Origin of the sequence: Streptomyces sp. NPDC005820 (assembly GCF_040630255.1) — a bacterium.
Classification (GTDB): domain Bacteria; phylum Actinomycetota; class Actinomycetes; order Streptomycetales; family Streptomycetaceae; genus Streptomyces.
Map to the genome: position 1 here is coordinate 1 of NZ_JBEXXE010000054.1, position 80,915 is coordinate 80,915.

Genomic DNA, 80,915 nt, shown 5'->3' on the forward strand with positions numbered 1-80,915 from the left:
CCCCTCCCGCGCGAGCGAAGCCGAGCGTGGGGGAGCGTGCTCTCGGCGTGCCGGGCGGAGACCCTCGTACTGGATGTACTTGGGGCTTCGCCCGGCACGGCGAGAGGGGGTGCCCCCTCTGGGGGAGCGTGCCGGGCGTCGCGGGGCTGGGGGTACCCCCTCTGGGGGAGGGACTTTGCGGACACTGCCTAGGTGTATTGACCCGCAGGGTTGTTCACGCGGGTGATGGGTGGGTGGCCGCCGAGTGCGGTGTGGCAGCGGTGGTGGTTGTAGGTGTGCAGGAAGTCTGCCAGGGCCGTGGTGCGTTCGGCGTTGCTGGTGTAGGGCCGCAGGTAGGCCCATTCGTCGAGCAGGGTGCGGTTGAAGCGTTCGACCTTGCCGTTGGTCTGGGGCCGGTAGGCGCGGGTGAGTTTGCCGGCCGCGCCGAGGTCGGCGAGTGCCTGCTGCCAGGCGAAGCTCTTGCGGTAGGGCCAGGCGTTGTCGGTCAGGACCCGCTCGATGCGGTCGATGCCCGTGGTCTGGAAGAAGGCCGCGGCCCGGCGCAGGAAGCCGGCGCAGGTGGTGGCCTTCTCGTCGCCGTGGATCTCGCTGTAGGCCAGGCGGGAGTGGTCGTCGACGGCGGAGTGGACGTAGTCGAAGCCCACGCCGCTGCGGCGGGTCCGGCCGGCCTGGCGGCCCAGGACCTTGTGGCCGCCGCCGTCCGGGATCCGGCCGAGCTTCTTCACGTCGACGTGGACCAGCTCGCCGGGCCGCTCGCGTTCGTAGCGGCGGATGACCTGCCCGGTGGGCCGGTCCAGGAAGGCCAGCCGGTTCAAGCCGTGCCGGACCAGGATGCGGTGCACGGTCGAGGCGGGCAGGCCCAGGACCGGTCCGATACGCGCCGGGCCGAGCTTGCGGTCCCGCCGCAGCCTGCACACGTCGGCCTCCGTCGCTGCCGCTGTGCGGTGGGGTGTCGTCAGGGGACGGCTGGGCCGGTCGCGCAGTCCCTGCTCGCCCTCGGTCCGCCAGCGGCGGATCCACTTGTGGGCGGTGGCGCGGGAGATGCCCATCTCGGCCGCGACATGGGCAACCGGGCGGCCACCGGAGACACGTTCGACGAGCAGCCGCCTGCCGTGAACGGTCAGCCGGGCATTACGGTGGGACACGAAGACCTCCGTGCGGTGCGGTCCTAGACAGCTCCACCACACCGGAGGTCTTCGCCATGATCAAGCACCCCACGAGTGTCAACAACGCTCGTGATCAATACACCTAGGGCGTCGCGGCGGGCAGCCGGGTGGGGACGACGGGGAGCATCATGCCGTCGCCGATCGGCGCGGTGTGCGGTACCAGGGCGCCTTCCCGGGCGATCTGGAGCAGATCCGGGAGGCTGTAGGGTTCGGCGCCCTCGAGGTCGACCGTGTAGCCCAGGTCGCCGAGGCTCGCGGCGGTCATCCGGCTCAGCGGGTTGCCCGCGCCGGAGATGAACGGCGACATGAGTTCGTTGACGAAGACGGCCTCACGCCAGTGGCTTTCCTGGGTGCCGGGACCGCCGAAATTCGCGACCGGTACCGGGACGGGTTCGATTTCGCCGAGGAGTGAGGCGAACTCGGACATGGCGCCCAGGCCCACGAAGGTGGGGTTCTTCGTACCGGCGCCCTTGAGGAGGCCGAACTGCGTCCAGAGGATGCCGAAGCCGCAGACGTGCCCCATTTCGTGGGTGATCACGTCGACGAGAGTGCCCTCCGATTCCATCTGGGCCAGATCGGCGGAGTCGAAGCGCATCACGCCCTTGGCCGGCAGATTCGCTCCGAACTGCGCCGATCCGTCGCGGAAATCGGTGGGTCCGGCCATGCCCAGGATGCGGCCGGGGCCGTCGATGGTCACGCCTTCTGCCTCGATCAGCAGATCGTCGATGATGTCCTCGCCCACGACCGCGGTGTCCAGGTCACCGACGATGACCCGGGTCCACCGGTCGGCCGCCGCCGCGAAGGCGTCCTGCTGATGGCTGGTCAGTCCGCCGAGGAAGCGGACCTCGATGGTGAACGGTGACGTCGTACGGGCGACCTCCCTGGCCCGCTCGAAACTGGCGACCGCTCGATAGGTCTGGAAATTGTTGGTGGCGACCTTGCCCATTTCGGTTCTCCCGTCTGTCGGCCACGACACGATTCACCCCCCTCTTGCCACACTAGGCCGAAAGGGCGGCCGGTGCCCGCTCGGGAGAATTCAATGGGCGGACAGAAGTGTCGAATTCAATTGAATGCGGCCCTGCTCTGAGATGCAGATGAGCAGCGGATTTCCTAGACTGGTATGCGGGCATTTCCAGGGGGGTTTCACCGCAGCTTCAGGAGAGATCATGGCCGTGAAGCATGCCGTCCCCCGCTCCGCCCCGCTCTACGCGCTCGCGGCGATCCGCGTGTTCAACGGAGCCACCGGACTACTGGCGCCCGAGCTGCTCATCCGGCGTCTGGACCCCGACCGCGCGCCGCAGAGCCCGGCGGCCGTCTACGCCTTCCGGCTCTTCGGCATCCGCACCGTCCTGCTCGGCCTGGACCTGCTGACCCACCACGGGGAGCGGCTCCGGGAGGACCTGCACGAGGGGATCCTGATCCACGCCAGCGACACCGCGACGGCGGCCCTGCTCGGTCTCAGCGGCCGGCTCCCGCCGCGCACCGCGATCCTGACCACGCTCATCTCGGCCACCAACACCGCCCTGGCCGTGACGGCCGGTCTCCCGCCGTCCAACTGCACCAAGGGCAGGCGGACATGACCCCCGGGCTGCCAGGGCCCGATGCGGCTCCCCCGGCCGAGACGGGTTTCGACTACGTCGTCGTCGGCGCCGGTGCCGGAGGCGGGCCACTCGCGGCCAACCTCGCCGCGGCGGGCCGGCGCACCCTGCTGCTCGACGCGGGCGGCGCCACGGAGAACGACACCTACCTGGTCCCCGCCTTCCACGCCGACGCCTCCGAGGACCCGGTCCAGTGCTGGAACTACTTCGTACGGCACTACGAGGACGAGCGGCAGCAGCGACGTGACGGCAAGTTCGTCGCGGACCGGGAAGGCGTCCTCTACCCGCGGGCGGGCACCGTCGGCGGCTGCACCGCGCACCACGCGCTGATCACGGTCTATCCGTACAACCGCGACTGGGACGCGATCGCCGAGGAGACCGGCGACCCGAGCTGGAACTCCACCGCCATGCGCGGGTACTTCGAGCGGCTGGAGCGCTGCGCCTACCGGCCCCGGCCCAAGGAGCCGCCCGCGATCCCGCTGCTGACGGCGCTGCTGAAGGCGCTGCCGTTCCTCGCGGGCCGGTACCGCAACACCGCGCGGCACGGTTTCGACGGCTGGCTGCCGACCGCCCTGGCCGACCCCGGACTGATCGTCCAGGACAAGCAGTTGCTGAAGGTGATCCTCTCCGCCGCGGAGAGCGCGCTGGCCGATTTCCTCGACCGGCCGCTGTCCCCGCTGGAGGGGCTCGGCTCCTTCGTCGACCCCAACGACTGGCAGGCGCAGACGCGTGCGCTGCAAGGGCTGTGGCAGATCCCGCTCTCCACGGCGGACGGGCGGCGCAGCGCGGTACGGGAGCGGGTCCGGGCGGTGGAGCGGGACCGTCCGGGCCGTCTGGTGGTCCGCACCCATGCGCTGGCGGCCCGGGTGGTGCTGGACGGCAGCGGGGCGGCGACGGGTGTCGACTACCTGGACCAGCCGCACGTCTACCGGGCGGACCCGGCGAGCGGGCCGGCCGCCGGGCCGCCGGTCCTGCGCAGGGTCCTCGCCTCCCGCGAGGTGATCGTGGCGGCCGGGGCGTTCAACTCGCCGCAGTTGCTCATGCTGTCGGGCATCGGACCGCGTGCGGAGCTGAGCCGGCACGGCATCCCGGTGCGGGTCGATCTGCAGGGTGTGGGCGCGCATCTGCAGGACCGGTACGAGGTGGGCGTGGTCAGCCGGATGGACCGGGAGTTCCCCGTCGTCGCGGACTGCGACTTCCACGCGCCGCGGCCCGGCACCGCGCCGGACCGCTGCTACCGGGCGTGGCAACGGGGCGAGGGGCTGTACACGACCAACGGCGCCGTCGTCGGCATCACCCGCAAGTCCCTCCCGGAGCTGGACGTTCCCGATCTGTTCGTCTTCGGCGGGCCCTTCGACTTCCGTGGCTACCGGCCCGGCTACTCCCTCGACCTGACCCGCCACCGGGACCGTTTCACCTGGGCCGTCCTCAAGAGCCGTACCCACAACACCGGGGGCCGGGTGCGGCTGCGCTCCGCCGACCCCCGGGACACCCCGCTGGTGAACTTCCACTACTTCGCCGAGGGCACCGACAAGGACGACCTGGATCTCGAGGCGATGGCCGACGCCGTGGAGTTCGTGCGCGGCATGAACCGCAGGGCCGGCCCGGTGATCCGCGAGGAACTGTGGCCCGGCAAGGAGGTCGGCGGCCACGAGGACGTGCGCCGCTTCGTGCGGGACGAGGCGTGGGGCCACCACGCGTCCTGCACCTGCCGGATGGGGCGGGCGGACGATCCCTCGGCCGTCGTCGACAGCGAGTTCCGGGTGCGCGGGGTGGACCGGCTGCGGGTGGTCGACGCCTCGGTGTTCCCCCGCATTCCCGGGTTCTTCGTCGCCCTGCCCATCTACATGATCAGCGAGAAGGCGAGCGATGTGATCCTCGCCGACCGGGGACAGGAGTGATCCTCCCCGCTTAAGGAGCACCGCGATGACCAAGCACCGACCCCCCGCACCACGGTCCACCACCGGATACCGCACCTCGCTGCCCTGGCGGATCGTCACCGCCGGCGCGGAGTACGTCGACCGGCGCATCGGCTGGGACAAGCTGCCCGTGCCGCCCGGTCTGCTGACGCTCCTCGGGCTGCGCGTCAGGCTCCGGCAGAAGAACCTCCACGACACCGGCACGATCCCCTCCGTGAACCAGCCCGACCCCGCGCCGCCTTCCGAGCTGCACCGGGTCAACCGGACCGCGGACGGCAGCCACAACGACCTCGACGAGCCGAGGATGGGCATGGCGGGCACCCGCTTCGGCCGGAACATCCCGCTGGACCGCATCGCCCCGGCCGCCCCCGAGGACGTCCTCGCCCAGCCGAGTCCGCGCGAGGTCAGCCGCGCCCTGCTCACCCGGGAGGCGCTGACGCCGGCGGAGTCGGTGAACTCGCTGGTCGCCGCCTGGCTGCAGTTCATGGTCCGCGACTGGTTCAGCCATGGGACGAGCCCCGAGGACCGGCCCTGGGAAGTGCCCCTGATGGACGACGACCCCTGGCCGGAACAGCCCATGCGGATCATGCGCACCCCCGACGACCCGACCCGTGACCCGTCGGCGCCCGCCGGGACGCCCGACACCCGGGTGAACGTCTCCTCGCACTGGTGGGACGCCTCGCAGATCTACGGCACGAACGAGACGGAACAGCGGCTGATGCGCACCGGTGAGCTGGGCAGGCTGCACCTGTGGGACGACGAGCAGTCCCCGATCCCCTCGGACCCCTCCCGCGATCCGTCGCGCGTCCCCGGCTTCTGGCTGGGTCTGGCCATGATGCACGACCTGTTCACCCGGGAGCACAACGCGATCTGCGACCATCTCCACGGGGCGTACCCCTCGTGGGGCGACGAGGAGCTGTTCCAGCGGGCCAGGCTGGTCAACGCCGCACTGCTGGCCAAGATCCACACCGTGGAGTGGACCCCGGCCGTGATCAGCCACCCCACCACCGTGACGGCCCTGCGGGCCAACTGGTGGGGCATCGCGGGCGAGCGCGTCCACCGGCTGTTCGGCCGGATCAGCGACAGCGAGGTGATCAGCGGCATCCCGGGCGGTGAGACCGACCACTACGGCGTCCCGTACTCCCTCACCGAGGAGTTCGTCGCGGTCTACCGTATGCATCCGCTGATCCGGGACGAGTGGCATCTGCGCTCGGCCGACGACGACGGGTCGCTGCGCCACTGCACCCTGCGGGACATCTCGGGGCCCGGGGCCCTGAAGGTCCTGGAGACCACCGGGATGGCGGATCTGCTCTACAGCTTCGGCACCCTGCACCCCGGACTGGTCACCCTGCACAACTTCCCCAGGTTCCTGCAGGAGTTCGAACGCCCGGACGGCCACCTCCAGGACCTCGCCGCCACCGACATCCTGCGCTCCCGCGAGCTGGGCGTCCCCCGCTACAACGAGTTCCGGCGGCTGCTGCGCCTGAAGCCGGCCGGCTCCTTCGCGGAGCTGACGCACGACGAGGAATGGGCGCGGCAGATCGAGCAGGTCTACGACGGCGACATCGAGAAGGTCGACCTCATGGTCGGGCTGTACGCGGAGAAGCTGCCGGCCGGTTTCGCCTTCAGTGACACGGCGTTCCGCATCTTCATCCTGATGGCCTCGCGCCGGCTGAACAGCGACCGCTTCTTCACCGAGTACTACACACCCGAGGTGTACTCCCGGGCCGGCATGGCCTGGATCGACGACAACAGCATGAGCACGGTGCTGCTGCGCCACCACCCCGAGCTGCGCACGGCTCTGGCGGGGCTGAAGAACGCCTTCGAACCGTGGCACACCGCTGGAAGGACGGTGGACTGACATGGATACGGCGGACAGGACCCGCGAGGAGCGCCGGCGCCAGAATGAGGCGGCCGCCGCGCGGTACGACGAGACCACGCAGGAGCGACGGGCGGTCGAGCGGCAGCAGGACGCCGGTGTCACCTTCCCCGACTCGGAACAGGCGCTGGCGGCCCGCGCGGCCCGGCTGCTCGACCGGAACGCGGTGTCCCCCGCGCTGGCGGTGGAGGCCGTCCGCGCCGAACCGCTGGCCGCGGGCGCGGCGTACGAACGCATCCTCGGGGTGTCCACGGAACTGCAGGCCTGGAGCTTCCTGCCGCGTGGCGCCCGGGCGGCCCGGACCGTGGCCCGGATCTCGGTGCGGGAGAACGGGCGCGAGCTTCCGCTCGGCACCGGCTTCCTGGTGTCGCCGCGGCTGCTGATGACCAACCATCACGTCCTGCCCGACGCGGACACCGCCCGGCAGTGCTTCGTGGAGTTCGACGCGCAGGTCAGCATCGACAACGCGCCGCAGGCACCGATCCGGCTGGCCCTCGACCCGGACGGGTTCTTCACGGCGGACGAACGCCTCGACTACGCCCTGGTGCTGCTCGTCCCGGGCCCGGACGGACGGCCGCCCGGGGAGGCGTTCGGCTGGAACCGGCTGAGCGCCCAGCCGGGGAAGCTGGTGATCGGCGAACCCGTCAATGTCGTGGGCCACCCGATGGGGCGGCTGAAGGAGATCGCCGTACGCGACAACACGCTCCAGGTGCGTCTGGACGACTTCCTCCACTACAAGACGGACACCGAGCCCGGAAACTCGGGTTCCCCGGTCTTCAACGACCAGTGGGAGGTCGTCGCGCTGCACCACAGCGGGGTGCCCAGAACGGACGAGCAGGGCCGGGTGCTGCGCACCGACGGTCAGGTGTGGCGGCCGGGGGACGGCGACGACGCCATCGACTGGGTGGCCAACGAAGGCGTCCGCATCAGTTCCGTTCTCCGGCATCTCGCGGCGCTGCCGCGTACCGCGCGGCCGTCGCCGCTGGAGGAGATGGGCCCCGAGTCGGGTCTGGTCCAGGCGCAGGCCGCGGCCCCCGCCACGGCCGCGCCCGCCGCCGCGCCCACGGCGACACCCTCGGCGACACCCACGGCGACACCGCTTCCCGTCGCCGAGCGGGCGCCGGTGCTCACGGGCCTGCGCGCCCGTGCGGGGGCCTTCGGCGGCAACCGGCATCTGGTCTTCCTGCACGGCCGTTCCCAGGAGGAGCACGAACCGGCGGACCTCCGCCGAGAGTGGGCCGCCGGTCTCAACCAGGGGCTCGTGCGGGCGGGGCTCGCGCCCGTCGACCCGGAGGACATCTGGTTCCCCTACTACGGCGACACCCTCGTCCAGGCGCTCAAGACGCACGAGGCCGTACCCCGTACGGTCGAGGCGGCCGGTGCCACGGCGGCGGAGGTGGTCGCCCCCTCCTCGCCGTCCGCCCGCGCGGTGTACGAGGAGTTGCTCGGCGAGGCGGCCGCCAAGTGGGACATGCCGCAGGACCATCAGCCGGCCACCGAGCGCATCGGCCTCGGGGACGTCGTCGGGGCCCTGCACCGACGGCTGAGCTGGCTGGCCGCCAGGAGCGACCTCGACGCCTGGGCCATCGCCCTCGTCTTCCGCGACGTGGCCGCGTACCTGGACGCCGACCGGCCCGTCCGGGACGAGGTCCTGAACTGTGTGCTGGAGACGGTGCCGGACTCGGGAGACGTGGTCCTCGTCGGTCACAGCCTCGGCACGGTCGTGGCCCTCGATCTCATCACCCGGCTGTCCCCGGGCGTGAACGTCGTCCATCTGACCACGGCGGGCAGCCCCCTCGGGCTGGACAGCGTGTACAACCGGCTGCTGGTCGGCGGGCCGAAGCGTCCGGACAAGGTGGCGGACTGGCTCAACGCCTGGTGCCCGACGGACGCCGTGGCCATCGGCTGCCCCCTGGGCGACGACTGGGCGGACGGCCTCGTCGACCTCGCCGTCCTCAACGCCCGCGACCGGGCCCACAGCATCGTGGAATACCTCTCCCACACCGACGTGGCCCGGTCCATCGGCAACCGGCTCACGGCCTGAGCCGGCCGCCCTCCGGCCGACGTCCCGTCAGCCGGAGGGCGCGAGCCAGGGCTGCGGGTCGGTGTAGTAGCCGTCGTAGATCACCTCGAAGTGCAGATGCGGGCCGGTGGACAGGCCGGTGGAGCCGACCCGTCCGACGGGGGTGCCGGTCTGCACGCTCTGGCCGGCGGTGACGTCGATCCGGGAGAGATGGCTGTACGTCGTCTGCAGCCGCTTGCCCTCGATGGTGCCGTGGTCGACGACGACCCGGTTGCCGTAGGCCTTGGTCATGGCCGCGAAGACGACCGTGCCCGCGCGGGCCGCGGAGACCTGGGCGCCCTGGGGCGCGCCGAAGTCCACGCCGGTGTGCAGCTTGGTGACGCCGGTGAGGGGGTGTTTGCGGGAGCCGTAGGGGGAGGTGATGGTGAGGGTGGTGACGGGCGGGGCGAGGATGGCGTCGGCCTGGGCGCCGGCCGCGCCGCCGCTCGGGTCCTCGCGGTCGAAGTCGGCGTACTTCGCGAACAGCGCCTTGACCTCGGTGAGGTAGGTCGTCGCGTCGGCGGGGACGCGCCCCTCCTGCTCCACCGCGTCCGTGCCGACGGCGTAGGCGGCGAGGGTGAGGTCGACCAGGTCCCCGTTGACGGTTCCGTCGGTTCTGAGGTCGGTGACCTTTCGGGCGAGGGAGCAGTCCTGGCGGCCGAGCGCCATGATCGCGTCGGCCGGATCGCCGGGCGAGGACGTGCCGTTGCCGTCGTCGTCCTTGCCCCAGGTCCGCCACTGCGCGTCGGTGAAGGCGGCGATGCCCTGCCCGCCGGAGGGACCGGCCGTGGCGTTGTTCCAGCCGGTGAGCTGGTCGATCTGGGCGGCGAGGACGGACGCGGTGACGACGTTGCAGGCGTCGGCGGCCTTGCGCAGCCAGGGGCCGTAGGTGTCGTTGACGCCGGCCACCGCGTCCTGCTGGGTGCCGCCTCCCGGGGTCCAGTCGTCGGGGAGGCCACCGGTCAGGGCCAGGACTCCGGCGACGGCGGAGAGGGTGAGCAGTCCGGGGAGGACCAGGAAGACGACGGGTCCGGGACCGCGTCGGCGGGGCTTGGGGGGCGGGACCCGCTCCGGAGTTCCGGGCTCGGTCTCCCGCACGGGGGTGTCGACGGCGTGCTCTTCGCTCACGCGTGGAGCTCCGCGGGGAGTGTGCAGTTGTTCACGGGCGGACGGTAGCCCGTGGCCGGTCCGGTGTCACCGGACGCGAGGGCAGAACAGCTGCCCGCAGGGGCAGGACTACCCGGCGGCGGGTGTCGTGGGGCACTGGTAGAAAGAGCGGCGCACTGGCCGGGGCCCCGGGGGGCCGGCCGTCGTCGCGCTCGGAAGGAAACCCGCGGTGTCCCTCGCCCACATCAAGGAACTGCACGGTCTGCCGGTCCATCTGTTCCCGCAGCCCAAGGCCGCGGGAGCGCCGTTGCCGGCGGCCGGTTCGGTCGCCTGGAAGCTCTCCAGCGGGCTCAGCGTGGACGAGGAGGACTTCGACGAACACTGGGACCGCTTCCTGGACACGGTCGATCCGGCCGAGGTGCGCGCCCTGGTCCTCGGCGGGGGTGCCTACGGCAGCGAACCGGACGGCTGCGACCCGGCCGAGGCGGCCGAGCTGCTGGCCCGGGCGGCCGACCGGCTGACCGGTCTTGAGGCCCTCTATCTCGCCGACCTGAACTTCGAGGAGTCGGAGCTGTCCTGGATCGTCCAGGGTGACGTCAGCCCGTTCCTCGAGGCCTACCCCCGCCTGCGGGAGCTGGCGGTGCGTGGCTCGAACGGCGGCTACGGGGACGAGCCGGGAGTGCGGTTCGGTCCGCTGCGCCATGAGCATCTGCGGGTTCTGCGGTTCGAGAACGGCGGGCTGCCCGCCGAGGTGCTGCACGGGCTCGCCGCCTCGGAGCTGCCCGCTCTGGAGCACCTGGACCTGTGGCTGGGCGCGGAGGACTACGGCCGTACCGCCACCCTGCAGGATCTGGCGCCGGTCCTGGACGGCTCGGGGCTGCCCGCGCTGCGCCGGCTGGGCCTGCAGAACGCCGACATCCAGGACGAGGTGGCCGCCGCCGTCGCCTCCGCCCCGGTGGTGGCCCGGCTGACGGCGCTGCACCTGGGCCGCGGCATTCTCACGGACACCGGCGCCGAGGCCCTGCTGGCCGGGCAGCCGCTGGTGCATCTGGAGGAGCTGGACCTGCACCACCACTATCTGTCGGACGAGATGGCGGGGCGGATCCAGCAGGCCCTGGAGCCGCAGGGGGTACGGGTCGACGTGTCCGGAAAGGTGGAGCTGGACGAGTCGGACGAGGACTTCCCGGAGGAACGGTACGTGGCCGCCGGTGAGTGACCCCACCGGCGGCCGTCCGCTCAGTCGACGACCACCAGCAGGTCGCCGCCCTCCACCTGCTGGATCCGGTTGATGGCGAGCCTGCTGACCCGTCCGGCCTTGGGCGCGGTGATGGTGGCCTCCATCTTCATCGCCTCGATGGTGGCGACCGTGGCGCCGGCCGCGACCTCGTCGCCCTCGGCGACGGCCAGGGTCACCACACCCGCGAAGGGGGCGGCGACATGGCCGGGGTTGGCGCGGTCGGCCTTCTCCGTCACCGGGATGTCGGAGGCCGCCGCCTTGTCGCGGACCTGGATGGGCCGCAGCTGGCCGTTGAGGCTGGACATCACCGTGCGCAGTCCGCGTTCGTCGGCCTCGCCGACGGCCTGGAGCTCGATCAGCAGCCGGACGCCGGGTTCCAGGTCGACGGAGTACTCCTTGCCCGGGCGCAGACCGTAGAAGAAGTCCTTGCTGTCCAGGACGCTGGTGTCGCCGAACGCCTGGCGGTGGGCCTCGAACTCACGGGTCGGGGCGGGGAACAGCAGCCGGTTGAGGGTGGCGCGGCGGGACTTCTCCAGTCCGTCGCGGTCCTCGGCGGTGAGGTCGTTGACCGGCTTGGCGTCGGCACGGCCCTCGAGGGCCTTGCTGCGGAACGGCTCGGGCCAGCCGCCGGGCGGGGTGCCGAGCTCGCCGCGCAGGAAGCCGATGACGGAGTCGGGGATGTCGTAGCGGTTGGGGGCCGCCTCGAAGTCCTGCGGGGAGACCCCGGCGCCGACCAGGTGCAGGGCGAGGTCGCCGACCACCTTGGAGGAGGGGGTGACCTTGACCAGGTGGCCGAGGATGCGGTCGGCGGCGGCGTACATGGCCTCGATGTCCTCGAAGCGGTCGCCGAGGCCGAGCGCGACGGCCTGGGTGCGCAGGTTGGAGAGCTGGCCGCCGGGGATCTCGTGGTGGTAGACGCGCCCGGTGGGGGAGGCGAGGCCCGCCTCGAACGGGGCGTAGATGCGGCGGACGCTCTCCCAGTACGGCTCGAGGTCGCCGACGGCCTGGAGGTCGAGGCCGGTGGGGCGCTCGGAGTGGTCGGTGGCGGCGACGATCGCCGACAGCGAGGGCTGGGAGGTCGTCCCGGCCATGGAGGCCACCGCGCCGTCCACCGCGTCCGCGCCCGCCTGGATGGCGGCGAGGTAGGTGGCGAGCTGGCCGCCGGCGGTGTCGTGGGTGTGCAGGTGGACCGGCAGGTCGAACTCGCGGCGCAGCGCCGAGACCAGCTTGGCGGCGGCGGGGGCCCGCAGCAGGCCCGCCATGTCCTTGACGGCCAGGACGTGCGCGCCGGCCTCGACGATCTGCTCGGCGAGCCGCAGGTAGTAGTCGAGGGTGTAGAGGCGCTCGTTCGGGTCGGACAGGTCGGAGGTGTAGCAGAGGGCGACCTCGGCGATCGCGGTGCCCGTCTCCCGTACGGCGTCGATGGCGGGGCGCATCTGGCCGACGTCGTTGAGGGCGTCGAAGATGCGGAAGATGTCGATGCCGGTGGCGGCGGCCTCCTGGACGAAGGCGTCGGTCACCTCGGTCGGGTACGGGGTGTAGCCGACGGTGTTGCGGCCGCGCAGCAGCATCTGGAGGCAGATGTTGGGGACGGCCTCGCGCAGGGCGGCCAGCCGCTCCCAGGGGTCCTCGGCGAGGAACCGCAGGGCGACGTCGTAGGTGGCGCCGCCCCAGCACTCCAGGGAGAGCAGGTTCGGCAGGGTGCGGGCGACCAGCGGGGCGGAGGCGAGGAGGTCCTTGGTGCGCACCCGGGTGGCCAGCAGGGACTGGTGGGCGTCGCGGAAGGTCGTGTCGGTGACGCCGATGGTCGGGGACTCGCGCAGCCAGCGGGCGAAGCCCTCGGGGCCGAGCTGGACCAGCCGCTGCCGGGAACCGGCCGGCGGCTCGTCGGCCGGCAGCGGGGGCAGCTTGGTGGTGGGCTCGATCAGCTCGGGGCGCTCGCCGTGCGGCTTGTTGACGGTGACGTCGGCGAGGTAGGTGAGCAGCTTGGTGCCGCGGTCGGCGGAGGAGCGGGCGGTCAGCAGATGCGGGCGCTGCTCGATGAACGAGGTGGTGACCCGTCCGGCCTGGAAGTCGGCGTCGTCCAGGACGGCCTGGAGGAACGGGATGTTGGTGGCCACGCCGCGGATGCGGAACTCGGCGACGGCACGCCGGGCGCGCCGGATGGCGGCCTCGAGGTCGCGGCCCCGGCAGGTGAGCTTGACCAGCATGGAGTCGAAGTGGGCGCTGATCTCCGTACCGGCGTGGGTGGTTCCGCCGTCGAGCCGGATGCCGGAGCCGCCCGGGGAGCGGTAGGCGCTGATGCGGCCGGTGTCGGGGCGGAAGCCGTTGGCGGGGTCCTCGGTGGTGATACGGCACTGCAGGGCCGCACCGCGCAGGGTGACCGTCTCCTGGGAGAGACCGAGGTCGGCGAGGGTCTCGCCGGAGGCGATGCGCAGCTGGGCCTGGACGAGGTCGACGTCGGTGACCTCCTCGGTGACCGTGTGCTCGACCTGGATGCGCGGGTTCATCTCGATGAAGACGTGGTTGCCGTCGCGGTCGAGGAGGAACTCGACGGTGCCCGCGTTGCGGTAGCCGATCCGGCGGGCGAAGCGGACGGCGTCGGCGCAGATCCGCTCGCGCAGCTCGGGGTCGAGGTTGGGCGCGGGGGCCAGCTCGATGACCTTCTGGTGGCGGCGCTGGACGGAGCAGTCGCGCTCGAAGAGGTGCATGACGTTGCCCTCGCCGTCGGCGAGGATCTGCACCTCGATGTGGCGGGGGTCGACGACGGCCTTCTCCAGGAAGACGGTCGGGTCGCCGAAGGCGGACGCGGCCTCGCGGGAGGCGGCCTCGATGGACTCGCGCAGCACGGCCGGGTCCTCGACGCGCCGCATGCCGCGCCCGCCGCCGCCCGCGACCGCCTTCACGAACACCGGGAAGCCGATCGCCTCGGCGGCCCGCACCAGTTCGTCGATGTCGTTGGAGGGCGCCGACGAGCCGAGCACGGGGACGCCCGCCTCACGGGCCGCCGCGACCGCGCTCGCCTTGTTGCCCGTCAGCTCGAGGGTGCGGGCGTCGGGGCCGACGAACGTGATGCCGGCCTCCTCGCACGCGCGCGCGAGTTCGGGGTTCTCGGAGAGGAACCCGTAGCCCGGGTAGACGGCGTCGGCGCCCGCCCGGCGGGCGGCGGCCACGATCTCCTCCACGGAGAGGTAGGCGCGCACCGGATGCCCGGGTTCGCCGATCTCGTAGGCTTCGTCGGCCTTCAGCCGGTGCAGTGAGTTGCGGTCCTCGTGCGGGAAGACGGCGACCGTGCGCGCGCCCAGCTCATAGCCGGCGCGGAACGCACGGATCGCGATCTCACCACGGTTGGCGACCAGCACCTTGCGGAACATCCTGGACCCCTTCAGCCTGACGGTGACGGGACCCATGGTGGCGGTGAGTGACTTTTTTGACCATGTGAGCCGGGCCACTCACCGGCATGTCTCGCTCAATGAGACGTGTTCCGCAGGACGAATCAGGTCGCGGTCGCCTCCGCCGCGGCCCGGCCCGCCTGGCGTCCGGAGAACAGACAGCCGCCGAGGAAGGTGCCCTCCAGGGAGCGGTAGCCGTGCACCCCGCCGCCGCCGAAGCCGGCCACCTCGCCGGCCGCGTACAGACCGGGCACGGGGTTGCCGGAGGCGTCCAGGACCCGGCCGGAGAGGTCGGTCTGGAGGCCGCCGAGGGTCTTGCGGGTGAGGACGTTGAGGCGGACGGCGATCAGCGGTCCCGCACCGGAGTCGAGGATCCGGTGGACGGACGCCGTACGGCTGAGGGTGTCGCCGGGGTAGTCGAGGGCGTTGCGGATGCCCATGACCTGGACGTCCTTGGTGTACGGGTTCTCGATCTCGCGGTCGCGGGCCTCGATCTGCCGCTTGAGGTCGGCGAGGTCGATGAGGTTGTCGCCGGTGAGCTTGTTCATCCCGGCGACGAGGTCGGTGAGGGTGGTGGCGACGACGAAGTCCTCGCCCTTGTTCTTGAACTTCTCGATCGGCTCGGGGGTCTGCCAGATGCGGGAGAGCAGCTGCCAGACGTTCTTGTTGGTGAGGTCGGGGTTCTGTTCGGAGCCGGAGAGCGCGAACTCCTTGGCGATGACCTTCTGTGTGGTGACGAACCAGGAGTAGTCGTGGCCGGAGGCGGTGATGGTCCGCAGGGTGTGGAGGGTGTCGTAGCCCGGGATGTCGGGCGTGTCGAAGCGCTTGCCGGTGGCGTCGAACCACATCGAGGAGGGGCCGGGCAGGATGCGGATGCCGTGGCCCGGCCAGATCGGGTCGTAGTTCCGGAGGCCCTCGGTGTAGTGCCACATGCGGTCCGGGTTGACGATCCGGCCGCCCGCCTTCTCGGTGATGGCGAGCATGCGGCCGTCGACGTGTGCGGGAACGCCGGTGACCATGTACGACGGCGGGGTGCCCATCCGGGCGGGCCAGTTCCGGCGGACCAGGTCGTGGTTGGCGCCGATGCCGCCGGAGGTGACGACGACGACCGGGGCGCGCAGTTCGAAGTCACCGACGACCGTACGGGAGCTGGGCTTGCCGCGGGCCGCGCTGCTGGGCTCCAGGACCGCGCCGCGCACTCCGGTGACGACTCCGCCGGTGGTGACGATCTCGTCGACGCGGTGGCGGAACCTGAAGGTGACCTTGTTCGCGTCGACCGCGGCCCGCACCTTCTTCTCGAACGGCTCGACGACGGCCGGTCCGGTGCCCCAGGTGACGTGGAAGCGGGGCACGGAGTTGCCGTGTCCGGTGGCGAGGCCGCCGCCGCGCTCGGCCCAGCCGACGATCGGGAACCACTGCACACCGAGCCCGGAGAGCCAGGACCGCTTCTCGCCGGAGGCGAACTCGACGTACGCCTTGGCCCATCGGTAGGCCCAGTAGTCCTGGCCCCGGGGGTCGTCGACGCCCCGGTCGAAGCCGGCCGCGCCCTGCCAGTCCTGCCAGGCGAGGTCGTAGGTGTCCTTGACGCCCATCAGGCGCTGTTCGTCGGAGTTGACGAAGAACAGTCCGCCGAAGGACCAGAAGGCCTGGCCGCCGATGCTCGCCTCGGGTTCCTGGTCGAGGAGGAGCACCTTGCGTCCGGCGGCGGCGAGTTCGGCGGTGGCGACCAGTCCGGCGAGTCCGTGGCCCACGACGATGGCGTCCGCGTCCTGCGACTCGGCGGCGAAGGCCGGGAAGGCGTGGGCGGCGAGGGTCGCGCCCGCGACGACCCCGCCGGCCGCGGTGAGGGCGTGGCGGCGGGTGATTCCGGCGGCTTCGGGGGTGTCCATGAGGGGCCCTCCTGGAGGCGTCACTGGGGGTGGTGCGCGGGGCGGTACGTGGGGGGTGCGTGGCGGCACTTGGGGAATGCGTGGCGGCGCTTGAGGGATCCTTGGGAAAGGCTTGGTCGGTCCATGGGTGGCGTGAGAAGGGGTGCGCCGGGGACGGCTGCACTGTTACCGTCGGTAGCCCAACAGGAAACCAGGTCGTCACAGCAGTGCGGTAGTGCGCGGGCGCCAACGCGGCAACCGCTTGCTTGTGGCCCGGAGACAGCGGCCGGGCGGAGAGGGGACCATGGCGGTCGTACGCGGATCGGAACCGGTCACGGCGGTGCTGCGGGGCATGGCCGACGACCCGGACGTGTACGGCGAGCTCGCGCGCGCGGCCCGCAGCCGCTCCCCCGAGCTGTCCCGGCTGACGGAGGAGGCGACCCGCTCGCACGTGACGGCGGTGCTGCGGGCGGCGGCCCCGTGGTTCACGGCGCCCGAGAAGGCCGGGCCGGTCGACGAACAGGACTTCACCGCCGCCCTGTTGCTGGGCGCCGACCGTGCCGTGCAGGGCGTGCCGATGACGGTCGTGCTGCGGGGTGTGCAGGCGGCGCTGGCCCGGGTGGCCGAGATCGTCGTGGACCGCTGCCGTTCGGCGGGCGTACCGGACCGGGCCCTGCTGTCGCTGGTGCTGCGGTTGCAGGAGTACGGCGCCGCGGTGGAACGGCAGGTGATCCACGGCTACCGGGCCGCCGAGCACGACGCGCCGCGCGCGCTGGACGCCGTACGGACCCGGTTGCTGCGTCAGGCCCTGCTCGGTGAAGTCGCGCCACGGGCGGAGGAGTTGGCGCGGGCCGGGGTCCATGCGGACGCCGAGGGCCGCTACCACTGTCTGGTCGCCGCGCCCGCGCGCGCGGTGCGGTCGGCGCGGGTGGCGACCGTGCCGCTCGACGGCCGCACGGCCGGCCTCGGGCCGCGCCCGCCGGAGGCCGGGGAGATCGCGCCGGAGGCGCTCGTGGTGGTCGCGCCCGCCGCCGCCCTGCCCGAACTACCGGGACTGTACCGACTGTTGGTGCGCGCCGTCGACCTCGGACGGCAGCAGGGCCTGCACGGACTCTACGACATCACGGACTTCGCCGGCCTCATCGCGCTGGCCGAACAGCCCTACCTGGGTGGACTGTTGAGCCACAGGCTCCTCGGCGGCCTGGATCCCGCGGACGACTTCCACCGCCAACTCGCCCTCACGGCACTGGCGTTCCTCGACAACGGGCGACGGCTGGACCAGACGGCGGCGGCCCTGTTCACCCATCCCAACACCGTCCGCTACCGTCTCGGCCGGCTCCGCCAGATCACCTCGGCCTCCCTCACCGGCGGCGACGGCGGCCCGCTCGCCGCCCTGCACTGGTGGTGGGCGCTCACCGCGTGGCTGGAGTCGCCAACACAGCACTGAGCAGCGGCGCTTGGGATCCGGGAGCTTTTCGTTCGACCTGTCGGACATTGTTCGAGAAGTCTTGACGCGACCGTGTACACCGATTGACACTCTCGCAACATCACGTCACACAGCTGAAACGGCGGTCTCCCATGACCCATAGAAAACGCTCCCGCTTCCGTGCGAGACGCGGGGCGGGCCAACTGGCCTCTCTGACCGCCGTATCGCTGCTCATGGGGCTCACCGCGGCAGCCACCCCGGCCCAGGCCACGGACGACCTCACCGACGGACTCGCGCTCTGGTACAAGCTCGACGGCGCCTCCGGCCAGGCCGTGCCCGACGCCTCCGGCCACGGCCTGGACGGCACCCTCAACGGCACGGGCGACTGGTCCGGCCAGGGGCTCGGCTTCAACGGCTCCGACACCTATGTCAAGGTGCCGAACGACGTGATGAAGGGGCTGACGTCGATCAGCGTCGCCTTCGACGTGAAGCTCGACACGACGCAGACCACGCCGTACTTCCTCTACGGCTTCGGCAACTCCAGCGGCAGCAACGGCAACGGCTACCTCTTCGCCACCGGCAACTCCCTGCGCACCTCGATCGCCACCGGCAACTGGTCGACGGAGCAGACCACCAAGCCCTCCGACTCCCGCAATCTGACCCGCTCGGTGTGGAAGAACGTCACCTACACCCAGACGGGCACCACCGGTGTCCTGTACGAGGACGGCGTCGAGGTCGCCCGCAACACCTCGGTGACCATCACCCCGGGCGCGATCGGCTCCGGCACGACCACCGCCAACTACCTCGGCAAGTCGGTCTACTCGGGCGACAAGCTGTTCAAGGGGAGCATGCGCGACTTCCGGGTGTACGACCGCGCCCTGGCCGCGTCCGAGGTCGAGCAGCTCGCACTGCCCGTCGCCACCCAGGGCGTCGAGGACGACAAGGCGGCCCTCGACCTGGGCGACACCAGCGCGGTCACCGCCGACCTGACGCTGCCGAAGACCGGTACGGCCGGCGGCTCCACCATCACCTGGGCCAGTGACGACACCGACCTCGTCACGGACGCCGGCAAGGTGACCCGGCCCAACGCGGGGCAGCCCGACGGCCACGCCACCCTCACCGCGACCCTGAAGAAGGGCTCGGTCACCGCGACCAGGACCTTCGACGTCACGGTCCTCGCGGCGTTCGACGACGCGACGGCGACCGAACAGGCCGCCGAGGCCCTGACCGTCCACAACCTCGACGACGTACGCGGCAACCTCACCCTGCCGGACTCCGGCACCTACGGCACGGACGTCACCTGGTCCTCCGCCGACCCGGACGTCGTCTCGGCCGCCGGCGTGGTCCACCGCCCCGCCCACGGCGCGGGCGCCACCACGGTCGACCTCACCGCGACGGTCACCAAGGGCGACGCGAAGACGACCCGGGTGTTCACCGCGAAGGTGCCCGAACTGCCCGAGAAGGAAGCCCTCAAGGGCTACATGTTCAGCTACTTCACCGGCGAGGGCACGGCGAACGGCGAGCAGCTGTACGCCGCGCTCAGCAAGGGGAACGACCCGCTGCACTGGCGTGAGCTGAACGACGGCGAGCCCGTGCTGACCTCGACGCTCGGCGAGCAGGGCCTGCGCGACCCGTTCATCATCCGCTCCCCCGAGGGCGACAAGTTCTACCAGATCGCCACCGACCTGAGGATCTACGGCAACGGCGACTGGGACGCCGCCCAGCGCACCGGCAGCAAGTCCATCATGGTCTGGGAGTCCACCGACCTGGTGCACTGGACGAACCAGCGCCTGGTGCAGGTCTCCCCCGACAGCGCCGGCAACACCTGGGCGCCCGAGGCGTACTACGACAGCACCCTCGGCGAGTACGTCGTCTTCTGGGCGTCGAAGCTGTACGACAACGCGGCGCACTCCGGCGACACCTACAACCGGATGATGTACGCCACCACCCGCGACTTCTACACCTTCAGCGAGCCCAAGGTCTGGATCGACCGCGGCTACTCCGTCATCGACTCCACCGTCATCCAGCACGACGGCACCTACTTCCGCCTCTCCAAGGACGAGCGGAACAACACCTCCTCCACGCCCAACAGCAAGTTCATCTTCGAGGAGAAGAGCGACTCGCTGCTGAACCTCTCCTGGGACGCCGTCGCCGAGGGCATCGGCAAGGGCGCGATGAACGCGGCCGAGGGCCCGCTGGTGTTCAAGTCGAACACCGAGGACAAGTGGTACGCGTTCCTCGACGAGTTCGGCGGGCGCGGCTACATCCCCTTCGAGACCACCGACCTCGCCTCCGGCAGCTGGACGCCGGTCGCCGACTACGACCTGCCCTCACGTCCCCGCCACGGCACGGTCCTGCCGGTCACCCAGGCCGAGTACGACCGACTGCTGACCGCCTACCAGCCCGACCAGCTCGTCACCGGCGTCGAGGACGTCTCGGTGAAGACACGGATCGGCGAGGCGCCGGTGCTGCCCGCGACCGTGATCGCCACCTACTCCGACGGCGTCAAGCGGCCGGTGGCCGTGAGCTGGGACGACATCCCGGAGTCGGCGTACGCGCAGCCCGGTGAGTTCACCGTGACGGGAAGCCTGCCCGACGGCGCCGCGCTCCCCGTGCGGGCCGAGGTCACGGTCTCCGCGGAGGGCGCCGACGTACCCGCCGACCTGCTGCTGCACTACGGCTTCGACGAGACGTCCGGCAACATCGCCGTCGACTCCAGCGGCCACGGCTACCACGGCACCTACGTCCGCACGCCCGCCTTCGGCACCGGCGTGAGCGGCGGCTCGTTCAGCATGTCCGGCGCGAGCGACTCGCCGTATGTGAAGATCCCGAACGGCGTGCTGAAGAACGCCGACAGCGTGACCGTCTCGACGTACGCGAAGTGGAAGGGCGGCAGCAACTGGCAGTGGCTGTTCGGGCTCGGTCCGGACAGCAACAAGTACCTCTTCGCGAGCCCCTCCAACGGCTCCACGAAGCTGTACTCGGCCATCACCAAGGCGAGTTGGTCGGCCGAGTCGAAGCTGACGGCCGGCTCGCAGCTCACCGCCGGCGAGTGGCGGCACGTCACCGTCACCCTCGACGGCTCGACCGGCACGATGGTCCTCTACGTGGACGGCATCGAGGCGGCCCGGGCAACCGGCGTCACCATCAAGCCGTCCGAGCTCTACGACGCCGACAAGGACTACAGTGGCTACATCGGACGCTCCCTGTACGCGGCCGACCCGTACTTCGGCGGCGAGGTCGACGACTTCCGGATCTACGACCGCGCGCTGTCGGCGGCCGAGGTGATGGAGCTCAGCGGCAACACGACGGGCATCGCACGCGCCACCCACCCGGCGCTCAAGGTCGACGCACTGATCGACAACGCGAACAGCCGCATCACCCTGCCCTTCAAGGAGGGCACCGACCTCACCGCGCTGGCACCGGAGTTCTCCCTCGCCCACGGCGCGGCGATCAGCCCCGCCTCGGGCAGCGTGCAGAACTTCACCGAGCCCGTGAAGTACGAGGTCACCGGTTCCGACGGCAAGAAGCGCACCTGGACGGTGTCGGCGCTGGAGATGAAGAGCCCGGTGCTGCCGGGGCTCAACGCCGACCCGAACATCGTCCGCTTCGGCGACACCTTCTACATGTACCCGACGACCGACGGCTTCGACGGCTGGAGCGGTACGCAGTTCAAGGCGTACTCGTCGACCGACCTGGTGCACTGGACCGACCACGGCGTCATCCTCGACCTGGGGCCCGACGTGAGCTGGGCGGACAGCAGGGCCTGGGCGCCGACGATCGCCGAGAAGGACGGGAAGTACTACTTCTACTTCTGCGCCGACGCGAACATCGGCGTGGCCGTCTCGGACTCGCCCACGGGTCCCTTCAAGGACGCGCTCGGCCAACCGCTGCTGAAGGCGGGCCAGCTGAGCGGCCAGATGATCGACCCGGCCGTCTTCACCGACGACGACGGCACGTCGTACCTCTACTGGGGCAACGGCCACGCCTACGTGGCGCCGCTGAACGCCGACATGACCTCGATCGACACCGCGCAGATCAAGGACATCACCCCGAGCGGCTACAACGAGGGCTCGTTCGTGGTGAAGCGCAAGGGCACCTACTACTTCATGTGGTCGGAGAACGACACCCGCGACGAGAACTACCGCGTCGCCTACGCCACCGGCCCCTCCCCCACCGGCCCCTGGACCAAGCGGGGCGTGATCCTGGAGAAGGACGCCTCGCTGGGCATCCTGGGCACCGGCCACCACTCGGTCGTCCAGGTCCCGGGCACGGACGACTGGTACATCGCCTACCACCGCTTCGCGATCCCCGGCGGTGACGGCACGCACCGCGAGACCACCATCGACAAGATGGAGTTCGACGCGGACGGCCTGATCGAGAAGGTCGTGCCCACGCTCACCAGCATCGACCCGGTCGCCGTCGTGCACGCCGGTCCGGACGCCACGGGCACGGAGGGCGACGCGATCGCCCTGAACGGCACGCACTCCGGGGCGGGCACCCCGAAGTGGACGGTCGAACAGGGCGCGCCCTGCACGGTCGCGGATGCGGGGGCGGCCCGGACCACGGTCACCTGCTCCGACAACGGCACCTTCACCCTCACCCTGACCGGCGGTCGCAGCACCGACACGGCCGTGGTGACGGTCGGGAACGCGGCTCCGACCCTCACCTCCACCGCCGGTCCGAAGGCCCCGGTCCCGGCCGGCCGCAGGACGACCGTCGCGGTCTCCTTCACCGACCCGGGCACCGCCGACACCCACACCTGCACGGTCGACTGGAAGGACGGCACCAAGCCGGCGGCGGGCAAGGTCATCTCCTCGGGCTGCCTCGCGGAGCACACCTACACCTCGGCGGGCATCCGCCGGCCGGTGGTCACGGTCAAGGACGACGACGGCGGGTCGGTGAGCCGTACGCTCCCCGAGGTCGTCGTGTACGACCGCTCGGCCGGTCCGGTGATGGGCGCGGGCGCCGTCGGCATCCGGGGCTTCTTCACGGTCGCCGCCCGCTACCTCCCGCAGGCCGCCACCCCGCTCGGCCAGGTCTCCTATGTCTCCGGCCCGGCCCGGGTGAAGTTCCGCTCCACCGGGCTGGACTGGCTCGTCGTCACCGGCTCGAAGGCGGTCCTCGAGGGTTCGGGCACGGTGGACGGCAAGAAGGGCTACGGCTTCCGGGTCACGGCGACGGACGGCCCCGACTCCTTCGCCATCAAGATCTGGAAGAAGTCCGACGGCACGGTGGTCCTCGACACGGGGGCGGGGGTGAAGCCCGGCACCGTGACGATCGGCACGCACCGCCGCTAGGACCGGGTTAAGGTCATGGGCCCCCTGCACCGCGCAGGGGGCCCATGCGTCGTCCTGGGGGGCCTCACACATGCCGACACGCGAAGAGATCTGGGCCGCCGCCGATCTGCCCACCCGCCGCCTCGCCGGAGCCGCGCTCAATCCGTCCACACCGGTGGATCTCCTGCTGCGTCTGCTGGCACACGGCCCGCGCGCCGTGCAGATGGTGCTGTGCCGGGACCGGGTGCTGCCCGAGGCCGTGGTCGACGCCGTGATCCGGCACCCGGACCCGCGTGTCAGGGCCGACTTCGCCAGGAACCGCTTCGTCACACCGGCCGAGCGGGCCCGGCTGGTGGACGATCCCGAGTGGCTGGTGCGGACCCTTCTCGCGGGCGGTCCCTCGGGGATGCACTACGAGGAGTTGCCGCCGCTGCCCGACGAGACGATCGTCCACATGATGAGCACTTACGACGGCGACAGTCTGGACGGGTTCTTCTCCTGGCAGATCTCCCTCGAACTGCGCCGCCGCCTGCCCACGCATCCCGTCGCGAAGGCCCGCGTCTGGGGAGTCGGCCGATGGAGCTCACTGCCTGCCGAAACCCGGGCCGCGCTGCTCGCAGACCCTGCCGACGACGTACGGGAGAGAGCGGAGAACGCCGCCCGGCACGAGGATCCGGCCTGGGTGGAGAGCACCCTGCCGGAACGCTCGTGTCACGCCCGCACCGGCATGCTGCTCTACGACGCCCTCAGCAGGAAGGTCGTCGACAGCGTGCTCACCGCCCCGGCCCGGGAGGACGAACGGGCGACCCTCGCGGCCAACCCCACCCTCCCTCCCGACGTGGTCGGCATGTTGGCCTCCGATCCCGACCCGGAGGTCCGCGGGCGCATCGCAGGCCGCGTGGACCTCGGCCCCGCCGAACGGCGCTCCCTGGCCGCAGACCCGGACCCGGGCGTGCGCCGGACGGTCGCCGCCCGCGAGGACCTCGGCCCCGAGGAGCGGCGGGCCCTCGCCGAGGACCCCGACCCGAAGGTGCGGCTCGCCGTGTCCCGGCATCCGGCGTGGGCCGAGGAGGAACTGACTGCCATCGACTACGAAGTCCCTCTGGACGATGACTTCGCTTTCTGGCCGGAACCCCTGACGCCCCGCGACCCCGAGGCCGTACGCCGGGACGCCCTCTCCTCCCACCCGATGCTGCGTCGGCAGGCGGCACGGGTGCACACGCTGCCGGCGGACCTTGTCGCCCGCCTGGCCGCCGACTACGACTTGGGGGTCCGCGTGCTGCTGGCCCAGAACCATCCGGACGCCCCGCCGGCCCTCCTGCTGCGCAGCTTCCTCGAGTACACCGGGCATCAGCGCGAACGCCTCGCCGCCCTCCCTCGCTTCCCCACCGCCGGGCTGGCCGTCCACGCCGACGACGAGGACCCTGCGGTCCGGGCCCTGGCCGCCCGCGATCCCGAGACGCCGTCGGACGTCGTGGACCGGCTCACCCGGGACCCGGATCCCGGGGTGCGGGCCGCTTTCGCCCGGCATCCGAGCCTTCCCCAGGCCCGGCTGGCCGAGTTGCTCGACGACGAGGAGCTGGTGCAGCACGCCGCCGCCAACCCGGCGCTGGGCGTGGACGCCATCCGCGCGCTGGTGGCGGCGCTGCCGGTCAGCTGACGGCCAGCAGGACCCCGAGGGCACGGGCGGTCTCGGGGTGCCGGGCCAGCAGCTCGGCCCCGGCCGGTTCCGTCTGCGCCCAGGTGCCTTCGCAGCCCAGCAGGTCGGCCAGCGCGTCGCAGGTCGCGGGGTGGGCGGCGAGGAGGGCCACGCCGCCGCCGGTGGGCGCGGGCGATACGGCCAGGGGCGGTGCCTCCGGCAGGCGCCACGGCGGGACCCAGGTGTCCAGCTCCGCCAGGCGGGCCGGGAAGATCCGGCCGGCCTCGCGGACGATCAGCGGGGCCAGCTCGGTGCCGCCCGCCCGCAGGGTGGTGATGAGCGTCGGCAGCCAGGGCAGCAGGACCCGGTCGGGCAGTCGGGCGAAGGCGTTGGACACCGCCTCGACGACGAAGTCGGCCAGGGCCGGCACCGGTTCGAGGGCGTGGACGAAGCCGCTGAGGTAACGGGGGTAGGCCGGGACGACCAGCGGGTTGGCGAGCAGGCCGTCGCAGCGCTCCCGCAGGGCCGCCCGGGGCAGGGTGCCGAGGTGGGTCTGGGCCGCCCAGAGCAGGGCGGTGCGCGCGGGCTCGGCCGGGTGGGACTGGGCCAGGGACAGTTCGAGCTGGGTGCGGTCGCAGCCGAGGGAGAGGGCGAGGCTCTCCATGCTGAACAGGAAGCCCAGCATCGCGGCGACCTGACGGACGGTCGCGTCCTCGTCGGTGAACGCGGTCGGCAGCAGCGTGCAGTAGTGCGCGTACCCGGTCTTGACGAAGGACTCGATCCAGGACGGCAGCACCGGTTCGCCGGTGCGGTAGTACGCCAGCAGCCGGCGGACGCGGCGCAGCACCTCGGGTGCGCCGTCGACGCTGCGTTCGCCGGCCAGGACCTCCAGCGCGTGCGTGCCCAGCTCGTCGGCGAGCCGTCGGCTGCCCAGGTAGACGATCGCGTCCTCGACCGTCGCGAGGACGGTCGCCGCCGTGGCCTGCGGTGCGTACGCGGTGCGGCGCAGCCGCTGCTCCAGGACCTGCTCGATGCTGACGCCCTCGTAGCCGAGTTCGATGAGCGACCGCTGGTGGGTGCCGAGGGCGAGGTCCCAGGACTCCTGGATCGGGCGCTCGCCCAGGCTGCGATCGCCCATGATGGGGCGGGCGGCGCCCTCGGGCAGCAGTCGCCGCAGCATCCACAGCACGTCGGAGCAGTGCGCCAGTTCGGGCTGTGCGGCGATGTCCAGCAGGGCCCGCTGGACCCCGCGCTGCTGGAGCTTCAGGTTCAGCGGGGCGAGCCGGTCGTGGACGTCGCGGGCCAGCGGCGGCAGCGCGTCGTAGCCGACCTGGCCGACGCGGTCGCCGCCCATCATGATCTCGACCAGCCGGCCCACGTCCCGCCGGCCCGGCACCCGGTCCTTCTCGATGCAGGTGACGGCCGCGTCCTGGAAGTCGTACGGCGTCGGCTTGGCGCGGTCGCGCAGGCCCGCCAGCAGGATCGACGTCTCGAAGACGGCGATGGCGTCGGCCGTGGAGGCGAGGTAGCCGTTGCGGCGGGCGGAGCGCACGATCTCCACCGACCAGCCGAGCAGTTCGGCCTCGTCGAGGGAGTCGAGGACCGGTGGCCGCCGGAGGAAGCCGGTGAGCTTGTCGGCGGGCGCCGCCGGGGCGGCGAGGGGGGTCGCCGCGGGGAGGCTCTTCCTGGGTTTCGTGCCCGCCTGGCCCGCCAGCCGGTACGGCTTCACGCGGGTGCGCTTGAGGTTCTTGGCCCATTCCGTCGCGGCGATGGAGACCGAACCTGCGGCCAGGCCGAACTGGGCCTCGATCGCGGCGTGGCTGGACGGGATCAGGCCATGCCGCCACGTGGTCCCGCTGGGCGGGCTGATGGTGAAGGTGTCGCTGCCGTGCACGCCGAACTCCTCGACCCGGCTGGCCGCGTGGAACGCTCCGCAGACGTAGAGGCAGTCGGCGGGGTCGGCGCCGGTGGCGGCGAGGTGCTCCCGCATCCGCGTCCACATGTACCGCTCGCGGTCCTCGTCGACGCGGACCTTGTGCGCCTCCCCCGGGGCGAGGCGGCGGAAGAGGCTGCCGATGAGCAGCATCACCTGGCGGTAGGTGTCGTGGTCGCTGTCGCCGAGGGGCAGTTCGACGTACTGGTGCCACCACTCGGACCAGTGGCGGACCCGGCCGTGGCGCAGGAGGTGTTCCTCCAGTTCGGCGAAGCGGGGGCGCAGGTCGCCGATCTCCACGCCGACGGCGTCGCCGTGCAGGGCGCTCTCCTCGCCGGCCGCCGTGTCGCCCGGGGTCGTTTCCTCCGGCTCTGCCTCCTTCTCCCACTGGAACACATGGTCCGAGGAGCGGTCGACGAGGACCAGTTCGACTCCGGGGGTGTCCAGGGCGTAGGCGATGGCCTGGTACTCGGCGGAGGCCTCGGTGATCGGGGCCACGACCGACAGCGGGGACCAGTCGGCGGGGAAGCCCTCGACCTCCGACGCGAACGCCTGGACGGCCACCGGGAGGCGGCAGTTGCGCAGCTCGGTGAGGAGGGGGGCCATGTCCTCGCAGAGCTCCAGGTAGACCACCTTGGGCTGCTTCTCGCGCAGCCGGCGGGCCATGGCGATCGCCGAGGCGGGTGAGTGGTGGCAGACCGGGAAGATCTCCAGCGGTTCGCCCACCGCGCGCTCGACGTCGTCCACGATGCCGCGCAGGATGCCCTCCAGGGCACCGGGTCCGTCGGCGAAGGCCGTGGCGGCCTCCTGGAGCTGGCCGCGCAGTCCCTCGAAGGTGCTGCCGGTGCTGATCTGCGCGCCGCTCATGAGAGGGTCGCGATCGCGTCGCGGCCGCCTTCGAGGAACTCCGGCCAGGAGCCGCCCTCGTCCTTGCTGCGCGGCTCGACGACGCCGTGCAGGTACTTGTTGAGGATGGCGAGGTCCTCGGGCTCGCGCCGGGCGAGGGAGCCGACGAGCGAGGAGGCGAGGGTGCGGGCGGTGAGGGCGCGGTCGCCGAAGAAGTTGCTGTGCAGGATGGCGTCCTCCAGGACACCGATCTGCTCGGCGGTGGACAGCGCGGACTCCAGTTTCTCGTCGTCGCTGCCGGCGGCGGCCGCGGAGGCGCGCAGGTCGGCGAAGCTCTGCAGGAGCACGTCCAGCAGGGTCGGCGGGACGTCGAGTTCGATCTGGTGGCGGCGCAGGAGTTCCTCGGTGCGGAAGCGGACGATCTCCGCCTCGCTCTTCTTGTTCGTCACGACCGGGATGCGGACGAAGTTGAAGCGGCGCTTGAGCGCGGAGGACAGGTCGTTCACCCCCCGGTCGCGGCTGTTGGCGGTGGCGATGATCGAGAACCCGGGCTTGGCGAAGACGATGTTCTCACCGCCGGCGCCGTCCAGTTCGGGGACGGAGATGTACTTCTCGGAGAGGATCGAGATCAGCGCGTCCTGGACGTCGCTGGTGGAACGGGTGAGTTCCTCGAAGCGGCCGATGGTGCCGGTCTCCATCGCGGTCATGATCGGCGAGGGGATCATGGACTCGCGCGACTGCCCCTTGGCGATCACCATGGACACGTTCCACGAGTACTTGATGTGGTCCTCGGTGGTGCCCGCCGTGCCCTGCACGACCTGGGTGGAGTTGCGGCAGATGGCCGCCGACAGCAGTTCGGCGAGCCAGCTCTTGCCGGTGCCGGGGTCGCCGATGAGCAGCAGTCCGCGGTCGGAGGCGAGGGTCACGATGGATCGCTCGACGAAACTGCGGTCGCCGAACCACTTCTGGCCGATCTCCCGGTCGAGGCCGTCGGCGCGCTCGGAGCCCAGGATGAACACCCGGATCATCTTCGGCGACAGCCTCCAGGAGAACGGCTTGGGGTTGTCGTCGATCGACTCCAGCCAGTCCAGTTCCTCGGCGAACTTGATCTCGGCGGGGGCGCGCAACAGGTCGGTCATCACAGTGCCTTTCACAGAGCGGGAGGTAGGGGGCTGTCAGGCGAGGAACGTCTTGAGTTCATCGACGAGCTTGCGGATGTGACCGGAGATCACCGGTGTGCCCTGGTCCTTGAAGCGCTCCCGGAACCAGGGGTTGACGCTGCCGCGCCCGGAGCTGGTCACCGAGCCGACGGGAATGAACTTGACCCCGGAGCGATGGAGGGCGGCCATGCTGTCGAACAGCGGCTGGTGGTGCCATTCGTAGAAGTCGGAGATCCACACCACGACGGTGTCGCGCGGCTCGGCGATCTTCGGCTGGGCCAGGGCCATCGCGACCGTGCCGTCGGTGCCGCCGCCGAGCTGGGTGCGCAGCAGGGTCTCGAAGGGGTCGTGCACCCAGGGGGTGAGGTCGACCGCCCGGGTGTCGTACGCGACGAGGTGGACGTCCACCTTCGGCAGTCCGGCGAAGATCGACGCCAGGATGGTGCAGTTGACCATCGAGTCGACCATGGAACCCGACTGGTCGACGACCACGATGAGCCGCTGCGGTGTCGTCTTGCGGGCGGTGTGCCGGTAGTAGAGGCGGTCGACGTAGAGCCGCTCCTCCTCCGGGCTGTAGTTGGTGAGGTTCTTCCAGATGGTGCGGTCGAGGTCGAGGTTGCGGAAGACGCGCTTCGGTGGGATCGAGCGGTCGATCGCGCCGACGGTGGCTTTCTCGACCTGGGTGCGCAGGACTTCCGCGACCTCGTCGACGAACCGGCGGATCAGCGACTTCGCGTTGGCGAGGGCCACGCCCGAGAGGTTGTTCTTGTCGCGCAGCAGCTGCTCGATGAGCGACATGCTCGGGGTGAGGCGGGCGGCGAGAGCGGGGTCGGCGAGCACCTCGCGCAACCGCATGCGGCGCACGAGGTCGCCCTCCAGGGCGCCCAGCTCGGGTCCGATCGCCGGAATGAGGTTGCCCAGGTCGGGGGTGGCGCGGTGGCCGCCGGTCCCGGTGGGGCTCACGCCCCGGCCGGCGCCGCGGCCCTTGCCTTGTCCGGCGCCGCGTCCGCCGCGCAGATCGCCGGGTTGGCAGCCGAGGGCGCGCTCCAGCCAGCCGGCGTCGGACTGCCACCGGGACAGCTGCCCGGCGCTGACGGCTCCGGTGCCGGTGGCGAACACGTTGAGCAGCACCTTGGACACCAGGGCCGCGCGGCGCACCTCCTCGGCACCGTCACGCACGTCGGTGTCGGCGGTGTCGGCGGTGTCGGGCAACATCAGCCCGTCGAACTCGTCCGCCAGGTGCGGATGGCGCTGCACGATCGAGTCGACGGAGACCTGCGGGTCCAGCAGGGCGGGCGGGAGGCCGATGTCCTCCACGACGGCGAGGCTCGCCGACTCCAGGGCGGCCTGCTCCTCCGGGTCGAAGAGGCGGGCGAGGAGGCGCCAGTACAGAACCTGCCGACGGTTGTCGTGCGGAGCGGGCTCGGGCGCCGCGTCGGGCGCCGCGTCGGCCGTCGGGTCGGTCGTCGGGTCGGTCATTTGCGCAGCAGCCTTCCCGCTCGCTCCCGCAGGACGGTCACGGCGTCGGTGGCGGCCTTCTCCGCCCTGACGCCCGTCTTGTCGGTGGTGCCGCCGGCCCAGGCGCCCGCCTGGAGGGCGACGGTCTTCCTGCGCACGGTGGTCTCGACGGCCAGCGGCTGGAGCCGGAAGGCGCCGCCGTCCCAGCGGAGCAGACCGATGCAGGCGCCGGAGGCCGCGACGGCCTCGGGGGTCAGCGGGCCCGCGACCGGGATGCGGTCGGTGTCGACGACGAGGTCGTCGCCCGCGCTGGTCAGGACGAGGGTGTCGCCGTCCTGGCGGGTGGTGTAGCCCTCCAGGAACACCGGTTCGGCGAGCCGCGCGGGGTGGCGGTCGAGCGGCGCGGTGGCGGCCGCGGTGGCGGTGGGCAGGGCGACGCGGGCGGTGGCGAAGGGGTCCGCCGGTTCGCCCGGGCGGGCCCGGGTGCCGTCCCAGAGGAGGTCGCCCTCCGCGGTGAGGGGCATGGCGTCCAGGTGCATCGCCCGGCCTTCGCCGAGGGCCGCGAGCAGCGCGAGATGCGGCCGCAGCAGCTGCCAGACGCCGGCCGCGACCACGGTGTCCGGCTTGGGCACCGAGACGCTCGCGCGGACCAGCCGGGACGGGGTGCCGTCCTCGGGTTCGAACACGGCGTGGACCTGGGCCTGGGCGGCGGTCGCGTGTTCGTGCAGGTCGATGCCGAGCGGCAGCAGCCGCCCGGTGGCGGTGCCGACGGCGGGCCGGTCGGTGGCGCCGGTCCGGGTGAGCAGCAGGGCGCGCGCCCAGAGGTCGCCCCAGCGGCGGGCCGGGATCCGCTCCAGGGCCGATCCGGGGCAGGAGGCGGCGAGTTCGGCGGCGAACCCGTCGAGCAGGGTGGCCGGCCGGCGCAGTTCGGGCCTGGCCAGCATCGCGGAGACGATCTGGGCGGCGCCGCCGACGAGTTCGTGGTCGATGCCCTGCCAGCCGGCGCGGGCGAGGTCCGCGAGCCAGGTCCGGGCCGCGGCGAGCAGGTTGGCCTGCTGCGGGTCGCCGACCGCCGAGGGGGTGTCGTCGGCGCGGGTGCGGCCGGTGGAGGCGTCGGCGCGGGCGGCGAGCGCATCGTGGGCGGCGCCGAGGAGGGCCGAGCGGGCGGCGGCCAGGGCGAGGAAGTGGTCCTCGCCCGCGGTTCCCGCGGCGGCCTTCTCGGCGGCCTCGGCGACCCGGGCGGCCAGCGGGCTGCCGGCGACGGCGCGGGCGAGCTCCGCCAGACCGGCGGCCTGGTCGGACCGGGGCCGCAGCAGCCCGGCGACGAGACACCGGTCGAAGGCGTCGGCCGCGGCCAGGGCCTCCTCCAGCCCGTCCACCGGGGCGCCGAGCACGCCGGCCGACCCCCCCGCACCCGGGCGCTCCCCCGCGCCGCCCGGATCCACGGCCCCCTCGGAGGCGGACGCCCCGGTGCCCTCCGCACGCGTCGGCGCGAACCACTGCATCTCCGGCAACGGGTCCGTGACCGGCGCCTGTTCGAGGTAGGCGAGGTGGCGCAGGAACCGGCTGAAGACGGGGGCGGCGGCCGCCTTGCCGTCCGCCGGCTGCGGGCGGGTCCCGATCATCGCGGTGGTGAGGGCGGCGGCGTCGGGCTCGCCGCCCGTCGGCTCGACGCGCAGATAGCGGGCGACGCGCATGCCGCCGTACTGCAGGACGGCCTCGGTGACCAGGGCGCGGATGTGGTTGCAGAACGAGCCGCGCGCGCCGCCGCAGGGCCGGTTGTTGTTGGTGCTGCACGCGAAGGCGAAGGTGCCGGCCGCGATCGACGAGACGTACACCCGCTCGATGTCCGAGCCGCTGGAGACGACCCCTTGCAGGCGTCCGTCGGCCAGTTCGACGAAGGGGACCTTGGCGAGCTTGCGCGGGCGGGCGGGCGGCACCACCCGGGCCGTACTCGCCCTTTCCCAGTTCTCCCGGTCCGACAACTCATCATCTCCTTTGCGGCACACGGCTGCACACGCCGGAGCGGCGCAGCACAGGGGGATTCGCCGCACCCGAGCGGCGCGACGACAATCAACTTATCGGCGACCACTGACAATGCGTCCGACCTGCGGAAACAGCGCCCGGTGCGGAATCGTTGGCAGCGGCGCCCCGCGTGGGCCGGAGCGCCGCGCCGGGGCCGTCCGGATCCCGGTCGGGAGCGCGGCGCAAACGCTCCGCTCTCCTAGAATCCGGTGGATCACGGTCGGCGTGCGGGCAGCCCGGCACGGGCGGAAGGGACGGGATTGAGCGGGGAGGGAGCGGTGTTCGGGCCGCTGCTGCGGGAGTTGAGGCTGGCCGCGTCGCTGACCATGGAGGGTCTGGCGGAGGCGTCGGGTGTCAGTGTGCGGGGCATCGGGGACCTGGAGCGGGGGCGGCGGGCGGCTCCGCAGCGGCGTACGGTCGCGGCGCTCGCGGACGGTCTGGGGCTGGACGAGGCGCTGCGGGAGCGGCTGCTCTTGGCCGCGCGGGCGGGGCGCCCGCCGGGATACAGCCCGGTGGGCGTACGGGCGTTCCCGCGCGGGGTCGACGACTTCGTGGGCCGGGAAGCGCAGTTGGCGCGGCTCACGGAGCTGGCCGGGCGGCAGGACGCGGCGCAGCCGGTGGTGGTGGCCGTGTCCGGGCCGCCGGGCGCGGGCAAGACGACGCTCGCGCTGCACGCGGCCCGCGCGCTCGCCGAGCGTTTCCCCGACGGGCAGTTGGTGGTCGACCTGTGCGGCACGGACGAGGAGCCGCCCGGCCCCTCGGAGCTCGTGCTCCGTGTGCTCAAGGCCCTCCAGGTGGCCGACCGGGAGCTCGCACAGGCCGGTCCGGACGGGCATCCGGCGCTGTACCGGCGGGTGCTGGCGGAGCGGCGCTGTCTGCTGGTGCTGGACGACGCGCGGGACGAGGCCCAGGTGCGGCCGCTGCTGCCGGCCGCGGGCGCGGCCATGGTGGTCGTGACGAGCCGGCGCATGCTGACCGGGCTGGACAGTGTGCACCGGCTGCCGCTCGGGGAGCTGAGCCCGGCGGAGGCCGCCGCGTTCCTCACCGCCCTGGTCGGCGCCGAGCGGGCGGCGGCCGATCCGGACGCCGTCGCCGATGTCGCCGTACGCTGCGGGCATCTGCCGCTGGCCCTGCGGGTGGCGGGCAACTGGCTGGCCACCCGCACCGGCTGGACGGTGCGCCGGCTCGCCGACCGGCTGGCGGCCGAGGACCGGCGGCTGGACGCGCTGGCCGCCGGGGACGTACGCGTCACCGCCGCCTTCGACCTGTCGTACCGTCAGCTCACCCCCGCCGCCGCCCGGTTGTTCCGGCGGCTCGCGCTGCTCCCGGGGCCGGACACGGGGGCCGCCGGGGCCGCCCGGCTGACGGGGCAGACGCCGTTCGACGCCGAGGACGCCCTGGAGGAGCTGGTCGAGACCGGGCTGCTCGGGGCGTACGGCGAGCGGTACCGGCTGCACGACCTGCTGCGGCTGTACGCGCGTGCCCGGCTGGCGGCCGAGGAGAGCGCACCGGAGGCCGTACGCGCGCGTGCGGCGCTGTACGACTGGCTGCTGGGGACCACGGTCGTGGCCGGGCGCTGGTTCGAGCCGGACCACGGTGCGCCGCCCGCCGGCTTCGACGGGGCGGTCGATCTGTCGAGCGCGGACCGGGCCCGGGCCTGGTTGCAGACCGAGGGCGCGAACTGGCTGGCGGCCCTGCGCGCGGCGGCCGCCGACGGGGCGCACCCGACCGTGGTGGAGGTGGCGGAGGCGCTGCACTGGTTCTCCGACCAGTGGATCTTCTGGGGGCACTGGCCGGAGGTCTTCGGCACGGCCGCCCGCTCGGCGCGCGAGCTGGGCGATCCGGTGCTGGAGGCGACGCATCTCAACTATCACGCGTGGGCGCTGCTCACCTGCGAAGGGCGCCCGCACGACAGTCTGGAGCGCTCCGCGGCGGCACTCGGGGCCGCGCGGCGGGCCGGTGACGTACGGCAGGAGGCGTGGGCGCACATCTATCAGGGGCTGGCGTTCCGTCGGCTGGACGACCACGTCCGGGCCGGCGGGCACATGCACCGCGCGGTCGCGCTGTTCGAGGCCGCGGGCGATCTGCACGGCAGCCTCCAGGCCCGGCACGGACGCGCCCTGATCCTGATGGACTCGGGCCGCCCCGAGGAGGCCCTGGTGGTGTACGGGGACACGCTGGCGTTCCTGGAGCGGGTCCAGGACCGGCTGGCGCCGCACATCGCCGAGTTCGGCCGGGGCGGCATGCACTCGGGCATGGGGTCCAGCAACGCCCTGCTGGGGCGCTGGGCGGAGGCGGTCGAGCACCATCGCGCCGCCATGGCGATCTGGCGGAGCAGCGGCAACACGGCCATGGAGAGCCGTCAGCTCGTCCATCTGGGCGACGCCCTGCTGTCCGCCGGGCGGCGGGCCGAAGCCCGGGAGGCCTTCGCCCGCTGTGTCAACCTCGGCCCGGACGCCGACCCGCAGCGCGTCACGGCGGCCCACGACGCCCTCGCCCGCCTCTACACGCCCTAGGGCGGCACCGGCGGGCGAGGTCCCCGCGCCGTGTCCCCATCCTCGCCGTCGCGGCTCCCCCGTGTCTTGTCCCTCAGCGCACCGGACTGTTCCGTGCGCGCACCGTCGCGGCGGGTGTGTTTCTGCCTGCTTCCTGCCTGGAGGCGGTCCCGGCCGGCTGCTTGGCTGGAGTCGGCGGGGAGACCGGGCCGCCGACGCTCCGCGTTCTCCTGCGCCTCGTACGGCGGAAGGGGAGAACCGGGTGAGCCTGGTGTGGACGACGGACGCGGTTCCCGAGGGGGAGCGGCTCACGTACTGGCGCGACGCGCTGGGCAGGGCGCTGGTGCCGATGACCGTCACCGCCCGCGGGGACGGACCGTTCTCGGGCCGGATCTCCAGCGGACGGCTCGGCTGTCTGTGGATCTCCACCGTCGAGGCGGACGCGCAGCGTACGAGCCGTACGCCCGCCCAGATCGCCCGCGCGGCCTCGGACTGCGTGGCGGTCGGGGTCCAGACGGCGGGCACGGCCACGCTGCTCCAGGACGGCCGGCACGCGCGAGTGGACGAGGGCGACCTCGTCGTGTACGACACGTCACGCCCGTACGCCCTGGACTATCCGGGGCGGTTCTCGACGCGGGTGCTGCACATGCCGCGGCGGGCGCTCGGTCTGCCCGAGGAGGATCTGCGGCAGGTCACCGGCACCGCGATCGGGGGCGCGCAGGGGGCCGGTGCGCTGCTGGGGTCCTTCCTGACCGGGCTGGCGGCGTCGCTGCCGACGTGTTCCCCGGCGGTCGCGACGAGGCTGGCGGCCAGTGTCGTGGACCTGTTCGCCACGCTGGTGGACGAGCGGACGACGGCCGACGGGCCCGCCCCCGCCGCCCCGCAGCACCCTCTCGTGCACCGCATCCGGGACCACATCGACCGGCATCTGGCGGATCCCGGGCTGTCCCCGGCGGGCATCGCGGCGGCGCACCACATCTCCGTGCGCTATCTGCACCGGCTGTTCGAGGAGGAGGGCGTCACCGTGGCGCGGCTGATCCAGCGGCGGCGGCTGGAGCGGTGCGCCCAGGACCTGACGCGGTGGGACTCGGCGGCGCCCACGGTGTCGGCGGTCGCCCAGCGCTGGGGTTTCGCCAATCCGGCCCACTTCAGCCGGGTCTTCCGGGTGGCCTACGGACGGTCGCCGCGCGAGTGGGTGCGTTCCGGAACGGTCGGCTGAGACGACGTCCGGGGGCGGTCACTTCGCCGAACGGCTCGCCTTCCAGGCGTAGAGCACGGCCACTCCGGCGAGCGTGGCCGCCGCCGCGCCGACCGCCCGGCCGCCGCCCCCGCGGGAGCGCCAGGCCAGCACCGCGCCGGTCGACTGGGCGGACAGGACCGAGCCGGCGCTGAGCCAGGAGCCCACGGAGGCGAAGGACGCGGCGGAGCCGACGGATCCCACGGACAGGAAGCTGCCGACGGAGGCGACGGACAGGGAACTGCCCACGGAACCGATGGAGAGGAACGAGTCGACCGAGCCGATCGACAGCGCCGAGTTCTTCGACCACAGCGAACGCCAGGAGCCGTCCGCGTCCGCCTGCTTCGCCACCGCTTTCGTCGCTACTTTCGTCGCCGCTCTCGTCGCCGATTTCGTCATGATCCGATCATAGGACCGGAGAGGTCAGGAGGGCGGCCAGTCGCGGTAGGCGATCCGGGCGAGGTCGTGGACCTCTCCGACGGTGCCCCATTCGTCGCGGCCGAGCCGGGACAGGGGCCGCAGCCGCCGTATGTCGGGGTGGCCGTCCACGACGACGTCCTCCCGCACGGCCGCGTGTACCACCCGGCCGAGGACGAGGGTGGAGTTGCCGATGCCGAGGGTGGAGTGCAGCCGGCACTCGAGCGCCACGGGCGAGGCGGCCACGCGGGGCGGCTTCACCCGCAGCGAGGGCTCGCGTTCGATGCCCACGGCGTCGAACTCGCCCTCGTCGGCGGGGAAGTCGGTGCCGGTGGCGTTGATCTGCTCGAAGAGCGGCTCGGGCGCGAAGTTGACGACGAACTCGCCGGTTGCCTCGACGTTGCGCAGGGAGTCCTTGCGCCCGACGGAGGTGAACTGGACGATCGGCGGGTCGGTGCAGGCGACGGTGAAGAAGGAGTGCGGGGCGAGGTTGGCGGTCGTGCCGTCGGCGGCGAGGGTGGACACCCAGGCGATCGGCCGGGGGACGACGACGGCCGTGAGCAGCCGGTAGAAGGCTCCCGAGCCCAGGGACTCGGGATCGAAGTCAACGCGCATACCGGCCACCCTATGGCGCCGTCGTCGCGCAAGGTCGACCCAGGTCGCCCCTGGTCACCCCACCTCCCACAGGAACCGGTGGGTGTGGATGGCGAAGTAGGGGAAGGGCTGGACGCCGCTGACGCCTTCGACGGGCCGCACGGTGTCGTTGACGAAGTCGAGCAGGTCCTTCGCGGTGGGGCTGACCACCTCGGCGAACAGGTCGAAGCCGCCCGAGGTGAGCACCGAGTACACCACCTCGGGGTGGGCGGCCAGCGCGTCGGCGACGGGGCGCGGGTCGCCGTCGACGGTGATGCCGAGGAGTGCCATGGCCTGGCCGCCCATGGCCATGGGGTCGGTGACGCCGACGACCTGCACGGCACGGGAGTCCAGCAGCCGTTGCAGCCGCTGGCGGGCGGCGGAGGCGGACAGGCCCACCCGGGGGCCGAGGTCGGCGTACGCGATACGTCCGTCGGTCTGGAGTTCGCGCAGGATGGCCCGGTCGATGTCGTCCACGTCGTTCTTCCTCCCGCGGCTCAGCCGGCCAGTTCGGCCAGGGCGGCGGCGAACAGTTCGGTGTGGGTGTCGACGTCCCGCCCGGTGGTGTCGGGACACATCAGGGCCATGTTGTGGAACGGGGTGAGGAGGATGCCCCGGTTGGCGAGGTAGAGGTGGAGGAAGTCCTCCAGCTCGGGGTCGCCGGCGGCCGCGGCCTCGGTGCCCGTGCGGGGCGCGGGGTCGGTGAAGCGGTACTCCGTGCGGGCGCCGAGGCGGCTGACCGACCAGGGCAGTCCATGGGCCTCGACACCGGCGCGGACGCCCGCCTCGAAGCGTTCGGACAGCTTGTGCATACGGGCGAACGCCTCGTCCGTGAGGACGTGTTCGAGGGTGGCGCGGGTCGCGGCGACGGAGAGCGCGTTGCCGGCGAGGGTGCCGCCGACCCCGCCCATGTCGACGAGGTCCAGGTCGGCGCGGCCCAGCAGCCGGTCGGCGAGGTCCGCGGAGAGGCCGTAGGCGCCCGCCGGGATGCCGCCGGCGATGGCCTTGCCGATGGTCAGCACATCGGGTTCCAGGCCCCAGGCGGCGGTGCAGCCGCCCGGTCCGGCGGAGAAGGTGTGCGTCTCGTCGTTGATCAGCAGCGTGCCGTGCCGGCGGGTCAGCTCGCGCACACCCTCGAGATAGCCGGGATCGGGCAGGACGATGCCGATGTTGGTGAGCGCGGGTTCCATCAGTACGGCGGCCACGTCGCCGTGGGCGAGTTCGCGCTCGAGATGGTCCAGGTCGTTGAACTCGGCGACCCGGCTGGTGAGGGTGACGTCGCAGGGCGCGCCGACGTTTCCGGGGCGGGCGGCGCCGTGGCCGTCGGGGCCGGTCACGATCAGCGACTCGTCGACGCTGCCGTGGTAGCAGTAGCTGTTGACCAGGATCTTCGGACGGTCGGTGACGGCCCGGGCGAGGCGGATCGCCCAGCGGTTGGCGTCGGTGGCGGTGAGCGCGAAGCTCCAGCGGGTCGGGCCGAAGCGTCGGGTCAGCTCGGCGCCGACCCATTCGGCGTCCTCGGTGGGCAGCATCGCGGTCGCGCCGCCGAGGGTGGCGAAGCGGTGCTGGACGGCGTCGGCGACGGCGGCCGGCGAGTGGCCCGCCATCGCGCCGGTGTCGCCGAGGCAGAAGTCGATGTACTCGTGCCCGTCGATGTCCCGGACCCGGGCGCCCCGCGCGGACTCCAGGTACCGGGGGAAGGCGTCGGCCGTCTTGTTCATCCAGGTCATCGGCACCCGGCCGAAGAGATGCTCGGCACGCGCGTAGGCGTCCCGGGAGCGGGGGTTGCGCCGCTCGGCGTCCGCGCTCTCGCGGGCCAGGAGATGACGGAGTCGGGCACGGTCCATGGCACATCCCTGGTCGAATCGGGCGACTGAATGTGAGGAATCTACGGTCGTCGGCGCGGTTGCGGCAAGCAGTGACGCTCGATTCGATTGTCGCCACGATCGAATCGAGCGTCGGTCGGGGCGTCCACGGAAGCTCCCGGGACTGGTCACGGCGGCGATCGTGAGCGATCATGAACGGTGGCGAACCGGTCATTGCGGACCGGTGCGAAGAGGTGAGAGACGAAGGTCACGAATACGTATCGGACATTTAACGCTTCAATCTTCACACCAGTCACACATGTTGGTTAGGTTGACGCCCAGACCGCACGATCGACTCCGGCGAACAAACGCCGGGTCAGGCGGCCCAACAGCCCGGCAGGGCATTGAGCTTGGGGCACCCCCTCCGTGGGGTCGCCCGGATCCGCGGGCCGGTACGGCCCGGCGGAGCACGGAAGGAGTACGTCTTCCATGGCGACGGACGTCGGCGAGCCGAGCCGGGCGGAGGTCCAGCAGGCGGTCAACGCGCTGTACGACCGTGCCGAGAGCGACACCGGGAAGTACAACGTGACGCGCGCCCAGGCCGGCGGGCGCCGGTCCGGTGTCTCCCTCGCGCGCGGCGGGCGCGGGTCCGACCCGTCGACCGACGCCATGACCCGGAAGTGGTTCGACGTGGCGCGCGGCAGCATCGGTCCCACCGTGGCCGCCGCCCTCCCGGCCGACCGGATGCCGGCCCGCCCCATCGGCGGCCCCTCCGGTCCCCGGGTGCCGAAGGAGCTGGAGGAGGCGTTCGAGAAGCGGGCGCCGCTCGCTCTGGAGTCGGGCCGCCGGCTCGAACTCGAGGCGCCCGCACGGCAGGTACCGGAGCTCCCGGCACGGCCTGTCGCCGCCCTGCCGCCCGCGCCCCAGCCGATGCCCGCGGCCCCGGAGCCCGCACCGCGGCAGCCGTCTCAGCCGTCCCCCGCGGCGACCATGGCGATGCCGATGGTGCCGCAGCAGATGACACCCCAGCCGATGGCGCCTCAGCCGATGGCAGGGCAGCCGCCGATGGCGCCGCAGCCCGGAGCAGCGGCTCCGCCGATGGCAGGGCAGCCCATGGCCGCCCAGCCCATGGCGGCCCAGCCCATGGCGGCCCAGCAGATGAGCCCCCCGGCCACTCCCGTGGCGCGGCCCGGGGACACCGCGGCGCAGCAGGCGTACCGTGCCGAGGCCACGGCCGCGTGGGCGGGTCAGGGCACGTCCTCGCAGCCCGTCCTGAGCTCCGACACGGGCCCACAGCCGGTGGTGGGCGGCGCGGACGGGATGCCCGAGGCCAAGATCATGACTCCGGGGGCCGGCAAGGCCGCGGCCAGGGGCGGCAGGCCCGCCCCCGCCTTCCCGAACACCCAATTCGGCACCCCGAAGCCCGCGTTCAGCTTCCCGATGCCCGAAGTCGACCCCACGACCGGCACGTTCATCCTCCCGGACTTCGACGCTCCGGCCCCCGCGCCGACACCGGCACCGGCCCCCAGCGCCCCCGCGCCGCAGGCCGGCCCGGGTACCGGTTCGTTCGCCTTCCCGATGCCGGAGGCCGGCACCGCCACACCGGCCCCGGGCACCCCGATGCCCCAACAGGGCCCCGGAACCGGCTCGTTCACCTTCCCCATGCCGGACGCCGCCCAGGCACCCGCACCGGCCCAGAACGGCCCCGCGAGCGGTTCGTTCACCTTCCCCATGCCCGGTGCCGGCACCGCCACACCGGCCCCGGGCACCCCGATGCCCCAACAGGGCCCCGGAACCGGCTCGTTCACCTTCCCCATGCCGGACGCCGCCCAGGCACCCGCACCGGGCCCCGCCACCCCTGCCGGCGGTATTCCGGTCGCCGGGGCCGGTGCTCCCGGCGCGGTCTTCCCGCCCTCCGAATTCGGTGTCGCGCAGCCGCCGTTCAGCTTCCCGTACCCCGAGGCGGCGCCCTCCGCCGGTGCGCCGATGGCCCAGGCCGGCCCCATGACCGGCTCGTTCGCCTTCCCGATGCCCGACGCGGGCATGGGCACTCCCCCGGCCGGTACCCCGATGCCGCAGGCCGGTCCCGGGACGCCGCCGAACGGCACGCTCATGCCCGAAGCGGCCTTCGCCGCGCCCGCCGCCGGCTTCCCCGCTCCCGAGCTCGTGGGTGCCGCCGCCATGACCGGTTTCGCGGCTCCCGCGGCCACCATGGCCGGACCGATGCCGGGGATGGCCGCGGCGATGCCGGGGATGCCCGGAGCGATGCAGGCCATGGCTGCCCCGGCTCCGGCCATGTCCGCTCCGATGCCGGGCATGGCTACCCCTGTTCCCGGCATGGTGGCGCCGGCTCCGGCCATGGCCGCCGCGCCCATGGCCGCACCCATGGGACCGTCGATGAGCGCGCCGCTCGCCGAGCCGGCCTTCGCGACCGCCGCGCCTGCCCCGGCCCCCGCGCCCATGCCCACACCCGCAGCCCCCATGCCCGCACCCGCCCCCGCTGGCCCCACCTTCGCCGGCACCGGCACCGCCTACCTCGGCAAGGCCGACAAGGCGCTCGCCTTCGCGCGGGCCCAGATCGGGCGGCCCTGCCTGCCGGGCGCGACGGGACCGGAGTCGTACGACTGCTCCAGCCTCACCCAGGCCGCCTGGCGGGCCGCCGGGGTGACGCTGCCGCGGGTCGCGATCGACCAGGCGAAGGCCTTCACCCGGGTCGGTCTCGACGAACTCCGCCCCGGCGACCTCGTGTTCTTCCACGACGACCTCAGCCATGTCGGCCTGTGCACGGACGTCGGCATGATGATCCACGCCCCGGGCCCCGGCGCGGCCATCCGCGAGGAGCCGATCACGGCCGTCGGCGAGGGCACGGTACGAGGCGCCGTACGGCCCGCGTGAGGTGACGGACCCGGAGCCCACCGGGTCCCACCCCGCTCCCCCGCCGACGGAGCGCGCATGGCCGGAAGAAGGCCGTCGCGCGGCCGGTCGCCGCCCTCACACTGGTCTTGCGGTGTGACGGAAGGGGGCCCGGTGGGGGACGCGCGGGAGAGCGTACGGAAGGTGGACCGGGGACCGGGGCCGCCCGGCTGTCCGATGAGCCGTGCGGCGGACGGAAGCTGGGTCGTGCACGGATACCCGGCCGCCCGTGAGGTGCTGCGCAGCACGGACACGGTCCAGGCCGGGCTCGGGATCGAGACCGTGGAGAAACTGCCCCGGCGGGTCCGTCGGCCCGTGCTGTACCAGGACGGGCCGGAGCACCGGGAGCAGCGCCGGCAGACCGCGCGGTTCTTCACGCCCCGGCGGGTGGACGAGCACTACCGCGCGCTCATGACCCGGGTCGCCGTGGAGCAGGTGGCGGCGCTGCGGGCGGCCGGTACCGCGCAGTTGTCCGACCTTAGCTTCACCATGGCGATCGAGGTGGTGCGGGAGATCATCGGGCTCACGCACAGCCGCCCGGGGCTGAAGCGGCGGCTGGAGCGGTTCTTCCCCGAGGAGTTCGGGCAGCCGGGGCTGACCAGCGTGCGCGGCCTGTACTGGGCCGTACGGGGGAACGCGAACTGGCTGGCGATCCATCTCGCCGACGTCCGCCCCGCGATCCGCGCGCGCCGGCGCCGGGAGCGGGACGACCTGATCTCGCATCTGCTGGCCGAGGGCTGCTCGGACGCCGAGATCCTCGGCGAGTGCCTGACGTACGCGGCGGCGGGCATGGTGACCACGCGGGAGTTCATCTGCGTGGCCGCCTGGCATCTGTTCGGCGATCCGGGGCTGCTGGAGCGCTACCGGGCGGCGGCCGAGGCGGAGCGGCTGGCGCTGCTGCAGGAGATCCTGCGGCTGGAGCCCGTCGTGGGGCGGCTGGCGCGCCGGGCCACCGCGCCCCTGACGGTCGGCGGGACGCCGGTGGCGGCCGGTGAGCTGATCACGGTGCGCGTGGACGAGGCCAACGCCGACCCGGAGGTGGCGGGCGAGGGCCCGTCTCTGCTGCGTCCCGGCCGGGCGATGGAGCTGGGCGCGGGCGCGGCCGGGCTCGCCTTCGGGGATGGCGCCCACCGCTGTCCGGGCGCCTCCGTCGCCGTACTGGAGGCGGACGTCCTGCTCAGTCGGCTGTTCGCGCTCGACGGGCTGCGGATGACCGGCGAACCGCGGGTGTCGTTCAAGGACGACATCGGCGGTTACGAGATCAGGAACCTGGCGGTGACCGTCCCGGCGTGACGTGCGGGCGACCGCGTCAGCGCATCACGGAGCCGGTGCGCCCCTGTGCTCTGCGGGCGTTGTTGTAGGCGCGCAGGAGGAGTTTGGAGACCGCGCAGGGCGACATGTCGACATGACACTGACGGCAGGTGCGGGTGTGCTCCTCGTAGGCGGCGCGGGCCTGGTGCAGAGCGTCCTCAGGAGAGGGCATGGGGGGTCCTCCGAACGAAACGACGGGTGGGTCAGGACGGACCTACTGGCGAGTAGGTCCGCGTCGAAGGAAAGTGCACCATGTTACTGACGGTAGCGGAAAATGGGATTCCGGCCGTTTCGGGAAGGGTCCGCGCCGGCCCCCGTCCGAAGTGCGAAAATGCCCGGGATCCGCTCACCACGAGGCAAAGGGGCCGACTTGGCAGGCGAGGACGAGAAGCGGCGCGCGGCGGCGGTGTTCGACGCGCTGGGGTCCGGCTACGAGAAGGCGTTCGCGCACTCGGAGGCGCACCGCAGGTCCCTGGAGTGGCTGCTCGGGCGGCTCGCGCCGGGCAGCGCGGTTCTGGACGTCGGCAGCGGCACGGGCCGGCCGACGGCCGCGACCCTGGTGGCGGCGGGGCACGACGTCCTCGGCGTCGACGTCTCTCCGGTCATGGTCGGGCTCGCCGGACAGCAGGTGCCCGGGGCGCGCTTCCGGTGCGCCGACGTACGGGATCTCCCGCTGGAGGAGGGCTCGTTCGACGCGGTCTGCGTCTACTTCTCGCTGCTCCAGATGGACCGCGCGGAGCAGTCCGGGCTGATCGCCCGTCTCGCGCGGGCGCTCCGCCCCGGCGGCAGTCTCGTGCTGGCCACCGTGCCGCTGGACGTGGAGGGCGTGGACGCGGTGTTCATGGGCCGGCCGGTCCGGGTGACCAGCTTCGCCGGGGAGGAACTCGTCGGGGTGGTCCGGGCGGCGGGACTGACCGTGCTGGCCGAGGAGGACACGCTGTTCACCCCCGACCATCCGGAGGCCGTGCCCGAACCCCACCTCTTCCTGCACTGCGGCAGGGACTAAGGCCTGTCGTTTGGATCAGGCCGCAGACGCGGGGGCTGGCACGCGCATCTGCCGCGTTGTCGTCGGTTGCCGACGCTCCGCGTCGACGCCCTCCTCCGCCTTGCAGCTGCACGCACCAGACCCCGCTCACCGGCTCCGAACAGACCCGTCGATGTCATGCGACCTGATCCAAACGACAGGCCCTAGGGGCGTACCGCGGCAGGGACCGGGCACCCGGGCCCGGCGTGTCCGCTCAGCGTTCCGCGCGGGCCGCCAGGGACAGCACCAGGGCCGCGGAGCCCGTGCCGAGGAGCGCGCCGGCGATGACGTCCCCCGGGTAGTGCACGCCGGTGTGCACCCGGGAGTAGCCGACCGCACAGGCGAGCACGCCCAGCGGGACGGCGGCGGCCGGGAGCGCCGGGCCCACGGCGGCGGCGAACGCGACGGCCGAGGCGGTGTGCCCGGACGGGAAGGACGCCGACTCCGGCATGGGCACATGACGGCCCGGGAACGGCGAGTCCTCGGCCCGGTGCGGCCGCCGACGCCGTACGAGCCGCTTGCCGACCAGGTTCGCGGTCGCCGAGGCCACACCGATGGCGGCCACGCCCAGGAGGGCGGCGCGACGCGAGCGGCCGCCGCGCAGGGCCAGTCCGGCGGCGACCGCGAAGGACAGCTTGGAGTGGTCGGCGGCCGCGGAGAGCCGGCGCAGCGCGGTGTCCAGGGTGGGGGTCCGGGTGATGGTGACCGTCTCGTAGAGCGCCTGGTCCAGGGTGGCGAGATCGCGGACCAGGTGCGGGGTGACGGGCTTCGGCAGGCGGTCAGACATCGTAGGCATCCTTGATCGTCCGGGGGTCGTGATGGCCGAGGGCGAGACGCACGATGCGCCGCCAGTCGACCGTCGGTGGCGCGTAGGCGGCGCCGGGGCGGTGCCGGGGCACGCGCACCCGGAGCACGCTGGGCCGTACGCTGCACACCACCGGCGTGGGCAGCTCGAGCGCCTCGCCGTCCACGGCCACCGAGATGCGGTCCCGGTCGGCCTCGACGACCACGCGGTGGGGCGTGAGCGTGGTGATGCCGCTGGCCCGTTCGCCGAGCAGGGCGAGTTCGGCGGCCTGGGCGGCGCCCTCCACGCGCACGCCGATCACACCGAGCAGACCGGCGTCCAGCCGGGGGCGCCGGCCGCCGCCGAACGGATCGGCGCGGGCGTAGGCGTTGTTGCTGACCAGGAGCGCCTGCGGGGCGTGCAGCAGGGTGTCGTCCGCGCGGACGTCGAGAGTCGGGCCGGCGCCGCCCTGCAGCAGGTCGGGCAGGTACTCCAGGGCGGTGGCGGCCTTGGCCTCGCGGTACTCGGGGTTCTGCACGATCTCCGCGTACGCCCCGAAGGAGACGGTGTTGACGAACGCCCGCCCGTCGACGTCCCCGAGGTCCACGCGGAGTTCGACGCCGTGGGTGAGGGCGTCGAGGCTGAGCGCGGGGTCGGTGCGGTCCAGGCCGAGATCCATGGCGAAGTGGTTGCGGGTGCCGGCGGCGATGACCATGAAGGGCACGTCGTGTTCGGCGGCGACGGCCGCCACGAGCGCCTGGGTGCCGTCGCCGCCCGCGACGCCGAGCAGGTCCGCGCCCTCGGCGACGGCCTTGCGGGCCTCCGCGACCGGGTCGGTCCAGCCCTCGCCGGTGCCGAGCAGGACCACCCTGGCGCCCAGCGCCTCGGCGCGCGCGACGAGGTCGAACTTCTCGACCTTCCCGCCGCCCGAGCGCACGTTCATGATCAGGACGGGCCTGCGGGGCGGCGGGGTGCGGCGGCCGTGGGTGCCCTTGGGGCGCCGCAGACTGCGCAGCGACTGGCGGGCCGAGGCCAGGGCGGCTCCCCACAGGGCCAGGGCGCCGACCGCGACCACCCACAGTCCCGAGGTGGCGTACAGGACCAGTACGCCCACGGGCGAGGTGACGGCGATCACCCCGCCGACGATCCGGGCGCCGCCCCGGCGGGCCAGCATCCACCAGACGCCCGCCCCGGCGAGGGCGAGACCGGCGAGACCGGTGAGCAGGACGACCCAGCCCCCGGACCCGGCGCCGCCCGCCACGACCGCCGCGCAGCCGAGGACCAGGAGCAGGGCGAGCCGGGCCCATCTGCGCGCGCGGGCGACGGCGTCCTGGGCCGTCATCCCCGCGGTCCACTTCGAAAGCGTCTCGTTCACCGTGCGCCCGCCATGTTCCGGGTCCCCTTCGAGGTATCTGGACAGCAGTCGGTCAATTGTCCATGGCACAGCAACCCGGCGTGACCGCCGGGGCGTTGGAAGACTCCAGACGGCAGAAGCAGGACGCCCGGACGGGTACGTCGGCCAGCGCCGCCGCGAGTTTCAGCTGCTGGGCGACGATCCGGGCCTCGGCGTCCTTGCCCTGGCGGACCAGGCACTCGTGGAAGCCGTGCAGCGACCACACGTTGCCCGGGTGCTGGGAGGGCCGCGGCAGGGTTTCGTCGAGCCCGAGGTCGGCGCGGTAGACGGCCTCCGCCTCACCGACCCGGCCCTGCTCCAGGAGCAGGGCGCCGTAGGCGTGCCGGGTGGGCTGCATCCAGCCCCACGGCTCGTCGTACGGCAGGTCGTCGTCGAGGGCGATCGACCGTTCGAGGGCGGCGAAGGCGAGGTCGTGACGGCCCTTGCGGTACTCCAGCTCGCCGTCCAGCATCGCGGAGGCGATCGCGAGGATGTCCGCGCAGGTGTTGTTGAACAGCATGCGGGTCTCCTGGACCCGCCCGACGGCCGCCCGGAACCGTGCCCGTTCGGTCTCGGCCTCCGGCACCCGGCCGGTGGCGGAGAGGGCGACCCCGCGGGCGTAGTGCAGCAGCGCGGTGGTGAAGCTGTAGAGCGCGGCGTCGGCGGGGAGCGGCAGGGCGAGGATGTCGTCCCAGCGGCCGAAGCGGATCAGGACGTGGAACCGCATGCCGAGGAAGGCCTCCAGCCAGTCGGCCATGGGCGGGCTCTCCACCCGCAGCAGCTCCTCCGGGATGGTGGCCTCCAGACGGTCCACGGTCTCCAGGGCCGTGCCGCACTGGCCGAGGAACATCGCGCCGTAGATCTTGAAGTGGAGGTTGTGGCACCGGTACAGCGTGTAGAAGTTCATCGGGCCGGAGCGGGCGAGGGCCTTCGCGTCGGCGGCGATCGCGGCGGAGTTGTCGGTGACGACCCGCCGGTAGTCGCCGCAGAGCACGTCCAGGTGCGAGGGCATGTGCTGGAGGTGCCCGGCGTCGGGCACCAGCCCGCGCAGCCGGTCGGCGACCCGGAGGGCGGCCTCGGGGGTGGGCGACATCTCCATGAGGTGGACGTAGAAGTGCAGGACGCCGGGGTGCACGTCCGCCGCCGGAGCGGCGAGCGCCCGGTCGAGCACCGCCTCGGCCTCCCGGGTGCGGGCGCCCTCGGCGGGGCGGCCGGTGCGCACGTCCCACAGCTGCCAGGGGGTCAGGTTCATCAGCGCGTCGGCGTAGAGGGCGGCGACGTCGAGATCGTCGGGGGCGAGCTCGTGGACGGCGCGCATGGCGTCGGCGTACGGCTCGTTCCACACCGTGCAGTCCGGCGCGGGCCGGGTCTGCGGATAGCGGGCGCGCAGGGCGCCGATCAGCGCCCGCTCCACGGGGGTGGTGCCGGCGGCCTTGGCGTGGGCCAGCTCCACGGCGGCGTGGGTGCGGGCCACGGTCCGCTCGAGGTCCTGGCCGTCGAAGAACTCCCAGGGCTTGTTGTAGTTGGGGCCGAGGGCGTAGGCGATGCCCCAGTACGCCATCGCGCAGTCGGGGTCGGCACGGGTCGCCGCCTCGAAGCAGACCACGGCCTCCTCGTGGTGGAAGGCGTACGACCACACCAGCCCGCGGTCGAACCACAGCTGGGCCTGGGGGGAGGAGGTCGTCACGGGCCGGCCGTGGCTGCCGAGGTCGTAGTAGTACTCCACGGATTCCATGGTGCTCCCATCGTCGCGCTGCGGCTCGGGCGACGTATACCGCGCGGACCGGTGCCGGGGCGGTGGCTTCGGGGCGGGAGCACCCGTACGGGGTGAGAGGCCCGTCGGCGCTGCGACGGGCCCCTCTGCCGTGAACCGGTGTGTCTCAGGCGGTGCGGCGGACGTTCCGGTAGAGGACGACGAACCCGGCGATCACCAGAAGGCCGCCGGCGGCCGCGGGCCACAGGGAGCCGCCGGTCTCGGCGAGGCTGCCCGAGACGGCCTGGGGCTCGGTCACGTTGCCGGTGTCGACCGGGGGCTGGGCACCGCTGTCGGCGGGCGCCCGGGTGGCGCTGTCGGCAGGGGCCGCGGTGCCGGTGTCGTCGGACGTGTCCGCCGGGGCCCGGGACGCGGGCGGTGCGGTCGCGGCGGTGCCGACCTCGCCGGCCGGCTTGCCTGCGCCGGCCGGGGCGGAGATGGCCGCCTTGGGCGCGTCGACATCGGGCTTGGTGTCCTCGCGGGTGCCCGTACCGGCCGAGACGCCGCCGTTGCCGCCGTCGCCCTTCGCGGGCTCCGGGTCGGCGGGCTCGGTCACCGGGGACTCGGGGGCCTGGGACTGGGCCGGGGGCTGCTGCCCGTCGTCACCCGAGGTGTCGTCCGAACCGCCGCCGTAGCCGCCGTTCGCCCCGCCATCGGAACCGTTGCCGGAGCCGTTGCCGGAGCCGTTGCCCCCGCCAGTGCCGGAACCGTTGTCCGACCCGTTGCCGGCGCCGTCGTCCGAGCCGTCGTCACCGCCGGCCCCGTTGCCGCCGGACCCGTTGTCGCCGGACCCGTCGCCGCCCGTCCCGGCGCCGCACGTCCGGCCCTCGTTGATGCAGTCCACCATCTGCTTCATCAGGTCCTCGTCGAAGACGTTGATGAAGTCGCCGTGGTCGGTGACCGGCTTGTGCAGCTGCTCGGGGAAGGAGTCCACGGCGAACAGCGGCGTCGTACGGCCGCCGTCGGCGAGGCTCGGCGCGTCCACGTCGTAGACGATGCGCTGCACCAGCTGCGGGATGGCCTCGAAGCCGCTCGGGCAGGTGCCGTTCGGGGCGGCGAAGGCCACGTGGGTGCGGTGGTTGGCGCTGTCGATGTTGCTGCCGTCCCAGCAGCTCTGGAAGCGGAAGGTGCGCACCACGTCACTGCCGGACGGGCACAGCGGGTACTTGTCCTTCAGCTGACGGTCCTCGAAGCCGGTGCAGCTCCAGGAGGCGTTGGCGTTGGCCGGGCCGTTGACGAAGGCCTTGGCGTCGCCGGTGATGATGCGCAGCAGCCGCGGCATCCCGGTGACCTTGGAGACCGGGTTGCCGACGAAGGTGAGCGTGACGTCCTTCGGGGTGACGATCTCGCCCGCGTTGCCCTCGACGCCGCCGCCGGGGCTCTGGGCGTCCTGCTCCTCGGTGCCGTTCTGCAGCCGCAGGACCGGCCAGTAGTACGTGGACCTGTCGCCCTGGTCCACACAGCTCGTCTCGGCGTTCGCCAGGTCCTCGTCGGAGGCGAAGGCGGTGTTCGACTGGTTGCCGATGTAGTCGTGGAAGTGGTGGGCGCCGTTGCTGACACCGGGGGCGACGATGACGTTGTCCGAGTTGAACAGACCGTTCTCGTTCACTCCGCAGCTGGTGACGAAGGTGCCGCGGGAGGGGCCGGAGCGGGGGTCGAGCGGGAGGGAGGCCGGGACGGTCCTGATGTCGACGTAGTCCCCGGCGACCGGACCGTTGCCCGCCTGGCCGCCGTTGCCCTGCTGGCCGTTCTGACCGGACTCCTGAGCCGAGCCCTGTCCCTGACCTGCGTTCTGCCCCTGCGCCTGGCCCTGCTGCTGTCCCTGCTGTCCCGGCTGCTTCTGCTCCTCGGTGATGCGCAGGGAGCAGGCGGCCAGGGAGTCCAGGTCGTCCGGGCGGTCGCCGTCGCGGTCGATGGCCTCCGTGATCCGGCCGATCGTCGCGCCGCGCTTCTCCTTCAGCGGGTTCATCACCGCGTTGTCGGCGAAGCCGGGGTCCTGCCGTACCGCCTGGGCCTGATCCTGGAGTTGCCGGTAGGCGGCGGCTATCTGCTGGTCCAGGGCGGCGAGTTCGCGGTCGACCTCGGGCCGGGCGCCGTCGGGAACCGTGGTGAGGCTGTTGCCCACGTCGGGACAGTCGATGGTGACCGAGCCTCCGCCGGTCAGTTCCACCGTGTCGCCGTTGGAGGTGGCCGAGGCGTAGACGTTCACCGCCATCAGCCCGCCGCCGCCCAGGATCAGGGCGACCGCGGCGAAGGTCGCCCGCCGTCCGCCCGTCGGGCGTCTGCGTCTGTTCTGTACCAAGGAGTGCTCCTACGCGAACTCGTCGTCGAATCGTCGGCGGCCTGGGCATGGAAATCCCCTGCCCCATACGCAGCCGGGCGCGAGAGCGTTCAACCGACGCACGAAATTCATAGCAAGATCTCAGGTGGAGCGCCCCGGCCGGCCCTCCAGGACCGTGGCGGACAGGAGCGCCGGTGTCTTGAACAGCCGCCTGAGGTGGGCGCGTTCGTGGTACAGACCGAGGACGACGGCGGCGGCGACGGCTATCAGATGCTCGCGGCCGGCCAGGTTGGGCTTGGCGATCGACTCGACGACCATCGAGCCGCCGGTGAGGAAGAACACTACGGGGGCGCGGCGGACCACCGAGAGATAGGTGAACAGGCCCACGACGGCGGCCGAGGGGCCGGTGTCGAGCACCTGTCCCGCCTCGGGCGGCAGTCCGAGCCCCCACCAGCCGGGTCCCAGCGCGATCATCACCCGCACGGTGAGGGTGCCGGCGAGGGTGGCCGCGTAGGCGACGGCGAGGGTCCTGAGCCGGCCGAGGGCGAGTTCGGCCAGGGCGAAGGCGAGGAAGAGCTGGGTGATGCCCGCCCAGACCGGCAGGTCGAGGGCGGGGACGTACAGGGAGACCGGGGTGCGCAGCAGGGCCAGCCACAGCGGGAGGTCGCCCTGGACGCCGCCGAGGATCCGCACGATGGTGGCACCGGTCGGGTGCTGGGCGATGGCGTGGAAGAAGATCACGCCGCCGCAGGCGACGAGCGCGAGCAGCAGCGCTCCGGGGCCGCGCCGGCGCAGCTGCCGCAGGGGGTCGACGACGATGCCGTACAACTCGTCGCGCAGCGTGCGCCCGACGAACGCGGCCGCCCGGAACGGGACGCTGCGGCGCGGGCCGCCCTCGCCGTGCCCGGCGCGGCCGGTGCGGCGCCCCTCCCTCTCTGGACGCAGGATCACCAAGGGGTCCCCCAAGACAACTCATCGCTCGGACGTCCGTGTCCGGGCCGGTCGGAACAGTTCCCCCTCCGGTCCGCGGCGGGATCGGCGCACGTCACCGAAGGGGGCCGCGACACCGGCGGGTGGGCCGGTGTCGCTCCTGTGAAGACGCGAGGAGGGCCTGCCAGGATCAGTCCGACGCGGGGTGCGACTGCACGCACCCGAACGGCGACGGAGCGTCACACGTGCGGTCGGCTCCCCGGCTCCTGCCGTGGGAGCGTCTGCGCCTCGCCCGGGAGGGTGGGTGCGGGCAGGGTGGCCACCGCCTCTTCCGCCCGCGCCAGCCGTTCCGCGGTGTCGGCGGGCAGTCGGGGTGCGCGGGGGCGGGCGGCGGAGAAGCGGAAGGCGGAGGTGAGGTCGCCGAAGGCGGTCCGCCGCCAGGCGCTGATCTGGGGCTCCTCGACCCCCGTGAGCCGCTCCAGGAACCGCAGCGAGGAGGTGTGGTCGAAGGGCTCCGAGGCCACCCAGCCGCCCACGGTCCAGGGCGAGACGACGATCGCGGGGACCCGGAAGCCGCCGCCGACGGGCAGGCCCCGGACGAACTCGTCGGGGGTGCCGGGCGGCGGGGTCGGCGGGGGTACGTGGTCGAACAGGCCGTCGTTCTCGTCGTAGGTGAGGAGGAAGGCCGTCTTGCGCCACACCTTGGGGTTGGCGGCGATCGCCTCGATCTTCGAGGCGACGAAGTCGGCTCCGGCGGCCGGCAGGTAGTCCGGGTGCTCCGACTGGTGGCTCGTCGGCATGATCCAGGACACGGTCGGCAGCCGGTCCGCCCGGGCGTCGTCCTCGAACGTCCCCTCCGGTTGCGGCCGTACGCCCCGCTCGTACAGCTCGGAGCCCGGCAGGGCGTCGCGGAACACGGCGAACTGCTCCAGCATGTTGCAGGCGTAGTCGTCCTCCTGCTGGTACACCTTCCAGCTGATCCCGGCCGTCTGGAGCCGCTCGGCGTACGTCGTCCAGCGGTACGGCACGGGCGCGGTGTTGTTCGTCACCGGACCGCCGAGCGTGCCCCCGGGGTCGAGGGTGCCGGTCATCCACAGCAGGCGGTTGGGCCAGGTCGGGCCGAGGACCGAGCAGAAGTAGTGGTCGCAGAGGGTGAAGGTCTCGGCCAGCGCGAAGTGGAAGGGGATGTCCTCGCGGGTGTGGTAGCCCATGACGTAGGGGGCGTTGACGCCGTCGGCCTGGCGGTGGGCCGACAGCCAGCGGTCCATCCTGCCGCCGTTCCACGCCTCGTGCTGCACCGACCAGGCGTGGCTGGTGGAGGGGATGGACTGGGCGCTGGTGGTGCGGGTGTCGAGGTGGAAGGGCAGCAGATGGCCCCGGGGGTTCTCGGGGTCCGGCTGGTGGAAGACCGAGAGTCCGGTGTCGAGGGTGAGCGCGTCCGGGTCGGCGAAGCCGCGTACCCCGGACAGGGTGCCGAAGTAGTGGTCGAAGGAGCGGTTCTCCTGCATCAGCAGGACCACGTGCTCGACGTCGGCGAGCGAACCGCGCGGGGGCGGTCCGGCCGCGACGGCCCTGCGCACGCTCGGCGGGAGCAGGGAGAGGGCCGCGGCGCCGCCCAGCGCGCCCGCGGCCGAGCCCAGGAGTCTGCGGCGGGTCGGCTCGGCCACTGTGTCCCCTTTGTCGCGCGGTGTTCCCGATACGGCCATGGGTGCCCGGCCGGGCGGTGGGGGTGACGGAATGTCACCCGCCCTCACCCGAAGGCCGGAACAGCGCGGGACGCCGCACCGGACGGGCGCGGCCGTATTTCGGTACGGGACCGCTGACCTCGCGCGTTACAGTGCACGACCGACGTCGAGAGGGGACTGCGCGGTGCGGCACGGGGTGGGGAACGGACGGCGGGGGCTGGCCCTGGCGGTCCTGCTGACGGGACTGGTCGGCGGTTGCTCGGCGGGGGACGGGGAATCGGTTCGGGCCGGGGACGGGGCGTCGGCTCGGGCCGAGGTCGCGCGGCGGGGGACGAGTGTCGGCGCGGCGGGGTCGGCCTGCGAGCTGCCGGTCACCTTCGACGTCGCCGAGTCCTGGAAGCCGGAGGCCGTCGACGCCGAGACGGAGCCGGCGGGCGTGAGCGAGGACCTGGCGGAGCTGGCCGACGCGTTCCTGCGCCAGGGGCCGGTCACCATGGCCTGCGAGATCGACGCCAAGCCCGCCGGGCACATCGGCTTCCTGCGGGTGTGGACCGGCGAGCCGGGTGACGCCGGCGCCCGTGCCGTGCTGGAGGAGTTCGTCGCCGCCGAGCGAGGGGCCGCCCGGGCGACGTACCACGCCTTCACGTCGGGTGACGTGACCGGCGCCGAGGTCGAGTACGTCCTGCCCGGCATCGAGGAGGTGCGGACCGCCCGCGCTCTGGCCGTCGTCACCCCCGACGGCCCGGTCGTACTGCATCTCGGCGGCCTGGACGGGGAGGAGCACGCGGAGATGCTCCCGGCGTACGAGCTAGCGAAGACGACCCTGCGCACGACGGCCTGACGCCACCCGCGGTGCGTGCCCCGTGACGCCACCCCGGTGCGTGCCCCGCACGGCCTGCCCGCGCCTTGGTCCGGATGCACATCCCGGCAGGTGTGGCGCATTCTTGCTGTGTCGCCCACGCGGCGGCGCACGGACGAGGTAGGGCCGATGACTGGGAGCGCCGGTGACGAGCGGAGGCCGTCCGGGCCGCCGCCCGCCCTGCTGACCGCGGCCGCGGTCGACGCGCTGCGGGCGGCGGACGGGCGTGCCGGGGGCGTGTACCTGCGCTCGCGCGCTCCCGGGATGATCCGGCTCGCGGTGCTCGCGGGGCTGCCCGGCCGGCTGTTCCGGCCCTGGTGGCGGGTGCATGTGGACCGGCCGTTCCCGGTGGTGGACGTGCACCGGACGGGCGTACCGGTGGTGCTGGCGAACGCGACCGAGGCGATGCGGCGGTATCCGCAGCTGGCGGCGGGGCTGCCGTTCCAGTTCGGTTCGCTGTACGTCCCGGTCGCGGCGCGGGGGCGGTCCTTCGGGGTGCTGATCGTGCTGCGGGCGGCGGCCGCCGACGCGGCGGAGGTGCTGGTCGAGCGGGAGCGGCTGGCGCGGGTGGCGGACGGTCTCGCGGCGGAGCTGGTGCGGCTGGAGGCCGAGGGCGCGCCGGTCACCTGGGACGAGGAGCCGGTGTGCGTACGGCCGCCGGCGGCGGGGCCCGCGCCGGGGCGGGTGGGACGGTTCTCGTGGGACCCGGCGTCCGACACCGTCGACGCCGACGAGCGGGCGCGGGCGCTGTTCGGGCTGCCGCCGGGGGATGTCCCCGGCACGCTGGAGGCGCTGGCCCGGGCGGTCGATCCGACGGACGCCCACCGGCTGCCCGACCTGCTGAAGGAGACGGCGCGGGGCAGCCCGCCGCCGCTGCCGCTGGAGGTGCGCACCACGGAGGGCGGGCTGCGGCTGCTGGAGCTGTGGGCGGCGGCCGAGGGGCCGTCCGGGTCCGTCACCGGTGTCCTGCTCGATCCGGGGGCCGGCGCCCTGGCCGACGGCGCGGCGGATCTGCTCCCGGAGGGCGTGTTCTGCGTCGACCGGCTGGGGCTGGTCGTGTACGCCAACGCCCGGGCCGCGCACTTCCTGGGCGTGGATCGCGCGGAGCTGGCCGGCCGGCCGCTGTGGGAGGCCGTGCCCTGGCTGAACCAGCCGACCTGTGAGGAGCATCTGCGGGGCGCGCTGCTGTCGCCGGAGCCGGTGCACTTCCATGTACGGCGGCCCGCCGACGGCCCGCGCGTGTTCGAGGGCGACTGGCTGAGCCTGTCCGTCTACCCCGGCCCGGACCTGCTGACCTGTACCGCCGTCCCGGCGAACCGTGTCCCGCCCGACGCGGCCCCCGAACCGGTGGACGCCGAGGTCCCGGCGCCGGACCCGGCCGCGCAGACCGCCCCGCTGTACCGGCCGATCGTGCTGGCGATCGCGCTGACCGAGGCGGTGACCGCACGGCAGGTGTCGGCGGTGGTCATGCAGGAGCTGCTGCCGGCGTTCGGCGGCCGTCGGCTCGCGATCTACCTGCTCCAGGAGAGGCATCTGTTCCTGGCGTGGGAGAGCGGCTTCCCGGAGGGCTTCCTGGCGCCGTTCGAGGGGGTGGGCCTGGACGCCCGGCTGCCCGGGGTGGAGACGCTCACCACCGGCCGTCCGCTGTTCTTCGACTCCATGCCGCAGCTGGCGGCCGCCTACCCGGGCATCGAACTCGACGCGAAGGAGGGCGCCCGTGCCTTCCTGCCGCTGATCGCCTCGGGCCGGCCGGTCGGCACCTGCATCCTCGGCTTCGACGTCCCGCGCAGCTTCAGCCAGGAGGAGCGCACCGTGCTGACCGCGCTCGCCGGTCTGATCGCCCACGCGATGGAGAAGGCCCAGCGCTACGACACCGAGGCGGCCCTCGCGCGCGGGCTCCAGCAGGCCCTGCTCCCCCGGCGGTTGTCGCAGCACGCGCGCGTGGAGACCGCGGGACGCTATCTGCCGGGCACCGAGGGCATGGACGTGGGCGGCGACTGGTACGACGTGGTGGAGGCGGGCGACGGGCTCGCGCTGGTCATCGGGGACGTCCAGGGGCACGGGGTGCAGGCGGCGGCCACCATGGGGCAGCTGCGCAGCGCGGTGCGGGCGTTCGCGCTCGGCGACCATCCGCCGCAGGAGGTGATGTCCGGTACGAACCATCTCCTCATCGACCTCGACCCCGGCCAGTTCGCCAGCTGCTGCTACGTCCGGCTGGATCCGGCGACGGGCCGGGCGCGGGCGGCCCGGGCCGGCCATCTGCCGCCGCTGCTGCGCCGGCCCGACGGCCGGACGACGGCGGTGGAGCTGCCGGGCGGGGTGGTGCTGGGGGTCGACCCGCGCGCCCGGTACCCGGTGACGGAGCTGCGGCTGGAGCCGGGCGCGATCCTGGCGCTGTACACGGACGGGCTGGTGGAGCGGCCCGGGCACGACATCGACGACGGGATCGCCGCCCTGCGCACGGCCCTCGCCGAGGCGGGCGACGGGGACGTACCGGGCGGCGGGTGTTCCCTGGGGGAGGTCGCCGACCGGCTGACCTCCTCGGCCCGGCAGGCGGCGGACCGGGCGGACGACATCGCGCTGCTGCTCGCCACGCTCCCCACCGACCGGGAAGATCACGCAGGGAGAGCGTGACCGACCCGTCCTGTGACCCTGTGTGACGCCTCTCGCCTCATGGGGCCGGGCAGTGTAGGAATGGCACATGGCACGTGTCCTGGGGCGCCCGAGTGCCCGGCCGGCCCGTCGTCCCCGGGGCCCGGGAGTTCGGCGCGCGCCCGAGTCCGCGCTGGGCGGTCGCAGTCTCGCGGCGCAGGTGTTCGTGCTGCAGGTGGCGATCGTGCTGCTGCTGGTCGTGGCGGCCGTCGTGGCACTGCTGCTGCAGGTGCGGCACGACAGCACCCAGGAGGCGCGCAACCGCTCCGTCGCCGTCGCCCAGACCTTCGCCAACTCCCCGGGCGTGGTCGAGGCGTTGCGCAGCCCGGACCCCACGGCGGTGCTCCAGCCGTCGGCCGAGGCCGCGCGCAAGGCGGCCGACATGGACTTCGTCGTCGTGATGAACACCGACGGCATCCGCTACACCCATCCCAAGCCGGACCGCATCGGCAAGAAGTTCGTCGGCAACATCCAGCCCGCGCTGGACGGCGGGGTCGTCGTGGAGGAGGTCGACGGCACCATCGGCCGCCTGGTACAGGCCGTCGTCCCGGTGAAGGCGCCCGACGGGACGGTCGTGGGCCTGGTGTCGTCGGGCATCACCACCGAGCACGTCGGCGGCAACGCCGACCGTCAGCTGCCCCTCGTTCTCGGCAGCGCCGCCGTGGCCCTCGCCCTGGCCACCGCGAGCACCGCGCTGGTCAGCCGCCGGCTGCTGCGGCAGACCCATGGTCTCGGGCCGCGCGAGATGACCCGGATGTACGAGCACCACGACGCGGTGCTGCACGCCGTACGCGAGGGGGTGATCATCGTCGGCGGGGACGGCGAGCTGCTGCTCGCCAACGACGAGGCGCACCGTCTGCTCGACCTGCCGCCGGACGCCGAGCGCCGCCAGGTCCTGGACCTGGGCCTGGACCCCGGCACCGCCGAGCTGCTGGCGTCCGGGCGGATGGTCACGGACGAGGTGCATCTGGTCGGCGACCGGCTGCTGGCGATCAACCAGCGGCCCACCGATCTGGCGGGCGGCCCGGAGGGCAGCGTGGCCACCCTGCGTGACTCCACGGAGCTGCGCGCCCTGTCCGGCCGGGCCGAGGCCGCCCGGGAGCGCCTGGACCTGCTGTACGCGGCCGGGGTGGGCATCGGCACGAGCCTGGACGTCACGAGGACGGCGGAGGAGCTGACCGAGCTGGCGGTGCCCCGGTTCGCGGACTTCGTCACCGTCGACCTGTTCGACGCGGTCCTCGCCGGGGAGGAGCCGGAGGGGCGGGGCGCGCTGCGGCGCACGGCGATGAGCGGGGTCCGCAAGGGCTCGCCGCTGTACGCGGTGGGCGAGCGGATCCGGTTCGTGGACTCGGCGCCGCAGGCCCGCGCCCTGGCGGACGCACGGGCCGTGCTGGAGGCGCGGCTCGCGGAGTCGCCGGGCTGGCGGGCGCAGGACCTGGAACGGACCGAGCAGATCGTGGAGTTCGGCATCCACTCGCTGATCACCGTGCCGGTGCGGGCGGGCGCGCTGGTGCTGGGCGTGGTGAGCTTCCTGCGGTCGGAGCGGCCCGAGCCGTTCGACCCGGAGGAGGTGGCGCTGGCGGAGGAGCTGGTGGCGCGGGCCGCGGTCTCCATCGACAACGCGCGCCGCTTCACCCGTGAGCACGGCATGGCGGTCACCCTGCAGCGCAGTCTGCTGCCCCGGACCCTGCCGGAGCAGAACGCGCTGGACATCGCCTACCGCTATCTGCCGGCGCAGGCCGGGGTGGGCGGCGACTGGTTCGACGTGCTGCCGCTGTCCGGGGCGCGGGTGGCGCTGGTCGTGGGTGACGTGGTCGGGCACGGGCTGCACGCGGCGGCCACGATGGGCCGGCTGCGCACGGCCGTGCACAACTTCTCTGCGCTCGACCTGCCGCCCGAGGAACTGCTCGGGCTGCTGGACGAGCTGGTGACCCGGATCGACCAGGACGAGGCGGCGGACGGCGCCCACGGTCCGGTGTCCGGGGCGACCTGTCTGTACGCGATCTACGATCCGGTGTCCCGGCGGTGCACGGTGGCGCGGGCCGGGCATCCGCCGCCGGCCCTGGTCCACCCCGACGGCCGGGTGGAGTACCCGGACGTGCCGACGGGGCTGCCGCTGGGCCTGGGCGGGCTGCCGTTCGAGACGGCCGAGCTGGAGCTGGCCGAGGGCAGCCGGCTGGTGCTGTACACGGACGGACTGGTGGAGGACCGGCAGCGGGACATCGACACCGGTCTGGAGCTGCTGCGCACGGCCCTGGAGCGCAGTGCCGGCGGAACGCCGGAGGATGCCTGCCGGAGCGTCCTGGACGAGCTGCTGCCGGCCCGTCCGAACGACGACATCGCGCTGATCGTGGCGCACACCCGGGCGCTCGGCGCCGACCGCGTGGCCGAGTGGGACGTACCGGTGGATCCGGCCGCGGTGGGCGAGGTGCGGTCGGCGGTGGTGCGGCAGCTGGCCGAGTGGGACCTGGAGGAGCTGTCGTTCACGACCGAGCTGATCCTGAGCGAGCTGGTCACCAACGCGATCCGCTACGGCATCGCGCCGGTACGGGTCCGGCTGTTGCGCGACCGCACGCTGATCTGCGAGGTGTCCGACGCGAGCAGCACCTCCCCGCATCTGCGGTACGCGGCGATGACGGACGAGGGCGGCCGGGGCCTGTTCCTGGTCGCGCAGCTCACCGACCGCTGGGGCACCCGGTACACGCCCACGGGCAAGGTCATCTGGGCGGAACAGCCGCTGCCGTGACCGGCGTCGCCCCTGCCCGACGCCCGGCCCCCTGACGCATGGCGACTCATAAATGACGTTTATGAGTCCATAGACCGGACCCGCGTACCGACTTAGGTATGCCTCAGTTTAGGCTTCCCCCGAGTTGATCTGTCGCCGCTCGAAGGGAACCTGATCATGCCCCGCCCCCTGCGGGTAGCCATCGTCGGAGCCGGCCCCGCCGGGATCTACGCCGCCGACGCGCTGCTCAAGTCCGATGTGGCCGCCGACCCCGGTGTCTCCATCGACCTCTTCGAGCGGATGCCGGCCCCGTTCGGACTGATCCGTTACGGCGTGGCCCCGGACCACCCCCGGATCAAGGGCATCATCACCGCCCTGCACCAGGTCCTCGACAAGCCGCAGATCCGCCTCTTCGGCAACGTCGACTACCCGACCGACATCAACATCGACGATCTGCGCGCCTTCTACGACGCGGTGATCTTCTCGACCGGCGCGATGGCCGACCGCGAGATGTCCATACCGGGCATCGAGCTCGACGGCTCCTACGGCGCCGCCGACTTCGTCTCCTGGTACGACGGCCACCCGGACGTGCCGCGCAGCTGGCCGCTGGAGGCGGAGAAGGTCGCCGTGCTCGGCGTCGGCAACGTCGCCCTCGACGTGGCCCGCGTCCTCGCGAAGACGGCCGACGAGCTGCTGCCGACGGAGATCCCGCCGAACGTCTACGAGGGTCTGAAGGCCAACAAGGCGCTGGAGATCCACGTCTTCGGCCGCCGTGGCCCGGCGCAGGCCAAGTTCTCCCCGATGGAGCTGCGGGAGCTGGACCACTCCCCGAACATCGAGGTCATCGTCGACCCCGAGGACATCGACTACGACGAGGGCTCGATCGCCACGCGGCGCGGCAACAAGCAGGCCGACATGGTCGCCAAGACGCTGGAGAACTGGGCGATCCGCGACACCGGCGACCGCCCGCACAAGCTGTTCCTGCACTTCTTCGAGTCGCCCTCGGAGATCCTCGGCGAGGACGGCAGGGTCGTCGGTCTGCGCACCGAGCGCACGGCCCTCGACGGCACCGGGAACGTCAAGGGCACCGGCGAGTTCAAGGAGTGGGACGTCACCGCGGTCTACCGCGCGGTCGGCTACCTCTCCGAGAAGCTGCCCAAGCTGCCCTGGGACCTCGACTCGGGCACGGTCCCGGACGCGGGCGGCCGGGTCATCGAGGAGAGCGGCGCGCACCTGCAGTCGGTGTACGTCACCGGCTGGATCCGGCGCGGCCCGGTCGGCCTGATCGGCCACACCAAGGGCGACGCCAACGAGACGGTGTCGAACCTGCTGGACGACCACGCGAACGGCCGTCTGCACGCCCCGTCCGCGCCGGAGCCGGAGGCGGTGGACGCGTTCCTCGCCGAGCGCGCGGTCCGCTTCACCACCTGGGAGGGCTGGTACCAGCTGGACGCCGCCGAGAAGGCGCTGGGCGAGCCGCAGGGCCGTGAGCGCGTGAAGCTCGTCGAGCGCGAGGACATGCTGCGGGAGAGCGGCGCGTAGCCACGGCCGCGGGAGGAACCCCGGGCAGCCGGTGGGTAATCGGTGGGCGGCATGATCGCCGCCTGCTAACTTCCCGGGGTGTTCTCCCTCCACGAACCACCTCTGTTCACCCGGCTGCGCGAGGCGCGGCGGGTGCTCGTCGCCGGTGCGGGCGGCGGCTTCGACGTCTACGCGGGCCTGCCGCTAGCCCTCGCCCTGCGGTCGGCGGGCAAGGAGGTCCACCTCGCCAACCTCTCCTTCACCGAGCTGTACGGACTGCCCACCGAGGTCTGGCTGGAGCCCGACGTCGCCGCCGTACGCCCCGACACCCCGGCGCGCGGCGACTACTTCCCCGAGCACACGCTGGCCACCTGGCTGGCGTCGCACGATCTGCCCGCCACGGTGTACGCCTTCCCGCGCACCGGCGCGCAGCCGCTGCTGGACGCCTACCGGGCGCTCCTGGACCACCTCGGCGGGGTCGACGCGATCGTGCTGGTGGACGGCGGCACGGACATCCTGATGCGCGGCGACGAGCACGGCCTCGGCACCCCCGAGGAGGACATGGCCAGTCTGTCCGCCGTGCACGGTCTCACCGACGTCCCGCACCGGCTGGTGGCCTGTCTGGGCTTCGGCGTGGACGCCTACCACGGCGTCAACCACGCGCTCGTCCTGGAGAACCTGGCCGCGCTGGACCGCGAGGGCGCCTACCTCGGCGCGTTCTCCCTGCCCCGGGAGAGCCCCGAGGGGGCCCTGTACCTGGACGCGGTGGCCCACGCGCAGGCCTCGACGCCGGGGCACCCGAGCATCGTCAACGGTTCCGTCGCCGCCGCCGTACGCGGCGAGTTCGGCGACGTGCGCTTCACCGAGCGCACCCGGAACAGCGAACTCTTCGTCAATCCGCTCATGTCCGTGTACTTCTGCGTGGACGCCGTGGGCCTCGCCCGCCGCAACCTCTATCTCGGCCGCCTCGCGGACACCGTGCTGATGCGCCAGATCAGCACCCGCATAGAGGAGTTCCGCGAGGAACTCCCCGTGCTGCGGCAGCCCCGGGCGTATCCCCACTGAGGCGGCGGCCCGCGCGGCGCGTCAGCCGTCGTCGCGGGCGTGGGCCTCGATCACCTTGCCCTTCTGGTTGGCCTCCAGGTAGGCGCCGCCGTAGTCGTCGGCGAGGTAGACGTTCATCGTCGGCGGGTCGTTGAAGATCGTGGACGCCGGGTTGATCACCAGATAACGGCTGGTGGGGTCGCTGATGTTCAGGGTCCGTCCGGCCTCGTCGAGCAGGGTGGGCACGGCGTCCCAGTTGAAGCTGTCCAGGTCGACGGGGGTGTCGCCGCTGCGCACGGTGCCGCCGGGACCGTCCTTCACGGCCACGTCACCGCCCCGGTACTCGTAGCGGTCGTAGAGCTTCGCGTTGCCGGCGACGGGCGCCTCGGCGATCGCGTACTCCGGGTAGACGACGAGGCTGGTGACCTTCGAACCGCCCATGGCCGCCTTCAGCTTCTTCACCACCGTGCGGACCCCGTCCTCGGTGAGCAGATCGAGTTTGCCCGCGGACTGACCGCCGGACGAGGCGCTCGAGGAAGAGGAAGAGGAAGAAGAAGACGAGGAGGAAGAGGAGCCGGACGTGGCGCCCGACGAGGCGGAGGAGCTCGGCCCGGCCGCTCCGCTGCCGCCGTCGTCGTCCTGCAGCTGCGGGACCGCCCACACGGCGAGACCGGTCAGAGCGGTGCCGATGACGGCCCTGACGACGGTCTGGGCGAAGATACGGCGGGGCCCGCGCGGGGTGGGGAAGGTCGGGGCCGTCACGGCGCCGGGGGCGGGAGCGGGTACGGGCGCGGGCACGGGAGTCGGCGGGGCGATCTGATAGGAGGTCGGCGCGCCGGGGAAGGCGGGGGCCTGACCGCCGTAGGGCGAGGCGGTGGCGGGCGAGGGCGGCGGCCCGAACCCCGTGGGCGGGCCCTGCACGGCGCCGCCGACCGGAGCCACCGGCGCGCCGAAGGCACCGGGCGGGCCCGTCGGCGCGTCCACGGCCTCCCCCGTCACCGCGGCGAGCTGCCGGTCGACCTCCTCCGCGTCCGGGCGGGCCTGCGGGTCGCGGACGAGGAGCGCGGTGAGGAGACCGGTCAGCGGGCCCGCCTGCCGGGGTGGCGGCACGTCCTCGGCGAGTACGGCGGCCAGGGTGGCGAGGGTGCTGGAGCGGCGCAGCGGATGGTGCCCCTCCACCGCGACGTAGAGGAGCATCCCCAGCGACCAGAGGTCGGCGGACGGGCCGCCGTCCTTGCCGGTGACGCGCTCCGGCGCCATGAAGTCGGGCGAGCCTATGACGGAGCCGGTCGCGGTGAGGCTGGTGGCCTCGCGCAGGGCGGCGATGCCGAAGTCGGTGAGCACGGGCCGTCCGTCGGGGCGCAGCAGCACGTTGGCCGGTTTCACGTCGCGGTGCTCGATGCCGACGGCGTGCGCGGCGCGCAGCGCGGACAGCACCTCGCGCCCCAGGCGCGCGGCCTCCAGCGGGGTCAACACGCCCTGCTGTAGCCGGTCCTGCAGCGAGCCGCCCGTGACCAGCTCCATCACGATCCAGGGATACGTGTTCTCGCCGCCGTCGACGATGTGGTGGATGGTGACGACATTGGGGTGGTGGACGCGGGCCAGGGCGCGGGCCTCCCGCAGGACGCGCTCGCGCAGCGTGCGGGCGCCCTCGGGGTCGTATTCGGCCAGCGCCGGATCCGGCGGCCGTACCTCTTTCACGGCCACGTCACGGTGCAGTGCCAGGTCGCGGGCGCGCCACACCCACCCCATGCCTCCGCCTCCGAGCCGGTGCAGTAGCTCGAATCGGCCATCGACGACGCGTCTGTCGGGTTCCCCGGTGTTCATGGTGGGAGCTTAGGGGTAGACGCGGACAGTGGTGTGTCCGCCAAGGGGGGCACAGCGCGAATGGTCCGCCCCGGCACGGGCATGCTGTGAACGAGGTCACTTCCGGCGGGCCGCCGTGCCGGAACCATTCCGGACGCGTCGCCCTCTCCCCACCACGATCGCCACGAAGGACATGTGCTTTGGCTCTTACGTACCCTGACGCCCCCTCGGCCCGCCGTCCCGGCCGCTGCTGGACGATCCGTGTGGTCGGACACCGGGACCGCACCGCGTCGGTCACCTGTTCGTCGGCGTGCGTGATGCCGCCGCGCTCCCGGGACCTCGCGGCGCTGCGCCGTTTCGCCGAGGCCCACGCGGCCGCGCACGCCAGAGCGGCGGCGGTGCATCACGACGCCGCCTGCTGGTGCCGACGGCAGCGGTGCGCGCTGCACGAGGGCACGCGGGTCAACTGCGCGGGCACGGTCGTTCTCGTGCTGCGGCACGATCCGGCGGTCGCCCAGGTGTGGACGCTCACCGAAGTGTGCGCCGCCTGCGCCCCGTTGATGCCTCACGCACGCGTGATCAGCCGCGCGGTCCCGCCCCCTCCCCCACCGCGGGACCCGGAGCGGGAGGGCCAAGCCACCCACTCCCCCTCCCCCTCACTCCCGACGGTGGCCCCGCCCCGCCTGGTCCCCGGCGGCTTCAGCGCCCCCTCGGGCCCCGGCCCCGGCCCCGAACGGGTGGGAACCCGCCGCCGCACCCCGACCGGACGCCGCGGCCGGGCCCAGACAGAGGGCACCACCGACTGAACCCGCCTCGGCGGCCCGCACGCCGGTCGCGCCGCCGCTGCAGGGCAGACGCCCCCTGGTCAGGAGCCGTAACGGGACTGTGGGGGAATGCGGAGGGGCAGGGAGCCCAGGGGGCGGGGGTGTGGAGTGGGGGGCGGGGGGTCGGTGGGGAAGCGGGGGTGTTCGGCGGTGGGGGCCGTCGTCAGGAGTTCGGCGATGCGGGTGCCGCTGCGCCGCCCCTCGAGATGGAGCCGGCCCACGTTGACCCGGTCGTCCGCGAGCAGCGTGAGCACCGCGGACGGGCCGGCCGCGTAGGTCGCGACATATCCCCCGGCGCCACGGACGAGCAGTTCCCGGAACTCGCCGCGCGCCGCGAGGTCGGCCATCCGGCGGCCGACGCCCAGTGCCGCCGCGGTGAGCGCCGCCAGCGCCTCCGCCTCGACGTCGGGCATGTCCCGGGCGAGGACGAGTCCGTCGGCGCTGGCCGCCAGCGCTCCTCGCAGCTGCGGCACACATGTGCGCAGCCGGTGCAGTTCGTTCAGAACCTCGGCCTCGACGGCCATGACCGTGTCCTTTCGGCGCGTTGGCGGCAGGAGCGGTTCAAGTGCGGGGCGGGGACGGGCCGTTGAGGCGACCCGGAGCGTACGGGTGACACCGAGGTTACGGAAAGTACCGGCCACTGGGTACCGCTTTGGCATTTTCCCCTGGAACATGCTGCCCTTGATCACGCGCGCCGAAGCACGATCAGGCGCTCCCCCTCACGCGGCGACGAGATCCGCCCACCGCGTGACCCCGCCGGAGTGCACCCGCTTGCCGTGCCGGGTGGCGAGGGCGTGCACGATCTGCTCGCCGCGGCCGTGCTCGTCCGGGTCGATGTCCGCGCGCGTCTGCCCGGGCACGAGCGCGGGGCCCGCGTCGGTGACCTCGACCCGCAGGGTGCCGGGCCCGTCGCCCCGCACCCAGGAGAGCTTGAGCTCCGCCGGGGGCAGGGCGTGCACGATCGCGTTGGTCAGCAGCTCCGACACCACGAGGAGCGAGTCGTCGACGATGTCCCCCGACACCTTCCAGTCGGCGAGGACCTCCCCCACGCGCCGGCGTACGGCTGCGACGGCCCCGGGGACGGGCGGCAGCGGACACACGTGTTCCACTGTCTCCCGGGGCAGTATGCCGAGCTGTACCGCCATCTTCTCTCCTCCGGTGAATGCTGTCGGCCGATACCGGGCACCGGCGCTCTTGCCGGACCTCAGTGCACGTTAGGGACCAAAGCGGAGGAGGGTCAACGAATCCGGGTCGGCATTGCCGAACGGCGCGGCCGGCAGGTGATCGAGGGTCCCCGCGCAGCGGGGGCGAAGCCCTCACCACGGTAATAGGCTCGGCTCATGACCGGCCCGGTCCAGTCGATCGAACGGGCGGCGGCGATCCTGCGTCTCCTCGCCGGCGGACCCCGTCGTCTCGGGCTCGGCGAGGTGGCGGCCTCGCTCGGGCTGGCGAAGGGCACCGCCCACGGCATCCTGCGCACACTCCAGCACGTGGACTTCGTGGAGCAGGACCCGGCCACCGGAAAGTACCAGCTCGGGGCGGCCCTGCTGCACCTCGGCACCAGCTACCTCGACGTCAACGAGCTGCGTTCGCGGTCCATCAACTGGGCCGACGCGCTCGCCGCCCGCAGCGGGGAGTCGGTCCGCCTGGGCACCCCCCTGGAGGGCAAGGTCCTCGTCGTCCACCATGTGTTCCGGCCGGACGACACGTTCCAGACCCTGGACGTGGGATCGCTGCTGCCGCTGCACGCCTCCTCCCTCGGCAAGGTCCTGCTCGCCTTCGGCACGGCGCCGCTGGACTCGGCCCTGGAATCGGGGCTGGACGCCTACACCCGGCACACCCTGGTGGAGCGGAGCCGGCTGAGCCGGGCGCTGACCGAGATCCGGGAGCGCGGCTGGGCCGACGAGGTCCAGGAGATGAGCATGGGGGAGGCCGGGGTCGCCGCGCCGATCCGGGGGCACGGCGGCCTGGTGGTGGGCGCGATCGGGCTGTCCGGCCAGCTCGAGCGGGTCTGCGACAGCCAGGGGCACCCGCGGTCGAACCTGATCAACCTGCTGCGCGAGGCCGCACGGGCGATCTCCAGGGATCTGGGCGCGAGCCGCTGGTGAGCGCGGTCCGCTGCGAAGCGTCGGAATCGAGGAGTCGGAAGGGAGACCCGATCATGGTCGAGCGCTATGTGATGTCCATCGACCAGGGCACCAACTCCACCCGGTGCATTCTCTTCGACCACCACGGACGGCTCGCCTCGGTCACCCAGCGTGAGCACCAGCAGCACTTCCCCCGGCCCGGCTGGGTCGAGCACGACGCCGTCGAGATCTGGCGCAATCTCCAGCGGATCGTCCCCGAGACGCTGTCCGGCGCCGGGGTCGGCGCCGAGGACATCGCCGCGATCGGCCTCGCCAACCAGCGGGAGACCACGGTGCTCTGGGACCGGAGCACGGGCGCTCCCCTGGGGCGGGCGATCGTCTGGCAGGACACCCGCACCGAACCCCTGGTCACGGCCTTCAGGAGCGACCCCGGGGACGAGTTCTTCCTGGAGCGGTGCGGTCTTCCCCCCTCGACGTATTTCTCCGCGCTGCGGCTCAGATGGCTGTTCGACCAGGTCGACGGGCTGCGGCGGCGCGCCGAGGCCGGCGAGGTGCTGTGCGGCACGATGGAGAGCTGGCTGATCTGGAACATGACCGGCGGCCCGGACGGCGGGCTGCACATCACCGACGCCACCAACGCCAGCCGCACCATGCTGATGAACATCCGCACGCTGACCTGGGACGAGGAGCTGCTGGCGTTCTTCGGGGTGCCGCGGCCCATGCTTCCCGAGATCCGGTCCTCCGCCGAGCCCTACGGCACCGCCCGTTCGCTGCTGCCCGGCGTACGGATCACGGCCGCCCTCGGCGACCAGCAGGCCGCCCTGTTCGGCCAGACCTGTTTCTCGCCCGGCGAGGCGAAGTGCACGTACGGGACGGGCAGCTTTCTGCTGCTCAACACCGGTGGTGACCTCGTGCGGTCCCGGCACGGGCTGCTCTCCACGGTCGCCTACCAGATCGGCGAGCAGCCGCCGGTGTACGCGCTGGAGGGGTCCATCGCCGTCACCGGCTCGCTGGTGCAGTGGTTCCGCGACCGGCTGGGGCTGATCAGCAGCGCGCCGGAGATCGAGACGCTCGCCCGCACGGTCGAGGACAACGGCGGCTGCTACATCGTCCCCGCCTTCTCCGGGCTGTTCGCGCCGCACTGGCGCAGCGACGCGCGCGGGGTCATGGTCGGCCTGACCTCGTACATCACCAAGGGGCATCTGGCCCGGGCCGTGCTGGAGGCCACCGGCTGGCAGACCCGGGAGGTCGTGGACGCCATGAACGCCGACTCCTCGGTGGCCCTGAAGCAGCTCAAGGTGGACGGCGGCATGACGGCCGACAACCTGCTGATGCAGTTCGTCGCCGATGTCCTCGACGTGCCCGTGGTGCGGCCCATGGTCGCCGAGACGGTCTCGCTCGGCGCGGCCTACGCCGCCGGGCTCGCCGCCGGCTACTGGCCCGATCTGGAGGTCCTGCGCCGCAACTGGCACCGGGCGGCCCAGTGGATCCCGGACATGGACCCGGCGCGGCGCGAGGCGGAGTACGACAACTGGAGGCGGGCCGTCGAACGCTCACTCGGATGGGTGAAACCGCCGAGGCCCCCATGACCGGAGCGTCCACCGCCCGCGCCCCCACAGCCCGTCCGGGCGGCTCCGCGGGCCGGGACTTGACGTCGGCCTGACCGGGCCGCGTCCGCACTCCTATCGTGGAACGACACACCGACGCCCGGCGCGAACCAGACAGGCAGGACATGAGGAAACCGCAGATCGACTACACGGCGGTCTTCCGGGCCCTGCCCGGCATGGTGGCCCTGCTCACCCCCGATCTCGTCTACGCCGACGCCAACGACGACTTCGTACGACTGGCCGGGCGCACCCGAGAGCAGCTGCTGGGCCGCTACATCTTCGACGTCTTCCCCGAGAACCCCAACGATCCAGCGGCGGCCGGCCGGCAGGAGACCGAGACGTCGATGCTGCGCACGGTGGCCACCGGCGAGCGCGACACGATGGCGCTGCTGCGCTACGACATCGAGGACCCCGACCGGCCGGGCCACTGGCAGGAGCACTTCTGGAGCCCGGTCAACGCGCCCGTCCTCGGCCCCGACGGGGAGGTCGCGCTGATCGTGCACCGGGTGGAGGAGGTCACCGAGCTCATCCGTGCCTTCGGCGGGCCGGGCGACGACAGCCGGGCCCGGGTGCTGGAGGCCGAGCTGTACACCCGCGCGCGGGAGCTGCAGGAGGTCAACGAACGGCTGCGCCGGGCGCACGCGCATGAGCGGGAGGTCGCCCTGGCCCTGCAGGCGGCGATGCTGCCCGCGCCGGGACCGACCGGGGAGCACGCGGCGGCGGTGCGCTACCGGCCGGCGATCGGCGCGCTGAACGTGTGCGGCGACTGGTACGACCTCGCCGATCTGCCCGGCGGGAACCTCGCGGTCGCCGTCGGTGACGTCGTCGGCCACGGCTTGGCGGCGGCGTGCGTCATGGGGCAGCTGCGCAGCGCGCTGAGCGCGGCCTGCCGGGTGACCGACGGTCCGGGCCAGGCCCTGGAGGCCCTCGGTCTGTACGCCCGCTCGGTCGACGGCGCCGAGTCCACCACGGTCGTGACGACGTTCATCGACTGGGCCGAGCGGACCGTCACCTACAGCAGCGCGGGCCACCCTCCCCCGGCGCTGCTGCACCCCGACGGAACCGTCCGCTTCCTCGACGAGGCCACCGACCCGCCGCTCGCGGCCCGCCCCGAGCATCTGGCGCGCCCCGAGGCCCGGACGTCCTTCACCGAGGGCGCCACGCTCGTGCTGTACACCGACGGGCTGGTCGAACGCCGTACGGAGGACATCGACACCGGCCTGGACCGGCTCGCCGACTCCCTGGCCCGCCACCGCAAGGACGACCCCGAGCAGCTGGCCGACGCCCTGCTCGCCGATCTCCTCCCCGCGACGGGGAACACCGACGACACCGCCCTGATCGTCATCCGCCTCTGACGCCGGCGACCCGGTCGTGACGGGCGGCGCGGGGCCATCGGGGGCAGAGTGGAAGGAGAAATGCAGAGGACGCAGAGCAACACCTGTGACATCAGGAGGCGGGAGCCGTGTCGCATCCCATGACTGCCCCGGTCCGGGTCACCGCACGGCTCGACGCACCCCTGTCGCGCTGGCTGTGGCTGGTCAAATGGATCCTGGTGATCCCGCACATCATCGTGCTGTTCTTCCTGTGGATCGCCTTCACGGTGGTCTGGGTGATCGCCTTCTTCGCGATCCTCTTCACCGAGCGTTACCCGCGCGCCCTGTTCGACTTCAACCTGGGCGTGCTGCGCTGGAGCTGGCGGGTCGCCTTCTACGCGTACAACGCGCTGGCCACCGACCGCTACCCGCCGTTCAGCCTGGGCGAGGAGCCCGACTACCCGGCCCGGCTGGACATCGTCTACCCCGAGCGGCTCTCCCGGGGTCTGGTCCTGGTGAAGTGGTGGCTGCTGGCCATCCCGCACTACATCGTCGTGGGCTTCTTCGTCGGCAGCTGGGGGTACGGCTGGTGGAACGGCGGTCTGGTGACCGTGCTGGCGATCATCGCCGCCGTGATCCTGCTCTTCACCGAGAAGTACCCGCGGGACCTGTTCGACCTGATCACCGGCTTCAACCGCTGGGTCCTGCGGGTCGTCGCGTACGTCGCCCTGATGACGGACGCCTATCCCCCGTTCCGCCTGGACATGGGCGGCTCCGACCCGGATCCGGGTCTGCCCTGACGGCTCCGCGGCTTCGCCCCCGCGTCCGCCGGCGCTGCCCGAGCGGTTCTGACGGCCGATCACGTTCCTTGCGATGCTGTGATCCATTTGTGAACCCCCGATTCATGAAGGATCACTCGTGTCGTTCGATTCCCCCTCGCCCGCGCGTCCGAGACGGCGGGGCAGATTCGCCGTCGGCGTGCTCGCCACCGCCCTGTTCGCCCAGTTACTGGGCGGTACGTCCGTCGCCGCGCCGGCGCCTGAGCCGCTGGCCTGGCAGCCCTGCGAGTCCCCGTACGGCGAGGGCGCCTTCGAGTGCGCCACCGTCACGGTCCCCGTCGACTGGGAGCGTCCGCAGGGCGCGACCGTCGATCTGGCCCTGGCCCGTCATCGCGCCACCGACCCCGGGCATCGGATCGGCTCGCTGCTGGTCAACCCCGGCGGCCCGGGCGGCTCCGGCCGGGAGTTCGCCTTCGCGGCACCCTTCTCCTTCTCGCCCGACCTGCTGGAGCGCTTCGACATCGTCGGCTTCGACCCGCGCGGCATCGGCCTCAGCGATCCGGTGACCTGCGACGAGGAGCTGATCGCCGCCCAGGAGCCGCTGCTCTTCCCGGACAGCGGAGCGTCCTTCGCCGCCCTGCGCCGCGCAGGCGGCGCGCTCGGCGACGACTGCAGCGCCCGCAGCGGGTCCCTCGTCGACCACATGGACTCCACCAGCGTCGCCCGCGACATGGACGCGATCCGCGCGGGCCTGGGCGAGGAGCGGATCAGCTACTACGGCGTCTCCTACGGCACGGCCCTCGGCGAGCGGTACGCCGAGCTCTTCCCCAAGCGGGTCCGCGCGATGACCCTCGACTCCGTCATCGACCACAGCCTGGACACCTGGTCCCTCCAGAAGACCAGGGCGATCGCGCTGGAGGAGACGTTCGGGCAGTTCGCCGACTGGTGCGCCCGCACCGCGTCCTGTGTGCTCCACGGCCGCGACGTCCGCGCCCTGTTCGACTCGCTGTACCGGCGCGCCGCGGCCGGTGAACTGATCCGGGGAGGCGATGTCCTCTTCACCGACGAGCACCTCCAGCGCCTGGCCCAGAACTTCCTGTACAGCACCGCCGACTGGTTCCGGTTCGCCGAGTTCCTCACCGATCTGGACACCCCGGACCCGGCCGAGGCGCGCTCCTCCCCGCGGCTGCGGGGCGAACCGGCGGCGTACGCGTACGTCCCGGTGCTCTGCCAGGACTTCGCCCTCGAGGTGCCCTCGTACGCCACGCTCGCGGGCTACCAGCGGCGGCTCGCCCGGCTCGCCCCGGTCACCCGGTTCAGCCCCCTCGCCTGGACGGACCTGACCGGCTGCCAGGGCTGGCCGACACGGGTGACCAACCCGCAGCACCGGCTGCGCATCGACGGCACCCCGCCGATCCTGGTCACCAACAGCCGGTACGACGTGGCCACCCCGCACGCCTGGGGGGCCGGCGCCGCCCGTCAGATCGGCGGCGAGGCGGTGTTCCTCACGTACGACGGCGCCGGGCACGGCGACTACTGGACGAGCCCCTGCGTACGGGACGCCATCGACACGTACCTGACCACCCTGGCCACCCCCGGCGACGGCGCCCACTGCCCCGCCGTGTGGCCGACCGACTCCTCGGCCCGGCGGCAGTCCCCGGGCGACGGTCTCGTCAACCCGTTGCCCGAGCCGCCGGGCACCGGGACGCGCGGCTGAGCCGGGCGTCGCCGCTCACGCCGACGGGGGCAGGAGGACGACCCGGTCCTCCTGCCCGCGTGCAACAGGGCGCCGGGCGTGAAGGTGACGCAGCCGAAGGACACCGGGACGCCGACCGCGCCCTTCCCCGCCCTGCCGCTCTTGCGCGGGTGGGTGCCGAGGGCCTGCACTCCGACGGCCACTTCGGCGAGCGCGACGGTGTCCCGGACGGCCCCGAGGATCACCAGGCCGGCCCAGCCGTTGTCCTGTGCGCGCACGGCCATGCGGCCGCCGAGCAGCGCCGTCCGCAGGGAGGCCCCGCCGCTCCCGGGAGGCCTTCGTGCCCTCCGGGAGTGAGGGCCGCCGAGGTCAGCGCAGGGCCCCCTTGGTGGCGTCGGCGATGAAACCGCGGGCGAAGAAGGTGAACACCATCACCAGCGGGATCACCGACAGCAGCACCCCGGACATCACCATGCTGTAGTCGGTGGAGTGACCGGCGTACAGCTGGGCGAGCGCCACCTGGAGGGTGAGCTTGTCCGGGTTGACCAGCATCACCAACGGCAGGATGTAGTCGTTCCAGGCTCCGATGAAGGTGTAGATGCCGAGGAACGCCAGCGCCGGGCGGACGCACGGCAGCACCACGTGCCAGTACTGGCGGAAGAACCCGGCGCCCTCGATCCGGGCGGCGTCGAGGAGCTCGTCCGGGACGCTGGTGGAGGTGTACTGCCGCATCCAGAAGATGCCGAAGGCGTTGGCCGCGGCGGGCACGATCAGCGCCTTCAGGGTGCCCAGCCAGCCCAGCTGCACCATGATCTCGTACTGCGGGATGATCGCCAGCTGGGTCGGCAGGATGTACATCGACAGCAGCACGCCGAAGAGGAACTTCTTGGCGGGGAAGTCGTACTTGGCGAAGGCGAAGGCGGCCAGCGAGTCGAAGAACAGCACCAGCACGGTCGTGGAGACCGCGACGATCACGGTGTTGCCCAGCGACCCGAAGAAGTCCATCTTGGCGAACAGGTGCCGCAGATTGGTGAGCAGGTTGTCGCCGAACCACAGCTTCGGGGGGTAGCTGTAGATGTCCTGCGAGGTGTTCGTCGCCATGACGACGATCCAGTAGAACGGGAACACCGAGATGACGACGCCGGTCATGAGGATCGCATGGACGCCGAAGCCCCGCAGGCGCTTGCGGTTCAAGCCGTTCATGGCCGTCGCTCCTTACGCTGCACCAGCCACCAGTTGACGGCGACGATGAGCAGGATCAGCAGGAAGAAGGCCCAGACGATCGCGGCGCCGTAGCCGAAGTCGTTGTTGTCGAAGGCCTGGTGGTAGAAGTACAGAAGGGTGGTCAGACCCGCCTGGCCCGGCCCGCCGGAGTTGGGGTTGGTGGACGCGTCGCTGCCGAACAGCACCTGCGGTTCGGTGAAGCTCTGCAGACCGGTGACCGTGGAGATCACCACGGTGAACAGGATGATGGGCCGCAGCAGCGGGATCGTGATCGAGAAGAAGATCCGCACCGGGCCCGCCCCGTCCATCCGGGCCGCCTCGTAGAGCTCCGAGGGGATCGCCTGGAGGCCGGCCAGATAGATGATCGCGTTGTAGCCGGTCCACTGCCAGGTCATCAGCGCCGCGATGACCAGCTTGATCGTCCACTCGTTGCTCATCCATGGCACGGCCGACAGGTGCATGGCCTTGAGAATGGCGTTGATCAGGCCGAAGTTGTTGCTGAAGACCGCGCCGAAGAAGATCGCGATGGCCACCAGCGAGGTGATGCTGGGGATGAACAGACAGACCCGGTAGAACGCGGTGAACCGCTTGGTGGAGTTCACCAGCACCGCGAGCACCAGTGCCATGAAGAGCATCGGCACGGTCGACAGCACCCAGATGACCAGGGTGTTGCGGATGGACATCCAGAACACCGGGTCGTCCCAGAGGAAGCGGAACTGCTGGAACCCGACGAACTGCATCTCCCCGATGCCGTCCCACTTCTGGAACGCCAGGTACACGGTGTAGAGCACCGGGAAGAGCATGAAGACCGAGAAGATCAGGTAGTACGGCGAGATCGCGAGGTACTGCGGCCAGTGCCTGCGGACCCGCCGGCGCGGCCCGGGCCGGCCCCCGGCCGAGACCGGCCGGATCCGGGGGGCGCGCCGCCCCGGACCGCGCGAGGGGTCCGGAGCGGCCTGCCCGAGGGGGCCGGTGTCGGGTCCGGAGGTCGGTCCGGTGGGTGCCGGACCGGCTACCGGGCTGGACGACATGTCACTTCACTCCCTGCCGCTGGGCGATCTGCTTGGCCTGGCTGACCGCGTCCTTCCAGGCCTCGTCGGGGTCCTTGCCCTTGGCCTCGATGCTGGTCAGTTCGCTGTAGTACGGCGCGGAGACCGCCGCGTCGGCCGGGGCCTCGTAGGCGGCGGGGATCTTCTCGGCGGCCGGGCCGAAGATCTCGACGGTCTTCTGGCCGCCGAAGAAGGCGTCCCCGCCGGTGAGCGCGGGCAGCTTGTAGGCGGCCGGGGCGGTCGGGAAGAGGGCGGCGTCGGTGAAGCCGCGGGCCTGGTTCTCGGGGCTGAGGATCCAGCTGATGATCTTGAAGGCCTCCTCGGGGTTGCCGCTGGTCGCGGGGATGGCGAGGAAGGATCCGCCGAGGTTGGAGGGCCCGCCGGGCAGGCTCGCCACCCGCCACTGACCCTTGGTGCCGGGGGCGGCGTTGCTGATGTCGAGCGCGTGCCAGGCGGCGCCGATCTCGGTGCCGAGGGTGCCGTTGCCGATGGCGGCGTTCCAGGTGTTGTCGTTGATCTTCGCGTCGATGCCGAGGGTGTAGGGCTTCACGGCGGTGGTCCAGGCGGTGCGGATGTGGTCCTGGTCGCCGATGAACTTGTTGTCCTCGTCGATGAAGCGCCGGGTGCCCTGGCCGACGATCATCCCGAACACCGAGCCGATGTTGTTGATCAGGTAGGTCTTCGGCACGGCCTTGTGCAGTTCGACGCCGGCCTTGAAGTAGTCGTCCCAGGTGGCCAGTTGGGCGGAGACCTGGGCGGGGTCGGTGGGCAGGCCCGCCTTGGCGAAGAGGTCCTCGCGGTAGAAGGTGGCGCAGGGGCCGATGTCGATGGGGAAGCCGATGAGCTTGCCGTCCTGGGTGGTGGCCTGCTTCAGCTTCCACGCCAGGTAGTCGGGGGCCAGCTTTTTCGCGCCGACCGTGTTCAGGTCGACGAAGCGATTGGCGTTGGGCAGGAAGGAGGCGATGTCCTCGCCCTTGATGCCGGTGATGTCGGGGGCGGTCTGCGCGGCCCGCAGACCGGTGAGCAGCTTGGTCTTGAAGTCGCCGCCGACCACGGAGGTCTTCAGGGTGATGTCGGAGAAGTGGGTCTTGGCGTCCGCCACGACCTTGTCGCTCAGTCCGCCGGCCCAGTACCAGAAGGTCAGGTTCTTGCTGTCCTTGCTGCCGCTCGACGCCGAGCCGCCGCCGCACGCCGCGGTGGCGCCGGCCGCGGCGGCTGTCAGTACGGCGGCCTGAAGGAATCGTCTGCGGGAAAGGTCCACGATCTTCTCCTAGATCTCGGCGGGTTCGGCGTGTCCGGCGTGTCCGGCAGGACCTGCGTGTCGGGTGCCGCGGTGGGGGCGCGGCGGGGAGGCCGGGTGGCTGAAGAGCATCGGCGTGGGTGGAACCCTTCAGCCACCCGGGGTGTGTGACCCGGTCCTCTCAGACGGCGCCGACGCGTCCGGGACGGCGGAATACGCCGTTCATCCGCTTCGGCCGACCGGAGTGGGGTCCGGACCTGGCTCCGAATTACGCAAGAGAGTGCACCCGGTGCGCGGGTTTGACAAGGGTCAAGCGAGTATCGAGACATTCATGCGCGACTTTGCTTGAGTTTGGCGAGTTGGCGAGTATGGTCTGCCGCATGCTCCCTGATCGAAGACATCAGCTGATCCTTCGCTCCCTGCGCGCGGACGGGCCGACCTCGGTGTCCGTCCTGGCCGAGCGGGTCGGGGCGAGCCAGGCCACGATCCGCCGCGACCTCGCCCAGCTGGAGGACGAGGGCCTGCTCAAACGGGTCTACGGCGGCGCCGCGCCCGTGGTGGGCGAGGACGACCCGTTCGCCGACGTCGCCGGTGTCCGGGTCGAGGCCAAGGACGCCCTGGCGGCCTGGTGCGCAAACCTCGTCAAGGACGGCGAGACGGTGCTGCTCGACATTGGCACCACGGCCCACCGGGTGGCCCGGCAGCTGCACGGCCGGGCCCTCACCGTGATCACCAGCAACCTGGCCGTGTACGAGGAGCTCCAGGACGACAAGGACGTCCAGCTGATCCTGCTCGGCGGGGTGGTCCGGCGCGACTACCGGTCCCTGGTGGGCTTCCTCACCGAGGACAACCTGCGCCAGGTCCACGCCGACCGGCTGTTCCTCGGCACCAGCGGGGTCCGCCCCGACGGGCAGGTGCTGGACACCACCGCCGTCGAGGTGCCGGTGAAACGGGCGATGATCGCAGCCAGCGCCCAGGTGGTCCTGGTGGCCGACGCCGGCAAGTTCCCCGGCACCGGGATGGCCCGGGTGTGCGGGCCCGAGGACCTCGACGTGGTGGTGACCAACGCGCCGGGCGAGGAGAAGACCTGCGCACGGCTGCGCGAGGCGGGGGTCGAGGTGGTCGAGGTATGAGCAAAGTGATGCACGGATGAACGAGGTGGTCGGCGTATGAGACTCACGATCCTGGGCGGCGGGGGCTTCCGCGTCCCGCTGGTGTACCGGGCGCTGCTGGGCGACCGCGGCGCGGGGCGCGTCACCGACGTGACCCTGTACGACCTGGACGCCTCCCGGCTGGCGATCATCCGCAAGGTCCTCGCCGACCAGGCGGCCGGGCACCCCGATCCGCCCACCGTCACCGTCACCACCGATCTGGACGAGGCGGTCACCGGAGCCGACTTCGTGTTCTCCGCCATCCGCGTCGGCGGGCTGGCCGGCCGGGCCGCGGACGAGCGCATCGCCCTGGAGGAGGGCGTCCTCGGCCAGGAGACCGTCGGGGCCGGTGGCATCTCCTTCGGTCTGCGCACGGTCCCGGTGGCCGTCGCCATCGCCCGCCGGGTCGCGGCGCTGGCGCCGGACGCCTGGGTCATCAACTTCACCAACCCCGCCGGGCTGGTCACCGAGGCGATGACCGCGCACCTCGGCGACCGGGTGATCGGGATCTGCGACTCGCCGGTGGGCCTCGGCCGCCGGGTGGCCGGGGCGCTCGGCGTCGATCCGGCCCGTGTCCGCCTCGACTACGTCGGCCTCAACCATCTGGGCTGGCTGCGCGGCCTGTACGCCGAGGGCCGCGACCTGCTGCCGTCCCTGCTCGCCGACGAGGGCGCGCTGACCTCGTTCGAGGAGGGCCGGCTCTTCGGCGCCGACCTGCTGCGCACCCTCGGCGCGCTGCCCAACGAGTATCTGCACTACTACTACTTCAGCCGCGAGTCGGTGCGCTCGGCGCGGGCCGCCGAACAGACCCGGGGCGCCTTCCTCCACTCCCAGCAGCAGCGCTTCTACGACGCCCTGGCCCCCGCCCCGGGACACCCCGCGCCCCGCGCCGCCTGGAACGCCTGGGACGCCACCCGGCTGGAGCGCGAGACGACCTACATGGCGGAGAACCGCGAGGCCGTCGGCATGGGCGAACGCGACTCCTGCGACCTGGAGTCCGGCGGCTACGAACAGGTCGCCCTGGCCCTGATGCGGGCCATCGCCCTGGACGAGCGGGCGACCCTCATCCTCAACGTCCGCAACCGCGGGCGGATCCCCGTCCTCGACGACGACGCCGTCATCGAGGTCCCCTGCCATGTCGACGCCAACGGCGCCCACCCCATCGCCGGGGCCGCGCTGCCCGACCACGGCACGGGACTGGTGTGCTCGGTCAAGGCCGTCGAACGCGCGGTGATCCACGCCGCGACGGCCGGCGAGCGCGACCACGCGGTACGGGCCCTGACCATCCACCCGCTGATCGACTCGTACGCCGTCGCCAAGCGCCTGCTGGACGCCTACCAGCGGCACTTCCCGGAACTGGCCTATCTCGGCGGCTGACGGCACGTGGCCCGGGCGTGCGGCGGCCAGGGCTCGCCCCGACGCGGATGGTGGGCGAGTCCCGGCCGCCGGGACCGATTCTCGGGGGCGTGGCACTGTGTGCCCACGGGTGTGCGGACGGCGACCATGGTGAACGGCGGCCATCCCGTGCGCCCGGCGCACACCCCGTACGCATGTGCGTGCGCGAGGCATGACGGCGCGCCCGGTGGGGAAGGCGCACCGCGTAGCAGGCCGGGCCCCGGCCCCGCGTGATCAAGCACACCCCGCGGCGCGCGATACTGGCCTTGGCCCATCGCCCTCGTCCACCGCTCATGAACGGACTCATGCACATCTCCGCGACCGCCCCGCCCACCACCCCCGCCACGGTCTGGCTCGGCCGTGGCCGCCACACCGGTCCCACCGCGCCGGAGGTGCTGCGCACCCGTCTCCGGGCACTCAAGGACGACGAGAAGCTCCAGGACTTCCGGGAGCTGCCCGACAGCGAGACCGCCGAGGGCGAATCGGCCTTCGAGGCACGCTGGCATGTACCCGACGACATCACCGTGCGGGCCCGGCTGAAACTGTCGGAATGGTCGGGCCGGGGCCAGGAGTGGACGCTGGTCGCGGAGGCGGAGCAACCCTGGGACCTGCGGTGGCCGTCGCCCGCCGAGATGTTCTGGCCGTGGGAGACGGACACCGCGTGGGGTCAGGAGACGGTGACCGGCCTGCGGTTCCTCGATGTGAACCCGCTCCCGGCCGACGACAAGGATCTGCGCCGCACGCTCCGGGCCGCCCTGCGCGACACCTGGACCGTCGACGTCCTCGTGCACGAGGCGATGACGCCCGACGAGCGGGGCCGGCGTTCGCTGGTCTCCCTGCTGCCCCCGGGGCTGCACCACCGGGTCGTGGAGCACCGGGCGGCGCCGCACCAGCTGCGGACCGTGAACTGGGCCCTGAAGGACTTCGGGGTCGAGTTGCCGCGCGGCGGTGCGCTGGTGCTGCCCGGCAGCCCCGCGCCGGACGGGTACGACGCCGGGTCCTTCTCGGTGCGCAGTGTGTTCCTGGACGGCTCGCACCCGACCGAGGTGCTGGACGCCGTACGCCGCCACGTCGCGCTGCCCGCGCCGCTGCCGGAGGGCGGCGACGCCGCGCTCACCCTGCTCCGGGAGAAGTGGCAGTTGCTCACCCTGGAGGAGGAACTCGCCCGGGAACGCGAGCTGGTCGCCATGTACAAGGAGGCCCTGGAGGCGATGACCGAGTCCCGGGACCTGTACCGGGAGGCGGCCGAGCAGGCCCATGAGGCGCTGGCCGCCTACCGTGAGGCGGCGGCGGAGGCCGGCATCGAGCCGCAGCGTCCGGCGGCACCGGCGAAGAAGAGCGGCTCGCCCTTCCAGCAGTGGGGCCGGACCCTGGAGCGGCTCAAGGAGACCACCATGGGCCTGCGCCCGGCATCCGTCGACTCCGACGGTCCCGAGGAAGCCTCCGATCGCTAGCCGTGTGAGGTAATCCCCCCCGGAAAAGGGGAATTCGGGAACCGAAATCGGGGAAATCGAAACAAGGGCGGCACACCGCGCGACGGACCCCGGAGGGAAGGCCCGTGGACACGACCACCACGCTCCTCATCGTCGCCGCGGTACTCGCCGCGGCCCTTCTCGCGTGCGCCGCCGCGGTGCTGGTGCGGCTGGTCCGCACCCGCCGGGACCTCAGACGCGCCGGCCTGCCCACCGGTCCGCGCTGGGTGTTCTGGGGCGCGGTCCTGTACTTCGTGCTACCGGCCGACCTCCTGCCCGACCCGGTCTACCTCGATGACATCGGTGTCCTGCTGCTCGCCCTGCGCTCCCTGCGCCGTTTTCCCGACTCGGCGAGCACCCCAACTGACCGTGTTTGAAGACGTTTTCACCCCCCGTTCGGCACATCTCCCCTGCTCCGCGCCCTGTTGGGACCCCGACTCGCCGATGATCACGGAGAGTAAGGAAACCAACCACCCGTTCGATTCGTATAAGTGACTGAAGGTCGCACCTAACGCAGCGGGCCCGAGTGACGTCGCACAGCGGCACCGCTTGATCGAGGCAGTACCGACGAGGGAGAGAACATGCAACCGTTCGCGCTCAACTACGCACGCCCTGCGGCGGAGTTGGAGTTCGCAACTCCGTACGCCTATGACCCCGGACTGCAGTTGAACGTACTCCTCGACGGCGGTGTCGCCGCTCGTGACCACGCCCTGCTCAGAGAACTGGGGACCACCACCTCCACCGCGGGTTCCAAGACCCACTTCGACGACTGAGCACGGGCCGCGCAAGATGACCGTGCTCATCCTGACCTGCGAAGAGGACGTCACGGCGGACATGGTGGTCGTGCACCTGAACGCCGCGGGCGTCCCGGTCGTCCGGCTCGACCCGGCCGATCTGACCAGCACCGTCGCCCTGTCGGGCGAGTTCGTCCACGGTGCGTTCCGGGGGCATCTGTCCTCGGCCGGCCGGCTGGTGAGCCTGGACGGACTGCGGTCCGTGTGGGTGCGCCGGCCGGGCGCCGCGGCGGCGCGGGCGGCCCAGCCGTCCGCGTGGCTCACGGAAGAGGCCTCGCAGGCCCTCTACGGCATGCTCCGGGGCACCGGGGTGCGCTGGATGAACCATCCGGACGCGTCCGTGCGCGCCCGGCACAAGCCGTGGCAGCTGCGGCTGGCGCAGCGCAGCGGGCTGCCCGTGCCCGCGACCCTCATCACGACCTTCCCGCAGGCCGCGCGGGATTTCGCGGAGCGCTACCCGGACCTGGTGGTCAAGCCGGTGTCCGGGGCGCATCCGCAGGACCCGCCGCGCGCGGTGCCCACCACCCGGGTGCCGCCCGGCGCCGATTTCTCGGCGGTGGCCTACGGTCCGACCCTGCTGCAGCGCCGGGTGGCCAAGCGGGCGGACATCCGGCTGACGGCGGTGGGCGAGCGGATCCTCGCCGCCCGCAAGGACACCGCCCCGGGCGCCGACCCGGACGTGGTGGACGTGCGGTACGCGCCCTCCACCACGCCGTGGCGCCCGGCGGACGTACCGCCCCGGCTCGCGGACGCCGTACGGACGTATCTGCGCGAGGCGGAACTGGCCTACGGCGCCTTCGACTTCGCGGAGGACGCCGACGGCACCTGGTGGTTCCTGGAGTGCAACCAGTCGGGGCAGTTCGGATTCGTGGAGGTGGACACCGGGCAGCCGATCGCGCGCACCATCGCGGAGTGGCTGGCCGGGCCGGCCCCGCGGCCGGGCCCCCGGTCCGCCGACCGGTGCGGTTCGGCGGCCTCCTGAGCAGCCACCGGCGCGGCCGGGACCCCGGCGGGGTCCCGGC

56 protein-coding genes and 2 pseudogenes are annotated in these 80,915 nt (G+C 72.6%); 30 read left to right on the forward strand and 28 right to left on the reverse strand.

Annotated elements, in window-relative coordinates; all coding sequences use genetic code 11:
* Positions 1-188 precede the first annotated feature (188 nt).
* Together ABZ464_RS43740 and ABZ464_RS43745 are read right to left on the reverse strand one after the other, a co-directional pair.
* On the reverse strand, positions 189-1,145 hold the full coding sequence (locus ABZ464_RS43740; RefSeq protein WP_359287502.1) for an IS481 family transposase: 957 nt from the start codon (positions 1,143-1,145) through the stop codon (positions 189-191).
* Between the two features lie 103 nt (positions 1,146-1,248).
* Positions 1,249-2,112, reverse strand: a complete 864-nt coding sequence (locus tag ABZ464_RS43745; RefSeq protein WP_359287503.1) for a peptidase — start codon at positions 2,110-2,112, stop codon at positions 1,249-1,251.
* Between the two features lie 220 nt (positions 2,113-2,332).
* Between ABZ464_RS43745 and ABZ464_RS43750 the strand changes: the two genes are divergently transcribed.
* From ABZ464_RS43750 to ABZ464_RS43765, 4 genes are read left to right on the forward strand one after another with little or no spacing between them, the layout of a single operon-like run.
* Positions 2,333-2,746: a hypothetical protein gene (locus tag ABZ464_RS43750; protein ID WP_359287504.1), complete on the forward strand. Its 414-nt coding sequence runs from the start codon at positions 2,333-2,335 to the stop codon at positions 2,744-2,746.
* Positions 2,743-4,665 (forward strand): GMC oxidoreductase, encoded by a 1,923-nt coding sequence (locus tag ABZ464_RS43755; protein WP_359287505.1) that lies wholly within the window; start codon positions 2,743-2,745, stop codon positions 4,663-4,665. The genes ABZ464_RS43750 and ABZ464_RS43755 overlap by 4 nt, the downstream gene beginning before the upstream one ends.
* A gap of 25 nt (positions 4,666-4,690) precedes the next feature.
* Entirely contained in the window at positions 4,691-6,544 is a 1,854-nt protein-coding gene (locus ABZ464_RS43760; protein ID WP_359287506.1) for a peroxidase family protein, read from the forward strand.
* Position 6,545: 1 nt separating this feature from the next.
* A complete protein-coding gene (locus ABZ464_RS43765; RefSeq protein ID WP_359287507.1) occupies positions 6,546-8,606 on the forward strand; it encodes a trypsin-like peptidase domain-containing protein in 2,061 nt (686 codons plus the stop codon).
* A gap of 27 nt (positions 8,607-8,633) precedes the next feature.
* On the opposite strand, the gene ABZ464_RS43770 is transcribed toward ABZ464_RS43765, so the two are convergent.
* Entirely contained in the window at positions 8,634-9,752 is a 1,119-nt protein-coding gene (locus ABZ464_RS43770) for a peptidoglycan DD-metalloendopeptidase family protein (RefSeq protein WP_359287508.1), read from the reverse strand.
* A 208-nt stretch (positions 9,753-9,960) separates the two neighbouring features.
* Between ABZ464_RS43770 and ABZ464_RS43775 the strand changes: the two genes are divergently transcribed.
* The gene (locus tag ABZ464_RS43775) at positions 9,961-10,947 is read left to right on the forward strand and encodes an STM4015 family protein (protein WP_359287509.1); all 987 of its coding nucleotides are present in this window, start codon (positions 9,961-9,963) and stop codon (positions 10,945-10,947) included.
* A 20-nt stretch (positions 10,948-10,967) separates the two neighbouring features.
* On the opposite strand, the gene ABZ464_RS43780 is transcribed toward ABZ464_RS43775, so the two are convergent.
* Both ABZ464_RS43780 and ABZ464_RS43785 read right to left on the reverse strand, forming a co-directional pair.
* Positions 10,968-14,342 (reverse strand): pyruvate carboxylase, encoded by a 3,375-nt coding sequence (locus ABZ464_RS43780; protein ID WP_359287510.1) that lies wholly within the window; start codon positions 14,340-14,342, stop codon positions 10,968-10,970.
* Between the two features lie 122 nt (positions 14,343-14,464).
* Positions 14,465-16,249: an FAD-binding dehydrogenase gene (locus ABZ464_RS43785; protein ID WP_359287511.1), complete on the reverse strand. Its 1,785-nt coding sequence runs from the start codon at positions 16,247-16,249 to the stop codon at positions 14,465-14,467.
* A gap of 283 nt (positions 16,250-16,532) precedes the next feature.
* Here ABZ464_RS43785 and ABZ464_RS43790 point away from each other — a divergent pair, with 283 nt between their 5' ends.
* The 3 genes from ABZ464_RS43790 to ABZ464_RS43800 all read left to right on the forward strand — a co-directional run bounded on the left by ABZ464_RS43790 (position 16,533) and on the right by ABZ464_RS43800 (position 24,593).
* Positions 16,533-17,675 (forward strand): helix-turn-helix domain-containing protein, encoded by a 1,143-nt coding sequence (locus tag ABZ464_RS43790; RefSeq protein WP_359287512.1) that lies wholly within the window; start codon positions 16,533-16,535, stop codon positions 17,673-17,675.
* A gap of 131 nt (positions 17,676-17,806) precedes the next feature.
* Positions 17,807-22,954 carry a family 43 glycosylhydrolase gene (locus ABZ464_RS43795; protein ID WP_359287513.1) on the forward strand — a complete coding sequence of 1,716 codons (5,148 nt, stop codon included), beginning with the start codon at positions 17,807-17,809 and terminating at the stop codon, positions 22,952-22,954.
* A 70-nt stretch (positions 22,955-23,024) separates the two neighbouring features.
* Complete coding sequence (locus tag ABZ464_RS43800; protein ID WP_359287514.1) at positions 23,025-24,593, forward strand: hypothetical protein; 1,569 nt, start codon at positions 23,025-23,027, stop codon at positions 24,591-24,593.
* Here the strand turns inward: ABZ464_RS43800 and ABZ464_RS43805 are convergent.
* From ABZ464_RS43805 to ABZ464_RS43825, 5 genes and pseudogenes are all read right to left on the reverse strand, one after another.
* A complete protein-coding gene (locus ABZ464_RS43805; protein ID WP_359287515.1) occupies positions 24,586-27,372 on the reverse strand; it encodes a hypothetical protein in 2,787 nt (928 codons plus the stop codon). The genes ABZ464_RS43800 and ABZ464_RS43805 overlap by 8 nt on opposite strands.
* Positions 27,369-28,490, reverse strand: coding sequence for an AAA family ATPase (locus tag ABZ464_RS43810; protein ID WP_359287516.1), 1,122 nt, complete (start codon positions 28,488-28,490; stop codon positions 27,369-27,371). Before ABZ464_RS43810 ends, ABZ464_RS43805 begins: the two co-directional genes overlap by 4 nt.
* A gap of 36 nt (positions 28,491-28,526) precedes the next feature.
* On the reverse strand, positions 28,527-29,990 hold the full coding sequence (locus tag ABZ464_RS43815; RefSeq protein ID WP_359287517.1) for a VWA domain-containing protein: 1,464 nt from the start codon (positions 29,988-29,990) through the stop codon (positions 28,527-28,529).
* On the reverse strand, positions 29,987-31,363 hold the full coding sequence (locus ABZ464_RS43820; protein ID WP_359287554.1) for a hypothetical protein: 1,377 nt from the start codon (positions 31,361-31,363) through the stop codon (positions 29,987-29,989). The genes ABZ464_RS43815 and ABZ464_RS43820 overlap by 4 nt, the downstream gene beginning before the upstream one ends.
* 84 nt (positions 31,364-31,447) lie before the next feature.
* Positions 31,448-31,954: pseudogene (locus ABZ464_RS43825) on the reverse strand (hypothetical protein); the annotation flags it as partial.
* A 300-nt stretch (positions 31,955-32,254) separates the two neighbouring features.
* Here ABZ464_RS43825 and ABZ464_RS43830 point away from each other — a divergent pair.
* Together ABZ464_RS43830 and ABZ464_RS43835 are read left to right on the forward strand one after the other, a co-directional pair.
* On the forward strand, positions 32,255-34,510 hold the full coding sequence (locus ABZ464_RS43830) for a helix-turn-helix domain-containing protein (protein ID WP_359287518.1): 2,256 nt from the start codon (positions 32,255-32,257) through the stop codon (positions 34,508-34,510).
* A gap of 241 nt (positions 34,511-34,751) precedes the next feature.
* A complete protein-coding gene (locus tag ABZ464_RS43835) occupies positions 34,752-35,708 on the forward strand; it encodes a helix-turn-helix domain-containing protein (RefSeq protein WP_359287519.1) in 957 nt (318 codons plus the stop codon).
* An 18-nt stretch (positions 35,709-35,726) separates the two neighbouring features.
* Here ABZ464_RS43835 and ABZ464_RS43840 read toward each other — a convergent pair whose 3' ends face one another.
* The 4 genes from ABZ464_RS43840 to ABZ464_RS43855 are packed head-to-tail and all read right to left on the reverse strand — an operon-like array spanning position 35,727 to position 38,623.
* Positions 35,727-36,125: a hypothetical protein gene (locus ABZ464_RS43840; RefSeq protein ID WP_359287520.1), complete on the reverse strand. Its 399-nt coding sequence runs from the start codon at positions 36,123-36,125 to the stop codon at positions 35,727-35,729.
* A 24-nt stretch (positions 36,126-36,149) separates the two neighbouring features.
* The gene (locus ABZ464_RS43845; protein ID WP_359287521.1) at positions 36,150-36,758 is read right to left on the reverse strand and encodes a flavin reductase family protein; all 609 of its coding nucleotides are present in this window, start codon (positions 36,756-36,758) and stop codon (positions 36,150-36,152) included.
* A 54-nt stretch (positions 36,759-36,812) separates the two neighbouring features.
* The gene (locus tag ABZ464_RS43850) at positions 36,813-37,253 is read right to left on the reverse strand and encodes an Lrp/AsnC family transcriptional regulator (protein ID WP_359287522.1); all 441 of its coding nucleotides are present in this window, start codon (positions 37,251-37,253) and stop codon (positions 36,813-36,815) included.
* Between the two features lie 20 nt (positions 37,254-37,273).
* Complete coding sequence (locus ABZ464_RS43855; protein WP_359287523.1) at positions 37,274-38,623, reverse strand: transaminase; 1,350 nt, start codon at positions 38,621-38,623, stop codon at positions 37,274-37,276.
* Between the two features lie 447 nt (positions 38,624-39,070).
* Between ABZ464_RS43855 and ABZ464_RS43860 the strand changes: the two genes are divergently transcribed.
* On the forward strand, positions 39,071-41,476 hold the full coding sequence (locus ABZ464_RS43860) for an NlpC/P60 family protein (protein WP_359287524.1): 2,406 nt from the start codon (positions 39,071-39,073) through the stop codon (positions 41,474-41,476).
* Positions 41,477-41,671: 195 nt separating this feature from the next.
* A complete protein-coding gene (locus ABZ464_RS43865) occupies positions 41,672-42,787 on the forward strand; it encodes a cytochrome P450 (RefSeq protein ID WP_359287525.1) in 1,116 nt (371 codons plus the stop codon).
* A 16-nt stretch (positions 42,788-42,803) separates the two neighbouring features.
* Here the strand turns inward: ABZ464_RS43865 and ABZ464_RS43870 are convergent, their stop codons facing one another.
* Complete coding sequence (locus ABZ464_RS43870) at positions 42,804-42,977, reverse strand: hypothetical protein (RefSeq protein WP_359287526.1); 174 nt, start codon at positions 42,975-42,977, stop codon at positions 42,804-42,806.
* 159 nt (positions 42,978-43,136) lie between these two features.
* On the opposite strand from ABZ464_RS43870, the gene ABZ464_RS43875 reads away from it, so the two are divergent.
* Positions 43,137-43,811, forward strand: a complete 675-nt coding sequence (locus ABZ464_RS43875) for a methyltransferase domain-containing protein (protein ID WP_359287527.1) — start codon at positions 43,137-43,139, stop codon at positions 43,809-43,811.
* Positions 43,812-44,043: 232 nt separating this feature from the next.
* On the opposite strand, the gene ABZ464_RS43880 is transcribed toward ABZ464_RS43875, so the two are convergent.
* The 6 genes from ABZ464_RS43880 to ABZ464_RS43905 all read right to left on the reverse strand — a co-directional run bounded on the left by ABZ464_RS43880 (position 44,044) and on the right by ABZ464_RS43905 (position 52,637).
* The gene (locus ABZ464_RS43880; protein WP_359287528.1) at positions 44,044-44,616 is read right to left on the reverse strand and encodes a phosphatase PAP2 family protein; all 573 of its coding nucleotides are present in this window, start codon (positions 44,614-44,616) and stop codon (positions 44,044-44,046) included.
* The gene (locus ABZ464_RS43885) at positions 44,609-45,955 is read right to left on the reverse strand and encodes a diacylglycerol kinase family protein (protein ID WP_359287555.1); all 1,347 of its coding nucleotides are present in this window, start codon (positions 45,953-45,955) and stop codon (positions 44,609-44,611) included. The genes ABZ464_RS43880 and ABZ464_RS43885 overlap by 8 nt, the downstream gene beginning before the upstream one ends.
* Before the next feature lie 85 nt (positions 45,956-46,040).
* Positions 46,041-47,741 carry a hypothetical protein gene (locus tag ABZ464_RS43890; RefSeq protein ID WP_359287529.1) on the reverse strand — a complete coding sequence of 567 codons (1,701 nt, stop codon included), beginning with the start codon at positions 47,739-47,741 and terminating at the stop codon, positions 46,041-46,043.
* A 145-nt stretch (positions 47,742-47,886) separates the two neighbouring features.
* Entirely contained in the window at positions 47,887-49,974 is a 2,088-nt protein-coding gene (locus ABZ464_RS43895; protein ID WP_359287556.1) for a DUF1996 domain-containing protein, read from the reverse strand.
* A 207-nt stretch (positions 49,975-50,181) separates the two neighbouring features.
* Positions 50,182-50,880: a hypothetical protein gene (locus ABZ464_RS43900; protein WP_359287557.1), complete on the reverse strand. Its 699-nt coding sequence runs from the start codon at positions 50,878-50,880 to the stop codon at positions 50,182-50,184.
* Positions 50,881-51,209: 329 nt separating this feature from the next.
* A complete protein-coding gene (locus tag ABZ464_RS43905; RefSeq protein WP_359287530.1) occupies positions 51,210-52,637 on the reverse strand; it encodes an alkaline phosphatase family protein in 1,428 nt (475 codons plus the stop codon).
* A gap of 214 nt (positions 52,638-52,851) precedes the next feature.
* Here ABZ464_RS43905 and ABZ464_RS43910 point away from each other — a divergent pair, with 214 nt between their 5' ends.
* The 5 genes from ABZ464_RS43910 (at position 52,852) to ABZ464_RS43930 (ending at position 61,477) form a co-directional block, all read left to right on the forward strand.
* Positions 52,852-53,496 carry a lipoprotein gene (locus tag ABZ464_RS43910; RefSeq protein ID WP_359287531.1) on the forward strand — a complete coding sequence of 215 codons (645 nt, stop codon included), beginning with the start codon at positions 52,852-52,854 and terminating at the stop codon, positions 53,494-53,496.
* Between the two features lie 147 nt (positions 53,497-53,643).
* A complete protein-coding gene (locus ABZ464_RS43915) occupies positions 53,644-56,148 on the forward strand; it encodes a SpoIIE family protein phosphatase (protein ID WP_359287532.1) in 2,505 nt (834 codons plus the stop codon).
* 67 nt (positions 56,149-56,215) lie between these two features.
* The gene (locus tag ABZ464_RS43920) at positions 56,216-58,912 is read left to right on the forward strand and encodes a SpoIIE family protein phosphatase (RefSeq protein WP_359287533.1); all 2,697 of its coding nucleotides are present in this window, start codon (positions 56,216-56,218) and stop codon (positions 58,910-58,912) included.
* A gap of 156 nt (positions 58,913-59,068) precedes the next feature.
* Positions 59,069-60,433, forward strand: a complete 1,365-nt coding sequence (locus tag ABZ464_RS43925) for an FAD-dependent oxidoreductase (RefSeq protein WP_359287534.1) — start codon at positions 59,069-59,071, stop codon at positions 60,431-60,433.
* 78 nt (positions 60,434-60,511) lie between these two features.
* The gene (locus tag ABZ464_RS43930; RefSeq protein ID WP_359287535.1) at positions 60,512-61,477 is read left to right on the forward strand and encodes a DUF1152 domain-containing protein; all 966 of its coding nucleotides are present in this window, start codon (positions 60,512-60,514) and stop codon (positions 61,475-61,477) included.
* Between the two features lie 21 nt (positions 61,478-61,498).
* Here the strand turns inward: ABZ464_RS43930 and ABZ464_RS43935 are convergent, their stop codons facing one another.
* Positions 61,499-63,283, reverse strand: a complete 1,785-nt coding sequence (locus ABZ464_RS43935) for a serine/threonine-protein kinase (RefSeq protein WP_359287536.1) — start codon at positions 63,281-63,283, stop codon at positions 61,499-61,501.
* Between the two features lie 179 nt (positions 63,284-63,462).
* Between ABZ464_RS43935 and ABZ464_RS43940 the strand changes: the two genes are divergently transcribed.
* The gene (locus tag ABZ464_RS43940; RefSeq protein WP_359287537.1) at positions 63,463-64,068 is read left to right on the forward strand and encodes a hypothetical protein; all 606 of its coding nucleotides are present in this window, start codon (positions 63,463-63,465) and stop codon (positions 64,066-64,068) included.
* Positions 64,069-64,127: 59 nt separating this feature from the next.
* Here ABZ464_RS43940 and ABZ464_RS43945 read toward each other — a convergent pair whose 3' ends face one another.
* The gene (locus tag ABZ464_RS43945) at positions 64,128-64,610 is read right to left on the reverse strand and encodes a roadblock/LC7 domain-containing protein (RefSeq protein WP_359287538.1); all 483 of its coding nucleotides are present in this window, start codon (positions 64,608-64,610) and stop codon (positions 64,128-64,130) included.
* A 195-nt stretch (positions 64,611-64,805) separates the two neighbouring features.
* A complete protein-coding gene (locus ABZ464_RS43950; protein WP_359287539.1) occupies positions 64,806-65,231 on the reverse strand; it encodes an ATP-binding protein in 426 nt (141 codons plus the stop codon).
* Positions 65,232-65,426: 195 nt separating this feature from the next.
* On the opposite strand from ABZ464_RS43950, the gene ABZ464_RS43955 reads away from it, so the two are divergent.
* The 5 genes from ABZ464_RS43955 to ABZ464_RS43975 all read left to right on the forward strand — a co-directional run bounded on the left by ABZ464_RS43955 (position 65,427) and on the right by ABZ464_RS43975 (position 71,589).
* On the forward strand, positions 65,427-66,194 hold the full coding sequence (locus tag ABZ464_RS43955) for an IclR family transcriptional regulator (protein ID WP_359287540.1): 768 nt from the start codon (positions 65,427-65,429) through the stop codon (positions 66,192-66,194).
* Positions 66,195-66,247: 53 nt separating this feature from the next.
* Positions 66,248-67,762, forward strand: a complete 1,515-nt coding sequence (gene glpK / locus ABZ464_RS43960) for a glycerol kinase GlpK (RefSeq protein WP_359287541.1) — start codon at positions 66,248-66,250, stop codon at positions 67,760-67,762.
* A 143-nt stretch (positions 67,763-67,905) separates the two neighbouring features.
* Positions 67,906-69,135, forward strand: coding sequence for a SpoIIE family protein phosphatase (locus tag ABZ464_RS43965; protein ID WP_359287542.1), 1,230 nt, complete (start codon positions 67,906-67,908; stop codon positions 69,133-69,135).
* Between the two features lie 119 nt (positions 69,136-69,254).
* On the forward strand, positions 69,255-69,893 hold the full coding sequence (locus ABZ464_RS43970; RefSeq protein ID WP_359287543.1) for a DUF4389 domain-containing protein: 639 nt from the start codon (positions 69,255-69,257) through the stop codon (positions 69,891-69,893).
* A 118-nt stretch (positions 69,894-70,011) separates the two neighbouring features.
* On the forward strand, positions 70,012-71,589 hold the full coding sequence (locus ABZ464_RS43975; RefSeq protein ID WP_359287544.1) for an alpha/beta hydrolase: 1,578 nt from the start codon (positions 70,012-70,014) through the stop codon (positions 71,587-71,589).
* A 116-nt stretch (positions 71,590-71,705) separates the two neighbouring features.
* Here the strand turns inward: ABZ464_RS43975 and ABZ464_RS43980 are convergent.
* From ABZ464_RS43980 to ABZ464_RS43995, 4 genes and pseudogenes are all read right to left on the reverse strand, one after another.
* Positions 71,706-71,852, reverse strand: a pseudogene (locus ABZ464_RS43980) (S-adenosylmethionine: 2-demethylmenaquinone methyltransferase); the annotation flags it as partial.
* 85 nt (positions 71,853-71,937) lie between these two features.
* Complete coding sequence (locus ABZ464_RS43985; RefSeq protein ID WP_359287545.1) at positions 71,938-72,771, reverse strand: carbohydrate ABC transporter permease; 834 nt, start codon at positions 72,769-72,771, stop codon at positions 71,938-71,940.
* A complete protein-coding gene (locus ABZ464_RS43990) occupies positions 72,768-73,823 on the reverse strand; it encodes a sugar ABC transporter permease (protein ID WP_359287546.1) in 1,056 nt (351 codons plus the stop codon). The genes ABZ464_RS43985 and ABZ464_RS43990 overlap by 4 nt, the downstream gene beginning before the upstream one ends.
* A gap of 1 nt (position 73,824) precedes the next feature.
* Positions 73,825-75,102: an extracellular solute-binding protein gene (locus tag ABZ464_RS43995; protein ID WP_359287547.1), complete on the reverse strand. Its 1,278-nt coding sequence runs from the start codon at positions 75,100-75,102 to the stop codon at positions 73,825-73,827.
* Positions 75,103-75,461: 359 nt separating this feature from the next.
* Between ABZ464_RS43995 and ABZ464_RS44000 the strand changes: the two genes are divergently transcribed.
* The 6 genes from ABZ464_RS44000 (at position 75,462) to tgmB (ending at position 80,875) form a co-directional block, all read left to right on the forward strand.
* Positions 75,462-76,214: a DeoR/GlpR family DNA-binding transcription regulator gene (locus ABZ464_RS44000; protein ID WP_359287548.1), complete on the forward strand. Its 753-nt coding sequence runs from the start codon at positions 75,462-75,464 to the stop codon at positions 76,212-76,214.
* A gap of 36 nt (positions 76,215-76,250) precedes the next feature.
* The gene (locus ABZ464_RS44005) at positions 76,251-77,609 is read left to right on the forward strand and encodes a 6-phospho-beta-glucosidase (RefSeq protein WP_359287549.1); all 1,359 of its coding nucleotides are present in this window, start codon (positions 76,251-76,253) and stop codon (positions 77,607-77,609) included.
* A gap of 323 nt (positions 77,610-77,932) precedes the next feature.
* Complete coding sequence (locus tag ABZ464_RS44010; protein WP_359287550.1) at positions 77,933-79,081, forward strand: hypothetical protein; 1,149 nt, start codon at positions 77,933-77,935, stop codon at positions 79,079-79,081.
* Between the two features lie 104 nt (positions 79,082-79,185).
* Entirely contained in the window at positions 79,186-79,476 is a 291-nt protein-coding gene (locus ABZ464_RS44015; RefSeq protein ID WP_359287551.1) for a YkvA family protein, read from the forward strand.
* A gap of 204 nt (positions 79,477-79,680) precedes the next feature.
* Positions 79,681-79,872, forward strand: coding sequence for a putative ATP-grasp-modified RiPP (tgmA, locus tag ABZ464_RS44020; protein ID WP_359287552.1), 192 nt, complete (start codon positions 79,681-79,683; stop codon positions 79,870-79,872).
* A gap of 16 nt (positions 79,873-79,888) precedes the next feature.
* A complete protein-coding gene (tgmB, locus tag ABZ464_RS44025) occupies positions 79,889-80,875 on the forward strand; it encodes an ATP-grasp ribosomal peptide maturase (RefSeq protein ID WP_359287553.1) in 987 nt (328 codons plus the stop codon).
* Positions 80,876-80,915 lie beyond the last annotated feature (40 nt).

Coding starts and splice junctions, on each gene's coding strand:
- ABZ464_RS43745 (WP_359287503.1), bottom strand. CDS start 2,112: ATGGGCAAGGTCGCCACCAACAATTTCCAGACCTATCGAGCGGTCGCC.
- ABZ464_RS43885 (WP_359287555.1), bottom strand. CDS start 45,955: ATGACGGCCCAGGACGCCGTCGCCCGCGCGCGCAGATGGGCCCGGCTC.
- ABZ464_RS43845 (WP_359287521.1), bottom strand. CDS start 36,758: ATGCGCGTTGACTTCGATCCCGAGTCCCTGGGCTCGGGAGCCTTCTAC.
- ABZ464_RS43785 (WP_359287511.1), bottom strand. CDS start 16,249: ATGGACACCCCCGAAGCCGCCGGAATCACCCGCCGCCACGCCCTCACC.
- ABZ464_RS43990 (WP_359287546.1), bottom strand. CDS start 73,823: ATGTCGTCCAGCCCGGTAGCCGGTCCGGCACCCACCGGACCGACCTCC.
- ABZ464_RS43965 (WP_359287542.1), top strand. CDS start 67,906: ATGAGGAAACCGCAGATCGACTACACGGCGGTCTTCCGGGCCCTGCCC.
- ABZ464_RS43855 (WP_359287523.1), bottom strand. CDS start 38,623: ATGGACCGTGCCCGACTCCGTCATCTCCTGGCCCGCGAGAGCGCGGAC.
- ABZ464_RS43795 (WP_359287513.1), top strand. CDS start 17,807: ATGACCCATAGAAAACGCTCCCGCTTCCGTGCGAGACGCGGGGCGGGC.
- ABZ464_RS44005 (WP_359287549.1), top strand. CDS start 76,251: ATGAGACTCACGATCCTGGGCGGCGGGGGCTTCCGCGTCCCGCTGGTG.
- glpK (WP_359287541.1), top strand. CDS start 66,248: ATGGTCGAGCGCTATGTGATGTCCATCGACCAGGGCACCAACTCCACC.
- ABZ464_RS43970 (WP_359287543.1), top strand. CDS start 69,255: ATGACTGCCCCGGTCCGGGTCACCGCACGGCTCGACGCACCCCTGTCG.
- ABZ464_RS43935 (WP_359287536.1), bottom strand. CDS start 63,283: ATGAACACCGGGGAACCCGACAGACGCGTCGTCGATGGCCGATTCGAG.
- tgmA (WP_359287552.1), top strand. CDS start 79,681: ATGCAACCGTTCGCGCTCAACTACGCACGCCCTGCGGCGGAGTTGGAG.
- ABZ464_RS43880 (WP_359287528.1), bottom strand. CDS start 44,616: ATGTCTGACCGCCTGCCGAAGCCCGTCACCCCGCACCTGGTCCGCGAT.
- ABZ464_RS43810 (WP_359287516.1), bottom strand. CDS start 28,490: ATGACCGACCTGTTGCGCGCCCCCGCCGAGATCAAGTTCGCCGAGGAA.
- ABZ464_RS43780 (WP_359287510.1), bottom strand. CDS start 14,342: ATGTTCCGCAAGGTGCTGGTCGCCAACCGTGGTGAGATCGCGATCCGT.
- ABZ464_RS43945 (WP_359287538.1), bottom strand. CDS start 64,610: ATGGCCGTCGAGGCCGAGGTTCTGAACGAACTGCACCGGCTGCGCACA.
- ABZ464_RS43765 (WP_359287507.1), top strand. CDS start 6,546: ATGGATACGGCGGACAGGACCCGCGAGGAGCGCCGGCGCCAGAATGAG.
- ABZ464_RS43870 (WP_359287526.1), bottom strand. CDS start 42,977: ATGCCCTCTCCTGAGGACGCTCTGCACCAGGCCCGCGCCGCCTACGAG.
- tgmB (WP_359287553.1), top strand. CDS start 79,889: ATGACCGTGCTCATCCTGACCTGCGAAGAGGACGTCACGGCGGACATG.
- ABZ464_RS43985 (WP_359287545.1), bottom strand. CDS start 72,771: ATGAACGGCTTGAACCGCAAGCGCCTGCGGGGCTTCGGCGTCCATGCG.
- ABZ464_RS43865 (WP_359287525.1), top strand. CDS start 41,672: ATGAGCCGTGCGGCGGACGGAAGCTGGGTCGTGCACGGATACCCGGCC.
- ABZ464_RS43800 (WP_359287514.1), top strand. CDS start 23,025: ATGCCGACACGCGAAGAGATCTGGGCCGCCGCCGATCTGCCCACCCGC.
- ABZ464_RS43805 (WP_359287515.1), bottom strand. CDS start 27,372: ATGAGCGGCGCGCAGATCAGCACCGGCAGCACCTTCGAGGGACTGCGC.
- ABZ464_RS43955 (WP_359287540.1), top strand. CDS start 65,427: ATGACCGGCCCGGTCCAGTCGATCGAACGGGCGGCGGCGATCCTGCGT.
- ABZ464_RS43925 (WP_359287534.1), top strand. CDS start 59,069: ATGCCCCGCCCCCTGCGGGTAGCCATCGTCGGAGCCGGCCCCGCCGGG.
- ABZ464_RS43815 (WP_359287517.1), bottom strand. CDS start 29,990: ATGACCGACCCGACGACCGACCCGACGGCCGACGCGGCGCCCGACGCG.
- ABZ464_RS43895 (WP_359287556.1), bottom strand. CDS start 49,974: ATGGCGGTGAACGTCTACGCCTCGGCCACCTCCAACGGCGACACGGTG.
- ABZ464_RS44010 (WP_359287550.1), top strand. CDS start 77,933: ATGCACATCTCCGCGACCGCCCCGCCCACCACCCCCGCCACGGTCTGG.
- ABZ464_RS43755 (WP_359287505.1), top strand. CDS start 2,743: ATGACCCCCGGGCTGCCAGGGCCCGATGCGGCTCCCCCGGCCGAGACG.
- ABZ464_RS43875 (WP_359287527.1), top strand. CDS start 43,137: ATGCCCGGGATCCGCTCACCACGAGGCAAAGGGGCCGACTTGGCAGGC.
- ABZ464_RS43860 (WP_359287524.1), top strand. CDS start 39,071: ATGGCGACGGACGTCGGCGAGCCGAGCCGGGCGGAGGTCCAGCAGGCG.
- ABZ464_RS43890 (WP_359287529.1), bottom strand. CDS start 47,741: ATGGAATCCGTGGAGTACTACTACGACCTCGGCAGCCACGGCCGGCCC.
- ABZ464_RS43950 (WP_359287539.1), bottom strand. CDS start 65,231: ATGGCGGTACAGCTCGGCATACTGCCCCGGGAGACAGTGGAACACGTG.
- ABZ464_RS44000 (WP_359287548.1), top strand. CDS start 75,462: ATGCTCCCTGATCGAAGACATCAGCTGATCCTTCGCTCCCTGCGCGCG.
- ABZ464_RS43840 (WP_359287520.1), bottom strand. CDS start 36,125: ATGACGAAATCGGCGACGAGAGCGGCGACGAAAGTAGCGACGAAAGCG.
- ABZ464_RS43790 (WP_359287512.1), top strand. CDS start 16,533: ATGGCGGTCGTACGCGGATCGGAACCGGTCACGGCGGTGCTGCGGGGC.
- ABZ464_RS43920 (WP_359287533.1), top strand. CDS start 56,216: ATGGCACGTGTCCTGGGGCGCCCGAGTGCCCGGCCGGCCCGTCGTCCC.
- ABZ464_RS43915 (WP_359287532.1), top strand. CDS start 53,644: ATGACTGGGAGCGCCGGTGACGAGCGGAGGCCGTCCGGGCCGCCGCCC.
- ABZ464_RS43760 (WP_359287506.1), top strand. CDS start 4,691: ATGACCAAGCACCGACCCCCCGCACCACGGTCCACCACCGGATACCGC.
- ABZ464_RS43750 (WP_359287504.1), top strand. CDS start 2,333: ATGGCCGTGAAGCATGCCGTCCCCCGCTCCGCCCCGCTCTACGCGCTC.